General features: G+C 47.9%; 99 protein-coding genes and 1 pseudogene (1 of these 100 running past the window's edge). 29 read left to right on the forward strand and 71 right to left on the reverse strand.

Annotated elements, in window-relative coordinates; genetic code table 11:
* Positions 1–283 precede the first annotated feature (283 nt).
* Entirely contained in the window at positions 284–919 is a 636-nt protein-coding gene (gene trhA / locus AC0J20_RS06455) for a PAQR family membrane homeostasis protein TrhA (protein ID WP_229528502.1), read from the reverse strand.
* A gap of 4 nt (positions 920–923) precedes the next feature.
* A complete protein-coding gene (locus AC0J20_RS06460; RefSeq protein ID WP_473021067.1) occupies positions 924–1,385 on the reverse strand; it encodes a DUF3291 domain-containing protein in 462 nt (153 codons plus the stop codon).
* Positions 1,386–1,524: 139 nt separating this feature from the next.
* Here AC0J20_RS06460 and AC0J20_RS06465 point away from each other — a divergent pair, with 139 nt between their 5' ends.
* Positions 1,525–1,932: a hypothetical protein gene (locus tag AC0J20_RS06465; RefSeq protein WP_473021068.1), complete on the forward strand. Its 408-nt coding sequence runs from the start codon at positions 1,525–1,527 to the stop codon at positions 1,930–1,932.
* Here AC0J20_RS06465 and AC0J20_RS06470 read toward each other — a convergent pair.
* Positions 1,916–2,476, reverse strand: coding sequence for a hypothetical protein (locus tag AC0J20_RS06470; RefSeq protein WP_473021069.1), 561 nt, complete (start codon positions 2,474–2,476; stop codon positions 1,916–1,918). The genes AC0J20_RS06465 and AC0J20_RS06470 overlap by 17 nt on opposite strands.
* A 67-nt stretch (positions 2,477–2,543) precedes the next feature.
* Complete coding sequence (locus AC0J20_RS06475; protein WP_229528498.1) at positions 2,544–3,110, reverse strand: porin family protein; 567 nt, start codon at positions 3,108–3,110, stop codon at positions 2,544–2,546.
* Positions 3,111–3,574: 464 nt separating this feature from the next.
* Here AC0J20_RS06475 and AC0J20_RS06480 point away from each other — a divergent pair, with 464 nt between their 5' ends.
* Positions 3,575–4,114: a YdeI/OmpD-associated family protein gene (locus AC0J20_RS06480; RefSeq protein ID WP_473021070.1), complete on the forward strand. Its 540-nt coding sequence runs from the start codon at positions 3,575–3,577 to the stop codon at positions 4,112–4,114.
* Between the two features lie 131 nt (positions 4,115–4,245).
* Here the strand turns inward: AC0J20_RS06480 and AC0J20_RS06485 are convergent, their stop codons facing one another.
* From AC0J20_RS06485 to xerD, 14 genes are all read right to left on the reverse strand, one after another.
* Positions 4,246–4,722, reverse strand: coding sequence for a GNAT family N-acetyltransferase (locus AC0J20_RS06485; protein WP_473021071.1), 477 nt, complete (start codon positions 4,720–4,722; stop codon positions 4,246–4,248).
* A complete protein-coding gene (locus tag AC0J20_RS06490) occupies positions 4,715–5,407 on the reverse strand; it encodes an aspartate/glutamate racemase family protein (protein WP_473021072.1) in 693 nt (230 codons plus the stop codon). The genes AC0J20_RS06485 and AC0J20_RS06490 overlap by 8 nt, the downstream gene beginning before the upstream one ends.
* Positions 5,408–5,427: 20 nt before the next feature.
* Positions 5,428–5,847, reverse strand: coding sequence for a GFA family protein (locus AC0J20_RS06495; RefSeq protein ID WP_473021073.1), 420 nt, complete (start codon positions 5,845–5,847; stop codon positions 5,428–5,430).
* Position 5,848: 1 nt separating this feature from the next.
* A complete protein-coding gene (mazG, locus tag AC0J20_RS06500; protein WP_473021074.1) occupies positions 5,849–6,664 on the reverse strand; it encodes a nucleoside triphosphate pyrophosphohydrolase in 816 nt (271 codons plus the stop codon).
* An 87-nt stretch (positions 6,665–6,751) separates the two neighbouring features.
* Positions 6,752–7,720, reverse strand: a complete 969-nt coding sequence (locus AC0J20_RS06505) for a hypothetical protein (RefSeq protein ID WP_473021075.1) — start codon at positions 7,718–7,720, stop codon at positions 6,752–6,754.
* 80 nt (positions 7,721–7,800) lie between these two features.
* Positions 7,801–9,954: a GTP diphosphokinase gene (gene relA, locus AC0J20_RS06510; RefSeq protein WP_473021076.1), complete on the reverse strand. Its 2,154-nt coding sequence runs from the start codon at positions 9,952–9,954 to the stop codon at positions 7,801–7,803.
* Positions 9,955–9,976: 22 nt separating this feature from the next.
* Entirely contained in the window at positions 9,977–11,368 is a 1,392-nt protein-coding gene (gene rlmD / locus AC0J20_RS06515) for a 23S rRNA (uracil(1939)-C(5))-methyltransferase RlmD (RefSeq protein WP_473021077.1), read from the reverse strand.
* An 11-nt stretch (positions 11,369–11,379) separates the two neighbouring features.
* Positions 11,380–12,117, reverse strand: coding sequence for a pyridoxine 5'-phosphate synthase (pdxJ, locus tag AC0J20_RS06520; protein ID WP_473021078.1), 738 nt, complete (start codon positions 12,115–12,117; stop codon positions 11,380–11,382).
* A 32-nt stretch (positions 12,118–12,149) separates the two neighbouring features.
* Positions 12,150–12,845 (reverse strand): DNA repair protein RecO, encoded by a 696-nt coding sequence (gene recO, locus AC0J20_RS06525; protein ID WP_473021079.1) that lies wholly within the window; start codon positions 12,843–12,845, stop codon positions 12,150–12,152.
* A gap of 23 nt (positions 12,846–12,868) precedes the next feature.
* A complete protein-coding gene (locus tag AC0J20_RS06530; protein WP_229528487.1) occupies positions 12,869–13,144 on the reverse strand; it encodes a hypothetical protein in 276 nt (91 codons plus the stop codon).
* A gap of 8 nt (positions 13,145–13,152) precedes the next feature.
* The gene (locus tag AC0J20_RS06535) at positions 13,153–13,605 is read right to left on the reverse strand and encodes a DUF302 domain-containing protein (protein ID WP_229528486.1); all 453 of its coding nucleotides are present in this window, start codon (positions 13,603–13,605) and stop codon (positions 13,153–13,155) included.
* Between the two features lie 19 nt (positions 13,606–13,624).
* Complete coding sequence (gene recJ / locus AC0J20_RS06540; protein ID WP_229528485.1) at positions 13,625–15,346, reverse strand: single-stranded-DNA-specific exonuclease RecJ; 1,722 nt, start codon at positions 15,344–15,346, stop codon at positions 13,625–13,627.
* Positions 15,347–15,419: 73 nt separating this feature from the next.
* Positions 15,420–16,133: a thioredoxin fold domain-containing protein gene (locus AC0J20_RS06545; protein ID WP_473021080.1), complete on the reverse strand. Its 714-nt coding sequence runs from the start codon at positions 16,131–16,133 to the stop codon at positions 15,420–15,422.
* Positions 16,134–16,274: 141 nt separating this feature from the next.
* Positions 16,275–17,204: a site-specific tyrosine recombinase XerD gene (gene xerD, locus AC0J20_RS06550; protein WP_473021081.1), complete on the reverse strand. Its 930-nt coding sequence runs from the start codon at positions 17,202–17,204 to the stop codon at positions 16,275–16,277.
* A 161-nt stretch (positions 17,205–17,365) separates the two neighbouring features.
* On the opposite strand from xerD, the gene AC0J20_RS06555 reads away from it, so the two are divergent.
* On the forward strand, positions 17,366–17,701 hold the full coding sequence (locus AC0J20_RS06555; protein ID WP_473021082.1) for a VOC family protein: 336 nt from the start codon (positions 17,366–17,368) through the stop codon (positions 17,699–17,701).
* 82 nt (positions 17,702–17,783) lie between these two features.
* Positions 17,784–18,320: a flavodoxin FldB gene (fldB, locus tag AC0J20_RS06560; RefSeq protein WP_267498180.1), complete on the forward strand. Its 537-nt coding sequence runs from the start codon at positions 17,784–17,786 to the stop codon at positions 18,318–18,320.
* Here fldB and AC0J20_RS06565 read toward each other — a convergent pair.
* Both AC0J20_RS06565 and AC0J20_RS06570 read right to left on the reverse strand, forming a co-directional pair.
* Complete coding sequence (locus tag AC0J20_RS06565) at positions 18,317–19,603, reverse strand: DUF1501 domain-containing protein (protein WP_473021083.1); 1,287 nt, start codon at positions 19,601–19,603, stop codon at positions 18,317–18,319. The genes fldB and AC0J20_RS06565 overlap by 4 nt on opposite strands.
* Positions 19,604–19,614: 11 nt before the next feature.
* Positions 19,615–23,418 carry an FG-GAP repeat domain-containing protein gene (locus AC0J20_RS06570; protein WP_473021084.1) on the reverse strand — a complete coding sequence of 1,268 codons (3,804 nt, stop codon included), beginning with the start codon at positions 23,416–23,418 and terminating at the stop codon, positions 19,615–19,617.
* Between the two features lie 292 nt (positions 23,419–23,710).
* Here AC0J20_RS06570 and folM point away from each other — a divergent pair, with 292 nt between their 5' ends.
* From folM to AC0J20_RS06585, 3 genes are read left to right on the forward strand one after another with little or no spacing between them, the layout of a single operon-like run.
* Positions 23,711–24,430 carry a dihydromonapterin reductase gene (gene folM, locus AC0J20_RS06575; RefSeq protein WP_473021085.1) on the forward strand — a complete coding sequence of 240 codons (720 nt, stop codon included), beginning with the start codon at positions 23,711–23,713 and terminating at the stop codon, positions 24,428–24,430.
* Between the two features lie 60 nt (positions 24,431–24,490).
* Positions 24,491–24,991, forward strand: a complete 501-nt coding sequence (locus AC0J20_RS06580; protein WP_229528478.1) for a cyclic nucleotide-binding domain-containing protein — start codon at positions 24,491–24,493, stop codon at positions 24,989–24,991.
* Between the two features lie 42 nt (positions 24,992–25,033).
* Positions 25,034–26,374, forward strand: coding sequence for a M24 family metallopeptidase (locus tag AC0J20_RS06585; RefSeq protein ID WP_473021086.1), 1,341 nt, complete (start codon positions 25,034–25,036; stop codon positions 26,372–26,374).
* A gap of 950 nt (positions 26,375–27,324) precedes the next feature.
* On the opposite strand, the gene AC0J20_RS06590 is transcribed toward AC0J20_RS06585, so the two are convergent.
* The 13 genes from AC0J20_RS06590 to AC0J20_RS06650 all read right to left on the reverse strand — a co-directional run bounded on the left by AC0J20_RS06590 (position 27,325) and on the right by AC0J20_RS06650 (position 42,488).
* Complete coding sequence (locus tag AC0J20_RS06590) at positions 27,325–29,397, reverse strand: S8 family peptidase (protein ID WP_473021087.1); 2,073 nt, start codon at positions 29,395–29,397, stop codon at positions 27,325–27,327.
* A gap of 84 nt (positions 29,398–29,481) precedes the next feature.
* Entirely contained in the window at positions 29,482–29,646 is a 165-nt protein-coding gene (locus AC0J20_RS06595; protein ID WP_473021088.1) for a hypothetical protein, read from the reverse strand.
* A gap of 105 nt (positions 29,647–29,751) precedes the next feature.
* Positions 29,752–30,474: a hypothetical protein gene (locus AC0J20_RS06600; RefSeq protein ID WP_473021089.1), complete on the reverse strand. Its 723-nt coding sequence runs from the start codon at positions 30,472–30,474 to the stop codon at positions 29,752–29,754.
* Positions 30,471–31,064, reverse strand: coding sequence for a glycoside hydrolase family 25 protein (locus tag AC0J20_RS06605; protein ID WP_473021090.1), 594 nt, complete (start codon positions 31,062–31,064; stop codon positions 30,471–30,473). Before AC0J20_RS06605 ends, AC0J20_RS06600 begins: the two co-directional genes overlap by 4 nt.
* Positions 31,065–31,241: 177 nt before the next feature.
* Positions 31,242–33,605 (reverse strand): hypothetical protein, encoded by a 2,364-nt coding sequence (locus tag AC0J20_RS06610; RefSeq protein ID WP_473021091.1) that lies wholly within the window; start codon positions 33,603–33,605, stop codon positions 31,242–31,244.
* A gap of 79 nt (positions 33,606–33,684) precedes the next feature.
* Positions 33,685–34,650 (reverse strand): M56 family metallopeptidase, encoded by a 966-nt coding sequence (locus AC0J20_RS06615; RefSeq protein ID WP_473021092.1) that lies wholly within the window; start codon positions 34,648–34,650, stop codon positions 33,685–33,687.
* Positions 34,631–35,083, reverse strand: coding sequence for a BlaI/MecI/CopY family transcriptional regulator (locus AC0J20_RS06620; protein ID WP_473021093.1), 453 nt, complete (start codon positions 35,081–35,083; stop codon positions 34,631–34,633). Before AC0J20_RS06620 ends, AC0J20_RS06615 begins: the two co-directional genes overlap by 20 nt.
* 188 nt (positions 35,084–35,271) lie before the next feature.
* Positions 35,272–37,275 (reverse strand): TonB-dependent receptor, encoded by a 2,004-nt coding sequence (locus tag AC0J20_RS06625; RefSeq protein WP_473021094.1) that lies wholly within the window; start codon positions 37,273–37,275, stop codon positions 35,272–35,274.
* Positions 37,276–37,363: 88 nt separating this feature from the next.
* Positions 37,364–38,167 carry an ABC transporter ATP-binding protein gene (locus AC0J20_RS06630; RefSeq protein ID WP_229528469.1) on the reverse strand — a complete coding sequence of 268 codons (804 nt, stop codon included), beginning with the start codon at positions 38,165–38,167 and terminating at the stop codon, positions 37,364–37,366.
* Positions 38,164–39,024: an ABC transporter ATP-binding protein gene (locus AC0J20_RS06635; protein ID WP_473021095.1), complete on the reverse strand. Its 861-nt coding sequence runs from the start codon at positions 39,022–39,024 to the stop codon at positions 38,164–38,166. Before AC0J20_RS06635 ends, AC0J20_RS06630 begins: the two co-directional genes overlap by 4 nt.
* Positions 39,021–39,917, reverse strand: coding sequence for an ABC transporter permease (locus AC0J20_RS06640; RefSeq protein ID WP_473021096.1), 897 nt, complete (start codon positions 39,915–39,917; stop codon positions 39,021–39,023). Before AC0J20_RS06640 ends, AC0J20_RS06635 begins: the two co-directional genes overlap by 4 nt.
* Positions 39,904–40,872, reverse strand: a complete 969-nt coding sequence (locus AC0J20_RS06645; protein WP_473021097.1) for an ABC transporter permease — start codon at positions 40,870–40,872, stop codon at positions 39,904–39,906. The genes AC0J20_RS06640 and AC0J20_RS06645 overlap by 14 nt, the downstream gene beginning before the upstream one ends.
* Complete coding sequence (locus AC0J20_RS06650) at positions 40,872–42,488, reverse strand: ABC transporter substrate-binding protein (protein ID WP_473021098.1); 1,617 nt, start codon at positions 42,486–42,488, stop codon at positions 40,872–40,874. The genes AC0J20_RS06645 and AC0J20_RS06650 overlap by 1 nt, the downstream gene beginning before the upstream one ends.
* 84 nt (positions 42,489–42,572) lie before the next feature.
* On the opposite strand from AC0J20_RS06650, the gene AC0J20_RS06655 reads away from it, so the two are divergent.
* Positions 42,573–42,701: a hypothetical protein gene (locus AC0J20_RS06655; RefSeq protein WP_473021099.1), complete on the forward strand. Its 129-nt coding sequence runs from the start codon at positions 42,573–42,575 to the stop codon at positions 42,699–42,701.
* A 100-nt stretch (positions 42,702–42,801) separates the two neighbouring features.
* Here AC0J20_RS06655 and AC0J20_RS06660 read toward each other — a convergent pair whose 3' ends face one another.
* Together AC0J20_RS06660 and AC0J20_RS06665 are read right to left on the reverse strand one after the other, a co-directional pair.
* Positions 42,802–44,652: a S9 family peptidase gene (locus AC0J20_RS06660; protein WP_473021100.1), complete on the reverse strand. Its 1,851-nt coding sequence runs from the start codon at positions 44,650–44,652 to the stop codon at positions 42,802–42,804.
* A gap of 198 nt (positions 44,653–44,850) precedes the next feature.
* Positions 44,851–45,768, reverse strand: a complete 918-nt coding sequence (locus AC0J20_RS06665) for a VOC family protein (RefSeq protein WP_473021101.1) — start codon at positions 45,766–45,768, stop codon at positions 44,851–44,853.
* A 13-nt stretch (positions 45,769–45,781) separates the two neighbouring features.
* Between AC0J20_RS06665 and AC0J20_RS06670 the strand changes: the two genes are divergently transcribed.
* The gene (locus tag AC0J20_RS06670) at positions 45,782–46,717 is read left to right on the forward strand and encodes a LysR family transcriptional regulator (protein WP_473021102.1); all 936 of its coding nucleotides are present in this window, start codon (positions 45,782–45,784) and stop codon (positions 46,715–46,717) included.
* A 46-nt stretch (positions 46,718–46,763) separates the two neighbouring features.
* Here AC0J20_RS06670 and AC0J20_RS06675 read toward each other — a convergent pair whose 3' ends face one another.
* Together AC0J20_RS06675 and AC0J20_RS06680 are read right to left on the reverse strand one after the other, a co-directional pair.
* Entirely contained in the window at positions 46,764–48,107 is a 1,344-nt protein-coding gene (locus AC0J20_RS06675; RefSeq protein ID WP_473021103.1) for a sensor histidine kinase, read from the reverse strand.
* On the reverse strand, positions 48,097–49,479 hold the full coding sequence (locus tag AC0J20_RS06680; protein ID WP_473021104.1) for a sigma-54-dependent transcriptional regulator: 1,383 nt from the start codon (positions 49,477–49,479) through the stop codon (positions 48,097–48,099). Before AC0J20_RS06680 ends, AC0J20_RS06675 begins: the two co-directional genes overlap by 11 nt.
* 191 nt (positions 49,480–49,670) lie before the next feature.
* On the opposite strand from AC0J20_RS06680, the gene AC0J20_RS06685 reads away from it, so the two are divergent.
* From AC0J20_RS06685 to AC0J20_RS06695, 3 genes are read left to right on the forward strand one after another with little or no spacing between them, the layout of a single operon-like run.
* Positions 49,671–51,008 (forward strand): efflux RND transporter periplasmic adaptor subunit, encoded by a 1,338-nt coding sequence (locus AC0J20_RS06685; protein ID WP_473021105.1) that lies wholly within the window; start codon positions 49,671–49,673, stop codon positions 51,006–51,008.
* Between the two features lie 11 nt (positions 51,009–51,019).
* A complete protein-coding gene (locus AC0J20_RS06690; RefSeq protein ID WP_473021106.1) occupies positions 51,020–51,700 on the forward strand; it encodes an ABC transporter ATP-binding protein in 681 nt (226 codons plus the stop codon).
* 11 nt (positions 51,701–51,711) lie between these two features.
* Complete coding sequence (locus tag AC0J20_RS06695; protein ID WP_473021107.1) at positions 51,712–54,186, forward strand: ABC transporter permease; 2,475 nt, start codon at positions 51,712–51,714, stop codon at positions 54,184–54,186.
* Positions 54,187–54,247: 61 nt separating this feature from the next.
* On the opposite strand, the gene AC0J20_RS06700 is transcribed toward AC0J20_RS06695, so the two are convergent.
* The 3 genes from AC0J20_RS06700 to AC0J20_RS06710 form a co-directional block, all read right to left on the reverse strand.
* On the reverse strand, positions 54,248–55,312 hold the full coding sequence (locus AC0J20_RS06700; protein WP_473021108.1) for an SO_0444 family Cu/Zn efflux transporter: 1,065 nt from the start codon (positions 55,310–55,312) through the stop codon (positions 54,248–54,250).
* Positions 55,309–55,716: a Zn(2+)-responsive transcriptional regulator gene (gene zntR, locus AC0J20_RS06705; protein ID WP_229528455.1), complete on the reverse strand. Its 408-nt coding sequence runs from the start codon at positions 55,714–55,716 to the stop codon at positions 55,309–55,311. Before zntR ends, AC0J20_RS06700 begins: the two co-directional genes overlap by 4 nt.
* 99 nt (positions 55,717–55,815) lie before the next feature.
* Positions 55,816–56,700 (reverse strand): LysR family transcriptional regulator, encoded by an 885-nt coding sequence (locus AC0J20_RS06710; protein ID WP_473021109.1) that lies wholly within the window; start codon positions 56,698–56,700, stop codon positions 55,816–55,818.
* A 133-nt stretch (positions 56,701–56,833) separates the two neighbouring features.
* On the opposite strand from AC0J20_RS06710, the gene AC0J20_RS06715 reads away from it, so the two are divergent.
* Both AC0J20_RS06715 and AC0J20_RS06720 read left to right on the forward strand, forming a co-directional pair.
* A complete protein-coding gene (locus AC0J20_RS06715) occupies positions 56,834–57,511 on the forward strand; it encodes a hypothetical protein (protein WP_473021110.1) in 678 nt (225 codons plus the stop codon).
* 6 nt (positions 57,512–57,517) lie between these two features.
* Positions 57,518–58,477 carry an MBL fold metallo-hydrolase gene (locus tag AC0J20_RS06720; RefSeq protein WP_473021111.1) on the forward strand — a complete coding sequence of 320 codons (960 nt, stop codon included), beginning with the start codon at positions 57,518–57,520 and terminating at the stop codon, positions 58,475–58,477.
* A gap of 7 nt (positions 58,478–58,484) precedes the next feature.
* On the opposite strand, the gene AC0J20_RS06725 is transcribed toward AC0J20_RS06720, so the two are convergent.
* Positions 58,485–58,733 carry a DUF6482 family protein gene (locus AC0J20_RS06725; RefSeq protein WP_473021112.1) on the reverse strand — a complete coding sequence of 83 codons (249 nt, stop codon included), beginning with the start codon at positions 58,731–58,733 and terminating at the stop codon, positions 58,485–58,487.
* A gap of 70 nt (positions 58,734–58,803) precedes the next feature.
* The gene (locus AC0J20_RS06730) at positions 58,804–59,367 is read right to left on the reverse strand and encodes an HNH endonuclease (RefSeq protein ID WP_473021113.1); all 564 of its coding nucleotides are present in this window, start codon (positions 59,365–59,367) and stop codon (positions 58,804–58,806) included.
* A 271-nt stretch (positions 59,368–59,638) separates the two neighbouring features.
* Between AC0J20_RS06730 and AC0J20_RS06735 the strand changes: the two genes are divergently transcribed.
* Genes AC0J20_RS06735 through AC0J20_RS06745 form a run of 3 tightly spaced genes read left to right on the forward strand, consistent with a single transcriptional unit; the run spans position 59,639 to position 62,486 of the window.
* Positions 59,639–60,817, forward strand: a complete 1,179-nt coding sequence (locus AC0J20_RS06735; protein ID WP_473021114.1) for an NAD(P) transhydrogenase subunit alpha — start codon at positions 59,639–59,641, stop codon at positions 60,815–60,817.
* A complete protein-coding gene (locus tag AC0J20_RS06740) occupies positions 60,817–61,116 on the forward strand; it encodes an NAD(P) transhydrogenase subunit alpha part 2 (protein ID WP_229528448.1) in 300 nt (99 codons plus the stop codon). Before AC0J20_RS06735 ends, AC0J20_RS06740 begins: the two co-directional genes overlap by 1 nt.
* Positions 61,113–62,486, forward strand: coding sequence for an NAD(P)(+) transhydrogenase (Re/Si-specific) subunit beta (locus tag AC0J20_RS06745; protein ID WP_473021115.1), 1,374 nt, complete (start codon positions 61,113–61,115; stop codon positions 62,484–62,486). The genes AC0J20_RS06740 and AC0J20_RS06745 overlap by 4 nt, the downstream gene beginning before the upstream one ends.
* Before the next feature lie 372 nt (positions 62,487–62,858).
* Here AC0J20_RS06745 and AC0J20_RS06750 read toward each other — a convergent pair whose 3' ends face one another.
* The 5 genes from AC0J20_RS06750 to AC0J20_RS06770 form a co-directional block, all read right to left on the reverse strand.
* Positions 62,859–66,716, reverse strand: a complete 3,858-nt coding sequence (locus AC0J20_RS06750) for a type I restriction endonuclease subunit R, EcoR124 family (RefSeq protein ID WP_473021116.1) — start codon at positions 66,714–66,716, stop codon at positions 62,859–62,861.
* A 2-nt stretch (positions 66,717–66,718) separates the two neighbouring features.
* Entirely contained in the window at positions 66,719–67,135 is a 417-nt protein-coding gene (locus AC0J20_RS06755) for a nucleotidyltransferase substrate binding protein (protein WP_473021117.1), read from the reverse strand.
* A 38-nt stretch (positions 67,136–67,173) separates the two neighbouring features.
* Entirely contained in the window at positions 67,174–68,397 is a 1,224-nt protein-coding gene (locus AC0J20_RS06760; protein WP_473021118.1) for a restriction endonuclease subunit S, read from the reverse strand.
* Entirely contained in the window at positions 68,394–70,010 is a 1,617-nt protein-coding gene (locus tag AC0J20_RS06765) for a type I restriction-modification system subunit M (protein ID WP_473021119.1), read from the reverse strand. Before AC0J20_RS06765 ends, AC0J20_RS06760 begins: the two co-directional genes overlap by 4 nt.
* A 281-nt stretch (positions 70,011–70,291) precedes the next feature.
* Complete coding sequence (locus AC0J20_RS06770) at positions 70,292–71,461, reverse strand: hypothetical protein (protein WP_473021120.1); 1,170 nt, start codon at positions 71,459–71,461, stop codon at positions 70,292–70,294.
* A gap of 249 nt (positions 71,462–71,710) precedes the next feature.
* Between AC0J20_RS06770 and AC0J20_RS06775 the strand changes: the two genes are divergently transcribed.
* Together AC0J20_RS06775 and AC0J20_RS06780 are read left to right on the forward strand one after the other, a co-directional pair.
* Positions 71,711–72,514 carry a CLCA_X family protein gene (locus AC0J20_RS06775; protein ID WP_473021121.1) on the forward strand — a complete coding sequence of 268 codons (804 nt, stop codon included), beginning with the start codon at positions 71,711–71,713 and terminating at the stop codon, positions 72,512–72,514.
* Between the two features lie 48 nt (positions 72,515–72,562).
* Positions 72,563–73,006, forward strand: a complete 444-nt coding sequence (locus AC0J20_RS06780) for a GNAT family N-acetyltransferase (RefSeq protein ID WP_473021122.1) — start codon at positions 72,563–72,565, stop codon at positions 73,004–73,006.
* A gap of 26 nt (positions 73,007–73,032) precedes the next feature.
* Here the strand turns inward: AC0J20_RS06780 and AC0J20_RS06785 are convergent, their stop codons facing one another.
* The 3 genes from AC0J20_RS06785 to AC0J20_RS06795 all read right to left on the reverse strand — a co-directional run bounded on the left by AC0J20_RS06785 (position 73,033) and on the right by AC0J20_RS06795 (position 75,060).
* Complete coding sequence (locus tag AC0J20_RS06785; RefSeq protein WP_229528437.1) at positions 73,033–73,410, reverse strand: hypothetical protein; 378 nt, start codon at positions 73,408–73,410, stop codon at positions 73,033–73,035.
* Positions 73,411–73,661: 251 nt separating this feature from the next.
* Complete coding sequence (locus AC0J20_RS06790) at positions 73,662–74,417, reverse strand: tRNA1(Val) (adenine(37)-N6)-methyltransferase (RefSeq protein ID WP_473021123.1); 756 nt, start codon at positions 74,415–74,417, stop codon at positions 73,662–73,664.
* A gap of 4 nt (positions 74,418–74,421) precedes the next feature.
* Positions 74,422–75,060, reverse strand: coding sequence for an NAD(P)H-binding protein (locus AC0J20_RS06795; RefSeq protein ID WP_473021124.1), 639 nt, complete (start codon positions 75,058–75,060; stop codon positions 74,422–74,424).
* Between the two features lie 134 nt (positions 75,061–75,194).
* Here AC0J20_RS06795 and AC0J20_RS06800 point away from each other — a divergent pair, with 134 nt between their 5' ends.
* From AC0J20_RS06800 to AC0J20_RS06810, 3 genes are all read left to right on the forward strand, one after another.
* Positions 75,195–77,405: a S9 family peptidase gene (locus AC0J20_RS06800; RefSeq protein WP_473021125.1), complete on the forward strand. Its 2,211-nt coding sequence runs from the start codon at positions 75,195–75,197 to the stop codon at positions 77,403–77,405.
* A gap of 276 nt (positions 77,406–77,681) precedes the next feature.
* Positions 77,682–78,365 carry a hypothetical protein gene (locus AC0J20_RS06805; protein WP_473021126.1) on the forward strand — a complete coding sequence of 228 codons (684 nt, stop codon included), beginning with the start codon at positions 77,682–77,684 and terminating at the stop codon, positions 78,363–78,365.
* 2 nt (positions 78,366–78,367) lie between these two features.
* Entirely contained in the window at positions 78,368–79,318 is a 951-nt protein-coding gene (locus tag AC0J20_RS06810; RefSeq protein WP_473021127.1) for a hypothetical protein, read from the forward strand.
* Positions 79,319–79,996: 678 nt separating this feature from the next.
* Here the strand turns inward: AC0J20_RS06810 and AC0J20_RS06815 are convergent.
* The gene (locus AC0J20_RS06815; protein ID WP_473021128.1) at positions 79,997–80,230 is read right to left on the reverse strand and encodes a DUF1289 domain-containing protein; all 234 of its coding nucleotides are present in this window, start codon (positions 80,228–80,230) and stop codon (positions 79,997–79,999) included.
* Positions 80,231–80,375: 145 nt separating this feature from the next.
* On the opposite strand from AC0J20_RS06815, the gene AC0J20_RS06820 reads away from it, so the two are divergent.
* Positions 80,376–80,870: a PH domain-containing protein gene (locus AC0J20_RS06820; RefSeq protein WP_473021129.1), complete on the forward strand. Its 495-nt coding sequence runs from the start codon at positions 80,376–80,378 to the stop codon at positions 80,868–80,870.
* Positions 80,871–80,927: 57 nt separating this feature from the next.
* On the opposite strand, the gene AC0J20_RS06825 is transcribed toward AC0J20_RS06820, so the two are convergent.
* Positions 80,928–81,725: a hypothetical protein gene (locus AC0J20_RS06825; RefSeq protein WP_229528431.1), complete on the reverse strand. Its 798-nt coding sequence runs from the start codon at positions 81,723–81,725 to the stop codon at positions 80,928–80,930.
* A gap of 246 nt (positions 81,726–81,971) precedes the next feature.
* Between AC0J20_RS06825 and AC0J20_RS06830 the strand changes: the two genes are divergently transcribed.
* On the forward strand, positions 81,972–82,970 hold the full coding sequence (locus AC0J20_RS06830; RefSeq protein WP_473021130.1) for a serine/threonine dehydratase: 999 nt from the start codon (positions 81,972–81,974) through the stop codon (positions 82,968–82,970).
* A 23-nt stretch (positions 82,971–82,993) separates the two neighbouring features.
* Here the strand turns inward: AC0J20_RS06830 and AC0J20_RS06835 are convergent, their stop codons facing one another.
* The 7 genes from AC0J20_RS06835 to AC0J20_RS06865 all read right to left on the reverse strand — a co-directional run bounded on the left by AC0J20_RS06835 (position 82,994) and on the right by AC0J20_RS06865 (position 91,016).
* Positions 82,994–84,307: a sensor histidine kinase gene (locus AC0J20_RS06835; protein ID WP_473021131.1), complete on the reverse strand. Its 1,314-nt coding sequence runs from the start codon at positions 84,305–84,307 to the stop codon at positions 82,994–82,996.
* A 6-nt stretch (positions 84,308–84,313) separates the two neighbouring features.
* A complete protein-coding gene (locus AC0J20_RS06840; RefSeq protein WP_473021132.1) occupies positions 84,314–85,660 on the reverse strand; it encodes a sigma-54-dependent transcriptional regulator in 1,347 nt (448 codons plus the stop codon).
* Between the two features lie 72 nt (positions 85,661–85,732).
* The gene (locus AC0J20_RS06845) at positions 85,733–86,938 is read right to left on the reverse strand and encodes an ABC transporter permease (protein WP_473021133.1); all 1,206 of its coding nucleotides are present in this window, start codon (positions 86,936–86,938) and stop codon (positions 85,733–85,735) included.
* A gap of 11 nt (positions 86,939–86,949) precedes the next feature.
* Positions 86,950–88,311 (reverse strand): ABC transporter permease, encoded by a 1,362-nt coding sequence (locus tag AC0J20_RS06850; protein ID WP_473021134.1) that lies wholly within the window; start codon positions 88,309–88,311, stop codon positions 86,950–86,952.
* A 6-nt stretch (positions 88,312–88,317) separates the two neighbouring features.
* A complete protein-coding gene (locus AC0J20_RS06855; RefSeq protein WP_229528425.1) occupies positions 88,318–89,019 on the reverse strand; it encodes an ABC transporter ATP-binding protein in 702 nt (233 codons plus the stop codon).
* Between the two features lie 27 nt (positions 89,020–89,046).
* Positions 89,047–90,321 carry an efflux RND transporter periplasmic adaptor subunit gene (locus AC0J20_RS06860; RefSeq protein ID WP_473021135.1) on the reverse strand — a complete coding sequence of 425 codons (1,275 nt, stop codon included), beginning with the start codon at positions 90,319–90,321 and terminating at the stop codon, positions 89,047–89,049.
* 200 nt (positions 90,322–90,521) lie between these two features.
* Positions 90,522–91,016 (reverse strand): GNAT family N-acetyltransferase, encoded by a 495-nt coding sequence (locus AC0J20_RS06865; RefSeq protein WP_473021136.1) that lies wholly within the window; start codon positions 91,014–91,016, stop codon positions 90,522–90,524.
* A 51-nt stretch (positions 91,017–91,067) separates the two neighbouring features.
* Between AC0J20_RS06865 and AC0J20_RS06870 the strand changes: the two genes are divergently transcribed.
* Entirely contained in the window at positions 91,068–91,418 is a 351-nt protein-coding gene (locus AC0J20_RS06870) for a VOC family protein (RefSeq protein WP_229528422.1), read from the forward strand.
* Between the two features lie 110 nt (positions 91,419–91,528).
* Positions 91,529–93,472 carry an aminotransferase class V-fold PLP-dependent enzyme gene (locus AC0J20_RS06875; protein WP_473021174.1) on the forward strand — a complete coding sequence of 648 codons (1,944 nt, stop codon included), beginning with the start codon at positions 91,529–91,531 and terminating at the stop codon, positions 93,470–93,472.
* A gap of 243 nt (positions 93,473–93,715) precedes the next feature.
* On the opposite strand, the gene AC0J20_RS06880 is transcribed toward AC0J20_RS06875, so the two are convergent.
* On the reverse strand, positions 93,716–94,570 hold the full coding sequence (locus AC0J20_RS06880; protein WP_229528421.1) for an MBL fold metallo-hydrolase: 855 nt from the start codon (positions 94,568–94,570) through the stop codon (positions 93,716–93,718).
* Positions 94,571–94,734: 164 nt separating this feature from the next.
* On the opposite strand from AC0J20_RS06880, the gene AC0J20_RS06885 reads away from it, so the two are divergent.
* Positions 94,735–96,477: a Na+/H+ antiporter NhaC family protein gene (locus tag AC0J20_RS06885; protein WP_473021137.1), complete on the forward strand. Its 1,743-nt coding sequence runs from the start codon at positions 94,735–94,737 to the stop codon at positions 96,475–96,477.
* 243 nt (positions 96,478–96,720) lie between these two features.
* Positions 96,721–97,452 carry a FadR/GntR family transcriptional regulator gene (locus AC0J20_RS06890; RefSeq protein ID WP_229528419.1) on the forward strand — a complete coding sequence of 244 codons (732 nt, stop codon included), beginning with the start codon at positions 96,721–96,723 and terminating at the stop codon, positions 97,450–97,452.
* A 113-nt stretch (positions 97,453–97,565) separates the two neighbouring features.
* Here AC0J20_RS06890 and AC0J20_RS06895 read toward each other — a convergent pair whose 3' ends face one another.
* Complete coding sequence (locus AC0J20_RS06895; protein WP_473021138.1) at positions 97,566–100,511, reverse strand: TonB-dependent receptor; 2,946 nt, start codon at positions 100,509–100,511, stop codon at positions 97,566–97,568.
* A gap of 441 nt (positions 100,512–100,952) precedes the next feature.
* Positions 100,953–101,804, reverse strand: a complete 852-nt coding sequence (locus AC0J20_RS06900) for a diguanylate cyclase (RefSeq protein WP_473021139.1) — start codon at positions 101,802–101,804, stop codon at positions 100,953–100,955.
* A 277-nt stretch (positions 101,805–102,081) separates the two neighbouring features.
* Between AC0J20_RS06900 and AC0J20_RS06905 the strand changes: the two genes are divergently transcribed.
* Complete coding sequence (locus tag AC0J20_RS06905) at positions 102,082–103,137, forward strand: polysaccharide lyase family 7 protein (protein ID WP_473021140.1); 1,056 nt, start codon at positions 102,082–102,084, stop codon at positions 103,135–103,137.
* Between the two features lie 649 nt (positions 103,138–103,786).
* Here the strand turns inward: AC0J20_RS06905 and AC0J20_RS06910 are convergent.
* From AC0J20_RS06910 to AC0J20_RS06950, 9 genes and pseudogenes are all read right to left on the reverse strand, one after another.
* Positions 103,787–106,807 (reverse strand): TonB-dependent receptor, encoded by a 3,021-nt coding sequence (locus tag AC0J20_RS06910; protein ID WP_473021141.1) that lies wholly within the window; start codon positions 106,805–106,807, stop codon positions 103,787–103,789.
* Between the two features lie 87 nt (positions 106,808–106,894).
* Positions 106,895–109,606: a poly(beta-D-mannuronate) lyase gene (locus AC0J20_RS06915; RefSeq protein ID WP_473021175.1), complete on the reverse strand. Its 2,712-nt coding sequence runs from the start codon at positions 109,604–109,606 to the stop codon at positions 106,895–106,897.
* Between the two features lie 361 nt (positions 109,607–109,967).
* Positions 109,968–110,948, reverse strand: a complete 981-nt coding sequence (locus AC0J20_RS06920) for a polysaccharide lyase family 7 protein (RefSeq protein ID WP_473021142.1) — start codon at positions 110,946–110,948, stop codon at positions 109,968–109,970.
* A gap of 215 nt (positions 110,949–111,163) precedes the next feature.
* Positions 111,164–111,262: pseudogene (locus AC0J20_RS06925) on the reverse strand (class 1 fructose-bisphosphatase); the annotation flags it as partial.
* An 11-nt stretch (positions 111,263–111,273) separates the two neighbouring features.
* On the reverse strand, positions 111,274–112,365 hold the full coding sequence (gene fbaA / locus AC0J20_RS06930) for a class II fructose-bisphosphate aldolase (protein WP_473021143.1): 1,092 nt from the start codon (positions 112,363–112,365) through the stop codon (positions 111,274–111,276).
* Positions 112,366–112,378: 13 nt separating this feature from the next.
* A complete protein-coding gene (gene eda, locus AC0J20_RS06935; protein ID WP_473021144.1) occupies positions 112,379–112,996 on the reverse strand; it encodes a bifunctional 4-hydroxy-2-oxoglutarate aldolase/2-dehydro-3-deoxy-phosphogluconate aldolase in 618 nt (205 codons plus the stop codon).
* 83 nt (positions 112,997–113,079) lie between these two features.
* Positions 113,080–114,009: a sugar kinase gene (locus tag AC0J20_RS06940; RefSeq protein ID WP_229528411.1), complete on the reverse strand. Its 930-nt coding sequence runs from the start codon at positions 114,007–114,009 to the stop codon at positions 113,080–113,082.
* Positions 114,010–114,013: 4 nt separating this feature from the next.
* The gene (locus AC0J20_RS06945; RefSeq protein WP_473021145.1) at positions 114,014–115,315 is read right to left on the reverse strand and encodes an MFS transporter; all 1,302 of its coding nucleotides are present in this window, start codon (positions 115,313–115,315) and stop codon (positions 114,014–114,016) included.
* 4 nt (positions 115,316–115,319) lie between these two features.
* Positions 115,320–115,343 carry the final stretch of a cupin domain-containing protein gene (locus tag AC0J20_RS06950; RefSeq protein ID WP_229528409.1) on the reverse strand. Its footprint extends 321 nt past the window's final position, so the window shows 24 of its 345 coding nt (coding positions 322–345); the start codon falls outside the window, past its right edge; its stop codon occupies positions 115,320–115,322.

Raw genomic sequence — 115,343 nt, forward strand, 5'->3', positions numbered from 1 at the left:
TTTCACTCAAACCTGTCATCCACCCCCTGTCTAACAATACGAAAAACTGAGGCGACAACTATCCTGACACAGGGGGTTTACGTGAAATTCTGTCGCAACAAGGCCTGAGCCTGGAATCACTATTTAACAAACTGTCCTGAAAAATTTGTTTAGCCGGGCGGGCTTTCAGCCCGGCTGACGAATTACCGCTTTTTGACAACAAAACCCGACACATCCAGGTAGGTTGGAATCTATTCCAGCGCCGCTGCCAGATTAGCTCAAGATTGTTTGAGTGATAGCGAGTCTACAGCACATATTCGTAGACGGAATAAAAGTGGCAGGCACCTCCCAACATCACCATAATATGAAAAATAGCATGGGTATAAGGTAGACTTTTAAAGGAATACAACACTGCTCCCAGGGTATAAACTACACCACCGGCGGTCAGCCAAAACAGGGCGGGAGCAGACAAATTATCGAACAGCGTTTTGCCAGCAAACAGGATGAGCCACCCCATAAACAAATAAACACCAGTGGACAGTAACTTAAAACGTCCGGTAAAAAACAATTTCAGTACAATTCCTACAACGGCTAATCCCCAACTGATACCGAAAATCCACCAGCCAGTTACCCCCGTCAAACCCAACAAGGCAAAAGGCGTATAAGTACCTGCGATAAACACAAAAATGGCACAGTGATCAAACACCCTCAGTTTTGCTCGCGCTCGTGGTGTACTGGCTCGGTGATACAGTGTCGAAGCCAGAAAAAGCAGTATCATACTGCTGCCAAAAATAGCCACAGAAACCAATTCCATCACACCCAAAGGTACACTTTTGTGCAGCAACATAGCTAAGCCAATAATGGCCAATAAGAATCCGAAAAAGTGCGACCAGATGTTGATTAACTCTTCACGACGCGAATAGCTTTCAGCCTTAACCATAAAATTAATCCTGTTTCTCAGTTTCGGCCGGAAACAATTTTTTAAAAGAGAATGCTTGCGCAGTCTCTCCATGTTCACGCAACGTCGCCAATTTAGCTTTGGCTTCGGGTAAAGTAGGCAAGTGGCCCGCCGGTATCCACCACAGTACGTAGGTAGCCTGCTTAACCGGCATAAACCATTCTTTTTTACGCTTTAAAAACTGCGCATGTTCTGTTTTAAACAAAAAGTTTTTCAACGACTCCGGTTCCTGCCATACCGTTAGATTTGCAATGATGCTGGGATCGTCGTAAACGGGAATCGCCGTTGCATTGCCGGAGTCATCTTTCATACGCCAGACAAAGCCGGGGGATTGCTCACCTAACAGATTGATACGCTCCAGATTATCGACGAAATCTTTCATCACCGGAGAATCCATTTCTGCCAGGGCAGTAGCAATATTGAGTTGTGCCAGATGGAATTGGGACATATACAAAATTTTGAATTCTTTTGTTTTTTACCATACCTGTTTTGCTATCAGGTTGATATCCCTTCACTTTAAAAAATGACTTGCAGAACCGACAATCACTCTTACAATCTAATTTGTTTCCTCTTCAAATAACCAGAGTATGGCAAATTTTAAACAGCATGGATCGTTTGAAGCTCATCTGGTGGGCAGAATCATTGTATTCAAAGGTACCGGCCCCTGGAATTTGGAATCCATGAACGCTGCCGCGGATGAATTTACCGCATTAACCCGGCCTTTATATGGTAGCCCCTGGGGGATGGTGGGTGACTTTTATGGACAAGCCATTCACGTTCCCGAAGCTGCTGATAAGCTTGTAGAAATTGTATTGCGTGAAAAACTAGTTGGACGCACGGCAACCGGACTGGTGATAACGCATAGCGATGCCCCGCTAATGAGTCAAAAGCACCTCAGCGAAATTTATGGTAAAGCGGCGGAACCCCACGATTTTTTTGCCAGCGTCGATGACGCCATTGCCTGGGTAAATGAAAAAATTAGTGGTGCTGAATAAAACGGTTGTTTAGTACTTCAAGCTCCTGCTGATAACCTTCTCTACAGAAATTGACTGACAACTTGTTCATAAAGCCGTGTTTAAATTCTGTCTGTCGGATAATAAGATTTTGTTTGCTCTGTAAGGCTGTCATTAACTCTGCGACGCAAAAGTGAGGTTCACTGGCGGGAAAGACCAGTTCCATCGGAAAGCAAGGGGTTAGCGATAAATGGTTACGAATCTGGCTGCCATAGTAACCTTTGGCCAGCGCTATTTTGTCTGGCTCCAGTTGACCGGACAACTGCCATATCGCAGAGGCACCAACACTGAAACCTAAAAGAAACACGGGCTCTGGTGTATCCTTTAGCTCTTGTAGCAGAAACTGAGCATACTGCGCCAGCCCTACCCTCTCGCTAAAGTATTGATAAGCATCTTGCTCAGTGTTAAAAGCAGGCGATTTATCGCGATAAGGGTGGACAATTTTCGCGTTACCATCAATGGCTTCGGCCAGTTGCCGTAACGCCGGGGTATCACCAAAAATATCAGAAACAAGCATTAAACGCATAGTTTATTGAAGCCTGTTGAACCAAATAAAAAAGGTGGCCATCGGGCCACCTTAAAATAAGCGTTTATCAGAATGCGTAGCGCAGGCTGACCGTGTACAGGTCCGCATCTTCTGCTACACCATAACTCACACCAGCGGCAAAATTGTCAGTGAAATAGTAACGACCTTCGATGGTGAAGGTAGTGTCATCTTCTTCAATGTCAACATAGGAAATAGAGCCACCCAATTCAAAGGCATCGGTTAACATGGAGCGAGCGCCCACGGCTAGTGAATAGCCATTGTCGCTCTCGGATATACCTAATGCAGAGGCATCAGCGTATTCATAAGAAATACTGGCAAACAGATCTGTCGTTGGCGAGACGCCATAGCGATAGCCCACGCCAGCGCTGATGGTGTCCAGATCCAGATCGATACCCGAAATGTCATCACTTAATGCGTTGTAATCCGCCATCAGGAAGATATTCTCGGTTACCAGTACAGAACCCGACAAACCAAAGCCATCTGGCTCAAGGTCTGTATCATCGATTTCTGCTTTAACATAACTCAATTCAACCAAATCCCAGCTGGGAGATTTTGCAAAAGCAGCGCCGGAAAAAAGTAAAGCAACGGAAAGGCCTAAAAGAGACTTCTTCATAAAAAATTCCTTAAAAGTGTGTGTTGGAAAACCGGTCCTCTTGACCGGATGCGCAGTATAACGTTTCGTATATTGCTGTATATGAGCAATCTGCAAGCAATTATGTCTGCGGAAATATTTACCCCACAACAAGGGTAAATATTTGATGCGCAGTATGAGCGAAGTTATCTGAAGCGCCGCTTAACGATTGATGACTGCGTTCGAGACGCCCCCTGGCAGCAAATCGCACAACAGGGCCTTATTCAAATGGACTTCGAACACGACCGGGAGCAGGAGTTTAGTGAGGCTGGCAAGGTAAATTAAACTGGATATCCTGTCTGTTTTTTGCCTGGTTTCCGCTATGCTGTCAGCACCAGTCCCGAGAAAACAGGAGCAAAAACTCATTGGCAGGCGTTCATGTTTAACGCAATATAGCCAACAGGTATTTGCTCATTAAACCAACCAAGAGATAAGGATTATAGCCAGTGGCAGTGTCTCAATTTAGCGCCAGGGTATTACAGCCTCAAAAGGCAGAATCTGATTTTGAAGCTTTTGTTGTTGTGCCTAAAGCAGTTAGCGACTGTCTGCCCCGGCGAGGCAGAACTACCGCCGATGTATCAGTTGCTGGTTACGCATTTCAGGTTACGCTGGAGCCTGATGGTAATTTGAGTCACTGGCTTAAGCTGAGCTCCAAAGACCTGGTATCGGGCAATCTTCTTATGGGAGAGGAATATGTATTTGAATTGAGCCCGGCGACAGAAGAGCCTGAACCCAGTGTTCCCAAAGATTTAGCTGACTCAATTCACAGCTCTGCCGAAGCCCTTGAAACGTGGCAAAGTACCACGACCATTGCAAGAGTCGACTGGATTCATTGGGTAGAGTCTGCCAGGCAGGCAAAGACACGCGCTAAAAGAATTTCTGATGCCCGTAATATGTTGTCTGAAGGAAAGCGAAGAGTGTGTTGCTTTGACAATTCAGGGTTTTACAGCAAGGCATTAAAACCACCAAAAGTCTTTGCCGGGTAGTCGAAGGCTTTGTTATATGGCCCCCCGGCAACCAAATCCAACCATGAGTCTCATTCAGCAAGCGCTGTTATATTTGGCCAAACGACGCCTTTGACGGATATTAACGCGCTGCAACTTGCAAACACTTAGCGCTATAGGTTAACCACCAACAGTGGCAGGCTTCTGCCTGGAATGCTGCCCGAGGCTATGTCACCGGCTTTCACCGCTCCCATGCTAAGATAAAACGCCTCTGCGTTTGGGTCTGACGCAATCAGCAATTGCGTAGCGCCCAGCTCAGTTACTGTACTCAACAAATCCAGCCAAAGCAGTTTACCCACTCCCTTACCAATCTGTTCCGGCGAAACAAATAAAGCTTCGACTTCAAACTTTCCGGCGCTGAGTTTTTGCAGACAATAAAAGCCCACAATATCCCCACCCGACAGGGCTTTTTTATAACAATATTCCCGGCGCGCTAACTTTTCCGGAGATACCGCTAACTCGGCATAACAAGACTGCATAAAGTCATCGCTGTAGCCCCAATATTGCTTCGACGCCAGTGCAAGCCGGGTTAATGACTCACAATCTGGCTCTGTCACCTCTTGCAGGGTAACAACATCTGAATCAGGCAAGGGCAAAATCCACGGCGGCTTTAGCATGTATCGAGGTTGTATCAAACAAAGGCAGGCTGCAATGCTGCTGTTGAACCAATAAGCCAATTTCAGTGCACCCCAGAATAACCCCTTCGGCACCGCGCTGTTTCAGCTCAGCAATAATATTCAGGAACTGCTGACGGGATGTTTCCTTAATCTGGCCGACACACAGCTCATTGTAAATGACATCGTTAACCCGCAATTGCGCTGCGTTATCGGGAACAATGACCTCAATGCCAAAACGCTCTCTGATGCGATCTTTATAGAAGGACTTTTGCATGGTAAAGACCGTGCCCAGTAAGGCCACTTTTTGCTGTTGCTGAGCGTGTAACTGTTGTGCCGTTGCATCAGCAATATGCAGTAATGGAATACTAATCGCCTCTGCCACCTGTTCAGCCACAAGATGCATGGTATTGGTACAAATAAGTAAACAGTCCGCGCCAGCCGCCTCGATAAGTCGGGCCTCTGCGCTTAACAACTGCCCCATTTCCTGCCAGCGGTCCTGCTTTTGCATTGCTGCAACCGGGGCGAAATCCACACTGCGCATAGCGATTTTGGCGGAGTGTAAACCTCCCAGTTTAAGAGCTACCAGTTCATTAATCTGCTGATAATATCCGAGGGTACTCTGCCAACTCATACCGCCTAACAAGCCGATTGTTTTCATCAAAATTCCTTTATTTTTCCTTATTCAGAAGGCGGAAAATCACTGCAACAGGGCGCAGATAAACCGGTTTCGTACCAGTTAGCTCTGTCATCCCAGAAGATATTGTAATCAATCAGATCTTCCGGAGTATCGTCAAGACTGCCAATTGGCACATACATCCAGTCACCGGATTTACCCAAAAACGGTACCCCTGAGCCACATTGCTTACAAAAGGCATTGCTGAACGCTCTGCCACTGCCACATTGGAATCGGGTGATGCTGTCATTGCCACTGGTAAAGTGCACCGCATCGGGTGCTATCTGCATATTGCTGGCGTGAGCTGAACCGGTTAATTTGCGACACTGCTGGCAATGACAAAAATAACTGGCATTGGGTTCACCCTGCACCTCAAAGCGTACAGCGCCACAATAACACCCTCCAGACAAACACAATTCCGTCATGTTAACTCCCCTGCTTCTCGTTTTGTTTCACCTGCTGCCATAGCTCTTCCATGGCATCCAGCGACATAGACGCTAATCCTTGTTGCGAATCTGCCAGCTTCTCTACCTGGCGAAACCGGGATTCGAATTTCCGGTTTGCCAACAACAATGCCTGTTCCGGATCGACGTTACAGTGCCGTGCCAAATTGAGCGTCGCAAACAGCAAATCACCGATTTCCTCTAACATGGCTGCACTATCCTGCTGTTGACTGGCCTGCAACACCTCTTCGATTTCTTCGTGAATTTTGGCCGACACCTGTTGTTTATTGTCCCAGTCAAAACCGACTTTGGCACAGCGTTTTTGCAACTTCACCGCCCGTTTTAGCGGCGCCATACCTTTGGGAATATTAGCCAACAGACTGCTGTCCTGCACCTTGCCCTGCTCTTGTCTTTCCTGCTGTTTGACAGCTTCCCAGTTAGCGTTTAACGCTTCTTCGCTATCTATCTGAGCCTCGGCAAAAACATGAGGGTGTCGACGAATCAGTTTCTCGGCCACCTGAGCGGCAATGGCATCAAAGTCAAAGGCCTGTTGCTCCTGTCCGAGTTTGGCATAAAACACCACCTGAAACAGCAAATCCCCTAATTCGTCTTTGATATCGCTTAAATCACCGGAGGCAATAGCATCAGCCACTTCATAGGCTTCTTCAATGGTATAAGGAACAATGGTTTCAAAGGTTTGTTCTTTGTCCCAGGGGCATCCTGAAACCGGATCACGGAGTTGTTCCATGACCCATAAAATACGATTAACTCCGGGAAATTCAGAATAGTGTTGGGACATTACCAGTCTCATGTAGGGGAATTTAATTGCGACTATAGTGACAAGCAAACCTGTAAAAATCCAGCGACAAGCCCGGTTTACAGCGAATCACCCCTGCCGGCGCTGTTCCTGACGTTCCAGTTCTTCGCTGCGCAATGCATTATTGATGGCGACCGCGGAGTAAGCAGCAATCGACTCCACACTATGGCATTGCTCAGAGTCCAGGCCTTGATAGCGAGACATAAACAAGGTGAAAACACCAACAACCTGCGTCTCCAGTTGCACCGGTACAATAAAAACACTGCCGCCCTGCAACTGTTGGTTTTGATTGAGTAGTTGCATCAGCGACTGTAGTTGCTCTGGCTCCAGATGCTGTTCAGCACAGCGCATCAGATCAAACAGGTACAAGGAAGTTTGCTTCTGCAAAACCCACTGTTCCAGCACTTGCAGCGCTTTTATGGCTGTATCCTCGAATGGTGCCTGTTCCGGGGGCTGTCGCAGCGCGACCGGAACTGATTCACCGTTGCGCAAAATAATCACACGGAACAGGTCGATATTGGCCAACTGGTTTATATTACTGTGCACCACCTCTAAAATGTCATGGAGATTTTGTGTTCCGGTGATTTTCTGTCCAATTTGAGTCAGCATGCCCAGATGGCTGGAGACTTTGCGAAAATGTTCAGCCCGCCGCTCGGAACTTTTTGCTTCCCGGGTCAGACTGAGCAATCCCCACAAGGTAAACAGGGCAGCAACGGTTTTAAAACCGTTTTCCAACAAGGCTGGCCAATATCTGACGATATAAAATTCATCGATAAAATCGGCACTTCCTCCCACAAACAAGCACAGCATTGCTGCCACCAGACGCATTTTAGTGCTTTCATGATGATTTGAACGGGCAATAAAAGTAGAGAAAAAGCCCGCCATAATCACAGTACTGGCCTCACCAATGATATCCAGTACGTCGATTTCAGCAAAGGGAATTGGCCGAAACAAAAGAATGACAATACCGCACCACACCAGGCTGATTGCAAACATCAGCCAGAGTGCCCGGGCAATAAACAACTGTCGTAATGACATGCGCACTAATCCAATCGAACCAGAGACCCATATCACCACTGAACTGTGTCATTTCAATGAAACAAACGGTAAAAACCGGATTAGTGCTCGATGCGTTTCACTTCCAACACATTGCGGATTTTTTCCAGTTTAGTCATCAGTCTGGCCAGCGAATTCAGATCCTTTACTTCCAGTGTCAGGGCAATATTGGCGGTGTGGTCCTGTTCGTGGCTTTCGCTGTGGACGCCGAGCAAGGACACCTTTTCATTACCTAAGATGGTAGTGATCTCACGCAGTATGCCGTCTCTGTCGTAGCAGAATATATCCACTTTGGTTTTAAACGCACCTTTGACTTCGTTTGACCAGTTAACTTCGATGCCCCGTTCCGGGTTTTGGGTCAACATTGAGGATAACTGTTCACAATCTTGCTTGTGTACACTGACCCCTCGCCCCATGGTGATATAACCATATACCGGATCACCCGGCAGGGGCTGGCAACAACCCGCCAGCACAGACATCAAATTACCCACGCCTTCTACCACAATTTGATCGCCACTGCTGGCCGCTTTGGAGGCTTTGGTTTTGACTCTGGGGTCGATGTCGGGTTTGGGCTTAACCTTCTGCTGCAGGTGATTAATAACCTGCATAACCCCAACGTCACCGCCACCAACGGCAACATACAGGTCTTCCAGCGAGTTCACATTAAAGCGGTCATGCACATCGTTGAGCATGTCTTTGTCCAGGCGCGCTTTGACAATCTCATTGAACAACATGTCTTTACCGGCCTGCAGATTCTTGTCTTTGTCCTGCTTTTTAAACCAGGTAGCGATTTTCGCCCGGGCCCGGCTGGACAGTACATAGCCCATACTGGAATTCATCCAGTCCCGACTGGGGTTGGCGCGTTTTCCGGTGAGTATCTCCACCTGATCCCCGGTACGCAGTTGGTAGGTTAAGGGCACAATCCGGCCAGATATTTTTGCGCCATTGCACCTGTGTCCAACGTTGGTGTGCACGTAATAGGCAAAATCCAATGGGGTACTGCCTTTCGGCAAATCAATAATGTCGCCTTTGGGAGTAAATACATAAACCCGATCATCAAAGACCTGGCTGCGCAGTTCTTCTACAATATCGCCGGACTCAGAAATATCATCCTGCCAAGCCAAAATCTTGCGCAACCAGTTAATTTTATCCTCGAAACTGTCGCTGCTGCCGCTTTTGCCCTCTTTGTATTTCCAGTGAGCTGCGACCCCCAGTTCGGCATCGTCGTGCATTTTCTGGGTGCGCACCTGGACTTCAATGGTTTTACCTTCGGGCCCAATGATAACCGTATGAATAGACTGATAACCATTGGGCTTAGGCGTGGCGATATAGTCGTCAAACTCCCGCGGTATATGTTGCCAACTGGCATGAACTGCGCCCAGCACGGTATAGCAGTCCTGCAGTGTATCGGCAATAATGCGCACGGCCCGGATATCAAATAACTGCTCAAAGGTAAGGCCTTTGTTTTGCATCTTTTTCCAGATGCTGTAGATGTGCTTAGGTCTGCCGTAAACTTTGGCTTTTATGCCCTGCACATCCAGTTGCTGCTGCATTGCTTCAACAAAGTGCTCGATATAGTCCTGTCGCTCTTTGCGTTTTTCCCGCAGCATCTTGGCAATGAGTTTGTACGATTCCGGGTGCAGGTAGCGAAAAGAAAGATCTTCCAGTTCCCATTTGAGCTGACCAATACCCAGGCGGTTTGCCAGAGGCGCATAAATACTGGCGCATTCGCGGGCGGTCATAACCCGGGTTTCTTCGTCGGCATTTTTGACCTGGCGCAACTTGATAATACGTTCTGCCAGCTTTATCACTACTGCGCGGACATCCTGCACCATAGACAGCAACATGCGACGGATGTTATCGATTTGTCCTTCGTCAGCCTTGATATATTGACTGGAATGCAGGGTTCTGATGGCACTCATGCGCCGCACCCCTTGCACCAGTGCCTGGATTTCCGGGGAAAACTGCTCCGCGATTTCATCTTCAGACAATTCGCGAATTTGGCAATAGGTATACACGAAGGAGGCCAGCATGGTTTCATCGTCCATCTGCAACTCTTGCAGCATTTCTACCATTTCCTGCCCTATCAGCAAGATTTCCGGTTGCTCAAGAATTGTAGCCAGCTTTTCTTTGGTACTGTCAGGGACTTTCAGGTTATCCAACCACTCTTCGAATCCTGGGCGGATCTCACTGTGGACTGTTCTGACTGACACCATTATGTAACCGTCTCCTGTGTGTTCAAGCTAAGCTAAATAAGCCCATCATCTCAGTGTGGGAAGTTTGTGGAAACATATCAATTAAAGATAATTTAGTTAATTGATAGTTTGCTGCCAGCAATTTAGCAATATCTCTGCCGAAAGTCGCCGGATTGCAAGACACATATAGTATGCGCTCGGGCGCTATTTTAACAAGTTGCTCCACAGCCTGCGACGCTCCGGCGCGCGCGGGGTCCAGCAGGACCTTGTTACAGTTTAGCTCAGTCATTTTGTGCAATATGTCAGGATCATTCAAATCCCCTGAAATAAATCGAACATTGCTAATGCCATTATCCAGTGCATTGCTCTGTGCCATTTGCACCATTTCGGGTATTCCTTCAAAACCCACTACGCTACTGACGCTGCGGGCAAGCGGCAAAGTAAAATTACCAACGCCACAAAACAGGTCCAGCACCTTATCTTGTGGCGCCAATTGCAACCAGGTTAGCGCCTGAGCCACCATTTGCTGATTGATTTGCGGGTTAACCTGCACAAAATCATCAGGGTTCGCCTTAAACATCAATGGGGCGCCGGTGGGCAATGGCAATGAATACCGCACCAGTGAAGATTGGCCGTTGAGTACTTCCCTTTGTTTTTCGCCCATATCCAGAAAGATGTCACAGCCCTGTTGTTCGCCAAAGCGCTGTAGTGTCTGGCGATCTGACTCATCCGGAGACCGGGTAAAGCGCAACGTCACGTAAACCCGTTCGTTATGCTCCGCATCACATCCTTCAAACAGGCTGACATGCCCCAGGTGCTTGATACTGTTCAATCTGTTCAGGACCTCTTGCAAGGGTGCAATAAGTTTCTGAATGGCCATTGTGGCAACCTGACAATCAGATAAATTAAACACCTGGTTTTCTGAATCGCGAAAACCGATTCGACATTCCGATGGTTTGCGCGCATCAACAGCCAGACGGACTTTCCGCCGGTAAGCAGTGTGCTGTGCGGTGATTGGCTGTTGCCAGGGAAGGTGTTCTGCGTCTATGCCAATAAAACGCTGCAACAGCTGACCAATGGCTGCCTGTTTTTGAGACAACAAATAATCTTCTGCGGCAAACTGTGTTTGACAGCCGCCACACAAACCAAAATGCGGGCAAAAAGGCGTTTTTCGCTGTGCAGATGCATTAAGTACTTTCCGCACCCGCGCCTTTGCTATGTGCTTTTGCCGGTCTGTCTCCTGGATTTCACACAATTCGCCAGGCAAGGCCCCCGTCACAAAAGTCACCGGGGCACCGGGTACTACCCCTTTGGCTTCGTGATCCAAATGGTCGATCACCACCTGAGATACCCGCCCATGGTGAGCTGTTCGCTTTTTAGTCTGGCGTCTGCCGCCACCTGATTTGCGATTACCGCCGCGAAATACCTGAACCATAGTGCTTTCGATTAACTCTGATGTCGTGCTTCTTGCATTAATGCGCGCATGTCTGCAACCGCCTTTGCCAAACCGTCAAACGCGGCACGGGCGATGATGGCATGACCGATGTTTAGTTCAATCAATTGCGGGATTGCCGCTATGGGTTTGACATTATGGTAATGTAAACCGTGGCCGGCGTTGACTTTCAGGCTAATGGAAGCGGCGTATTCAATACCGGTTTTTAGTTTGTCTAGTTCCATCAATTGTTCGCGCTCTGAGGTTGCTTCAGCATACTGCCCGGTGTGAATTTCAATATATTCGGCTCCGGTAGCTTTGGCGGCGTCAATCTGTGCCTGATCGGCATCAATGAATAAGGAAACAATAATGCCATGTTGCATCAGTGCCTGGGTGGCCTTTTTTACCCGCTCAAAACCGCCAGCCACATCCAGTCCACCTTCAGTGGTTAGCTCTTCCCGTTTTTCCGGTACCAGGCAACAAAAAGTAGGAGAGACTTCTTTGGCAATGGCCACCATTTCATCGGTAACTGCCATTTCCAGGTTCAGGCGGGTGTTAATGGTTTCTTTTAAGATGCGCACATCCCGGTCGTTGATGTGCCTGCGATCTTCTCTTAAATGAACGGTAATACCATCGGCACCTGCGCGTTCAGCGATATCTGCGGCATGTACCGGGTCCGGGTAATGGGTGCCACGGGCGTTGCGAATCGTGGCTATGTGATCAATGTTAACGCCCAAATATAACTCATTCATGATTACTTCTCTTTTCCGGTTTGTAGCGCAGTTTACAGGGGTTTTTGAAATAACTCCCGACTCTTTAAAGGTTTATTCCCCAAATAGGGAGAAAGCGCCAGCCTGGTAAAATATTTTGCGACTTTCAACGCTTGCGGCGACCAGTTCTGCTGCCCAATCGCTAAAATGTGTTCTCCCAAAAACGCTTGTTTACTGGTGGCAGAGGCGAGACAAAAACCTTGTTCCAGTACAAAGTCATAGGATTTGTCAGGCGCAATGGGGGCGTTGCTCAGCGCGTCATAGGAAAAGTCATAGGCACTGCCCAACTCCTGCAGTAAAAACAATTCGAACTCTCTCAAAACAGGTTCTGCCTGAGCTTCTTTGGCCAGTCTTTGCAAGGTGTGTTGATAAAAATGAAAGCCGGTTTCAAAAGGCTCTTCGTGGGGTAACAATCGCACCAGCACTTCGTTGCAATACAAGGCACAATAAAGTGCCGTACCCTGCAAAGCCACCGGCTTGTGCAGTGCTTCGCTGGCATAACCAGATTTTAGTTCCCCATTGCCGCTTAAACGGGTCGAAAAAAGGGTAAATGCCTGAGTTAAGCCTTTGAATTTATTACTCTTACCATAAACACCTTTGGCGACATAGCGAATTTTACCCAACTCCAGACTAAACCCGGTAACCAGGGCGCTGGTTTCTTTGTAAGGGGTGGCGTGTAGAACATAATGCTCAACCATAAACTCTGCCATAGGTGTTCTCTTTGCTGCTCAGCTTATGAAGTTCGAAGGCGGACCACGCGCATATACTCAAACTCAATACCCGCAACTTCCTCAGTGTCAGGATAATAAGTCAGGTTTACCCTTGCTCCTTGCAGATTCTTGTAACGCTTTTTACGGCGATATTTAAAAGGGACATCCACAGATTCCAGCATCAGGGTGTGTAAAATCCAGTCACCATCTTCTCGTTGTACGTGAGAAATCACTTTGCGGTCTTCTGAATGGATCAGCGCCTCGTGTTGCGTCAGCAGTTTTTTGGTTTGTTTTTCCATTGCGGAACCTATTCACTGGCCACTTTGGCGAAATTTGCCAGAACACCGCTGATTTTCTCCAGGATTGGGTAGCAGGGACTATCCATGTCGATGTCATGTCTTTTCGCCAGATACAAGGGATCGTTATAGCTCAACCAGACCTTGCCCTGCACGTCTTGCCAGACCAGGACTTTTTGCGGTAAATCGATAGCAATGGTTTGCTGACACTGCATCAAAGGTGTGCCGATATTGGGGTTGCCGAATATCAATAACTGGGTGTCTGCCAGCTGTTTGCCCACACTTTTTGCCCCTTCGCTGTGGTTAATACGGGCAAATATCGTCATGCCTTTCGACTCCAGCACGGTGCTCAACTTATCCAGCGTTTGAGTCACAGAATGCTGACTCTCACGCCAAATCATGCCCTCGCCGGCTGATACATTCAGGCTTAAAACGGCACCACACAATAACCAAAAACGCCACATAGCTCACCTCTCTTATGTTCTATACTGCCGACAATGAGTCCACCAACAATTGCACTGACTGTCGGCCTCTGAATTCATTAACATCTAACTTGTACACCAGTTGCACCTGTTTGCAGGCACCGTTGGGCCATTTACTGGTTTCCACATTAAACGCGATGGCATCCAGTAAACAACCATCAGCACTTTTCACCTGCATTTTCAGATGCTTTTCGCCCACGATACGTTGTTCCAGTAAACTGAATACACCGTCAAACTGTGGTTCAGGAAACGCCTGTCCCCAGGGGCCAGCCGAGCGCAACAGGTGGGCGAATTCCAGGCTCAGCTCCTGTCTGCTCAGCTCACCGTCAGTCAGTATTTCGCCGGTCAGAGCCTCAGGTGACAGCCACTCCTGACATAAACTGTTGAAGACCTGGTTAAACTGCGCAAAGTCTTCAGTTTGAATAGACAAGCCGGCCGCCGCCGCATGGCCGCCAAATTTAAGAATTAATCCCGGATAGCGATTGTTGAGTTCTTCCAGCAAATCCCGAAAGTGCAATCCAGGAATAGAACGACCAGAGCCTTTTAAGGTTTGCTCATCTTGCTGAGCAAACGCGATTACCGGTCGAAAATACTTATCCTTGATACGCCCGGCTAAAATACCCACTATGCCCTGATGCCAATGAGGTTCATAAAGCGCTATACCCTCGGGGAGCTGTTCGTCGGTTAACTGCATTTGTTCCAGAATCAACTGCGCTTCTTGCTGCATTTCTGCTTCAATACTGCGGCGCTCCTGGTTTAACTGATCCAGTTGCAATGCCATGCGTCGTGCAGAAGCGGTATTGTCAGCTAACAGACATTGAATGCCCACTGTCATATCATCCAGACGACCCGCAGCGTTTAGCCTTGGGGCCACGGCAAACGCCAAATCGCTGGCCACGATGCCGGCCTGGTTGCGATTTGCCAATTCCAGCAAAGCGGTAATACCCGGACGACATTGACCGGCCCGGATACGCTGAATTCCCTGGTGCACCAGAATGCGATTATTGCTGTCCAGTGGCACCACATCAGCAACTGTGCCCAGTGCTACCAGATCCAGCAGAGTGCCGAGATTAGGCTTGTTTAATCCCAACTCTGCGAACAGATTTTGCTGCTCAAAATAGCCGCGTAAGGCCACCAGCAGATAAAAGGCCACACCGACACCGGCAAGATTTTTAGAAGGGAAAGCACAAGACTTCAGATTGGGATTAACAATGGCAGCCGCCTCCGGAAGCTGCTCTCCGGGTAGGTGATGGTCGGTAATGATCACCGGAATACCCAGCTCATTAGCGCGCTTTACCCCCTGAATACTGGAGATACCATTGTCCACCGTCAGTAACAGCTGCGCACCCTGTGCCGCGGCTACATCGACAATTTCCGGACTCAATCCATAACCGAAATCAAAACGGTTAGGCACTAAAAAGTCTACCTGCTGAAAACCAAACCAGGGCAAACCCAGTAGTAACACGGCACTACTGGTGGCGCCGTCAGCATCAAAGTCGCCGATAATAATGATCTTCTGCTGCGTAATTAACGCCTGGTGCAGCAGTTCTGTGGCAATATCAACACCTGATAATTGCTTAAAATGATGTAAACCGGAGGCCTGGTATTGCAGATCTTTGTCCTGTTTAACCCCTCTGGCAGCAAATAAACGAATCATGGCTTCGGGCCAATCTTGCAGTAAGGGCAACGTATCGGGAATCGGGCGTCGGGTGATATTTAACATGAAAATTTCAATTTATTAGGACCGGTTGATCAAAAAAGGCCAGCGAACTGGCCTTGATAAAAACTCAGCGCGATTACATTTCCGCTAACACTTTGGCCATATCCGCTGCCGGGCGATATCCGGGTTGCAGTAAACCGTTGTCAAAGATTACCGCAGGTGTACTGGAAATACCCACACTTTGTGCAAACTGGAACTGCTCAGCCACACTATTGGCGCAGGTTTTGGGGGCTACGTTGCCGCCGGATTTACCATTGGTCATGGCGGCTTGTGGATCTTCTGCGCACCAGATAGACACCAAATCATCATAGGATTTGCTACCTAAGCCACCTCTTGGATAAGCCAGGTAACGAACCGTGATCCCTTTGGCATTATAGTCTTCAATTTCTTTATGCAGCTTACGGCAGTAGCCACAAGTGATATCCGTAAAGATGGTAATAGCGTACTTTTCATCTTTTGCTTTGAACTCAATAACATCATCTGCAAACTGCGGTAAGCCGGATTTACGCATACCAGACAGCGCTTCTTCAGTTTCGTTGCGCATTTCCTGATCGAGGTTGTAAATACGCCCATGCAGCAAATATTTGGCATCTTCGCTGACGTAAAACAGTCCCTTGTCAGTCATTACCTGTAACACACCATCCACCGGTGAATTGGCAATACTGCTGACCGACATTTGCAGCAAATTTTCAAACTTTGATTTTACTGCAACCTTTGCTTCTTCCTGTGCCGACACCGACGCTACGGAGAATAATAGTGCAAGCCCTAAAGCCTTAGTCCAATTTCTCATATACTACTTAATCCACCTTTTATCTGAGGAACTTTATCTTTGTTTATATAGACCCCAGTTACGCAAATAAATTGCAAAAAATAATGAAGACATCAACACTGCTGATGTGACGCACTAGTCTAGAGCAATTTAAAACAGAATTCAGCCCCTTGGATGATGCTGAGCCACTAACTTTTGCAATCTTTCTGTTGCCACATGTGTATATATCTGAGTGGTAGACAAATCACTGTGCCCCAATAGCATCTGTACAACCCGCAAATCTGCCCCGTGATTCAATAAATGGGTGGCAAAGGCATGACGCAACGTGTGGGGCGATAACTCCGCCTTGATCCCGGCTTTTTTGGCATAATATTTAATGCGATGCCAGAAGGTTTGCCGGGTCATCTGTACACCGCGACTACTGGGAAACAACACATCCACATTGTGCTTTAACAACAATCCCCGGCCCTGACGCATAAAACGTTCTATCCACTCTATGGCATCTTCGCCCATAGGGACCAGTCGTTCCTTGTTGCCTTTACCTGTCACCCGAATAACGCCTTGCTGCAAACTCACCTGATTCAGTTGCAAACTGGTTAGTTCTGATACCCTCAGGCCGGAGGCGTACAGCAGTTCCAGCATCGCTTTATCCCTTAATTGCACTGCATCGGCTTCAGTATCGGGGGCATTTAATAAGGCATCCACCTGCTTTTCAGTCAGCGCTTTAGGCAGGGATTTGGGTAATTTAGGATTTTGGATCAGCGAGATAGGGTCGTCTTCCCGTAAGCCATTGTCCTGACACCAGTGCAAAAAAGCGCGCAAACTACTCAGGAAGCGCGCCGTGCTGCGCTCGGACAAATTGCGATCGTAGCGATGGCCGAGATATTCATGCACCTGATATTGGTCAAAGTCGGTTAATGAGAAAGCGCTGTTTTTCTGGCTCAGAAATTCACTCATTTTCACTAAATCGGTTCGGTAGGAAGACAGGGTATTGGCACTGAGTCCCTTTTCTACCCAGATGCTATCCAGAAATTCTTCTATGATTTGAAGGTTGCTGTCATCCAGACGCGCAGTCTTTAAGGTTTTAGACATAAACACCGAACCAAAAACAAGGTAGTTACCGATTATGCGGGCACCGCCCGGCAATGCAAATAATTCGTAAAAAATCGTGTCTCCACGGAAAAAGCTGCTTACAAAAGCAGCAAAAATGCTAAGCTAGGGGTGTTTTTCAACCCAACTCGCGAGATCTTCGGATGGAACTTGGTAAGTTTTGCCTGAGCCTGTCAGTCACTGATATCGACAATTCAAAGCACTTTTATGAAAAACTCGGCTTCTCTGCCGTGCCGGGTTGTGGTTCTGTAGAAGCCAAATGGTTGATTATGCAAAACGGTACAAACATGATTGGTCTGTTCCAGGACATGTTTCACGGCAACATCTTTACCTTTAACCCCAAAGACGTGCATAAAATTCAGGACGAGCTAAAAGCCAAAGGTATTCACCTGGACAAAGAGGCGGCCAGTGCTGATGGCCCTTCGCATATCATGTTTCGCGATCCGGATGGCAACGTGATCATGTTGGATCAAATCTAACCGGACTCCCGCTGATAACTGGAAAGATAAGGCATTTTTCTTTAAACTGCGGCGCCCTGTGTTTGATCCGAGATACGCCGTTTTGAAAAAGATTGCCCTGTTTTATGGCTCCACAACCTGCTATACCGAAATGGCCGCTGAGAAAATTGTGGCTGAATTCGCTGCTGAACCCTTTGGTCAGGACATCCCTATGTTCAATATCAAAGAGACTAACCTGTCCCGAATGGAAGAGTACGACGTATTAATATTGGGTATTTCCACCTGGGACTTTGGTGAGCTTCAGGAGGATTGGGAGTCGCAATGGCAGGACATAGCACAGGTTAATTTGGCGGGTAAAATCATCGCGCTATATGGCCTGGGAGATCAGATGGGCTACGCCGACTGGTTTCAGGATGCCCTTGGCATGTTGCATGATGAAGTCATTGTTCAGGATTGTGTGGTTATCGGTTACTGGCCCAACGAAGGTTATGAATTTAGCGCATCTAAGGCCCTGACCGAAGGCGATGAGTTTTTTGTAGGCCTGTCACTGGACGATGAAAACCAATACGATGAAACCGACCAGCGCATCGCCAGTTGGGTACAACAAGTCTACGCCGAACTGGCAGAGCTATCCGCTTAAGTAAAAAAGCCAAACGTGGCATCAGCACTCAAACTAAAGTTGTTATTGGCAGCCAGTGTCTGCAAGCCGAGGTATTGTCTGAGTTCGCTCATCACATGCACCGGATGAATAATGCTGCCGCCTTGTTCATCTGCCTGCCAGGTTGACGGATTAATGGGCACAACATTGTGGCCTTCGTCAGTTAACCCCACTGTGCGATTGGTATAGCCTGCCCCTTTTTCCATCACGATAAAACTGCTTACAGGCCAGTGATCTTTGCCTTCGCCGTCATTGTAATGGGGTGTACGACCAAAATCAGAACCGATAACCAGCACCATTCTGTCAGCAATGCCCTGTGCCTCAGCGTAGGTCCAGAGAAAATCAATGCTGCGCGCCAGTTCAGTGAATAACCAACTGTGCTGAGTATCATGATTTTCATGGGTATCGTAACCTCCCATCACCAGATCAGCGGTCACACACACACCGGAACTCATGGCCAGTACCGCAATTTGCGCCTGCCGACTCAGTGATGACCACAAAAAATTACCGTCAGTAACGGTTTCCTGAAGGTCTCCCACATTGGCAAGGGCATCGGAAAATTGCGACAAAATACTGGAATTTTGCACTGCAGCGTCAAAGTTATTGCGGTTGCGCTGTTGCAAACTGGTGAGGTTTTGCCCTTGCCCCAGTTCTGCCAAACGCTGTGCTTTAAGTGCCTCGATACGTTGCCAGTCGTTGTTGTGCAGATAACTCTCATCACCCCATCTGGCCCGGTTGGGGTAAATCACATTATTGAGTGCCTGGATGTTGTCCAGTTGTGTATATCGGGTCAGGCCACCTGTTGCTGAGTACCCACCATTGCTGATGTAGGATACCGGCAAACCGGCGCCATACTGGGCAGCAAATAATGCCGACAACGACGGAAAACCATCCGACAATCGACCACTCCAGTTGTGCACGACCCCGGCAGTATGACTATTGGTCTGGGCATCCACGCCGTTAATCACCAACATATCCTGGTAATAACGGTCAAAAAACCACTGATTATTAGCAAAAGCGGCGTATCGCAGATTGCCCGATTCCCCCGGTTCACCTGTGGTGGCCCAATTGTTGATAAAGATATCGCCGGGTACGTTAACTTTAGGGTCGCAAAATGAAGTCACATCCCAGCCGCCATCAGTCTGAATAGTCACCAGGAACTTGCCGCTGTAATCCGGGGGGGCAGCAAACAGATTAAAACTGGCCGGTAACGAAGCCGCCACCGAGGTTAACCCCAGGGTTTTGAAAAAATGACGTCTGTTCATGGTTACCCTCATTAATCGTGTAAATATTGATAATCAGTCATCAGATAAACCATGACCGCCCGCCAGCCCGCCAGCGTCCCGAAAGGATCGGCCCCTGCGATGGCACCACCCCATTGGTTTTCTGTATCCCATTCGCTGGTATCGAAATTACAGGTAGTGCCGGTGTCCCATTCCCAAATCAGACCGCTTCCAGTGCGATTTTGCTTATCTGTCATGGTTTCCGTAAACAGGGTGAGCATTCGGGTGATTTCCGGGTCCTGTGGCGCGTATTTTTGTCCCCAGAAACGCTGCGCCAGTTCGGCGAGTTTGACTCTTAACTGATCGCCGGTAGGACTGGTTTGCGCTATGGGATCGGTAACTCCGACACTCATTGCCACATTGGCAAAGCCGATGACAGTCTCATCGTTTTCGTCCAAAGCCCCGTCCTGATTGTATTCCTGGTAATAGGCTTCCATCACCAGGGTGTAATTTCCGGCGTTTGCAAACTCAATAGCCAGTGTGACGGAACAATTACCCCAAAATAACCGGTCGGTGGGGCGGTAACTATCCTCTGCGCTGTTCCAGGTAACATTGGAACAAATACCGTCCATCGGTGTGCCCGAGACAATATCAAGATCGGCGCCGGTGACCGACAACACAGCATTATTTTGACTGTCGTAAATAGACAGGTGATCAATGATCAAATCCTGATGAGCGCCGCTTTCTTCCAGCCACATGTCGTTGGTATAGGCAAGACTGATCAGGCTATTTCCGGCCTCAACGTGAAAGCTCATTTCATAGGGTTGACTGTTCCCGGCGCCCATGCCATCTACTTCGGCATCACTGGAGGTGAGGATGCCCGGCACCGTGCTGCGCTCAATACCATTGAGTAAGCGGCGTTGTCCTTGCCCGGTATTAATATCCTCCAGCACTGCCGGACAGGACGCTTCAGCGGCATGCGCGGTGGCCACTTTGGCCATCACCGAGGTCATGTCTTTGGCGCGCTTAGTAACACCAAATGAATCAATGCCACCGTACATAATGTTGTAGTTCCTGCGCCATTCGGTATTCAGCACATTGTGATTCCAGCTATCCTGCCAGGGATTCCATAAAAACCCGGTAAGAGAATGCGTCTTTCGCTCTAATTCCTCAGGCGTCAGTAACCTTTCGCTGCCAGACAAAGCAAACAGCAAAGCGTCATCGGCCTGCTCAGTTTGCTGCATAACTCTGAACCAGGGGCTGATGACCAAGTCCGCTAACATTTGTCGTAAATTACCGTGTTCCCTGAGCTGTTCGGCGGTGGCCACAATAAAGGCACTTTGGGCGTTATAGGCATCATTCAGCGCCGTATAATTTGCATCTTCTAATGACTGTGGCGCAGATAAGGGTTCAACCCCAAAAATGGCCGGCCAGAAGAACTTCACCATGGCAATGGCAAACCGTGAATCATTCGCTATTTGCTGACCCAGCCACTGGATCGTGTCCTGCCCCTGTGGTGCCAGCGTACTTTCCAGACCAGGTGCCAGCATGTCACGGTACCAGGTATCGCCCTGTTGCCATGCACTGTCGCCGTCCTGTGGCCATTTGTAGGTCCAGGGCAACGAGTCCTCACCGCCCCACTGATCTTTATAATTCCCCCAGTCGCCGTAATCCTGATAGGCCCCGGCAATCGGGTCCAGTGTCTGGTGACACACAGTGCAATTGCTGTTGTTCAGGGTAGGATTATTGGTGTCCGCCAGCGCATCAGGGTCCTGAGTACGTTGCGCTGACTTTTCAATATCAAAATCCAGAAAGTAGTAATAGGTCCATCGCGACCGGGCTCTGTTGCGGTTGGTGGCTGTCGAAGGATAGCGATTTAACCAGGCCAAATCGTTGAGCACCCCTGCGTGAGGCCAGTTAATAGTACTGCCTTCATTGATAATGTTCAGACCGAATTGCGTCCATTCAGCGTCAAAGAGCTCATCATGCACCATCGCACCAGACATATGTCCTGGTGCAAAGGACCAGGCTCCGTCACTTTCGCTGATATCTGCGTCACCGCGTAGCGCCGAATTAGTGTAACCATTGAACATCATATAGTCCGCGGTCACTATTTCCGTGTAGGAGCGGTCGTTTTCCACGATATAAGCGATCAATTCCACCGGAGCTCTGGTGATACCAATTTCCACGCCTCTGCGCCAGTACCAGAAAGCATTGTTAGCCTCTTCGGTCTGAGCGAGTCCGGCCTGGTAACTGCGATTAGCGATTTCCGGAAAGTAACTGTCACTGAGAACTTCCATTCCGCGCTGAAAAAACTTATCCGTTAGCAATCGATCATTGGCGGCTGTGATTAAAAATTGATGAAATCCTTCGCCGCTGAATTGTGCCAGCAGTGCTTCGCGCAACTCAGCATCGCTGGCCTGTGACAGGGCCTGCATTTCATCAAGTTCAGGCACGCGACCGGTCAGAATCAGTGACGCCCTGCGAAAGGTCAGGTCGGCAGATAACATGGCCGTTCCCTGCCAAAATCCTTCTCCGTCAGTCGGTGCCTCCCCTCCCTGACCCGGGTCCCCTTGTGTGAGCAATCCCAGATAGGTAGCAAACGCCAGATATTCAGCACTACCGGCCGGTAATTGTGTACCGCCGATGTGTCCAAGTCCACCACTGGCCTTAGCCAGAAAATAATCGCTGTCTACAGCTTCCAGTGCCAGGAAATCAGCGACACGTTGTTGGTTGATGGTCAGGTAATCGGACGTTGTATTGCGTTCAAAAATTAAGCGAGCTAATCCATCCGCGGCGCCACCGGACACGTGGCAGGCGATACATCGGCTTTGCACTATATTGGCGGATATATTCTGTTGATAATAATCGGAAGCATCAACTTCGGAAGGCGCTTCGTCGTTGCCACTGGGCACATCCTGGCGCATTGCAACTTTTAATGACCAGGGAGCCAGCGCCGGAATGTCTGTGACCTGTTGGCCAAAACTAAACTTGATAACCGTCCCGTTTTCACTGCTCAGATAGATAAACTCGCCGGTAGCGGGGCGACGAATTGCCAAATCGGCTTTACCGTCACCATCGTAATCCGCAGGCACCGGAATATCAGAGCTTTGCTTGCCGAAGACACGCTCGTAGCGCCATCCCCCTTCCGGGTAAACACCTGAACTATAATAGATGTACCAGGTCCCGGTTGCAGGTCGCCAGATGGCATGGTCGGTCAGGCCATCGCCATCATAATCTGCCGGGACTTTAACGTCCGTTTGCTGTCGGCCCAAAATGGTGCGCACAGTTTCATTACTGGTACTGTGGCGAACATACCAGGTGCCATCCCGCCAGACCGCAAAATCGGCGTGGGCATCGTTATCAAAGTAACCAACCAGTGGTACGTCGGTAGCCAGTCTGCCATAGTCAAACTGCCCCACTTCACCAGATTCAGCATTCAGAAAATACCAGCGCCCTTCGGATGGACGGCGTACAATCAAATCATCCCGACCATCGCCGGTGCGATCCGCCAGAAATGGAATATCCCCTGCCTGCCCAAACTGCATGGTCTCCCGGCTATCGTCGTCATAGCGAATATACCAGGTTCCGCTCACTTCATACCAGACAGCGAAATCTGCCAGTCCATTGCCATTGATATCCCCTATCAACGGAACACCGTCGATAGCGTCTCCTAAACTGGTGCGGGTCAAAATGCTATTGTTCGCGGGGGATTTGCTGTAAAACGTCAGATTGCCGGGTCGCCACAGGGCAAAATCCGCGCTCCCGTCACCGTCAACATCGGCCCCCTGAGTATACAGCGTGAAGGTTGCCGTTAACGACAACAGAATAAATCTCAGCCAAACATGTGGATTCACGGCAACTCTCCTGCGTAGCAAAATCTGACGCCTTTTGTATTCAGATAACCTTATAGCAACTTTATCGTCCCAGTAGCAGCCGGCCTGAATGCAATTGTGAAGGGGTTAACAACAATCCTTAACGCAACGACCATTTATCCTCTTTATAGACCGCTTAGCAATTTTCTTCCTGAGTTTTGAAGGATTTTTAGCAACCGTTGCCCGACAATCATTGTCAGGCGCAAACCTTGAAACAGCTATTTGCTGCGTTTTAAGCTATGCTACCCCACTAAAAACACACGTCTGATATTTCATGAATAACAATAATCCTGTCATTATCACCGGTGGTGCACAGCGCCTCGGTCTTGCAAGTGCCATCGCCCTAAATCAACAAGGTTTTAACGTGGTTATCACCTATCGCCAGGAACGCCCCTTGCTGGCCGAATTAAAACAGCAGGGCATTGACTGCCTGCAGGCGGACTTTTCCGACAATCAAGGTATTCAGAATTTCATCGAAACGATGCAGCAGCGTTACAGTCAGGTGCGGGCCATCATTCACAATGCATCGACCTGGGCTAAAGATCCTAACCCCTTCGAGCAGGACGCGGGTTCTGATGTTTTTGATGCCATGATGCAGGTGCATGTAAAAGCCCCGCTGTTAATCAACAAAGCGTTATCCCACCTGATTGAAGACCACGGCGATATCCTGCACATCACTGATCAGGTAGCCACCATCGGCAGCTACAAACACATGGCTTATGCTGCCTCTAAAGCCGCGCTGGAGAATCTGACCTTTTCCATGGCCCGTGATTTGGCACCGCGTGTAAAAGTGAATGCCATCGCTCCGGCGTTAATAAGATTTAATGATTGGGATGATGCTCAATATCGGGAAAAAGCCTTACAAAAATCCTTGTTGGGCATTGAACCGGGTGAAGCCTGCTTTACTGAAACTGTCTTGTATTTGCTGCACAATAATTACATCACCGGACGCGTGTTACCGCTGGATGGTGGCAGACACCTGAAACTGCCCTGACTTGCTTTTTAGTGGGGAATCGTTATAAATAAAGTCAGTTGAACTTTGCTGTAGTTGACAATGGAAAAAGCTAAGCTCGCCCGGATCCTGAGAAAAATTCCCCTGTTTAAAAAACTCAGTGATACTGAAATTGACCTGATTTTGGAGATGCCCAAAAGCTATGTCAGCTTCCATCAGGGGGAAATTATTATGGAAGAAGGCGAACGAGATGATGCCTTCTACATCTTAATGCACGGCAGAGTCTCTATCTGGCGCAATAAAGAAATTATTGCCACGGTAGCCCCTCCCAATTTTCTCGGCGAAGTAGGCTTTATTGTGGGCGCGCCCAGAGTTGCCACTGTCACGGCTGCGGATGACAACGTCGTTGCCATGAAAATAACCTCCTATCACTTTAATTGTTTGAATAGCCACATCCGCGAATGCATTAAAGATAAGATCATCGAAGGGCTGGTACTAAGGCTCAATCAAACCATAGACGCTGCCCGTAAAGACAGCACCTCGCCCAGCACCAGTTTTGATAAAGTCCTGGATGAAAAATATGCTCGCGGAGAAACCTGGTAGGTTTCTCCGCTTCGGTTACAACAATAACAACAAGGAATGCTCATGCTGAGATATATAACAATCGCACTTTTATTACTGCAACGCGCGGTTTTTGCCGGGGATCAGGGTCGTGAAATTACCGAGATGCCTGACGTATTGTCTTTTAAAGAACGTGTCGCCCCTGTCAATGCCATGGTCGCAGACCGACTGGAAAACCTGTTACCCAAATTAATGAATGATGCGGATCTGGATATGTGGTTGGTGATCAATCGCGAATACGGGGAAGACCGCCTGTTCTATACCCTGGTACCCCAGCCTACGTTTGCCGCCCGACGCACGACAATTCTGGTATTCCACCGCCAGCCTGATGGTTCGGTAGAGCGATTTAGTGTCAGCCGCTACCCTATCGGTGACCTGTACCCCACCGTATGGCAAGGAGGCAGTAAAGCACAACAATGGCAGCGACTCGCTGAGGTTATCGCTGAAAAAGATCCACAGCGTATCGGCATTAATATCAGTGAGCACTGGGCCTTATCAGATGGTCTCAGTGTAGGACTGCATCAACAGTTGCAACAAAGCTTACCCGAGAAATATCGTCAACGCCTGGTAAGCGCCGAAAAACTGGTTGTACGCTGGATGGAAACCCGCAGCGAAAAAGAAATTCAGGTCTACCCGCAGGTTGTCAGCATTGCCCGCGGCGTTATCGCGGAGGCGTTTTCCAACAAAGTCATCACGCCAGGCGTTACCACAACTGATGACGTTGCCTGGTATATCAGAGAACGCTTTGAAGCCTTACAGGTTCGCCCCTGGTTTCAGCCCTATGTGAATATCCAGCGCCGCGGCGATGCCACCCGTCAGGAAGATACCTACATGGGAAAATCCCCTGCTACCATTTTACCCGGTGACATACTGCATACTGATGTGGGGATTTGTTACTTACAGTTGTGTACGGACACCCAGGAGATGGCTTATGTTCTAAAGCTGGGAGAATTTGATGCCCCGGAAGGATTAAAACGCGCCCTGCAAGTGGGTATTCAGTGGCAAGATATTCTCACCAATGCCTTTAAAACAGGTAAAACCGGTAATCAGATTCTGGCGGACACGCACAAAATCAGCAAAGAGCAAGGCATTCTCAGCAGTACCTATACCCACCCTCTGGGCTTTGTGGGCCATGCTGCTGGCCCCACCATTGGCATGTGGGATAATCAGGGCGACACCCCGGTTCGCGGTGACTGGCCTTTGTATCCGAACACGGGTTATGCCATAGAGGGCAATATCAAAACCCAGGTGCCGGAATGGGACGATCAATGGGTACAGATCAAGCTGGAACAAAGTGCCCTGTTTGATGGCCAAACCGTCTGGTACCTGGCCGGCAGACAAACCCAATGGCATATTATCCGTTAGTTAGAATGGGTGATTATTTGCCTGATTGAATTCGAATTAGATACTTTAAAGAGAAAAGTATTTCACCTTAAATTTATTTGTTATTCGTCGGGTGTTAAACAAAAGCACAGTTCTGGGTCCCTTTTACGCGCAATAACCTGAGCAAACAGTTAAAACAAAGGTGATAGGAATCAGGGATTTAGCAAATGCCAATTTTACAGGAGCAAGAATCGGCCAGCCAAACGAAGGTGCTGGAGTTTCACAGCTTTATCAAATTGACAGTGCGGTGCTCTGATAAAGGTTTTTCTTAGGGGCGCTCCCCTAAAACCCCCGTTTGCCCATGGCGCGAGAAAACATAAGCCTCAAGTGCAGAACCAGAAGACCGTCAATGAAAGTACATCCGTGTACTTGCATCGACTTGGGCAACATCCTTGTTGCCAATCTTCAGGTTTACCTGCTCTTTCGGCTTATCTCGCGAATGGGCCTGAATTGACCGGACTTCGAACACGACAATGACTGGTTATTCAACAAAGTATTAATGGGCGTCATGATTAAATTTATGATTGAATTTGAATTAAATACTTTAAAGAGAAAAGTATTTCACCTTAAATTTATTTGTTATTCGTCGGGTGTTAAACAAAAGCACAGTTCTGGGTCCCTTTTACGCGCAATAACCTGAGCAATCAGAAAAACAACTAAGAGCTGCAACAGGGAAGTTGCAGCAATCAATGCCAGCACATGGATGTGCTGTCATTGATGGTCAGAGTTGTTCTGATTGCGAAGGTTATGCCATTGCGCGTCAAGGGCTGCGGAGGATTCTTAAGAAGTGTCGCAGACAACATTCCTTAAGGCGCAGTCGGCGCCCCGACAGATACATCTTCGAATCAAAAATATTCCTCAAAACTCAGCACTGCCTCGTTCTTCAGAATACCTTCAAATAAAAGAAAATAATGTAAGTTTTAAACTTTAACTCACAACTCTGAAGTGATGTCAGTGGTAATAGTAAACGGCGTTGCTACACTAATATACCCCGTAACACGCAAGGTGTAGGTACCAGCCGTATCAGTCCAGAACTGCAGGGTTTCCGGATTTTCCAGAGAAGCACTGGAAGCGACTTCTACGCCTTCAGGGTTGACCAGGAAGAAGTCCAGGTCAGCAACTCCGGTCCAGCTCAGGGTGGACGTCACACTCACATCATTTGCCGCGACCTCAAGTGGAAACTCCTGTACTTCAAGGTTTTCAGCCGACACTCCCATAGTACCGGTATCGCTTTGTTGTCTTTCAGTAAAGGTGACATCTGATGCCAGTAACGCACCATCAACATCCATGCGGTCAAACATAACCCGCTTGTTCAGTATACGCACTTCCAAATCATGGATACCGTCACCCAAATCATCAAATGCCACAGCCAGATCCTGTGGTGACGTGCCAGAAGCATCTGGGTGATACAAAGTTGCCGCACCCATTGAGCGCCCATCCGACAGTAATTCAATCGATGCTGGTTTGTCTGACGTTGCTAAAAAATGCAAACGCACTCTGTCGCCTCGCACTTTGGCGAAAATTGACGAATGATCATTGCGGGCCAGATTTACAGTGTCCTGAAATGCTGAAGCGTGACTCTTAGTACGCCACTTACCCACGTAGGCAAGGTTTGCATCGGCATTGTCTGCCTGAGTCCAGGTTCCCTGACTGGACCAGTCAGTATCGCCCTGTAAAAATGCCACTCGCTGTCCAGTGGTAACTTTAGCCAGATCGATTGCCGCTTTAACATCGATATACCCTGCCCCCACTTCATGCGGAGCATAGTTCATGGGTTCAGCGGTATCTTTCATAATTTGTTCTATCTGATCCGGTGACAAATCAGGGTTAACTTCTAACATCAGCGCCGCAACACCGGCGATGAAAGGAGTCGCCATCGAGGTACCACTGATAGTGTGATAGTAAGCCAGATACTCCGGATGGGACAAATCGATAACAGGTCCCTGGGCACCGATAACCGTATTAGGGGCCCGCGTAGAGGTGATGTTTTGGCCCGGCGCAGTAATGTCAGGCAATTTATACTGATGACCAGCAACACCACGACTGGAAAAATCTGCCAGTTGTTTGTCACTGGTTCCTGCGGCCACATTAATAACCCAGGGCGCCAGCGCATACTGGTTCAGGGTGTCATCATCCGGGCCGGAATTAGAAGCGGCAAAACTTACCACCATGCCATTTTTATAGGCTTCAAATGATGCCTGGTTAATCGGGTTGTTGGGGTCAAATTCGGCACCGTCACCACCTCCCCAACTATTGGTGATAATGTCTATATCAAGGCGTTCCTGATTGGCTATCGCATAATCGAAACCCAATAATGCATATAAAATTGAGCTCCCTTCACCGGCGCCCAGGCCCACGATACTCGCCCCTGGCGCAATGCCATCATGGTAATAGGCGCGGCGTTCATCGTTTACTGATACCACACCGGTTCCTGCAACGGTACCTGCAACATGGGTGCCGTGACCCGATGTAGTATCACTATTGGGCATGCCCTCCAAAAACGCATTGCGTCCACCCAGTAAATCAAGATCACCGATAATCTTAACGTTCTCTACGGTTTTGCTTTGGAACTCTAAATCAGGATGAGTAGCATCGACACCGGAATCCAGCACAGCAATTGTCACACCGCTGCCGTCAACACCATAATAATCGTGAACGTAATGCCCGCCGGTAATTTCACCAGAGGTATAATTGCTGTATTGCAAAGCAGCATTGCTATAAATACTGCTTACCTGAGGATTATTCAGCAAATCCTGCAATTGCAGTTTGCTAACCCTGGCATTCGCCATTGGCAGGGCTTGCAATGCCAGATAAGGCACTCCAAGCTGCTGTAAGGTGCTATCGATATTTTGTTGTTGCTCGAAAGACACAATAACGTCGAAGGGTCCCGTCAGGGATTGCAGTTCCTGCGTTAACTTAGGCCCCAGCAGTGCATCAGCGTTGGCATTTGCCGTTGGAATAAGGCCCGAGGCAAGAACAGCAAGTGACAAAATTGTAGGTTTCATTATTATTCTCCGATAGGGAAGTTGTTTTACCTATCCAGAGTGACAATATCTGCAACAAAACAAAATAGGGGTTTCCACCCAGAACTAAGAACTTTCTCGGTGTAAATGCTCCTGTTGAAACTGTGTCATAGCTCCCTGTATGCCAAGTGTTACCGCGTGATATTGCCTTTCCAGGCTGTCCGTTAGTTTACGCAGTAAAAACAGATTGAAGGCCAACAGTAGCCCCGGAATAATAATTAATGTAAACAACAGGTGCGCCGCCGATTTCATAACGGTATGAGAACTGGTCTGTACCTTATGTGGTAATTTGCTAACCAACGCTTTGTGTAAAAAATGGACGCCAGATTTACCCTGTTATTTTAAGTCACTTTGCGCTGCCTGACTGGATTGGCCGCTCAGCTCATCAGCAAATTGCTTGAAATACTGGTGGTTTGACTGAAAACCCAAGGCACTATCCATAACTCGTGTGGCTGAGGCACTCAAATGAATACTGTAAGGTAAAGCGATATGACTCACCAGGAACAGGACCAACAGCGTTCTGATCCCCTGTCTGGCCAGTACTGAATGCAATACCTGATGTCGAAACAGCCCGGCAAACAACCAAATAAATAATGCCCATAACAGTGCATGAAACAAAACAGGGGCAATATACTTCGATAACAGCGCAATGATTTCCAGTGCGCCTACTGCCGCCATTGCCCACAACAGGTAGCTTTTCCCTTGCTCCAGTACCTGACTAAGGTTGTTTAACAACTCCCCAACCTGCACGTTGACATCCACGATAAAGTCAACGCCAAACTGACTACTGGCAGCCACATCCACCAGGGCGCTCAACCCCAGCATTGCACTGTAATCCGCCAACAGTTTTGTTTCCAGATAGGCCAAATAGCTCGCATTGGCTGCCACCAGATCATGCTGGTTAAACGCCTCCGACACCCCTGAAAACCAACCCAGGTTCAGCCCCAGTAACCACACAAACAGCACACCAACAATCAGCAACAAATAACGTTGAGCAGTCAGCCAGGTTGCAACCTGTGTTGTCATTTTGTTCAGAACATCTGCCTTGAAATCACTCATTCCTGCTCCGCCTTATAGTCACACATTAACGTTGCCAGGCCACCATCGTCCAGCAGCTTATCAAGATCCACATCGCCTTTGATGCCGGGGATTTTCCCCTTGTCACTGTACTGCCACAGTTTCAGGTTTTTGACCTCTGCCGGTGGTGTCATCGTGGCGCTGTAATCCGCCAACCAAAAATCATAATCGTTGAAGTCCGGACCGATATTGGCTTCCCAAAAATCCTTGTAGGAATAAATGATGGCGTCGCACCCGGTAGCTTGTTTTATTTTTGTCAAAAACTGCCGAAGCCCGGCCTGTATTATGTCACTGCTTTGGTTTCGGGTGATTTCTACATCGACCATGGGCCGTAACGATAGTGAATGACCTCGAATACTGGTTAAAAAGTTATCGGCCTGTTTCAGGGCATCATCTTCTGGTTCAAAAAAGTGATAAGGACCGGCAGGCAAATGCAGGCTGTTGAGTGCCGCAATATTCGTGCTGAACATCGGGTCCTGCCAGGTAATACCATCAGATGCTTTGTGATAGACAAAGGCCACCTGAGTTGTAGCTACCTTAGTCCAGTCAATACTGCCTTGATCGTGAGACACATCAATCCCCTGCACCTGCTCCTGAGCAAAGGATGAAAACAGCCCCTGCCCACCTGTGGATGGTGATGCGGAAAACTACAACGGCCGCGCCAACAACAGGTAGGCAACAACCAGACAAACCAATAGGGTAAATAAAATGGTGGTGAGCTTGGTAACATTAAGCTTGTTCATATCACCTCAGTTTTCTTTTTCTGTTTTGAAAAAATAGTTATCTGCTAACAAATTAACATTGTGGTTGATTTGTTCATCTAATAAACACCTGGAATCCTGCGAAAGCCACCAGCCTACCGGCGGATCTTCACTGCTCTGACAGGAAGAGGGCGATTTGCTAAATTCAAACAACAATAACTCTGCAGCGTCGCTGTTAATCGACTGACTGAAATGACGTAAGGTCGGCACCTGTTGGAATTGGTTGCGGTAAGCCGTATCCAGTTCAGCCAACGCGACATAAGAATGTCCACCTCTGGCCTGCAATAAGCTCTGTAACGGTGCACTGATTTCGTTCATGGCAGCACTGCGATATTTGGCAATTTCCAGAGGTGCCCGGACACCATCCTCAACGGTTTCGGCATAAGGGCTTTGCGGGTTCACCAGCCCCAACTCATTTGGATAAAACGGGTCATTTTTAAACACCAAAATTTGCGGTACATAGACAACATCCGGATTGCTGCTACTGATGGTTTTACTCAATTGCGTCAACACCTGACGCGCTGTTTTCGCGCCAAAATTATCGAAATAACCGGCATCAGCCGTGTGAATTTTATATTGCCACGGCATGTCGGCTCTGAGACTTCCCGCCGGTGTAACGTACGGAAATCTGGCAGAGTTAACTGCCGCTGTAATCAGAGGTATATCGCGGATTGGAGCAGAACGGGGCCCCTTAACGTCTGTCTCGACATACATTTGTGCCTGCAGTTTTTGTAAATCCAGCGCCCCCGGGAATGCCAAATCATCGAAATTAAATGGCACAGTCAGAGACATCGCTCCCAGCTCCTGTAAATAACTGGAAGCCAATACCAACGGCCGCCAAATCCCGGACGAACCCTTGATGCAGTGGTAATAGCTGTAATAGCCCAGTGCTAAGAATGACTCAGACGCTGCGCTATTTTCCGCAAGCGGACAGCCTGAGGCATTTGCGCCAAACGTATTTTGATGAGCCAGTTCGAAGCTGCGTTCCAGATGGAAAGCACGGTCGTCCTGAAACACCCCATAGGGCACAAAGCGATACAAAAAATCATTGTGCAAAAACGACGTTACTAGCGGTGACAGGAAGTCCTGAGACAGAAACGATTTTTGCATGCAGGCTGGCAAATTCGGCCACTGCTGACACTGAGATAAATCATGGGCTTGCGCGTCAAACCCGGCGTGGTAATCCAGACCAGCCAGATAGGCGGTATTCCCCACGGTGCCTCCGGACGCCCCTGTCATGGCAAAAACATTAGAATGGAAACCAGGATATCGCTGTTCAATCAGGCTCAGGGTGACAGCTGACCAATACGCCGCTCGTAAGCCTCCGCCCTGATTAACCACTATGTACACCGGTACATAGGTTATGCCCTGCACCGTCTTGCGGATACGTGGCTGTGCCGTTTTAAAATCACTGAAAGCATCAGCAAATGACGCATAGGGTTTGAAGCGCCTTTGGTCCTCACAACGGCTGATATCATCCTGGGCAGAATAACGGCAATCTCCAGACAAGGTGCGAAATGCATGATTATCAGTTTTACCACTCAGGGATACCAAAAACGCCGTAGCAATGATCAAGGTCACCACCGGATAGGGCGGTTTCATCACCAGAAAGGTTTTGTGCTCTGGTGAAGCCAGTGAGGTTGATTTAAAGGCCCAATATATGCCATAGGACAAGCCTTTTAACAGCACATTCAGCCCCGGAGCCAGTACATAGTAAGTCACCAGGACACAACCCAACAGCATGTTGCTCAGGCCCCAAAATATAATGGCTAAACCTTCAAAATAACGTACGTATACATCGATTGCGAACACCGCTAACGCAGATGGAACAAGAAAGCACAGGGCAATTACACCATGCCAGAAATGTGGCTGACCAAACAGCTTTAATATGGCGTGTTGCCGGTAGCGTTTCACCCAGGGAACACGCAACCACACAAACAGCATAAACAACACACTCTGCAGCGCAGACAGCAGAGCCACGCCATACGCTCTGTGCTGCACAGCCAGTGCCGCCAGCAAAAACAAAAAGCACAGCGGAATAAGTCTGGGGATCCACTCCCCGGCCCGGGTCCCCAAAGTACCGCGCTCTGAAGGGGTGTGAAATGGCGAATCCACGCGTCGCAATATCCAGCGACTACTCCACCACATCACCAGAGAAAAATACGCAATCGCAACGGCAAAGCTGAGCAAGGCCCCGGGTTGTTGATCTGTCTGGTTAATCATGTCTTGTAGTTGCGGCACTTTAAACAGTGCAATACCCATAGCAATGGATAAAAACAGTTGAATCGATAAAGCCCCTGACACACGAAAAATGTGTTCTCTGGCATTGAGGTGTACGGTTGGCGTCGACATGAATTCAGCCCGGTGGTCCATCAGAATTCAAGTTTAGGTAAATTTTTTAGTAAAGCAAAGCGCGAAATTTTCGTACCGGCTAAGTGGCTATCCATTCCAGTAGCGGGTGGCCGAGATGCACGGTGGCCACCACACAGCTCAACCAAACAGCACTGATAAACAGACGTGAAGCCCAGATTGCCCCTGAATTATCAGTGTTTCCTGGCGTCTGGCTGGCTTTGTCGATCATTTTGATTCGACAGTTGTAGTGCTCAACATTGTGTGAGAATTGACGCTTGTCAGTAACATCACGACATTTTTGCAACGCCTGCTTCAGGGTTTGCCCACCATCGTTCTGCGGCTGAATTGCCAAGGCCACCTGATCACAAACCTGTTCCGTGATATCCGCCAAATCCTGACGAATTCGGCTGCGCAGGCCTTTCGGCCAGACAATAGTTGCCCAATGGATAAGCCATTTTCGCAAGTTATCCTTGCGCCTGGCGTGAGCCTGTTCGTGAGCAATAACAAGCTGCAGTTCGTCTTTGCTGAGCCGGTCAAAAAGCCCGCGGGAGATAAAAATTTTTGGTTGCAGCAAGCCGGTACACCATGCAAAGGGGTTGTTGCTGTCCAGCACCTTGTATGCCGCCGGCGTTGGCTCTGCCAGTCGATTCAACAAGTTAAACCGGCTTCGGTTGGCATACAACTGACGCGCAATATAAGTACAGGCGATAATGAATACCCCCACAAACACCGAAATTTTAGTGATCACCTGGAGCGTCATTCCGGTCATCTGCAATCGGTGGGGATGGCAATCAAGACCGTGACAATGTTCAGCCACCAGGAAAGAAGAAAATTGCGGTAGCGACAACAGCAAAATCGCAACCAGTGCAGAAACCGGCGCCAGAAGCCCATAAACAAAGACACTAAAAGCACTCTGCTCCGGTGTTATCTTTGCAAGCAGGCGCACCAAAACAGGATATGCATATGCCGTTATCCATGAAAGCAGAACAAAAAAAACCACCAGGCTACTCAGGTGGTACAGAATATTAAGCAGTGGCACTGTCATCGGGGGATTCTGGCGAGGCAGGTGTGACCAGGTCGTGTTCCGTTGTTGCTGTGCCCTGGGATTTTTCGCTGCAAAAATCAGAAAAGCCAGACAGCAAAGGCGTTACATCACCATCGCATATCTGCTCAGTGATATCTCCCAGTAGCTGACTGATGATCTGGCTGCGGCTAACCGCCGCCCGGTAAACAAAAAATCGTCCGGTTTTCTCCCGGTATAACAAGTTCTTTCGGTACAGACGTTCTAAGGTGCTTTGCATGGTACTTAAACTCAACTCGCTATCGGTGCTGCGACACAACACCTCTTTAGCGGAAAGCTGCTCACCTTGCCAAACTATCTTCATTACCTCCAGCTCCCGCTCACCCAGTGCGGGGGCTTTAGGACTGGGTGATAACTGACCTAATAATCGTCCCAGTTTGTACGTTAAACCATTCACAAAGATTTACCTGTTACTATCCATACTCACGATATTCTGCCTGCCAGACACAGGCCCGTTTACCGACTGCAACAGTACCACGGTCAGGAATAACTACAATGGGAATGCCCTCTCTGATGGAGAAAAACCAGAGGAAATGCAGGCGTCTCCCGAAAAAAGGAACGCCCGACCTGCATTTTCCGGCGGCGTTACATTTTGATTGTCACACCAACACCAAGATTACGCCCTGCCGCAGGTGCAAAGTTACCACTGTCGCCATACCAGACGGCTTCCGCATAAGTTTCATCCAACAGGTTATTAACCTGAGCATATAATTTTACCGCGCCATCATGATCAAAGTGATAAAACATGGTCATGTCTACAACATCAAAACCGGCGTAACTTTGGCTGTTGTCACCTGTTAAAAAATACTCACCGGTGGAACGCCACGCAATGCTGCCCCCCAAACCAACCGATGGCGAGTAACTGGCTTTCAGGGTTGCGGTATATTGCGGTACGCTGGTGATTTCGTTGCCGGGATTGGCGCCTTTTTTAATTTCGCTATCAAACACCCCCAACAGGCCAAGAAACTCCAGTTCCTCAGTTAAACTGTAACGCACTTCCGCTTCCAGACCACTGCGCTGAGTTTCGCCAAAGTTAACAGTTTCGCCACCTATCTGCTGATACTCACCATCTGAATCCAGTCGGAAAGCCGCCAGGTCCAGGCTCAGTTGTTTTAAGGGGGTGCCATAGATACCTATTTCGTATTGCAGATAGTCAATCGGGTCCACCTGAATACTGGCGTCATATTTTGCTTCACCGGCGGGCAACGCAAAACCATTGGCGACACTTCCCCTAACTTGCCAGTCCGTTGATAGCGCATAGCGCATTCCCAGTTTCGGGCTGAAGTGAGCATAGTCCTGCATCGTCGAGCTCAACCCGGTAATCCTGTCCAGTGCTTCGCCATCAAAATGATCGAACCGGCCGCCAATGGTGGTGGTGAACCGCTCGGTCACCGCCAGATCCAGTTGCCCAAACAACGACGTAGTTTCGGTGGTCAGCTCCCGATTTTGGGTCACCTCACCGCGCACCCGATCCTTGCTGTTATAGCGAGCCGCATCAGTGGTTTCATCCAGATATTCCAGGCCGACCACCCAGGAAGCCGCCTTGCCCAATACCGGCGAATCGCCATTCAGACTCACTCCCAATGCCATGCCATCCCGGCTGTAATTTCGCTCAGTCTGCCCCTGTTCAGTGTAACTAAATTTGGCAAAGCGCACCGAGTCCTGGTGAACGCCGTAACCATAGGCCAGCAACCGGATATCGTCCGTTAACATGGTGTTGTAATCAACCCGATAGGAAATAAAATCTCTGTCGCCACCATCATTTTCTGCCGTAGGTGCGCGCCCTTTGCGCCCTGCTTCCCCACTGTAGAACTGTTCTTCAGTGACGTAACCGGGAGAGTTGAAATGACCGTGATGATGGCGAACCGACAACGCGATATCTGAATGATTGGCAATTTCATAGGCTATCCGGCCGGTTGCATTGATTTTGGTGTAATCCTGATGTTCACGATAACCGCTACTGTCATAGGCCTGCAGCGCAAAGTTGGTGGATATCCGCTCAACCTCCTGACCTAAAGCAAACTGGGTATTTACCGTATCATACGCACCAACAAACAAATCAGCTTCCTGATACTCACCCCCTTTCCGTGTCTCAAAAGCCAGGGTGCCGGCACGCGCAAAGTTACCATACAGTGGCGATACCGGACCTTTGAAGACACTGATTGTTTCCAACTCAATCGGCATAATTACATTGGTATCAGCAAAGCCGTCGCCATGAGAGCCCCCCTCATTGAGGGAAATACCATCTATGTATACCGCAGCGTCACTGCCATGGCCGCCCTCAGCAAACCCGCGTATCTGAAAAGCACTGGCTACGCCTCCCTGGGCAAACGCACCGGTGCTCATGGTCATACCCGCCGTTTCTTCAATCGCCCTGAGTACATCACTGATATTGCGCTGCTCTAATTGCTCGCGATAAACAGTATTGACGGTAAACGACTGATTAGACTCTTCCATAGCCTCACCGGTGACGGTGATTTTTTCCAGTGCTTTGTCTTTGGGTTGCTCATCGGCCCATGCAGATGCCTGGCTAAGAGAAAACAGTGCAGCAATGCAACTGACGGACACTAAACGCTTGTTAGTTCGCATAGGGTTGAAACCTTAAAATCGTAGAATAAAATTGAATGTGATTAAGTTGCTTAGATGAATGACTAAACTGACCCGGAAGCACTGGCATTTACTGTCCCACACCTTCCAGATAATGGTTTGCTGCAAGCAGTTTTTGCGTGTACGGGTGCGTGGCATTTGACAGTAGCGTCTGACAATTTCCCCGTTCAACAATCTCCCCCTGACGCATAACCAGCAGCTTATCGCACAGTTGATTGACCGCTGCGAGATCATGAGAAATAAACAAAATTGCCAGCTTGTAGCGCTGCTGCAACTGCCTTAGCAGGGTCAGCACCTGAGCCTGAACCGTTTTATCCAGAGCCGATACCGCTTCGTCGCAAAGCAACAGTTTGGGCTGAACACTCAACGCCCGGGCAATACAGACTCGCTGTCGCTCGCCACCACTTAACTGATGCGGATACGCATGTAATAAACGCGCTGGCAGTCCCACATCCTCCAGGGCCCGAACCGCCACAGTGGTTCGCTCTTTTTGCGACAGTGACTTAAAATTAACCAGTGGTTCGACGATGGCGGCATCAATTCGTTGTAAAGGATTAAGTGCTGTATAGGGGTTCTGAAATACCATCTGCATGGTTTGTCGCATACGCCGTAATTGCTGTGCCCGACAGGCATGGATATTTGCCCCCTTGAGCAACACCTGGCCACTATCCGGCTGCTCCAGTCCGATGATCATGCGCGCCAGAGTGCTTTTTCCCGAGCCGCTTTCTCCCACCAGCCCCACAACATCGCCCTCAGCAAGGCTAAGAGAAACCTGATTAACAGCCCGGACATTGTGACGCTTGCCTGAAAACATCCCCCCCAGGCTATGGTAAACCCGGCTGACAGCTTCAACGTTAAGCAATGGTGTGCTCATGACTGCACCTCTTCGGTGTTAGCCTGATACAAAGATTCGCCGGCGGATATGGATGGGTATTTTGTCAACCTGGGTACTGCATTTATCAATGCCCGGGTGTAATCATGTTGTGGATTTTCCAGTACAGACCGGGTCGGCCCTTGCTCCAGTATTTCACCCTGATACATCACCAATATACGATCCGCCAGACGGGCGATTAAATTCAGATCATGACTAATCACCAACATGGCCAATTGCCGCTGTTTTTGCACCCTGCCCATCCAACGCACCAGCTCAGCCTGAGCCACGACATCTAATGAGGCTGTCGGTTCATCTGCTAATAACAAGGAGGGTTGCAGCGACATCGCCAGTGCCAGCGCCGCTCGTTGACACATGCCACCGCTTAGCTCAAACGCGTAGTGATGAAATACTTCATCAGGACGTGGCATACCCACATCAGACAACGCCTTTATCGCGGCTGTCTTTGCCTGCGCTTTACTCAGCGCTTTGTGCCAACACAGCGACTCCAACATTTGCTCACCAATGGTTGTCACCGGATTAAAGCTGGATTCCGGAGACTGGAAAAGCATACCGATACGACTGCCTCTGACGGCACGCCACTGAGCGGAGTCATAAGCCAACACATTGTCAGCAGAAAATTCAATACTGCCACTAATGGCACTGTTGTCGCTATCCAACAAGCCTAAGATGGCCTGGGCAACCGTGCTTTTCCCGCTGCCACTTTCCCCGACCAATCCCACCACTTCAGCGCAGCCGATATCACAGGAAAGATTGCGCACAGCCTTCACGGCACCGGGTCCTGCGCCGTAAGTCACTGACAATTCATTGATAGACAGTAGTGGTGTTTTTACCGTCATAGGCCGGCCCGCCGCTTTGGGTCCACAATATCCCGCAAACCATCCCCCACCAGATTAATGCTGGCGACGGTAAAGACAATCATTAAACCGGGGAACAATACCATCCACCAGGCACCACCCAGCAGGCTGCTCATGCCGTTACCCAACAAGTTTCCCCAACTGGGTAAGGTAGAAGGCACACCAAGGTTTAAAAAACTCAGAGTAGACTCAATCAGTACCGCCTGCCCGACACCCACAGTGACCACCACCAGCAACGGTGCAGCGGCATTGGGCAACAAATGCGTTATGGCCAGACGAAACTGTGAGGCCCCACCCACCAACGCCGCTGAAATATAATCGGCGGCCATCAACCGGCGACACTCGGTGCGCATCAGACGCGCAGTTCCCATCCAGCTGGCAAGGCCAATCACAGCAATCACCTTCAGTACACTGGATTCTCCGAAAGCCTGGGCCACGATCACCAGCAATAACACAGGTATCGATAACAGGGTATCCAGAAACTGCATCATGATGCGATCCAGCCACACCGGTCCCATACCGGCCACAAAACCATAAAGGCAGCCGAGTACTGTAGCAAACAGTGTGGCGATTATCGCCACACTGAGGGACACCTGTGCGCCTTCCAATAATCGTGCGAGTAAGTCACGCCCGAGTTGATCGGTGCCTAACCAGTGAGACCAGGAAGGCACAGCAAAAATCGCAGACAAATCAGGCTCATCAGCACCATAAGGTACCAGCAATGGCCCCAACACAGCGGCGATTGCAATGATCAATAAACCGGGCAGTCCCACTCTGGTCATAGGGTGACGCAGAAACGATCGCAACAATGCCGTTTTTTGGTGATAGCGGAAATATTCGGGAACCTGCCCCTTGTCAGTGCTAAGCGCGTCCATATTGCCGCCTTATTTTCGGGTTTAACCAGGCCACCAGCAGATCGGCAATGAGATTGCCAAGAATCACCATAACACCGGTAACTAACACTGCCGCCATCAGCACTGTGTAATTTTTTCCAATCGCCGATTTGAGAAATAACTGCCCGATACCCGGCCAGGAAAAAACCCATTCCACGACAAACGTGCCACCCACCAGTAACGGCAACGAAACACCACACCAGGTAATAAAAGGAGTCAGCGCATTGGGTAACTCATAGCGCCACAACAAGATTCGACGAGGTAAGCCACGCGCAACGGCTGCGCGATAGTAATCGGAAGACAATACGTCACGCACACTACCCCGCACCAGTCGAATATAGGGGCCCGCATGCGCCAGAATGATGGTTAACACCGGTAACACTAAATGTAGCAAGCGCGTTTGCCAGGTGTCAGGTTGACCCAGTGTCACCATCCCCGAAGAAGGCAACCAGTCCAGCTCCACAGAAAAAAGTAAAATGAATAACAACGCAAGCCAGAAAGCTGGTGTCGCAAAACTGATATGCGACAGGCCACTCACCGCGTAATCCACCGGCGATTGCGCCCAGCGGCCAGCCACATAGCCCATCAGCAGTGATATCAATACAATGCCTGTACCTGCAATACCGATTAACAGGCCGGTATTCAGCGTCGCAACCCAGATGACCTCACTGACTGCGCGACCATCTTTGATGGAATAGCCCCAATCTCCGGTCAGCACATTGCTCAGCCAGGTCAGATATTGGGTATACAAGGGCTCGTTTAATCCCAGGTTTCCGGCAACCCGTTCAAAATCGGTGGCGCTCATAAACTCACGGCCGCCCACCAGACTGGCTACCGGTGAACCGGGTGCCGCCTTCATCACGATAAAGGCCAACAGGCTGATGAGCAGTAATTGCGGAATCGCAGATCCAAAGCGCAACGCCAGGTAACGCAGCATCAGCTGTCATCCGCCTGCACAGCTTCATGGCGATATTGCCACTTTTCTATATTCCAGAGCGGCGAAGTGCCGTGCCCAAAAACCTTCTTTTGAAATCCTTGCAGGCCTTTGCGAATACCGTACACCTGTTCTAAATAAACCAGATAATTATAAGCAGGGTTTTCGATTAGCTCGCGCTGCAACTGCTGGTAAATCTCCACCCGTTGTTGTTCTGCAAGAGCACTGCGCCCCAGCGCCAACAAAGCATCAACCTGTGGATTTTGATAACCGCTGTAATTGCTGCCTGCATCCAGCATATGAGAAGAGAAAAAACGGTATAAATCGTCATCCGGATCGCCAGGCAAGCCGCCCCCTAAAATTAAGGCCTGGGTCATGGGGATACTGATCACCGACCAGTCCTTTACATCCACCATGACATGAATACCCACGCGGCGAAGTTGACTGGCCAACAAGGTCGCCAGATCCACACGCACCGGATCACTGACCGGCGCCGTCAAAATAAACGAAAACACCTGGCCATCTTTATGCATCAGATTATCTTCACCGCGCTGCCATCCGGCGGCATTTAACAGTTTTTCAGCTTGCCCGATATTGTTGTCGTGTTTTAACAGTTGCGCTTTACTGACCGACATACGATTAAATTGCAATGGTCCGTATGCAGCCTCACCGTAGCCCAACAATGCCCCTTTGACTAATGCCTCCCGGTCAGTAGCAAACTGAATTGCCTGACGCACCCGGACATCTTCAAACAACGGATCACGATGATTAAACATCATCACCCGATAATCAGCTGAAGGCGTGGTTTCGATGCGAAACACATCATCCTCCCGTACCGCCGCCACTTGTTTGGGCGTCAGCGGGGCAATGTCTATCTCGCCTTTTTTTAGTTGTATCAGGCGAACATTAGGATCAGGCAAAAACTTGTAAATAACTCGTTCAAAGGCTGGCGCGCCATCGTAGAAGTCATCGTTGGCTACCAGCTCAAGATATTCACCAGGTTTGCGAGAGCTGAACTTGTATGGGCCGGTACCCACAGGTTGATCGAAGTTAAAAGGATCAGTATTAAAATCTTTGCCTTGCAGCTTGTGTTTGGGGATCATGCCTATTTTGAGTCTGCCCGGCAGCGGGGCTAATGGCTGGCTGAGATGGATTTTTACCGTGAGCGCATCAATGACTTCAACCCGGTTTATTTCCTCTACTTCCTTGCGCAAGCCACTATGATTGTTGGGATTTTGAATGCTTTCAATGGTGAACTTCACATCCTCAGCCGTAAAGGCCACACCATCGTGCCATTTAATCCCCTGGCGCAAGCTGATGAGATAGACTTTACCGTCATCCGATACCGACCAGGATTCAGCCATATCCGGTACCAACTTATTATCCAGGTCCAGCCTGAATAATCCACGGAACATGGATTTATCAGAGTCGGCATGCTGATGGCCCGCCACCGGATTCAACCATTCCGGTTCACTGGCACGTGCCACAATAAGTGTGGTTTTTGTTGCAACAGCTGACGTCTGCTCAGGGACAGGCTTACCGCACGCTGCCAGCAGGGTGCAAAGCAACACCATTAAACTCAACAAATTCAGTTTAGAAAGACCAGAAAAAGTACTCACCTTGCGTCACTCTCGCTTCTGCACCAATGGCAGCCTGTTTAAAATTACCTCAAGCCTTCGCACCTTCAAACGATGTGCAAATTGATGTGGGTATTATTCCTGATTGCTATTATTCAACAGGTGGTGAATACCGAGAACAGCTCGGCTTTTAGCAAATGGCTGGCAGGTGGAATTGAGCGCATCCTGTGGTTGCGTTGCTGCTGCTCCGGTTAGGATTAGTTACGCCATTAACACTGTGCCTGAGCACGGTGTTAATGACTGTTCAGTTTAAGGTTTCTGGAAAAAAGTGAGCTGGTTAACAGCGCAACACGCTCTACGGATTCTGCAACCAGCGCGCCATCCACGCTTCTAACCGGCGATACATATCCACCCGGTTTTCCGGGTTGCGAAAACGGTGCGGTTCACCGGGATAGCTGTGAGCTTCAAAGACTTTGTTGTGTTGTTCCAGCGCTTTGGTGGCGCTTAAAAACTGCTCAAAAGGCGCAATTGTGTCGCTTTCGCCATGCATCAGCAAAATCGGGGTTTTCACAGCATGGAGTCTGTTTATGGTGTTGCTGATGGCATAATGTTCAGGCTGTGCATCGGGCACACCACTGTGGCCATGTTCGATAAACAGGCGAATCATGCGGTTTTTATTATTGTAGGCGGCGGCAAAATCATAAATACCTGCCATTGGTACCGCCGCATCAAAGGCCTCCGGCGCCCTGGCAACAGCGGCTAAACTGGTAATGCCACCATAGCTGTAACCGTAAATCCCCACCTTGCCATTTGACCAGGATTGAGCCCGAATAAAATCAGCTGCCGCGGCGGCGTCTAACGCCTGGGTGTTGGCCCAGTCATTGGTGGACAAATCTTGATAGGTGCGGCCAAATCCCGAACCACCGCGATAATTTACCGCGATCACTACATATCCCAGCTGCGCCAGTCGTTGTTCCACCAGATTGAGTCCGTTGTAATAAGAATGCGTGCCTCCCCCGTGAACCTGCACTATGCTCGGGTATTGCTTGTCTTGAGTAAAACCTGGTGGGTGGAACACAAAGCCCTGAATATAAGTGCCATCATTGCTTTTGTAACTGATCTCCTGCGGTTCAACCAACCCCTGCCAGGCGGTTGAAAAATGCGTTACGCGGCGGCTGTTACCCCCGATTGATGCCTGTAAATCCAGCTCCTTGCCTCGCGTAGGTGTTGAGCGCACCAGAGCAAATTGCTCACCATTCGCGCTCATGTCCCAGTCATGTAGCAATCCACCCCCATGGGTAATTCGCGTTGCCACACCTCCGACGCTGGGCACAGTCCACAACTCCACTTCACCACGACTGTGATTGGGGAAAAACAAGTGCTTACCTGACTTGCTCCATTTCGGGGAACCCGGCTCCCGGGCCGTCACCTGCTTAGACAGCAATCGGGTGTTTTTGGCTGTAAGATCAACGATAAAAATATCCGCCAGTTCGGTGTACCAGTAATCGGATTTTAAGGTGCCGTAGATGGCAATTTGAGAGCCATCGGGTGACCAGGCTGGCTCACCTCGCCCGGTAACGTCCTGAGTTAACCTCGACTGTTTTTTGCCAGCCACTTCCACCAGCCACAAATCATCTGACCAATACTCAGCCTGATTAGAAAAGTAGGCTACGTATTTACTGTCCGGCGACCAGCTAAAACCAAACCGCAGCTCATCAGTGGGCATTGATTCTGATGTCAACTGCACAGCCGTCCCACTGCCATCAGTCGGGACAAGCCAGAGATCCTGAAACCCCGAGCGATTACTGGCAAACACTATCCATTTTCCATCCGGCGATGGCTTGGGTGAGCGAATATCCGTCCAGTTCTGTGTTAACTGAGTGGTCTTATTTGATTCAATATCGATTGACCAGAGATCACTGTTCGACAGATAAATAACACTTTTACCATCCGGCATCCACGCCGCCGATGCTCCCTTTGTCAAAAAGCGTTCACTGCCATCGAGACCGACAATGTACAAACCACTTTGTGTCGGATTTACCACCTGCGTTAACAGCTGCGTGCCATCGGGGGAGAAAATCGCGGAAAACACACCATCGTGTCCGGTCCCTCTGCACACATTGGCTGCACAGGCTTCATCCCATGAAAAGGTTGGATGAAAATCACTGGCGTTAGCCTGAAAAATAACGTTGAGTGCGATGCTCATAAACCCAACGCATAGGCGCCTTGAGAAAAACCGAAACTGCTGCATTTGACTGTACCTCTTGTCGTTAACCTGAAGGGGGTTGATTACCAACAGCATGATATAGAAGCCACTTCACTTATGCCAGGTTTGTGCTAACTCAAAAAAACTGCACTTTTCACAGCGCAATTACCCCCGATTCAGACTGAGCTACTTGTGTAGCTATAATTGGGATAAATCAGCGTAGACGAGGTAGTCTGTGATCTTTCCGTCTTCGATAGTCAGAACAGTTGAAAAAAAGGCCGAATGGTCAGTTCCGTTCAACCTGACATAATCGACAATGCCATTGCATATGACCTGGTCGTCATCTGTCCATACATTGTCTATTGTATGGGCCATACTTTTGATACTGGAAAAAAATGAACGATTTGATTCCAAAACTTCGTGTTTCCCAATTACCGGAGGAAAATTACCCAATCGAAACCTGACATTTTCAGACAGTAATGTACTGAGGTGTGCTACGTTTTTACCATCAACAGCCCGTTTGTATAGATCCTGCACTAGGTCCCGGCCAGCCATGTTGTATGCCGGGTTTGTTTTCAGACGAGTGATACTGGTTGTTTCCCCTCCATACATGTTTTTTTCGGCAGGTTTATGACTTAGGTATTCGATGAATTCATATTCAATTCCTGCTGGATCGGCAAAATAAATCGTTTTTCTAAAGGGATGATCCGCACCAATAGTCGTTACCTCATAACCTTTATCTTTTAAGCGCTTTGCTATCGACTCCATGTCATCCACTTCAAATCCAATATGTGCCAAGCCGTCGGAGTGCCTTTTTGGGTTGGGACTACCTTCCCCTTCATTCAGGGATAGGTAGTATTCCCCGGTCCCCAAATGCAACCATTTCTGCTTTTTACCATACCTCTGTGTTTCACCCGTGCCACGCACCTGCCAGTCAGGGAACGCTGTTAATATAAATTCCAGGGATTTGTTGATGTTTTTAACCACCAGGTTTACGTGTTCAAGACGGACCATTTTTCCTATTCCTAAGTTGAATAAAGTTGGCCTTAAGTCTATTTGGTTTCTTTTTGTTTGATAATCCTGTCGTTTGGAACATAATTGTTGAACAAAACTCAACAATTAAACCTGTATGCAAGATATTTCGTCTATACCTGTCTTTGTCAGCGTCGTTGAATATGGCAGCTTTTCAAGTGCCGCTGAAAAACTCAACATCACCAAGTCAGCGGTGAGTAAACGTATTTCAGGACTCGAAGCTCAATTAGGCGTCAAGCTATTGCACAGATCGACGAGACAGCTAAGTTTAACAGAGGCGGGAGAGCGTTATTTTGAGCATGCAATATTAGCTTTGCGTTCCGCGCAAGACGCAGAACACGCAGCAACAGAGTTACAAAAGAACCCAAGAGGGACATTAAAAATGAGTTCACCAATGTCATTTGGCAGGTTGCATGTTGCCCCCTTAATCCCCCTGTTCCTGAAGAAATATCCGCAGATAAGTATTCATCTGGATATGAGTGACCGACAAAGCGACATTATTGAGGAGGGTTTTGATATTGCGCTAAGAGGTGGTGAATTATTTGACTCATCTCTGATTGCCAGAAAACTAACCCCGCTGCATAGCGTTGTTTGTGCATCAAAAGAATATTTGATGCAGCATGGGATACCAGAGACACCGCAACAGTTAACTTCGCACAACTGTATCCTGTACACCTACCAGGCCAGGGTCAATGAATGGACATTTTTGAAGGATAACAAAGAAGAAACAGTGAGAATTTCCGGAACCTATGAAGTGAACAACAGTGAAGCGTTACTCGAATCGTTACTTCACGGGATCGGAATTGGCCGGCTACCCACTTTCGTCGCGGGACAGGAAATTAGCAAGGGAAACCTCATCCCTGTTTTAACTGACTATAAAGTGCCTCACAAAACACTGTATGCCGTATTTCCAGAAAGGCAATACATGCCCAAAAAGGTCCGGGTTTTTATTGAGTTTCTGGTAGAAAACCTGGGGCGTGATATACCATACTGGGACAACTGGACAGCCGACAAGATGCCTGAATTAATTTAATTAAGGCAATTTGCCGTGCTTTATTTTAGTCTTTGCTGAACACACTTTACGGAAATACCAGGGTGAACTGAGTACCTGGTGTGTCGATGTCATCCAGCCGTATACTGCCCCCATGGACCAACATGATCTGGCGGGCCAACGCCAGTCCAACGCCTGTCCCCTCTTTTTTAGTGGTGAAAAAGGGCACGAATATCTTTTCCCGGATCTCAGGTGCAATGCCGATACCATCGTCTTTCACCACTGCCACCAGTTTGTTGCGTTTATTCAGAAAAACCCTCACTTCAAGTGCGAGTTCCACCTGTTGTGCTGATTTGGCCTGCTCGGCGTTGCGAAATAAATTGATAAACAACTGCTCCAACATTTGCGGGTCGGCGCGTACCTCCAGGGCCTCATGTTCTGCGCTGAGCTGAAATACGATGCCAGCTGTACGCCACTGTTGTTGAAACAGGTTATGGATGCGATTCAGTAACGGTAGGATTTTTACCGGCTTTTTATCCGGCACGGGTAAATGGGTGATACTGCGGTAACTGTTGACGAATCCCAGCAGGTTCTCACAGCGCTTTGCCACGGTGCTGACCGCTTCTCTGGCGTCACCTAAATCCTCTTCGGAAAGGCGGGTCGCAGAGGTCGCCAAAATAGCATCGGCGGTACTGGCCAGACTGGTTATCGGGGTAATACTGTTGATGATTTCATGGGTCAGCACCTTCACTAAATCCTGCCATGCGTCTAACTGCGCTTTATCCAGTTCAGAGGCTATATCCTGCAGTGAAATCACCCGGTCTTGCTGACCGCTGTGTACCACCTGACGCACTGAAATGCTGAGCTGATGCTCCATGCCATCGGCCACGAATCGCACTAAACGCCTTTCAGAGCCTTCAGCCCCTTGCATCGCGCTGTAAAACTCATGACCATAGCTCTTAAGTTCATCCACACGGGTGATTGTACTACTGTTAAACAGCCGCCTCACGGCATTATTCCAAAGGGTAATTCGACCATCAGCGTGAATACTCAGCAAAGGCACTGGCACATGTTCAATGACGGATTTCAACCATTGTTTAGTGCCTTCCTGCGCTTCCCGGCGGCGCTGCTCCTGTTGCACGATATGAGAGATTTCGCGACCTAATTCATCAAAACCATCGCCGTAACCGGTAAAGTCAAAGCGGGCTGAATAGTCCCGATAGCGCAACGCCTGTAAAAACCGGGCAATTTGCTGATTGGTCTTTTGAACCTGCTGCTGCACGCCCCAGAACTGATACAAAATCAACAATCCCAGCACAGATTGAGTCATCAGGAAGCCTTCTTGCGGGAATAAATTTGCAAATACAAACAGGCTGACAGCCAGCAGCAGTACCCGCAAAAATAGCTGGCCGGAGTAACGCTTAAAGATCATGTTTTTCCATCCTCCGATACAGGGCAGCCCGTGTTAATCCCAGCGCTTTTGCCGTATGAGAAATGTTGTATTTGTGCTTTCTGAGGGCTTGTTGAATAGTCTGCTTTTCGATTCTGTCCAGATTGAGATCTTGTGCCTGAATTTCCACAGCCTGATTGCCAGGAATGGCCTTTTGCAATTGCAGATCGTGGGCACCAATGCCACTGCCTTCGGCTAAAATCACAGCCCTTTCCAACGCGTGCTTCAACTCACGGATATTGCCGGGCCAATGATAATCCCGTAACGCCTGTAATGCATCGCTTTGCAGTTGTAATGCCGGTTTGTGGTATTTGCGGGCATACATATCCAGGTAGTATAAGGCGATAGCTTCAATGTCTTCATTGCGCTCACGCAGTGGCGGTAATACCACTTCAACGGTGTTGAGTCGAAACAGTAAATCCTGCCGGAAGCAACTTTCATCATGTAGTTTTTCAGGGGCAAGGTTAGTCGCAGATAGCAAACGAATATCAATGTCCTGCGCCTGATTGCTGCCCAGTGGCACTACCTGGCGTTGCTCCAGTACTGTCAGTAGTCGGGTTTGCAGGTGCAGCGGTAAATTACCCACTTCATCTAAAAACAAAGTCCCTCCATTGGCAGCTTCTAATTTTCCGATCCGGTCCTCTTTGGCTCCGGTAAAGGCGCCTTTCTTATGACCAAACAGTTCACTTTCAAACAGGCTTTCGGGTACAGCGCCCAGGTCTATGCTCATAAACACCTTATCCGCCCGATGGCTGCTGGCGTGAATGGTGCGGGCCAACATTTCTTTGCCGGTGCCATTTTCCCCCAGCAACAGCATATTGGCCTCTGTTGCCGCCGCTTTGTTGATGATTTGTTTGACTCTGGACAGAGCCGCTGATTTACCAATCATAGGTTGAGTTTCGGATTGTATGATGGCGTCGGACAACGCTTTGTTGGTTTTTTGTAATCGGCTGGCTTCGGTGCGGGAGTGACGCAACTGACAGGCAGAAGAAATCGTTGCTACCAGTTTTTCGTTTTGCCAGGGTTTGGCAACAAAATCGGTGGCGCCGAGTTTCATCGCGTCTACGGCCAGATTAATGGCTCCGTGTGCCGTGATCAGAATCACCACCGCCTGCGGATCGATCTTAAGAATTTGTGTCAGCCAGCTAAAACCTTGCTGGCAACTACTCTCCCCCGGGCCAAAATTCATATCCAGCAAAATAACATCAAAATGCTGCTTATCCATCAACTCCGGTATTTGCTCCGGCCGATTGCAAATCACAACATCGGAAAAATGCCGCTTAAGCAACAACTTGCTGGCCACCAAAATATCCTCATCATCGTCGACGATGAGTATACGGCTATCTACTGACATACTTCACAGGCTTACGGTTAACTGAAACTGTTCAATACCGTACAGCAAGTGTTCGGATTCGTACACCTATACCCTGATTTTAATTGCAATAAAATATTTAACCATTATTTTTCAATAACTTAGTAATTGGCACAGGTCTTGATTTAGTCACTGCAAATCAATACTGAAACAGCAGAGCAATAGAGCCAGCAATGTCCGTGGAACTGCAAAGCCAACAGAAAAAACCCATCAAGATGCCGTCACCTGGGCACACTACTCAGGGCCGTTCAGGCGCAGCGATGGACAAAAAACTCAACACTAAAACACCAATGTGGCGCAAAACGCTGCCCTGGATAATTGCCATTGTCATGGGCGTTGTTGGGGTACTGGTCTTTTCCAAAACCGGCCAAAGAGCATTGTCAGTACAATCTGAGCGAATTAGCCTGGCCGTGGTGGAACAGGGTATTTTTGAAGACTTTTTGCCTCTCCGCGCCAGGGTAACACCGGCTAAAACGGTGTTTCTGGATGCCATCGAAGGTGGGCGTGTCGAAGCTTTATTTGTGGAAGATGGCACGCTCCTCAAAGCCGGGGATATGATTGCCAGACTGTCGAACACCTCGCTGCAGCTCAGTGTCACCAGCAATGAAGCCATGGTGGCAGAGCAGCTCAACAACATGCGCTCTATTGAGTTGCAGTTAGAACAAAACCGTCTGCAGCACAAACGCAATTTGTTGGATATCAATCACCAGATCCGCATCTTTTCCCGTCAACTTAGTCACGAGCAGGAATTACTGGCAAATAATCTGATCGCCAAGAATCAGGTAGATGACACCCGGGATACCCTGAACTGGTACAAGCAAACACTGGCGGTATCACTGGAAAGCCAGCACACCGATGAGATGATGCAGCAACAGCAACTGCAGTTTCTGAAATCTACCGGTGAACAACTGGAAAGAGCCTTAGAGATTTCCCGGCAAAACCTGGACAATATGAATGTAAAAGCCCCGGTAGATGGCAAGTTATCCGGGTTTGACGTGGAGATTGGTCAAAGCATCACCCGGGGTGGTCGACTGGGACAAATCGACACGCCGGATGATTTCAAACTCAGCGCCTTTATTGATGAGTTTTATCTGGGCCGGGTGGACCTGGAACAAAGTGCCAGCCTGATACGCAACAATGAAAGCTACCCACTGACTATCAGTAAAATATACCCCCAGGTGCGAAATGGCCAGTTTGAAGTGGACCTGAAATTTGATCATGCCCGCCCTGCCGATATTCGCCGTGGGCAAACCTTACAGGTGAAACTGCAATTAGGTGACGCTGAACCGGCACTGATGTTACCCAACGCCGCATTTTTTCAAAACACCGGAGGCAACTGGGTATTTGTTGTTTCACAAGATGGCAGTGAAGCCAGTAAACGCGCAATACGCAGCGGTCGCCGCAACAACCAATACATTGAAATTCTCTCTGGCCTTAGTGCCGGTGAAACCGTGATTGTGTCCTCTTATGGCGAATACCAGGACATTGAACGTTTAACCCTGAAAAACTAAAGGATAACTGTATGATTAGGCTGAATAACCTCTCTCGTGTCTATCAATCTAACGACATCGAAACCACTGCGCTTGATCAGGTTTCTCTGAACATCGAACAGGGTGAATTCGTGGCGATAATGGGCCCATCTGGTTGCGGGAAATCCACCTTACTCAATATTTTGGGCATGCTCGACTCACCCAGCAGCGGTGAATACCATTTTCTGGATCAGGAAATTTCCGGGTTCAGCGAGCGACAGCTCAGCGCCATTCGCAAGCACAATATCGGATTTATCTTTCAGAGTTTTAATCTGGTTGATGAACTCTCTGTTCAGGAAAACATTGAACTGGCCCTGCTTTATCACGATATTCCGGCTCAGGAAAGGCGTCAGCGGGTATTGCAGGTGATGGACAAAGTGGGCATTGGTCACAGAGCGAATCACATGCCAGGCCAGTTATCCGGAGGTCAACAGCAGCGCGTGGCGGTAGCCCGTGCGGTAGTCGGCGATCAGGCGATGATTTTATCCGATGAACCCACCGGGAATCTGGACAGTGCCCACGGTCAGGAAGTCATGGAAATGTTGCAACAGTTGAACAAAGAAGGCACCACCATAGTGATGGTGACCCACAGCCCGGCCCACGCTGACTATGCCAGCAGAACCGTTAACCTGTTTGATGGCAAGGTTGTCACAGAAAGCGTTAAGGCTGCTTAGGAGAAACCGGCATGTTTAAAAATTACCTGCAAATTGCCTGGCGCAACCTGATCGCCGATCGGCTGTACAGCAGCATCAATATACTGGGCCTGGCAGTGGGTCTGGCCAGCTGTTTGTTGTTGTTTATCTTTATCGAGGATGAAACCAGTTTTGACGAGCACTGGCCCGCTGCAGAACGCACCTATCTGGTACAGACCACCTATTTTACTACAGGTGCTGAGGCCCAAACTTTTGATGTAGCACCCGGCCCTTTAAAGCAGGTGCTGTTAGACTATTTTCCCGACCAGATTGAATCAGCAACCCGCATGAATCGACAGTGGCCCATAGTCAAAACACGCAATGATATCTACGAGGAACCTCTCTATTTTGCTGATCCCGACACCATAGATATCTTGCAATTTGATACCTTAGCAGGTGATTTGAACAGTACCATCAACGACAATGCCGCCATTGCCTTGTCTGAACAACTGGCCATCAAATATTTTGGCAGCACAGACGCTATAGGCGAAATTATCACTGTTGAAAGCTGGGGTGTAGTCAAAGACTTCAGAGTGGGTGCTGTGTATGCCAACGTTGCCCACAACACTAATATTGAAGGTCTCACAGCCTTGATAAAAATCGTTGAAGAAGACTACCTGGAAACTCAACCCTGGCTGTTCACCAACTGGGGCGGTGGCAACAACATGACTTTGATGACACTGAAGCCCGGCGCTAACATTGAGGACATTAATGAGCGCATGGAACAGTTGGTTAAAGACAGAGTAATTGTTCCGGAATTTGTCCAGGAAACCTATGCCCAACCGGAAGACTGGATCGCGTTTGAGGCAATCCCGCTGGATGAAATGTACATCAATCAACCGGGGCGTAAAACCAACATCGCAATATTTTCAGGTATTGCGCTGGTGATTCTGCTTATTGCCAGCATCAACTTTACCAACCTTTCTGTGGCCCGTTCCACACGCCGTGCGAAAGAAGTCGCCTTGCGCAAGGTAATGGGCGCCTCCAGACAACAATTGATCCTGCAGTTTTTGGGTGAAACCATTTTTATTACCGTCATCGCTTTGGTGCTGGCACTAATGTTGGTGGAACTGGCCCTGCCCTTTTACAGTGAGTTTTTAGAACGAGATTTGGTTTTTGACTATCTGGGTGTAAACACTTTGGCCATGATAGGTCTGGTGCTGACCGTAGGCATATTGGGTGGCGTTTATCCGGCGCTGGTACTGTCTGCATTTCGCCCCGCCAGAGTGTTAAAGGCCAATAAATCTGCAGAAACCTCCGGCAGTCTGATGTTGCGAAACCTGCTAGTTATTGCTCAATTTTCCATTTCTATAGCACTGATCGTCTGTGCCATGGTGATGTTTGCGCAACGGCAGCACGCCATGAATTTGGAAGTTGGCTACGACAAAGACCATATTGTGATATTACATGGTGTAGGTCGTGAACCTGTTGCCCAGCAATCTCGCCAAAAATTGCTCAGAGAACAGGTTCTGGACTTACCCGGCATGAAAGCCGCCACATACATCAACATGTTTCCGGCCATGGCCACTAATTGGCAATTGGGGTTGTCATTCAACCGGGAAGATGGCTCCCAATTTAGCGAAACCATTTCGTTTCGTAATGTGGATGAGGGCTTTCTGGACACCTTTAATGCCAAAGTAATAACAGGCCGTTATTTCGATTTAAATATCAGTTCCGATGTGCGTCCGGATTTTCAACTATTGCACCAAAACCCGGAGACCCGCCAAATTAATACCATGGTGAATGAACAGGCGGTGGCCCACTTTGGCTTTGCCAGTAACGAAGATATTCTGGGTCAGGTACTGGAGTATCGATGGGGCGACATGACCATATTTGCCACAGTTATTGGAGTGATCAGCGATATCAATTATCGCACGGTCAGAGAAAGTATTCGTCCGGAGGTTTACATTTTCGTGGACTACGGCGGCATCGGTTTTCTGGCGGTACGTTTTGAAGATGCGCCGCAAAGAGCAGAGCAGACGCTGCTGCGCTACTGGCAGGAACAGGTGCCTGAATTACCCTTTGTACGCACCTATGTCAGTGAAGTAATCGAAAGAGATTTTCAGTCTGAACAAAAGCAGGCACTGTTACTAGCGATAGCTTCCAGTCTGGCCGTCATTGTCTCCTGCCTGGGCTTGTTTGGTTTGGCCAGCTTCACTGCCGAACGTCGCTTTAAAGAAATTGGCATCCGCAAAGTCATGGGGGCCAGCGTTCTGGATATCGTCAAACTGCTCACCTGGCAATTTTCCAAACCGGTGTTGCTCGCCAGCTTCATTGGTTGTGCTGGCGCTGCAATGTTGATGCTTAGCTGGTTACAGATATTTCCTTATCGCATCAGTGAACTTTGGGTACTGGGCAGTTGTCTGACAGCCAGTCTGCTGGCACTGCTCATCGCCTGGCTCACGGTAGGTGGCAAAGCGACCAGGGTAGCCCAGGCAACACCCATCAAGGCACTGCGCTACGAATAATACTCAAAGCAACCGTTCCCGTTCTCCCGTGTCTTCAAGGACGAAGCACGGGAGTTTTTACTTACAGTGATTCAGACGCATTTGCCGATTGTTCAGATGCTGAATGTCTTCGGTTTATTTTGTTGATGGCCTGCATAAGGTAATAACGCACCATTAACAGACTCAAAACCAATCCACTGACCGTGTAGATCAGGCTGTCCTGATGCTGATGCAATTGCTCAGCCACATCAATTTGCCAGCCTGTGTACTGCAACAGCCAGTCGAGCAATAGTCCCATGCCTACTGCGGTGCCTATAACCGCCACCAGATAAGCCACAATGGCACGTTTTCCCAGTTTTTTGCCTAATACGCCTAAGGTGGCCAGATTGGTTGCGGGTCCTGTCAGCATGAACACCAGGACACTGCCCGGCGATACGCCCGCCAGAATAAAACCGGCACCAATCGGGGTTGATGCTGTGGCGCAGATATACATAGGAATACTGACCAGCACCATCACCACCATAGTTAAAATGCTGTCACCCCATTGCACAAAAAAGGACTCTGGTACCCAGGTTTGTACCAGGGCGGCAAAAAACAAACCCAGCAATAACCAACTGGCGGTATCCCCCAGTAATTTGCCAAAAGAAAACTGCAACACATCCACGAAACGCTTTTGCTCCGGCTCTTCCTCTGCCTTTTTACTGCCACAACAGGAATGAACCTGAGTTTGCGTCTTTGCCGCCTCCGGTTTATCAGTTAACCTCACCAACTCCCCGGCCACAATAGCACTGACTATCGCAGCAATGGGTCTGGCAATGGCCATAACAGGCCCCATCAGGGCATAGGTCACAGACACTGAGTCCACGCCCGTTTCGGGAGTGGCCACCATAAAAGAGGCAGTGGCATTTTTAGAGGCGCCGCGTTTACGCAGGCCCAGGGCAGTGGGAATAACACCGCAGGAACACAGCGGCAAAGGCGCACCAATAAACGCGGCTTTAACCGAATGACCGAAACTGGCCTTGCCTAACTGACTTTGCATCCACTGTTTGGGTAAATAAACATTGATCACACCTGCAATCAAATAGCCCAGTAACAACCAGGGAGCAGACAATACCAATAGATCCCAAAAATTTTGCAAAAAGATCATGCGACACGCTCCTCAATAGCTTCCAAAATCGAACAATGCTCGGCACTTTCCGGACCGCCACAACAGGTTTTCACCACTTTTTTAAGGGTAGTTTCAAAACGCTGTAGCTGCCTGATGCGTTCCTGAATATCCTGCAACTTGTGCTCTGCGATGGTTTTTACTTCTTCACAGGTATGAGAACGACTATCTACTTTAATATCCAGAAGTTCATGTATTTCTGCCAGCGTAAACCCCAGGTTCTTAGCCGACTGAATAAACTTCAGGGTTTTGCGATCTTCTTCACTGTAGAGTCGATAACCGTTTTCTGCCCGATGACCGGGTGATAACACCCCCTGTTGATCGTAAAAACGCAAAGCTTCGACACTGATCGCTTCCAGTTTTGCCAGCTGCCCAATTTTGTACATAACATTGCCCAAATAACTGATACTGAACAAAGTATAAACCCTATAGTTAGATATAGGGTCAAGGGTTTAACTGTAATTTTTCTGAATGCCAAGGAAAGCTTAATTGCTGGACTGCAAATCACTGGCGAAGCGATGCAACCAACCCGCCGCCTGACTGGGTTGGTATGCCAGAATTAGCCTTTCCCGGTATTGCCAGGGAATGGTAATTTTAAGGGCACTAAGATTGGCCTGGCTGATACAGAAATCCGGGATATAAGCCAATGCCCTGCCCTGTTGTACCAGTGCCAGCAAGGTACTGAAATCGCTACATCGGTAGGCAATATAGCGCGGCAGAATATCATCTCGCCAGCCATCAGAGCCGATACCTCGCTGTATACCGCAAAAAGGCGATACCACCGGGCAGGCAAAGGCATAGTTTTGAATCTGTTCATTACTAATTGTCGTTGCCGGATTATCGGCCAGCAGCGGATGTGCAGCGGCACAGGCCAGTTGGAAGCAGGTTTCGCCAAGTTCAATAATACTCAGGTCACCTTGATTTTGTTTTACTGCCTCTGCGGTGGCAATAGCCAGATGGGCGCTACCATCCCGTAAATGTTTTAACGCATCCCCTTCCCACTCGGCGGTGATGTGAGTGTCGTAATGGGCAGCTGGCAGGCAATCTAACACGCCGGGTAACGCCTGTTGCAGCAATACCTGCGGGCCAGCTATGTTCACTTTGATTTTTTGCTTCCCCTGGCCAAAAGCACTAATGGCCTGTTCGGACTCATGCACAATCACCCGCGCATATTCGCAAAATCGTCGGCCCTCCGCATTCAACTGAATATTGCGCCCCTGTCGCTCAAATAACTGGGTATGAGTTAAGGCTTCCACTCTGCGAATGGCTTTGGATAAAGCCCCGGGTGTTTTGTTTAATGCTTTAGCGGCCGTTTGCAAATTATTGCTACGGGCAATCACCAGAAAATAGCGCAAATCATTAACATCCATAACCTAAAAACCGGTAAACAAATCAACTAAAACCATATCCTAAAAGGAAACAATGATAAACTTTTAGTCGCTGTTTTTACGCCTATTATTAAAGCAGAATAGGATTAATCCATATGTTTACAGGCTGCTCCCCATGTCAAAGTTAACCGTTTTACTGTTGTTCTTTTGTTTGTCGCAAGCTGTTCCATTAAAAGCTGATGAACATAAGCATCATAAGCGCATGGGTTCCCATGGCATGGTGTTGTTTAGCGATGGTGACCGTCTTTTTGCCAGCCATCTACCCTTATATCAGGCACCTCACGATTATCAGTTGATTTATGAAATAGAGCTGCAAAGCCAGGAAAAACTGATAGCTCAGCTGAAATCAGGAGAGCAAACTGAGGAACCTATGCTGACCTTGCTACCTGAGCACTTTGATCTCAATAAACTCATTGAGGGTGAATCCTTAGTGCTCAACGCCACTGTGTTTAAGGGGCACTTTGAACGCGGCGGAAAGCCCTGGCTAAGCCAGCAAGAGGTATTTTTTAAAAAGCCGTTATATCGTCGACAATTAACCAACAACATGTCAGCAACCTCTGAACCTAACCAATGGCATAGCATCCTGCTGTCAGAGCAGCGCCTGCTGTTTGTGCATCAGATTGGCCCAGCCCCTTCTTTTGATGCTATTTATCTGGCAGAGCAATGTCAGCTCAAAGGCTCAGCCAAAACCTCAATCGAGTACTCATTTGAAAAGGCGGAGTTAGTAGCCAATTTCGGTCAGTGCCATTCTCAAAAAGCGCTATACATTGAATTTCAGGATTTTAAAGGTTAGTAACAAATGAGCACTGTCAGCAAAGCAATCAAAAACCTCTGTCACCGGGTACGACTATTGCTCTTGAGCACCCTGCTCTGTGGGGCATTCGCAAACGGCCAACAACCGTTGCCAATGCCGGAATCTGAGCTGCAAAAATTGCAGCAATACCAATGGCGACATGGCGCAGCAGATTGCCAAATGGATAAAGCAGGCCCAATTGAAATCTTTCGCTACGACGCAAACACCTATATTTTGCGCCAAAACAAGTGCCTGCACTATGAAGCCCCCTTTATTTATCTGTTATTGGGCACGGAAAAGGCGTTGTTGTTAGACACCGGCGCAACAGCCAGTGCCAGCCGTTTTCCATTGTTTGCTACCGTTACCCGCATACTCGAAGAAGCTTCGGCAGCAAATACTGCTAAGCCACTGCTGGTGTTGCATTCTCATGGTCATAGCGATCACATTGCTGCTGACCAACAATTTCAGGATAAGGCCCATACACTAGTTGTGGCTGGCAATATGAAAGCAATTCAACAACATTTTGGCTATGGGGTTGATGGTTTGCATTGGCCTGAAGGCAGCGCGCAACTGGATTTAGGGGACAGAGCAATAACCCTATACCCCTTGCCGGGGCATAGTGACGATGCCATAGCATTATTTGATGAGCGAACCGGATGGTTGCTAACCGGTGACAGTCTGTATCCGGGCAGACTGTATGTACGCGACTGGCAAGCCTACAAACGCAGTATTGCGCGCTTGCTTAAACAAACGCGGTCACTGCCGGTGACGGCTATTTTGGGCACCCACATTGAAATGAGCAAAACTGCCGGTGTGGACTATCCAATGGGTTCAACTTATCAGCCCGAAGAAGCGCCTTTGCCAATGAATTATCAGGTACTTGATACACTGCATCAGTTGTTGCAGACGGCACCTGAACCCATGAGAATTGTCAGCGAGAAGTTTATTGTGCAACCGCTCGACTGAACAGGTGCTAGTGCCACTCCAGTTCAAGTTTCATGTCTTCGGTGGTTGAAGTCATGCCGCACATTTCATCGTAAGGTGTATTTTGCTTTAACCAGACTTTCTCAAACCGTTCATTGTCTAAAAAGGACTTTATCTCATTGATGCAGTTAAATTTTTTAGGGTGGTTTTGCTCATCGTAAAGATACCAGGTTCTGTCGTTGTCTTCGATTGCCGCCAGATAAAAACCACCTTCGAAGGATTCGATATGCAAGTTCATAGTTTACTTCCTGTTGTCGTTTGAATTTAAACGCCGTAACAGTCATTATAGTTCAAAATATACTCTTCACTCAGGCCACCAGCTTGCCGCCCAGCCAATCCCGCTTACTGGAAAACTGGCTGCTGAGGTATTCTTTTTGATCCTGCAAAATACGGTTGTTACGCAAATAAAGTTGCTCGTACATATTGGGTTTAAAAGGCACTGCAATCAGGTGCATCGCGGCTTCTTCCGGGGTTCGGGCGCCTTTCATAACATTGCAGCGCTTGCAGGCAGTGGCCGAATTCATCCAGGTTTTCTTACCCCCTCGGGAACGAGGGATAATGTGATCCAAGGTTAGTTGGCTGGGGCGGAATTGACTGGCGCAATACAGACAGGTGTAGTTATCTCGGGCAAATAACCAACGGTTACACAAGGGAATTTTACCACTCTGGTGCACGACTTTACCCTTGCAGCCAATAATGGAGGCAATTTCGATGCTACTCTGTTCACCGGCATGATTATGTCCGCCTAACAAAGTTCGCTTCATCGATCCCAATTCAAACAGCACATTGCCCAAAGAATATTGTTTACAGGCTTCCTCTATCGTAATCCATCCTAACGGCATGGTGCTTTGATTCAGTCGTAATACATACATAGGCATCTTCTATTTTAATTATCTGGCCTGACGACAGTTTCTACCTTGAGTATGACAGATTTTTAAAAAACAGGTTAAATTTTCAACTATATTTACAAGCAGTTAGCGTATAACGAGAAATTAAGGCTCATTCCCTGCCCTAACATTCATCAGAATGTGATCTGGTCCGACCTTTATCACTAAAATCAATATTGACCATCGAAATAAGTAATTTAGCTTTTCGGACGAATTTTCATACTCTGTTACATAAGCAATTGTTATTGGAGTCACCATGGAAATATTTGTTGTGAATGAAACACCGGGAGTCAACGAGCACTCGGATGATGTTTCATTAGAGCGCAGGTGTAGTGCTACACCTGCCACTGTAAAGAAACTGGCCTTGGCCGGGGCTTCGATTACGATAGAAACTGGCGCAGGTTTATTGGCCGGTTACAGCGATGAAAATTACATCGAAGCGGGCGCAACTATCAGTCAGGATCGCAATGCCGGTCTCGCAATGGCAGACATCGTGCTCTATGTCAGCCGACCTACAGAGGCAGACATAGAGCATCTGAAAGCCGAAACCCTGGTAATTGGTCACCTGGATCCATTCTTTCAGAAGCCTCTGATTGAAAAGCTGCAGGCTAAACAAGTTACGGCCATCAGTGTGGAAATGATCCCGCGCACCACGCGCTCGCAAAAAATGGATGCCTTAAGCTCGCAAACCAATCTGGCAGGTTATGTCATGGTGCTCAAGGGAGCCACTGAGCTGGATACCATACTACCCATGATGATGACCCCGGCAGGTACTGTGAAACCCGCCAAGGTATTCATTATCGGTGCGGGTGTGGCTGGTTTACAGGCCATCGCCACCGCCAAGCGATTGGGTGCCAGTGTAACTGCCTTTGATACCCGCCCGGTTGTGGCCGAACAGGTACAGTCGCTGGGTGCTAAATTCCTGGAAATTGATCTGGGAGAAACCGGGCAAACCAGCCAGGGTTACGCCAATGCACTCAGCGAAGAGCAGATGCAAAAGCAAAAAGAAGGACAGCGTCAGGCCATCGCCGATTCCGATCTGGTGATCACCACAGCCCAGCTGTTTGGCCGAAAGCCCCCCTTAATCATCACGGAAGAAGATATTGCCGGCATGAAGCCCGGTAGCGTCATAGTTGACATGGCTGCGGAAAATGGCGGCAACGTGGCCGGCTCACAAAAAGGCCAAACGGTGGTTAACAATGGCGTCAAGATCGTGGGCACGGGTAACTGGCCAAATCAGGTACCCAAAGACGCCAGCGATCTGTATGCCAACAACCTTTTTAATTTATTAGATGAATATTGGGACAAAGAGGCGAAACGCTTCGTGCTGGATCTGGAAGACGACATTCTGGACGGCTGCGTTATTGTGCATCAGCAAGCATTGCGCAATGCCATGCTCAGTAAACACTTTGAATCAATCGCAGGAGAGTCCTGATGGAATTAATCTATTTATTGTTCATTTTAGTACTGGCAGGTTTTCTGGGATTTGAACTGATCCATAAAGTTCCAGCCACTTTACACACGCCACTCATGTCAGGTGCCAATGCCATTTCAGGTGTCACCCTGATCGGTGCCATGGTATCGGCGGGTTCAGACAACAATCATCTCACCACCATACTAGGTGTGGCCGCGGTGATATTTGCCTCAGTGAACGTCGTGGGAGGCTACATGGTAACTAATCGCATGTTATCCATGTTCAAGTCGAAGCAAAAGAATAAGGAGGCTCAACAATGAGTATGACACTGTTAGTTAATGTGAGTTATGTCATTGCCGCCATCCTGTTTATTCTGGGTCTGAAACTGCTCAGCCACCCGGCGACAGCGAAGAAAGGTAATTTAACCTCTGCGCTGGGGATGTTCATCGCCATCGTGATGACCTTACTGCACCGTGACATCATCAGCTATGAACTTATCTTTGCCGGTATTCTGATTGGTGGTGTGTTAGGTGCCTGGATGGCAAAGCGGGTAGAAATGACCGCGATGCCGGAACTGGTATCACTGTTTAACGGTTTTGGTGGTCTGGCGAGTTTGCTGCTGGGTTTATCAACACTCACCATTAAACAAACTGACACCCTGACCATTACTACTATGGTGATTGCCTATATCTCAATTTTAATCGGTGGGGTGACTTTCAGTGGAAGTCTGATTGCCTGGGCAAAACTGGGTGGCAGAATGGCCAGCAAAGCCATCATCTTTCCCGGTCAGCGCTGGTTAAATGCGCTGATCATCATCACTGCTGTGGCTCTGCCTTTTGTGATTGCCACGCAACCCTTTACCCTGAACTGGTTTTACATCGCGATAGGTCTGGCGCTGGTATTTGGTATTTTGGCGACTATCCCCATCGGGGGAGCGGATATGCCAGTGGTGATCTCGCTGCTGAACAGTTATTCCGGATTAGCCGCTACGGCAGCCGGTCTGGCGATTCAAAATAACATCCTGATTGTGGCCGGTCTGTTGGTTGGTGCCAGTGGTATTATCCTGACCCAGATCATGTGTAAAGCCATGAACCGCTCGCTGATGAATATCCTGCTATCTGGTTTTGCCAAGCCCATCGAACCCGGTGAAAAGATTGAAGGTGAAATCAAAGCACTGTCTGCCGAAGATGCCTTTTACGTGCTGGAAGCCGCGCAAAGCGTCGTTGTGATTCCGGGCTATGGTATGGCGGTGGCGCAGGCACAACACGCAGTCAAAGAATTGCAGGAGTTGCTGGAGAAAAACGGTGCCGAAGTGGCCTACGCCATTCACCCGGTAGCCGGCCGTATGCCAGGTCACATGAATGTACTGTTGGCGGAAGCGGATGTGCCTTATGAACAGCTGTACGAAATGGATGCTATTAATCCCCGTATGGACAGCTTTGATGTGGCTATCATCATCGGTGCCAACGACGTGGTTAACCCAGCGGCCAAAGAAATGAAAGGCAGTCCAATCTATGGCATGCCCATCATTGAAGCCCACAGAGCCCGCAATGTGTTTGTACTGAAGCGCTCTGCCGCAGCCGGGTTTGCAGGTGTGGATAACCCGCTGTTCTTCAAGGATAACACCCGTATGGTATTTGGTGATGCCAAAGATACCCTGAATACCGTTATCCGCGAGTTTGGTGATTAATCGCTAAACTAAATTATCTGCCCCTATTCGGGTGTACCTAAAACAATGCCAGTCAGTTTTACTGACTGGCATTTTTTATTGGATCTGATCTCAGTCAAATATCATTTTCTTAATCTCGCGTATTTGAAAGACTCAGACCCAAACCTTCCCCCCACAAACAGGTAAATTTAGCTACCTCTCCCACAATTAAATATCAAAACGTATTGCCTTTATTATCCCTCTGCCAGAAATTCACTTAATATTCCAAAGTTAGGGTGTCTTATGCCACTGTAAAATATTAATATTATTACTTTTCTGCGTCGTGTTTTTGCACCCTATAATTGTCGTATTTTTGCAGTTAAAATAATATCTTGAGATACAGTCTGTATATGTTCAAGGATGTTCGTCACGTCCTGCCTTTGCTTGTTTTAACGCTTGTTCAATGTTTTCTGATATGATCATCGAAGGCACATCTTCAGGCTGTTTTTTCGAACCTATATTCTTCATGTCGTCACGTAAGCGTTTAAAGCCGTCTGAAATTTTCGGGTAGGATGCCAGAAAAGCACTGATACCACCTCCTGCTATTGCCGCGGTATCCCAGTACTGCAATGCGAACTCCAGAACAGTGCTGCCTTCACGTGCTTCCGTCAGCGTCCAAAACAAGCCATTCTCGTCATTAGTGGACTTTATCACCGGCAGGTTACAGTCCTTGAGAGTCTGATTTAACCGCCCTGTTATCACCAGGTACTGGCTTAAAATAGCATCATTCACCACACCATGGGCCAGCAACAAATTGCCAAACTCATAATGCTGCAAAGTAGATAGTTGCTTACTGTAGGCTTGATCAATATATAGATTAAAAGTCACCAATCGCTGGCTTCGGGAACTGCGCTGAACTTCATCACTAAAGGAGATAATCCGATCACCAATAGAATGCATTACGGTTTCCAGTGTTGTATGGTCGTAGTCTGGATTAGGCTCAGAAACGCCGATAAGTCCCGTGTGGTCTTCGTAGGTCTCGATCAGCGCTTCAAATTTAGCCTGAAGGCGCTCGAAGACTTTTTTGCGCTCCAGTAACTTGGGCTTGAAAAGTAGTGCATCAAAAAACTGTTCTCGCATAGGCGGCTTGGCACTAAACGCATACTCATCTAATAACTGATAAAATGCGGCTTTATCTAACCGCTCTTCCTGACACAGCTTGTGAATGGCTAAGCGCTTTTGTTGTTGCCAGTAAGCAGCAAAAGTTTGTTCAACACTCTGCTCGGGAGATAAGGAGGGTAGGTAATCATTGATAAAGCGCTCAATCAGCTGGCGTTTACCACGCAGTTGAACCTCATTGCCCAGTAGCTTCATCACTTCTTCGCGACGGGCATCGGTCTCAGTACTACGTCCGTGGGTAGCTTCCGCGTCTTTAATCTCACCAAGTAGTCGCAAAATATAAGCAACGTTAATCTCGTCGTGCTGGATCAGCTCTAACTCAAAATCAAGAGTGTTTAGCTCATCTGGTAACCCCTCTTTTGGCTGACGATGACGATCATAAAGATCTTTATAAGTCCCCGCAAAATCGGCAAAGGTTTGAGCATTGAGATCTAAATCAGCCCAACTGAATTCAGTGAAAGATTTCAGTTTGTTAATATCCCGCATCAATTCGCGAAACGCTTTGACGAACGCCAGCTGCGCATCTTCACTAATCAACTTGCTGACATCATCAGGGGTTGCCACCAGCTTGAGCAAGCGGGCGACGTTGTCATTAAACTCTTCCACATAGAACTCATAGGGTTCCAGTAATACCCGATCTTCCGCGTTGCCATCGCAATACATAGTAATGGCTTCATCAACATTCGCCTTCAGATTGCGGAAACAGACAATATTACCCTGCGCTTTTTGCTCGCCAAAGGTACGATTGGTGCGGGAAAAGGCCTGGATCAAGCCGTGGTATTTTAAGTTCTTATCCACATACAGGGTGTTAAGTTTCTTGGCGTCAAATCCGGTCAGGAACATATTCACCACCAACAAAATATCGATGCGATCTTTGTCTTCAAAATCGTCACGCTCGCGCTCTTTCATGCGTTTGGCGATGTCTTTGTAGTAGGTGTAAAACTTAACGCTGTCGCTGATGCTGTGGCCGGTTTTATAACGGCTGTTGTAGTCTTTTACATACTGCTCCAGTTTTTCACGGCTCACGCGATGCTTGCCGCTGCTGTCGGACACATCAAAGCCAGGCGTGCCCACATCTCCACTTTGCTCCTCCTCTGCCTCATTATCGGCAAAGGAAAAAATCGTAGCGATGCGCAAATCGTGCTCACCAGCAAGACGTTTGGTTTCAAAGGCATCGTAATACTTGATCAATGCCTCTTTGCTGCCCACACACATCATGGCCGAATAAGCGCGCTGATAGGTCTTGCGCTCATGGTTTTCTATGATCCAATCTGTCACGCGGCCAATGCGTTTGTCACTTTCCCAATCGTCTTTTTTCAGCTCACTTTCATCTATGAGATTGCCATTGCCATCTTTAGTACCCGACCAGTATTCCACTGAAAACTTCAATACGTTGTCATCATTAATGGCATTAGTGATCAGATATTTATGCAATGGCTCACCAAATAACTGCGCGGTAGTGCGGTAGTTATTATGGTTATCGGACTTGATGGGCGTACCGGTAAATCCAAACAGCTGGGCATTATTGCCAAAGAAGCGTTTAATATTGGCATGTGATTCACCAAACTGAGAGCGATGACACTCGTCAAAGATCAGCACTACCCGCTTGCCTTTGAGGTTTTTCAGCACCTTCTCATGTTTAGATTTGGTAACAGCGACATTGAGCTTCTGGATAGTAGTAACAATAAGCTTATTCTTACCTGCCAGCTGACTCACCAGTTCTTTGGTGCTGTCTGTACTGTCCACGCAACCATCACTAAAGTGGTTAAACTCTTTGGAGGTTTGATAATCCAAATCGGCACGGTCCACCACAAACAACACTTTATCCACATGGCCTTTGCCACCCAACTCACAAATCAACTGCGCCGCTTTGTAACTGGTTAGGGTTTTACCTGAGCCTGTGGTGTGCCAAACATAACCGTTATTGGCATCGCCTTTTTCAGGGGTGAAATGCCGTACTTTGGTCATTAAGTTTTCAACGGCATACACCTGGTAAGGGCGCAGCACCATCAAAAGTTTATTGGACTGATGCAGTACCAAATATTTGCTGATCATCTTGGATACATGGCACTTTTCCAGGAAAGCATCGGTGAACTTATCTAAACGGGTGATGAGATTATTATCTTCGTCTGCCCAGAAAAACGTCTGCTTGTAGTCCAATTTACGATTGTTGGCAAAATACCGGGTGTGCACACCATTGGAGATGACAAACAGCTGTACGTAATTAAACAGGCCGTCTTCCGACCAAAAGCTGTCCCGCTGGTAGCGGTTGATCTGATTGAAGGCTTCTTTTAACTCCACACCACGGCGTTTTAGTTCGATTTGCACCAGTGGCAAGCCATTGATCAACAATGTCACATCATAGCGATTAATTCGGCCACCTTCCTGGCGCACCTGACTGGTCACCTGGTATTGGTTTTGACACCAGAAATCGGTATTCAAGAATTGCAGATACAGGTCCGCTTGACCGTCTCGTGGAATATGACAACGTTTACGTAAGGTTTCTGCCCGCTGGAAGATATTGCCTTTGTTTAAGTGATTAATCACTTGCGCAAACTCACCATCCGTCAGAGTAACTTTGTTTTGAATCTCCAGTTGGCGCTTTAAGTTGGCCTTTAACTCCTTGCCGTTACGCAGCGACACAGGCTCATAACCAAGTTGTGTCAAACGCAGAATCAGGTTTTCTTCCAGCTGCGCTTCTGACTGCACCTGTGCCGGGTCATCCGTCACCGCATCAAACTCACGGTTCAGCTGTTCTACTAATCTGGCTTGCTTTGCACTGTAAATTTCAATACCCACTCGCTGAATATGGTCAACAAGAGAGGGATTATCGATATGCTGATGCAATGAGACATCAAAGCCATAAATCAAATCCAGCTCATCCAGCGCATCCATGACTTGAAATAATAGATTCTTAGGGAGGTTATCCGTGGTAAAGAGGGTGATATCAATATCCGAGCCGGAATGAAAATTGCCCTTTGCGCGAGAGCCATAAAGTACAACAGAAGTGATGCAGGGAAAGTGCTGGAACACCGCCACTATCCGACTTAAATCGTCCTTCTTTAATCCATACATCACATCCGTGCTGTTCATATTTACTTCTCTTCTAATTGTTTTGCTAACGCTGTTTTTAGCGCCTGAAATGCCAGATAATAATCATCAATAATGGCGTTTAAAATTTGTTCGCTGGTTTCACGGTTGTAGGTATGCACCGTCAACTGGCGCTTTTTGATCATATCCATCCACACTTCGCCATTGTCGATCAAGCCTCGTTTGGCCGCCAGGCGAAATGCATCGCGGCTGCCTTGAATATCTGCCACACCTTGATGCTGGTAAAAATCTTTGATGGTATTCCACGCCAACTCGTAATTGTATTCAAAAGCCTGGATCACACCTTGTTGCTCCAGCTCATTTAATTCACGCTCTTCCATCAAAGCAAACGCCATCTCAAGCTGTTTTAAGGAGCGCTTAAAGTTGTCAAATCGCTGCACCCAGCGAATATCTTGTGTCATGTTAAATTCTCATTTACTCAAACTGCCGGTACTCATCGTTAAACAAATAGCTTCTGCAACAAGCCTTTTTTAAAGCTCTGCAATTGCGCAATCTGCTTTGATTCTGCATCGATTTTCTGATCAACGGACGACAGGAAATCAGCGATTTTTTGTTGTTCTTTTATACTCGGCAAGCAAACTTGTAAATTTGAAAGCTGACTATTATAAAGATGAACAACTGAATTTCCTTGAGCCAAGCGAGCAATATCTTTTTTCTTCGCTGTATTTAAATAGTAAGCAAGGAAAACTCCATTAAAATCACCACGAATAATATTTAAATCACTGCCTAAAGCAATTCCTTCCTTTAACACACATGAAGCTGTAGCTATATCCAGATGGCTTTCTCCGGATGAAGGGATAATTACATCTTCTCTGAAACTAAAAGCCAGCTCCGACTTTGGTACGTTTGTCCTTGATAAAACTTCTTGAATTTTTTCAGAGTAGTGTGTGTAGAGCTCGCCGTACCTAATGCAGAGCGTTTTTCCATTTTCAACGACATCACCTTTGCTAATACTTTTTCCTTTTGAAAAGCTAGCGATTTCAGACAAGACAATACTTTCCCACTCCGGAAACTCACTGCCATCATCCTGCTTAAAGCGTAACTTCTGGCTAAAAATCTGCTGCATTAAGCCACGTTTATAGTCTTGTAAAAGTGTTTTTTTGCGGTTTAGCTTGGCCAATTTGGCATCAACTGAAGATAGAAAATCTGCGATTTTTTTCTGTTCAGTAAATTTCGGGATTTCAATTGATAGATGCGCCAGTTGGCTGTTATACAAATGAACAACTGAGTTCCCCTGAGCTAAGCGGGCTATCGCCTTTTTTTTGGCATTATTTAGTTGATAAGATAAAAATATCCCATTTAAAGGAGACCGGATTATATTTAAATCTCCTCCCAACGCTATCCCAGATTTCATTACGCATGAAGCTGTGGCTATATCTAAATGACTTTCACCTGAGGAGGGAATAATAACGTCTTCTTCCAAACTAAATGTCAGTTCCTCGCTTGGCAGATTTGTTTTGGATAATATGATCTCTATTTTTTCTGAGTAATCTGTGTAAAGTTCACCATATCTTATGCATGGTGTTTTACCATCTAAATCAATATCACCTTTTGAGATGCTTTTACCTTTTGAAAACTGAGCAATATCGCCCAATTTAGTAGTATCCCACTCCCCAAAAAACTCAGAAAACCTCAACTCAGGTAATAACTTTTGTTCACTCATACCGGGGCCTCAATACCTAGCTCCTGGCAGTAACCTCGGATTTGTTCATCGATAGGGGCCATATCCTGTTCAATGCTTTGTAGCTCAGTAACCACAGCGCTAAGATCAACAGGCTCCTCTTCTTCAAAGGTGTCCACATAGCGGGGGATATTGAGGTTGTAGTCGTTTTCCGCAATCTCAGCCAGGCTGGCCACATGGGCGTATTTTTCTATTTCTACGCGCTTATCGTAAGCGTCGATAATATCCTCAATATGCTGTGCTTTTAGCAGGTTTTGGTTTTTGGCTTTTTCAAAGCCTTGGCTGGCATCGATAAACAGCACATTATCGGGATTCTCACGGCATTTTTTGAACACCAAAATACAGGTGGGGATGCTGGTGCCGTAGAAGATATTAGCGGGCAGGCCGATAACGGCATCCAGCCAGTTACATTCTTCGATCAAATAACGACGAATATGACCTTCGCCCGCACCGCGGAACAGCACGCCGTGAGGTAATACCACGGCAAGCGTACCGTTGTCACTGAGGTGATGCAGCATGTGTTGCACAAAGGCAAAGTCGGCTTTGGAGCCAGGGGCTAGTTTGCCATAAGGCGCAAAGCGGTCATCGGTTTCAAAGTGTTTCTTCGCGCTCCATTTTGCGGAAAATGGCGGGTTAGCTACGATAGCATCAAACTTTTTGTGCATGTGTTGCGGGCTTTCCAGAGTATCTTCTTGTTTCAGGTCGAAGTCTCGGTAGCTCACGCCGTGCAGGATCATATTCATGCGCGCCAGATTAAAGGTGGTGCGATTCATTTCCTGACCATAAAAATGATTAACGTTGTCCACTTCTTTGGCCACCCGCAACAATAAAGAGCCAGAACCACAGGTGGGATCATAAACCGACTGCAAGCGTTGTTTATTGTGGGTCACCAGCTTCGCCAGGATGGTAGAAACACTTTGCGGCGTGTAAAACTCACCGGCTTTTTTACCTGCGCCAGCGGCGAATTGTCCAATCAGATATTCATAGGCATCTCCCAGCACATCGCTTTCACTGTCGCTGAGTTTAAAATCGATGGTATTGAGGTGAAACATGATCTTAGCAATCAAGGCATTGCGGGCATCCGGGTCTCGGCCAAGACGTGAGGCATTGAGATCCAGCTCTTCAAACAAATGATCAAAGTCATCCTCGCTTTCCGTGCCCATGGTGGAGCGTTCAATGTTGTTCAGGACTTCTTGCAAATCACCTAAAATAAAGGCATCGATAACCACATCGTCGGCTTCGCTCTCAGCCTCACCTTTCTCGGTTTTATCTGGCTCATGGGCCCCTCGCTCGGCTAAGGTACTAAACAGTTCCGAAGGCTTAAGAAAGTAGCCTAACCCCTCGGTAATTTCTTCCTGTAGATGATTGATGATTTCGACGTGCTCGTCATTGCTCTCATCAAGGCGTTCGTAAGGGGGCAACCCCTCTTCCTCCAGGATAGGGTTACAAGTATTGACCAGGCGCTCTGACAGGTATTTGTAGAAGATAAAACCCAGGCAATAGTCACGGAACTCATCGGCATTCATCTTGCCCCGTAGCTCGTCAGCAATGTTCCATAGCTTCTGCTTAAGCTGGCGTTTATGGTCTTCGGTCATAGGTCTTTCATCCTTAAAACTGCGTGATGTATAAGATTGAGTAAAATTGATTGGGATACAAGGTATCACACTATTGTAAGGAGTTAGAGCAGGTGGAGCTATAGAAAAGTATTATTCGCTTGTTCGTCTTGTGCAACAAACAAGCAAACATTAACATCAGATAAAAAACACCCGATATCATACGAGTAAACAGAACCTTTCCATTTTATTGAGGGACTGTCAGGGTCTGATTTCGGTATTTCTCAAACTCAGACCCTTATGTCATGGTGTAGTTGCTAAATTTACGGACTACCTCCACGACCACGACCTGCACCACGGCCACGACCTGCACCACGGCCACGACCTGCACCACGGCCGCCACCAGCACCACGGCCGCCACCAGCGCCTCGACCACGACCTCCTCGACCAGATGCCGGGGGCAACGGAGGAGGTTCACGCCTTTCTGCGGGAGGCGTATGGGGCCTTACCATGTAAGGACCATCAGGAACATCATCCGTTACCGCCAATCCCATGGGGCGCCCTGCCCTCGCGCTTACCTGTCTTTCCACTTCATTGTGGCTTGTGCCAGGTGCCGCAAATGATCGCGCGCCTCTGGTCCGAAAATCTGCGTTTTGTCTGAGAGCCGGACTCACCATACCCACATCTACGTCACTGGTTCGCCCTTCATCGAATGGCCGACCAGATGTAAACGATTGCCCGGTAACAGAACTCCCTCGGACGTAAACTACAGCCGTTCTATCTAGCTCAGCATAAGCTCTGGTTGCATCACGAGCCTCCTGAAGACTGTCAGTACCCAGAGGATACCCTCTTGCAGCGACACCGGGAGCGACACCACGCCCATGGGCCTGAAAAGCTAAAGGATTTGGGCCACCACCACGACCTGCTGCTGGCGGCACCCCACCTCCGGGGCCACCACCACGACCCGCTGCCGGGGGTACTCCTCCACCGGGACCACCACCGCGACCCATTGCGGGCGGCACTCCACCTCCAGGGCCACCACCACGACCCGCTGCTGGTGGTACTCCTCCACCGGGGCCACCACCACGACCCGCTGCTGGTGGTACTCCTCCACCGGGGCCACCACCGCGCCCCACTGCTGGGGGCACCCCACCTCCGGGGCCACCACCGCGACCCGCTGCGGGTGGTACTCCACCTCCGGGGCCACCACCGCGACCCGCTGCGGGTGGTACTCCACCTCCGGGGCCACCACCACGACCCGCTGCCGGGGGTACTCCTCCACTGGGACCACCACCGCGACCCATTGCGGGCGGCACTCCGCCTCCAGGGCCACCACCACGACCCGCTGCTGGTGGTACCCCACCTCCGGGGCCACCACCGCGACCCGCTGCGGGTGGTACTCCACCTCCGGGGCCACCACCACGCCCCGCTGCTGGCGGTCCTCCCCCTCTGCTCTGGACAATGTCGGCCCATGTTCTTCTACCGTTGTTCATATGAACACTACTCCTGGTTGTAACCAATGTGGCATTCCCGCCAAATCAGAAGACCTGAATGTTTAATGGAATTACCATTGAGTATAATTTATACCCACATTTGAGCAACAACAAATCACATTGATACTTGTCAGTACCATAAAATTGAAAGTAGCAACGAGAACGACACAAGAACCTGCCCGAAATAACTTTTGAGCAGCATCTACAGCCCTGTTAATATCAATTTAAAAATAACATTAGCTTGCTGGTTTGAGTCAATCTCAAAAATCATCCCGTTTACATCAAAGCTACTACCGCAATGGTCCCAGCCATCGCGACGGAGCGGATGTGTCATTTAACGACATCGTTAAAATCTTCGGCTTTAAAACCGCGACGGTGGGCAACTGGGTCACAAAACAGGAACAACAGATAGCGGCAAATTTGTTTTTTGACGCACTTTGCGATCTGATGACCATACTGCAGGTACCGGAACAGGTGATTTCCCTCAATGGCACCTTGTCCCTCGCTTTTGGTAAAGGCGGGCAAAAATACAGCTCGGCCCATTACAATTCCGGCACCCGCACACTGGCGTTAGCTAAAAATGCCGGTGGCGGCGCACTGGCCCATGAATGGTTTCACGCCTTCGATCACTACATCAGCCAAAAGCTGTTTAAACGCGCCAGCCATCGCGACTTTGCCTCTGTGTTGTGGCTTAAGCACCAACAGGTAATAGAGCATCCATTAAACCACTTACTGGAAACCTGCTATCAACACATATTTTTGCGAGAAAATAGCGATCAGCTCAGTGATTTGTTTATCAAAAGTGTTACCGCTGACAAATCGTTGAATACCTACTATTATGCGCAACCACAGGAAGTTTGCGCCCGGGCATTTGAAGCCTTTGTACAGGATCAATCTCTGAAAAACGCATTTCTGGTGCAGGGCACCAGGCAGTCAGCCGAAGCGAAACTGGGCATTTATCCGGAGCAGCATCAACGACAGCAAATCGCAGGTTATTTTATCCAGTATTTTATTACCCTTGGCAAAGCCCTTGATCAGCAAAACGTATCATAAAGTGACGACGTTTAAACCCACCCTAACCAGACAGAGAGAAACAAGCCAATGAAAATTGTGCAGGTCACCCAGGACACCCTTGAGCAATGTGCCAATTTGTTTGATCAGTATCGCCAGTTTTACCAGCAACCGGCTGATATTACTGCTGCCACAGCGTTTATCAGTGCAAGGCTGGACAATCAGGATTCCATCATTTATATGGCGATTGATGAGCACAACACGGGCATGGGATTCACGCAGTTATTCCCGTCTTTTTCATCTGTTGCCATGAAGCAGGTGTATATTCTGAATGATCTTTTTGTCACTCAGGATTCAAGAAAGCAAGGTGTAGCAAAAGCGCTGATGAGAACCGCGCAGGCCTTCGCCGAAAAAAATAAGGCTCATGCGATCAAGCTGGCGACAGCCAAAGATAATCATCAGGCAAAGGCACTTTACGATCAACTTGGTTACAAGCTGATCGATAGTTTCGACTATTACACCTTAACGCTCTGAGCGTTGCGCAATGCTCATTCTAATGGTCAGACAAAATCTTTAACGATTTTACGCACCGAACGATGATAAAAAGGCAACTGCAGGTTGTCTTTTACCGCATCAGCCGGATAGCCAAAAAGTCCGAACTTATTTCCTTTGCTTTGACTTATGACAACGATGTGTTTTGGCTGCTCGTTTAATTTCCCGTGTAATGGATCAATTACCGGTACCAGATAACGGCCTAATTTAATTAATCCAACTTTGCGATTATCCCGGTAAACTATTTTATCGAACACCGGATTATCCAAAATGGCGTACACCGCAAATTTAGGGATTTGAATAGGAATGTTTCGACAATAAAACTGCACCACCTGCAACGAATCGGTCAGTTGGCTGATACTGGAGGGTAATTGACTTTCGCTCATAACAGCTCCCCTACAAAGGTTTCCCAATCCGTGGAAAAAGTCCTGCTTTGTTTTTGATGTTGTTTCATCCGCCATTTAATTGGTGGACAAATTAAATATAGCAACACCAGAAAAAAAGGAAATAATTTATTTGTAACTGATTGAGTTACGCCACTAAATAATAATTAAATTATTATTAGTGCTATTTACTTTATCTGCCATTACGCCAGTTTCATTACATTTTTTAACTATTAAAAACTGCGTTTTTAGACTTAAAAGTTCAGATAAAAGGGCTGACAAAGCGTTTTAAATGCGTCGCTGTAAACGCCCTCATTTTCACGTACGATAAGCTCAGAAACTGGCTTATCCATGAGATAGTCTATGGCGCTGCCTGCCCCACTGTTCTTCTTCAGGCACCATAGCTGACAGTAAGGTGCTTTTTCAGGTGTGGCTTTAACGTTAACGATCGCCACCAGCTGCATACACTGCTCTTTGATTAGGCCCATTACTGTTTTTTCGGCACCCGACGGCAACACAAAATAAAACCGGCCACTGTCCGTAAGTAAGTTCGCAACACCGGTAAAAAGTGACGCCAATGGCAAACTTTGTTGTTGGCGGGCGGCAGTTCGGGCCTTATCTCGTTGCTGGTTGTCAGCGTTGTGAGCGGCTGACGGGGTAAATTCGAACCAGGGTGGATTGCTGATAATCAAAGAGAAGTGTTGTTTTGTGGTGCGCTGCCAGCTTGTAAAGTCCGCATGGATAACCTGAATTTTATCCGGCCACGGCGACGCTGCCACATTTTCCAGCGCCTGCTGCGTTGCCGGTTCATCCAGTTCCAGTGCCGTTATCTGACAATTGTCTTCACTTTTTTGCGCCATCATCAAACTTAACAGCCCGGTGCCGCAGCCAATATCCAGTATCTGTGTCGCGCTTTCAGGTTCACACCAACTGCCCAGCAACATACTGTCGGTGCCGACTTTCATGGCGCAGTGTGCCTGTTGCACCACAAACTGCTTACATCTAAACACCGGTTTACGCCCAATACTGTTGCGTTATCATTTGCTTCGCCACCTGCATTGCATGAACCGGACGATACCTGCGCAATGGCCCTGCCATCAGGGGGGCAATCAGTCTGCCAACAATAATACCGAGGCGCTCACCGGGACGAAATTCAGCACGCTCCCCCAATAACAATGAAGGCTGCACGGGTGCCGCACGCAACCGGGGAAGTGCCGCTATAGCCTGCTCTAACTCGCCTTTGACTTTTAAATAAAAATTACCGCTGTTGGCATCGGCACCAACCGAAGAAATCCAGACAAAACTCTGCGCTTGCTTTTGCATAGCCAGTTTGGCGGCGTGCAGTACATAGTCGTAGTCCACCCGCTTAAAGGCATGCTGACTGCCGGCTTTTTTAATGGTAGAACCCAGGCACACATATACATGATCTGCGCTAAATAAGTGCGCCTGTTGTTCCAGATGTTCATATTCAACTGTCTGCAACTGCAGCTTTTCCGGGTAGGTTGAAACCAGCTCATCTGCTGGCAGTGGCGAGCGCAACAGGCATATCACTTTATGGTATCTGACATCCTCCAGTAACAACGTCAGTAAGTGCTGACCTACCAATCCTGTTGCACCCAGTAACAAAGCGGTTTTGTGGTTTTGTGCTGGCATGTTATAAACTACGCATCAAATTATTGTATTACCGGCTCAGCGCAGTATTTTTGCCATTTTGATTGTCAAAACAACAACTAAAAGACAACGCCTGCCAAGCCATGAATGAATTTGCCTACAGGATACTCTGAAGCATGAAAAAACTCACTCTGCTTTCCAGCATTCTCCTTTCCGGTACATTAGTACAGGCTCAGGAACCAGAAAAACTTAGCATTGAACGCATTTTTGCCTCCCCCGCACTGGAAGGCACCGCCCCCAGTAAACTGAAAGTCTCTCCGGATGGTCAACGTGTTACTTTCATTCAGGGAAAAGTCACTGACTACGAACGTTATGATCTGTGGGAATACAACGTTGAGTCCGGAAAAACTCAGTTGTTGTTTGACGCCGACAACTTACACAGTGGCAAAGAAGAACTATCCGATGAAGAAAAAGCCCGCCGTGAGCGTCGACGTGAATATGGTACCGGCATCATGGAATACGAGTGGTCCAGTGATGGTAAGGCACTGTTGTTCCCGCTGGCGGGAGACGCCTGGTATTATCCGATGGGCAGCGACAAAGCTCAGCAAATACTGGAAACCGATAGTTTCGAAACCGACATTAAAATCTCCCCTAAAAACACGTTCATTTCGTTTATTCGGGAACAAAACCTGTTCCTGAAAAACATCACAACCGGTGAAGAGACCCAGGTGACCCGTGACGGCGGTGATGCCATTAAAAATGGTATGGCGGAATTTGTTGCTCAGGAAGAAATGAATCGCATGACAGGGTACTGGGTTTCCCCAGACGAATCCAAAATCGCGTTTATTCGGGTGGACGAATCACCGGTAGACATTATCACCCGTACGGAGATTTACGCCGATAACGTGAAAGTGGTAGAGCAACGTTATCCCAGAGCCGGAACACCCAATGTTACGGTAAAACTGGCAATTTATGACATCGCGTCCGGAAAAACTGACTGGGTAAATCTGGGCGACAATCAGGATATTTATCTGGCTCGCGGAAAATGGCTGAACAACAGCCAGCAATTCAGTTTTCAGCAGCAAAGCCGCGACCAAAAACAATTGCAGCTTAAAGTGGTGGACACCAGCAGCAATAAGGTTTCGGTACTACTGACAGAGTCCAGCCCGACCTGGATCAACCTGCACGACGACCTTTACTTTCTGAAAAAGCAGGACGCCTTTGTCTGGGCCTCAGAAAAGGATGGTTTTAAACACCTGTACCTGATGGACAATACCGGCAAACAGTTGGCACAACTTACACAGGGTGACTGGGTGGTGGACGAAGTAGCCGCCATCGATGAAAAAGCGGGGGTAATCTATTTTACAGGACGCAAAGACACACCGGTAGAACGTCACCTTTACAGCGTCTCATTAAAAGGTGGGGATATCAGTAAAGTCAGCCAGCGTGCTGGTTTCCACTCCATTGCTTTTTCCAAAGACGCCAGCATTTATGTGGATGACTTTTCCAGCATCAACACTCCGCCACAGGTTAGTTTACACAAAGCCAGTGGCGAACAGCTCACCTGGTTGACGGAAAATGCTGTGGATGAAAACCACCCGTTAGCCGCCTATCAGGAACAATGGGTTAAACCTGAATTTGGTACCCTGAAAACCCAGGATGGTGTCACGCTGCACTACAGAATGTGGACACCCAAACAGATTACCGGCAAGCACCCGGCCATCGTTTATCTTTACGGTGGACCAATCGCCCAGGTGGTACAAAATCGGTGGGGTGGCAACCGCGGTCTGCTGATGCAGCATTGGGTGGATAAAGGTTACGTGGTATTCAGCGTGGATAATCGCGGCTCAAATTACCGTGGCAAAGCCTTTGAAGATCCCATACACGAACGCATGGGCGAAATTGAAGTTCAGGACCAGGTAGCTGGTGTGAAGTTCCTGCATACCCTGCCCTATGTAGATAAAGAGAAAATCGGCGTATATGGCCATAGCTATGGTGGCTACATGACCCTGATGAGCATGTTTAAAGCAGCCGACTATTTTGCGGCTGGTGTATCCGGTGCCCCGGTAACCGACTGGCGTTTATACGATACGCATTACACTGAGCGTTATATGGGTAACCCCACCAGCAATCCGGATGCTTACACCAAATCGTCAGTATTTCCCTATGCTGAAAACCTGAAAGGCGATTTGCTGATCTATCACGGCATGGCTGACGATAATGTACTGTTTACCCATTCCACCATGCTGTACAAGCACCTGCAGGATTTAGCCGTTCCCTTTGAAGTGATGGATTATCCCGGCAAGAAACACAGCATTCGCGGTAAGCAAACCGGTATACACCTTTACAATACCATTACTAATTTCTTTGATCGTAACCTCAAATAGATTTTACTTTTTCAAAGCACACAAAGGGTTGCAACGCGCAGCCCTTTTTTGTAGCCGGAATTATGTGGACATAAATGGTCACTCAAGTTGAATTTATAATTCACCAAATCAACTGGTCACCAAGATGTAAATTAGACATTGGTAATAATCGTTTCAGCCGAGCGGTTCATGTTGCATTACATTTATGCTTGTTAAACTGATAATTTGACATGATTGTTCGAAGCACTAATATTCGACTTACGTTATTCAACGAACCTTCAACTTATAGGGATTTTAATGAAAGAATTACCCCTTTTTGCATTTTTCATTTCTTTATCTTTTGCAAGCTCTGCTTTACCTGCTGAAAAAGACCACAGTACAGAAAGTGTAATCACTAAAAAAGCTGTAAGCTATTATCGTAATCAAGGATTATTAGAAACGTTCGCGACCCCAAACTCCTCGAAAATATTGATAGGTTTTTCTCCTTTCAAGATAGAGAGAGTGTACATGTTTAAAAATAACATGTGGGGAATCAGGACGAAGAAGGCTCCTGAATCCTTATCTATTGATGCCATCAAACAGCTGTTGTACTTGTCTGGAGTAGACGATTCAATTTCACTCTCAGAGAATGATAAGCTTGCAGCATACGAAATGATCAAGAAGCTCCTTACAAACCATGGTGCAGCGTTTCTTGCGACCGGTTACAACCTTAATGTTGAAAAGTTGATATCACATAAAGAAGTTAACTCGGATTATTGTTCATCCTTTAGAAAAGGATTAAAACTCATTGACGAAGACTTTAAACAACCGACTTTGTATTGTGAAATGAGTTCATCTGTAAGCAATGTATATTATTTGTCTACGCCCAATGAGAGCAGTTTTCAAATTACATACCACGAAAGTAAGGGCAATGGTCGATTACAGATTTCCTATATTGAAAATGGTCGGGTACAAAAACCGATTGTTTTAGATGGCATTTAGAAATGAAATTATTAATAATCATTATCATCAGCATTTATCTGGCAGGATGTGGCTCAACAGCTTCTAGAGAAGATTGGGCCCATAGAGCTACATATATACCAAACAATGAAAACATAGAGGAAGAAAGAGCCAAACTACAGTCAGAAATCGAGCAAGAAAAGATAAATAGAAATGTAAAAAAAGAGTCCGTTGGGCTTGGCGATATTGTGATTCAAAGTTTGGCAATAGTTAATTCTACAATGCAAGAAACTAACAATACCTTAGCTCAACAAAATGCAATCAAAAAAGCTGAACTTATAAAACTTCAATATCAGGACACTCAACAACCCCAAAATACCTCAATAAACTCCGTCAATTCAGACCCCAAGTTATCGGCAAACGCAACAACAGAGCGAAATAACGACACACTCCCTCAGAGCAATAATGAAAATCAACAAGTTCCTAAAAATACAACAATTGTTTTAGGAACTCCTACGTACAGTGTCACGGAGAGCGTTGGTGACAATGCAACTGACAGTTACAAACATTCCCCAGCCAATAATTCAAAAGCGACAGAAAAGAAAGTGTGTAAAGATTTTTCAGACGTAGATGGTATGACGTGCCGTTATGAAAAAGTAGCAGTTTGTAAAGAAAATGAAGCCAACTTCTGGTTTTGCTATGGTCACCTACAATACACTCAATCGGGTGAAAAAGGTGAGAAAGGGCTAAGCGATAACTTGAGATATGCAGGGTGTAAATTACCTCACAACAGCACGAAACTCGCTGATAATATATATCTTTATTATTGCGATGAGGCATGGCGTCAAAGTGGCGCAGAGAGCATTCCAATATCAACCATAGAACGTCAATTTTCAGTTAAAATACCTGATATTCATAAAAACAGAAGAAAGCTTTACTATTGCCCGCAAGGAATTGATGATGCTTGTAGCATTGTACGCAAAAGTACATGGTAGCCATGACACTTTTTAGGTCGATTTAATTGCTGTGTGTAACTTACCTACTGTAATGACCTGTGGAATACCATTAATAGAACTTTAAGATAGGTGTCTTGGTTGCAAAATCCAACACCATCACCAACTTCTTTGACCGTACTCTGAGATAATTCAGAGCGTTAAAAATAAACACAAGGGGCTGCCATTGGCAGCCCTTTTTTGTAGCCCTGGTTACGTGGACACCCACCATAAGTTACGTGGACACCCACCATATGTTACATGGACACACAATATGCAAAGAACAGCGTTTTATGGCTGTTCCCGTTAACCCCTGCAGCTCTTTTACAATGGGTGTCATGTTTAAATCGGAATTAGGTGACGATAATGGCTGCCTCTACGAATACTCAAAAACCTTCAGATGGGTGTCCTGGTATAATCGATTGAACAGCCGGTTAAATTTAAACCCCAAAATTTGTCATCCCTGATTGAAGATAGGGTGTGTGGATCCCCTTTTAGTTTGTAAGAGATTGGCTATAAAAAGCTGGATTGAAACCATTTGAATCAGCCTTTGCACCTATTCAGATATGCTGACTAGCTATTCAGGTACAAGCTGTGTACTCAGATTTGTGTAATGGTTCAAATTCTCACCCAGAGAATATAAAAGCAACCGTCTAATGGCTCAAATCACACACAATAAGACTAATAACGGAATCGTTGCGATGCCGGCAAGCGCCCTGCACGCCTTTCATCCTCCAGCCTTTGTGCAATTTTGGGTTTGACTATTTCTACAATTTTGGCTTTTTCTTCATTGCTTAAAAAACGCCAATTATTGACCTCCTCTCTTTTGCGAAAGCACCCCAAACAAATGTCATCATCGTCAAATCGGCACACTGCCTGACAAGGATCAATGGGGCGGTTAATGGGAGTTTTCATAGCCAACTTTCGCAATTAAAGAATCGATACCGGCGGGATTTTAACACATAACAGCTGTCAGTGATCACCTCTGACCAACAGCAAACACCGGGTAATCAGGGTATATTTATTGGGCGGTGTATATGTTTTATTGGTAGAGGGCATTATGAAAACAGTAAACTATTCAGTGTCAAAGTGGCGTTCCAAAGTGGATTGGTGGTTCTTCACTGCAGTGACTTTATCCGTGCCTGGCGCGTTGCTTGCCTGGCCGATGCTACAAAATCAGGGTTTTAGCCTGCAACCTGCTGATATCTTTACCGCATCAGCAATTAGTGTGCTTATGTTTGTGATCATTCGCTTTTCTGCCTGGCCGTGTGAATACACGTTACACCAGGACAGGCTGGAAATTAAATGTGGCAAATTACTGTACAAAACCATCTATTATTCCGACGTGCAATTGGCCAAAAAAAGCTACAACTGGTTTGTGGCCCCCACGTTGTCATTTTCGCGTATTAAGATCTTTCACGGTGGCTCTTATACATTTATTTCACCGCGCAACCGCCGCGCATTTATTCAGGAGCTAAAACAACGCTGCCGCAATTTCCATCACCTTGATCACGAGCAGCACAGTGAAATGCATAATTTGGTTTCAGTAAGATAAGCGAATTGAGACGAGTACAATCCGGATGAGGCCAGGCTCATCCGGTATAATTGCCGATTACTGCCCTGCCTGCGTGTTACCCGCAGAGGGTTGTTGCACGATAGCCGGTTTGGCTACGTTCTGGCTTTTGATGTCAGACACTTCCTGTTTCAAAGACTCCAGCGCATCAATGCGTTCAATTAAGGCTTCAATGCGCAAGGCAACCGTGGCAACCTGATCGCCCATATCGCGGATCTGTTGCTCTGACGCAGCGCGCTGTTTCACCACGGACTCCAAAGAGCTGTTGATTTCTTTGGCGCGATTCAATTGCTGATTTACCTGTTCCTGAATTACCGCCATGGTGGTATTGGAATCAGAAACATCCGAACGCAACGCCGTTAAACTGGCTTTTTGGTTCTTAAACTCGTTATTGGTCTGAGTTTGTAGCTCTTTGATTTCCGTCTGGTTTCGTCGCCACGCCGAGGCCCACAACTTATCCATTTCCTGCCACAACACGTCGGTTTTATCTTTTAAATCGTTCACCTGAACCCGTAAGGCAACGGCAGACTGATCCAGCTCTTCGCCTGTAGCAGAGATTTTACGTTCCAATTCGAAGATACGTTCACTGGCGTTGTCCAGCTGGTTCGCCGTTTTTTGCTGCAAGGTGTAAAGCCAGTAACTGCCACCATAACCGCCCAACGCTAACAATAAAACGAACACTACCAGTCCACCTGATGATTTAGCCGGTGGTGGATTATCCTGAGGAGTTTCTGGTTCTGGTTTCGTCTTCTGCGCAGCACGGGTTCGCTGAAAAGAATCCCTGTCTTCTTTTTCCAGAACAATTCTGGGCACATTATCAAATTTATCTGTCGACATACCTTCTCTCGACAAGCCTGTATAGTGGCTTTGACTACTAAATTAGATGGAGCATTATACTCTATATAGTTAAACCGCATATTAACGTTTATTACCTGCAGTTACCAACATCATATGATGATCAATTGTGGCAGCATTAAGGCAAGCTGTTTCACAATGTGAATACACCGTAAATTATGTTCAGCGTTGCCTGGGTTATATGATAAGTTTTCGCAATTATATTCAGCAAATTAAGGGAAACATTCTGTGTTGGATCATCAGGCGATCATCACTGCCTATCAGCGCATTAAACACAAAGTACACCAGACACCGGTTGTTGAGTCGACATTACTGAATCAATGGCTGGGTCATCGGATCTTATTCAAAGCAGAATGTCTGCAAAAGACCGGGGCTTTTAAGTTTCGTGGGGCCACCAATGTACTGGCGAAACTCAGTGAAAACAACGAATTACCGCAGCAGATAGTGGCCAATAGCTCTGGCAACCACGCTCAGGCTATCGCCTATGCCGCGGCTACGTTTAACATACCCGCCAGCATTTTCACCATTGCCTCCGTCTCTAAAGTAAAGGCCGCAGCCACTGAGGCCTATGGTGCCAGGTTACACAAATTTGCCAGTCGTACAGATGCGGATCAGGCGGTACAGGAGGCTGCCCAACAACACGGCACCCTGTGGATCCCGCCCTTTAATCATCCGGATGTGATTGCCGGCCAGGGCACGGCCTGCTATGAAGCTTTGCAGCAGATCAATGCTCAGGTTGATGCGGTTTTTGCCCCCTGTGGTGGTGGCGGATTGTTGTCAGGCACCTTGCTGGCCGCCAAAGGCATTGACGACAGGATTCAGGTGATTGGTGCCGAACCATTGAACGCCAACGATGCCGCATGTTCTTTACGCAGTGGTAAAATCGAGACCTTACCGGGGCCACCCGATACCCTTGCTGATGGCGCTGCGACACCTGCTGTGGGTAGCCATACCTTCCCGATTTTGCAGCAATGTGATGACTTCTACGAAATTGCCGAGTCGCAAATCGCGTACTGGACACAATGGTTACAGCACTTACTCAAACTGCATGTAGAACCCACCAGCGCAATGACCATGCAAGCCGTGATGAACTGGCTACGCAAAGGCCGGTTCAGCAATCCCCAAACCTGTCTGGTTATATTATCCGGCGGTAATATAGACCAGGCTAAAATGGCGCAAGTTTGGCAAGAGGACTACCTTGCCCGGTTACCTGGAAGTGCCGAATAACAAACCTGTTAAGCTCAATCCTTTCAGGTTGAGCTGATAGCGAACTCAAAACTCACACACAATCCGCCATGCTCACGATTGTACAAACGCAGTTTTCCGCCGTGGGCGGCTACAATTTCGTTACACAACGCCAGACCTATGCCTGAGCCTTGTTCCTTCGTCGTGTAAAAAGGCAGCAGTGCCTGTTGTAGTTCTTCTGGTGACAATCCCGCCCCCCGGTCAAACACCAGAAACGTCAGCTTATTTGCCTGTTGCGTCAACCGAAACCCAATGTCCTGCTCTTCAGAGCCTGATTCTCTGGCATTTTTCACCAGGTTAATTAGCACCTGCTCAATTTGCGACACATCGAAGTGTGCTGCTTCGACAGTGATGTCCAGCTCACAGTGCACAGACAGCAGCGTCTTTAGATGTTCAAAAAACGGCTTTAACTGCACCCGTTCTTTGTGAGGCGGAGGCATTTTTGCGAACTGAGCATATTGCTTGATAAACGCACTCAGATGTTGGCTGCGCCGCTCAATGGTTTCCAACACGTCATTCAGCATATGCAGATGTTCAGGTTGCGCCAGAATACGCCGCGCAGAACTGGTCAAAGAAGCAATGGGGGCCAAAGAATTATTGAGTTCATGACTAATCATGCGGATCACGGTTTTCCACAATTCAGTTTCTTTGCGGCCCATTTCCTGACTCAAATTTTTGTACAGGTACAAACTGTGATTTTGACCGTTGAGCATAAACTGTTGAAAGTTAACGTTAAATACCATGGTTTGATCGTCTACTTTGTAAGTCACCAGGCCATCCTGAAGGCTATGAGTGGCTTGCTGTAGCGCTTCCGGCAATAATGCGATCAATTGGCTAATGGCAAAGCCTTCCGGTGATTTATTGGCATTCAACAGCTGTTTTGCAGCGTGATTGCTGTACACCACTCGCTGCCGATTATCCGTCAGTAACATCGCTACCGGTGTTGATTGAATCAAGGTGTCCAGCAGCAATTCCCGCTGAAATATGTTCATTCGTTCGGCCCGCAAAATACCAGCCACCTGGTTATAGAGACTGACAATATCTTCCACTTCCCGATAGCCATTTTTGTGAATGCTCAGGCTAAAGTCATCCTCCTGAAAAGCACTGACACCATCATTAATGGCCTGTAATACATCGGTCAGCGGACGCAATAATTGTTGCAATAAAATCGCCATTGTAAGTGTCACAACAAGGGTCAGTGCAAGGGTCCACAACACCGGCTCCGCAAGGTACTCTGAAATGTAGACAGTGCCGGCGAAAAACAGCGTGAACAACAAAGCAAGCGGCAGCAATAAGTGTCTGTAGAGGGATTTTTTCATAAGCGCTTAGTTTTCATCAATGCCAAATTTTTTCATTCGCCGGTACAAGGCCGATCGGCCAAGCCCTAATAATCGGGCGGCATCTGAAATCACCCCACCGGCTTCCTCAATAGCGCGCCGAATGTCATTGGCATTGATTTCGTCATCTTTGCTGGCATCTATTTTCAAGGGTTGCTGCAACTCCAGACCAAGATCTGACACCTTGATCAACTGGTTTTGACACAACAAGGCCGCTCTTTGCATCACGTTTTTCACTTCCCTGACATTGCCGGGCCAGTGATATTGCTTTAACGCCATGACAGCCTCTTCAGACAAGGTGGCTTTGTTCGCCAGAAACAGTTCTGCCAACGGCAGTATGTCGGCCTTGCGTTTGTGTAGCGGCGGCAGATTTAGCTCAATAACATTCAGTCGATAATAAAGATCTTCGCGAAATGTACCGGTGGCAATGGCGGCCGACAGATCACTGTTGGTGGCGCTGATAATACGCACCTTAACCTTTATGTCCTCATTGCCACCAATGCGCTGAAACTCACCGGTTTCTAACACCCGCAATAATTTGATTTGTCCATCCATCGACAAATTGCCAATCTCATCCAAAAATAGGGTGCCACCGTGCGCTAACTCAAACCGCCCCTGACGCCGCTGCGTGATCCCGGTATATGCACCGGCTTCAGCACCAAATAACTCCGCCGCCATTAATTCCGGTGTTAATGCGCCAACATTAACCTTGATAAAAGGCCCGTCTTTGCAGGGCGAATTAGCCTGCAACACTTCTGCAATTTTTTCTTTTCCGGCGCCATTTGGTCCGGTGATCAGTACCGCCACATCGGAATTTGCCACCTGTGTGGTCATGCGCAATAGTTGCGCCATCGCGTCGCTTTGATAGCGAATGCCACACAAGTCAAATTGCTCAGACAGGCTATCCCGTTGACGGATACGTTCAAGGGTGTGCTGTCTGTGGGCCTGTTGCAGTTGCGCCAACTCCAGTAAATTATTGATGGTGACTAACAATTTGTCGTCATCCCAGGGTTTGCTCAGATAGTCACTGGCCCCAGATTTAACCAATTGCACCGCCGTTTCCAGACTGGTCCATGCGGTGATAAGAATAATAGGAATGTCCGCAAAATTGTCGCGAATCTGCTGAAATAACTGAATGCCCTCTTCGCCGGAGGTATGATTTTTACTGAAATTCATATCCTGGATCACCAGGTCAAACGGTGATGAGTTCAGCGCTTCTAAACCCGCTTTTGCTGTAGCAGCATGATGGGTATCTATGTCATTCAGGTGCAGCAGCACCCCGATAGCCTTAGCAACATCCGCGTTGTCGTCTATGACTAAAACCCTGGCTTTCATTCAGACTCCCTATATGGTGTTTATCATTATAATAAAAGGCCGTTCGCATCTGACGGCCTTTGACAGCGTGTGTTAACTGCCCCGGGTAACAATAGCCGGTGGCACTTTGACTGCCCGACGCCCGGGGAGCCATACGGCCACCACGTTGATGAACCACAGCAACAGGGCAATAACCATCAGCAATACTAAATCTAAGATATTTTGCTGTTCCATGGTGGACAACTCAAAGCTAAAAAACAAGGTAACCACCGTACCCAGCAACAACCCGGCGAAGGTAATGATACTATTTTCTGTCAGGAAGTAGGCCATAATGTCGCTTTTTCTACCGCCCAGCGCACGCCGAATACCAATTTGTTTACGCCGTTGATTAACCTGAAATGAAGTAAAGCCGGCAATGCCAAATGAGGTTATCAGCACCAGTACCAGGCTAATCACTAAAAAGGTTAACGCCCGGCTGCCACGGCCGTCGTACATGCGTTTTTGAATGCGCGATAAACGCTCGTAAACCGCCAGATAGCGCCCCTGATCCTGATAGAAAACGGTGGCGATATCTTCCAGTTTTTGCACTGCCAGACCGGGTGTCATGCGCAATAAATAGTGAGGCTCAGCCGCAAATTGCCAGGATGAACGCGGCAAGATCATGGTCTGATAGGATTTCCCAAAATAATTGAGTGTTTCACCGTTCATAAAATCGCTGTATATGCCCACAATTTTAACCGGATCACTGCCCTTGTTGAGCCACACTGTTTTATCCAGCGCATTGCCATTGTCAAACAGGGCTTTTGCCATTGATTGGCTGATCATCACTTCACTGTTTTTTGCATCCGGGTCAGTAATCACATCAGCAAAGGTAAAAGCCCGCCCGGCTATCAGAGTCAGATCCAGCACTTTCAGCAGTTGCTCATCGGCACTGAAGATGTTGGTTTTATAGGACTGTGCCTCTTCTTCCACTGACAGGTACACATCGCGCACAACCTCGGCCGCAAAGGGTACCTGATCCGTTGGCGACACCGCCTGCACGCCATCTATAGCCTGCAACCTTTGCAGATCATGCTGTACCGCTGCGGCAACATTCATGTTGGGATCGTAAAATCGCGGTGTTACCCGAATGATGTCATCATGCGGAATACCGGAAGGTAAATTCCATTCTTTCAGCGTGGCTGCGGCTAACAACACCGACAGGCTCAATACCGCCATGGTAAACGCGATTTGTAACACCATGATCGAAGCCATAAACTTGTTTTGCTTCAGACTCAGGAGAATTGATTTAATTTCCACGTGGTAACTCCTTATTCTGCTTTTAATTGAGTGGCAGGCGAAATATTGCAGACGCGCCAGATAGGGTACAAACTTACCAACAGAGCACACAAAATACTGGTGAGAAACGCCTCGCCGATCAGTAGCCAGTTAAGCTGGTATTGATGGGCAATACTTTGTGCCGTGACGGTATAGTCCACCGCATAAAGACGAATATTAAGCATGCCCCAAAGGCCAATTTTGGACACCAGTATTCCCAGCAAGCCGCCCATAAATCCGATCAGAACCACTTCCAGAACATATTGATAAATAATGGTGGTTTTACGTGCCCCTAACGCCCGGCGCAAACTTACTTCCCGGCTTTGACGAATAAACTTTGCCAGTAAGATGCTCACTGCATTCAGCAGGCACACAGCAAAAAACAAACGGGAAATCATTTTGAAGGTATTGATGTAACCGTTGCGATTACCATAGTAATTCACCTGGTCCTGCAAATGAGTGACATACATTTGCGGCTCTCTGGGAAAGCGGCCCAGGGCTTTTTGCGACTCTATGTAATTGCCTAATTGCGTTTGGTAGGTGGCTAACTGTTGATCCGGGATTTCGGCCCAAAAACTGATCCATGAACACTCAGAATTTAACAATCGCTGTAGGTTTTCTGTGCGAAACTGAGGATTATCCTGGGTTTCGACAGACCAGCAGTTGAATCTGGCGTTACGCGGTAAATCATTGTTCAGAGCAAAGCGATATGGCACAAAAAACTCGTGTAAATAGCCCGGCGCAAAACTGCGATCATAAAAGCGTCGGGTAATGGTCCAGTCCGCCATGACGCCAATAACTTTCAGATTCAGGGTATCTATCCTGAGCAGCTGACCCACACTGTTTTCACCACCAAATAAACGATCATTCATGGCGCGGCTAATCACGATAACACCGGCTCCACTGCTATCCTCCTCGCTTCCCCAACCGCTACCATAAATAAATGGGGTTTCAAACATGCTGAAGAAATGGCTATTGGTGGCCAATATTTCGGAACGAATTGCCGGTACATTGTTGTCCAGCACATTGATAACGCCATTGGTATTCCAGTTGAGCGAGGTTGTGACTCCCGGAATCTGCCATTGCTGCAGGTTCATGGCATCTTTGTAGGTGGTATCCACCATACTAACTTGCTCGGTGATGGGCTCGGCTGAGGCCTCGCGGCTATCCATCTGAATCAGAAACAGGTTCTCACTTTTGTGGGCAACCGGCACACTGCTATTGTAAAACGCCATCGTTTGTACTGTGGTATATAAACCCAATCCGGTTGCCAGGGTTAGGATCACTAAAAAGGTTAGCCCAGGTCGCTGCTGCAAACTTGCCAGCGCCAGTGACAGGTTATATCTGAACATCATGCTCTCCTAAGCTCGTTTTACAATGTCATCTGCAACGCTATATTCCAGATCACTGACCTGACCATCAAAGATTTGAATATTGCGATGAGCCCTGCGGGCCAGTTTGTCATCGTGAGTAACCATGATAATGGTGGTGCCGCTTTGATTAATTTTCTCCAGCAACTCCATCACCTGTTGCGCCATCAGTGAATCCAGGTTTCCGGTTGGTTCATCCGCCAACAAAAACTTCGGCTCACCTGCAATCGCTCGCGCAATGGCCACTCTTTGCTGCTGACCGCCGGATAACTGTGTTGGCAGGTGCTTTGCCCGGGAAGCCAGCCCCACGGTTTCCAGTGCCTGCTCCACTCTTTGCTTGCGGTCAGCCTGAGACAAACCGCGATAACGCAAAGGTACCTCGATGTTTTGATACAAAGGCAAATCGGCCAACAGATTAAAGCTCTGAAAGATAAACCCGATCTTTTCATTTCTAAGGTCAGAAAGCTGATTATCATTCATACCACGGACGTTTTCGCCATCCAGGTAATAATCGCCTTCTTCAAAGGTTTCCAGTAACCCGGCAAGATTGAGAAACGTTGTTTTACCTGAGCCCGAAGGCCCTGTAATCGCCACAAATTCGCCGGCTTTGATATGTAAGTCCACTTTACGCAAGGCGTGTGTTTCAATCAGCTCGGTGCGATAAATTTTGCTGACGTTTTCCATTTTTAACATGATGCTTTCCTCTTAACTTAATGACGCTTAGTTATTCAAATACAGTTGGCTTTGCTCGCGAAACTGAGCGGTATTGGAAATGATGACGGTGTCACCTTCTGCTAACCCCGACAGTATCTCTACCTCGGTGATACTGCGGGAACCAAACACCACAGGTTGTCGATAGGCATTATCACCATTGACCCGGTAAGCAAACCGCGCTCCCCCGGATTCGAGAAATTCGCCGCGTTTGATCTTCAGCACATTGCTTTTGGCTTCGATTAAGATACGCGCGCTGACTTTTTGATTTTGTCTTAGCTGTTGCTCTGATAGCTGACTGAAACGGATACGGCCTTCCACCTGGCCTTCACTCACTTCGGGTGAAATGGCCACCAGCTCGCCAGCCAGGACACTACCATTGACGTTGATCTCAGCCTGCAAACCTACCCCTAAATCGTCAGCAAAATTTTCCGGAATAGCGGCTTCGATCTCCAACACACTTAAATCCACGACGGTGATAAGCGCAGTGTTAACTGCAACATTGTCTTTTTGTCGCACATAAACACTGCCAATCACGCCATTGGTTGGAGAGGTAAGGGTTAATTGCGCAATCTGACGATTGAGTTCATCCACAACATGCTGCTGCCTGGCCAGTTGCGATTGCATCCCCTGTAATTCCAGCGCGAGATTTTCTTCCTGAATGTTGTAGTTTTGCTGTGCGTGCTTATGGACCAAAGAGGCCCTTTTAAACGCAGCGACTTTTTCCTCATACTCTCGTTGACTGATCAGTGAATCAGTCACACTGATCTCAGCCCGTTGCTTTTCTACGTTAGCCGAATCCAAATTGACTTCCGCCACTTCTATCGCCTGTTGGTTATTTAGCTGAGCACTTTTGATCTGAATATTTTGTCGCCCCACTTCCAGTTTTAACTGCTCCAATGTTGCCAGCTCCTGCGCCAGGCGATTTTTTAACTCCGGGCTGTCCACCAAGGCCAATGTTTGCCCGGCGGTAACCTGATCACCGGCTTTAACCGATAAGGTCACAATGCCCCCGGAATTGGCATACAGGGTTGGGCTATTGGCCGCGACAACGCGCCCCTGAACAGCAATATCGCGCATCAGATCGCCACGCACCACCTGTGCAAAACGCAACCGCTCGGTATCGACAGACATATCTGAGGCAAACAGTTGGTCGAATTTATTCAGGCCGGTCAGCGTTGCAGCCACCAGCGCCAGAGCAATTCCCACCGGTGCCCCGTATTTGCGAAATGGCGAGGAGCGCTTTGCTATTACCCGGTCCTGACCGGACGTATCTCTTAACATTACTAATGGTCCTGTTTTACGGTTCAGGCCGCACCAGCAGCCCGCAAAAATTCAATACATCGCTTTCAAAGCAAAAACAGGGCCAAAACATAAGATAATGATTTTATTGAATTATTTTCATTTTACAGGTGGGCGAACACCCTATGTGTGCGTTCGGGTGTTCGGGCGAACAGGCAAAATAAGAAGGGGGGCAGAGAGGGTTATGACTGTTGCGGAAAACTCACGCATTCAGTCACCATATAATGGCAATCAGATAACCCGCCGGGGATTTCCTCCGGGTAAGCCTGGCATTTAAAACCACACCGCTGATAAGTGTGCAGGGCCACTCTGTTATAAGGAAAAACAAAAAGCGAATAACCCCTGGCCTGTTGGGTTTTACCGGCACGGTCGGCGAGAGCCATAAGCAGGTGATAGGCGATGCCCTGGCCACGTCTGAAAGGTGACACCGCCAACCGTCCGAAATGATGACGCCCCAGGCGCACATAATACTGACCAAATGCCACCACTTCATCACCATCAAGCAGAACAAAACTGGCCAGACTATTGAGTTTAATCTGCTGTGCAAATGCCTCATCATCCGTGGTCAGCGTTAAACCGGGACCTCCCCAGGTCAGCAATGCCCGCTCAGTTTCAAACCAGTTGCGAACACAAGCGATGTGTCGTTGTGTGGCCGGAATCAATCTGTAGCTTTGCATCTTTTTTTCACCTAAACTGAGGGCATCAATCGACCAAACACGGAGTGTGTCATGACGCGCCATCATAACCTTAATTATATCGAAATTCCCACCCGCAACATTCAGGCCAGTAAAACCTTTTTTACTGAGGTGTTTGACTGGGCCTTTACTGATTATGGCGAAGCTTATAGCAGTTTTACCGCACAAGGCATCGATGGTGGTTTTTTCAGTGCAGAACAGACCGTTTCCACTGCTACTGGTAGCCCTTTGCTGGTGTTGTACAGTAACAATCTGGAGGCCACACAAAGCGCTGTAGAACAAGCCAAAGGTCAGATTATTCAGGCAATTTTTGCTTTCCCCGGAGGACGCCGTTTTCATTTTACCGATCCGGCAGGCAATGAATATGCGGTTTGGTCAGAATAAGCTGAATTAGCACAATAATACCCAATTATTAGCCGATTCTTACTTTGCATGTTTCGGCTATTACACTTATGCTGGCGGCAAATACGTTAAGGGTAAAACTCAACCTCGTTATGCTGCCAAAGTTATCTATTCTGATTATCGAAGACGCGCCGGATTTGCTGGAGCAAATTCACACCAGTATCACTGATTCTATCGACCATTTTGATCGTTCTGATATAGACTTAACCGTGTTGCAGGCCAGCAATGTCAGCGAGGCACTACAGCTGGTGAATACCGATGGTGACATACAGGCCGTTATTTTTAGTTGGGACACCACCGTAAACTGGGAAGAGATAACCCCCGATCAGCAAGGCAAAATTGCCAACAACTCTGCAGTAATCGATGCAATCAAGGCTATTCGTATAGAGTTACCTGTCTATGTTTTAGGCGATGCCATAAAAGGACTTGAAATCATCGATCAGACCTCCGGTGTCGAAGCCTTTTTCTATCGCAACGACATCATCACCGATCCGGAGTCGATATTGGGTTACATCATCAATGACTTTGATGACCGCAGTGAAACCCCCTTCTGGACCGCCTACAAGGATTACGCGGTGGAAGCCAATGACTCCTGGCACACACCCGGCCACAGCGGCGGCGCCAGTTTTCGACATTCGCCCTTTATCAGCGATTTTTATCGCTTTTTTGGTCGCAATGTATTTGTCAGTGATTTATCGGTCAGCGTTGATTCCTTAGGCTCTTTATCTGACAGCACACACGCTATTGGCAAGTCACAGGAAAACGTGGCCAATACCTTTCACGTCAGACATTCCTATTTTGTCACTAACGGCTCATCCACCTCGAACAAGATCATATTGCAAACCCTGTTGCGCGAAGGCGATGAGGTGATCGTGGACCGCAATTGCCACAAATCTGTGCACTACGGCATCGTCCAGGCCCGGGCCATGCCCTTGTACCTGGACAGCAAGTTAAATGCCGAATACGGTATCTTCGCCCCGCCTTCTCTGGCACAGATTAAATCTATGCTGGAACAACACAGCAACGCCAAATTAATCGTACTGACCGGTTGTACGTACGACGGTATTTTAACCGACATTAAACAAGTGGTAGACATGGCCCACGCGCGCGGAGTAAAGGTATTCATCGACGAAGCCTGGTTTGCCTATTCGCTGTTCCACCCGGATTTTCGTCACTATTCAGCGATTGCCGCCGGCGCAGACTATGTTACTCACTCTGCCCATAAAGTGGTTTCTGCCTTTTCACAGGCCTCTTATATCCACGTCAACGACCCGGATTTTGACAAAGACTTCTTTAAAGAAGTGTATAGCATCCATACCAGCACCTCGCCGAAATACCAGATCATTGCTTCGCTGGATGTGTGTCGCAAACAGCTAGAAATGGAAGGCTTTAAGATCCTCAACGAATTGCTGGACAACGTAAATCAACTGAAGCAGCAGGTCAGTCAGTTTAAACGGATCCGTATTCTGAATCCGGCCGACTTTAAAAAGATGTTCACCCATTTTGAAACAGATAACCTTGGGCATGATCCACTGAAAATCCTGCTGGATATTTCAGCACTGGATTATTCTAATCAGGAGATTCATCGCTTCCTGATGAATGAAGTGGGCCTGGAAATCGAGAAGTTCACCCACAGCACCATTTTGGTATTGCTGACCCTGGGTGGCATGCGCTCTAAAATTGTACGCCTGTACAACGCCCTGAAGAAGCTGGACTCCGGCACGGTGTCACTAAACAAAAGCAAACGCAAAAGCGTGTTACCGGCCGCAATCCCACCCATTAATTTGGTGACCCTGCCTTCTGACGCCTTTTTTAGTCAGCGGGAATCTATCGCCTGGCAGGACAGCGTCGGTCGCATCGCTGCCGGGTTAGTAACCCCCTATCCGCCCGGTATTCCGTTACTGGTGCCAGGACAATTAATCGAACAGGATCACATTGATTACATCAAAGCCTTGTCCTCACAAAAGCTCACCATTCAGGGCTTATACGATGGCGAACTTTATGTGCAAAAAGACAATGGAAAAGACACTCGTTAGTTAAATCAACAGAATGACATTGGCCCACTTTGTGTTGCTTAAATAACCGTCGCTGCAGTGTTCAAAGTCCATACACATCTGGCCCTTTCGCGAAACAAGCTGATAGCGCAGACAAAACCTGAAGATTGGCAACCAGGATATGTCTGAGGTTTACAGTGGGTCAAAGTCATAGCCGACCAGCGTTGAGAAGTAGCGCACTTTAAAAAAAGCACAAAAGGGAGCTTGCGCTCCCTTCGCACACCATTACTGCCCTTTATACAGCGTCTTAATCCAACGCTCGGTAGGGATAAAATTCCAGGACCAGCTGTCCCATTTGCTATCCAGCCCTTTTGCTACGGCTTCATCCATAGTCATTCCGGCGTCTTTACGGGCTTTGATTTCTTTTGCTGTCACCTGCAGCATTTGCAAAGAGTTTTGCAGATCCTGACGATTTGCCAGTGCGCCGTGTCCGGGAATAATCTGCGTATTTTCATCTGCGGCATCAATCATGGCCTGTAAGGTATTCATATATCCCTGCACTGTGCCGCCCCCATCAAGGTCGATGTAGGGAAACCAGTTTTTAAACAACATGTCACCGGCATGAATAATGTTTTGTTTTTCGAACCAGACAAAACTGTCGCCATCGGTGTGACTGGCAGGAACGTGTTTGACGTGAATGGTATCGCCATTAAAGTGAAACTTAACGCCTTGCTCATAGGTCACTACCGGTAATGCGCTTCCGGACACCTTTTCGTCGCTAATCAGACGCATTCTGACATTGTCGTGGGCAAAAATGGTAACGTCTTCGTTATCCTTAAACCAGGCATTGCTGCCGGTGTGATCGCCGTGATAATGGGTGTTGATCAGATACCGAATTTTGCTGTCGGAAATAGATTTGATAGCATCGCGGATTTTCGGTCCCAGTTCTTCAAACTGATCGTCAATCACCAGTACGCCATCGTCTCCGGCAGATACCCCAATGTTGCCGCCAGCGCCGGACAGCATGTGGACGGATTCAGATAACTTCGCCGCTTTAATTTCAACATTTTCAAATCGGTCATGGGCCGAAGCCTGACCAATTACTAAGCCTGCCAACACGGCTAACACTGTTTTTTTCATAATGCTTCCTGGTTGTTTGCCAGAACCTGTTGCCCTGTAATTTACCACCTGGGGTAACACGCTCTGAAGTTGGGTATGAATTTTGCGATTTTTCCGCGAATTTATGTATAGTGGCAAACTGGCTGAAGTGATCAACTAAAAAATAACAATAAGGTCTGACTACATTGGGAATATCTCTGGGGAACTTCAACAATAAAAGCGCCGGTGCGTTGCTGCTGTTATCACTCGTCGCTGCCATATACTGTTTTATCGCCGTTCCGCCCACCTGGAAAGAACAACAACTCCGCTACGATTTGTATGAAAATAGCAAAGGGCAAACAGTATATGTCGAACGCGGTAAAGAAGTGCAGATTGAAGCACCGATAGCCCGCTCACTGTCACCGTTAAACCAAACTGCACTGAACCAACTGCAGGGTGCTCCTGACTTACAATCTCAGTGGGTGTATGAGGATGATGATCCGGAAAAAATACTGCTACTGAAAGCCGATTATCATCTGGGTCTCTGGTCGTTACTGCCTGCACTGGTAGCGATACTCATGTGTCTGTTGACCCGCGAACCGGTGGCGGCCTTGCTTAGTGGCATACTGGTGGGCGCCATTATCCTGGGTAAATTTGATATAACCGGAGAGGTGCTGATCCCCAGTGTCGGAACAGACAATGCCGCCAGTATCTTAATTTTGTATTTGTGGTTATTAGGTGGCTTGTTAGGCATTTGGTCTAAAACCGGGGCAGCTCAAGCCTTTGCCGAATACATGACCCGACATTTTGTTAAAGGCCCCCGCTCTGCGAAAGTCATCGCCTGGAGCCTGGGCGTTTTGTTTTTTCAGGGCGGCACCATGAGTACCGTGCTGGTAGGTACTACGGTAAAGCCCATGGCTGATAAGGCCAACGTCAGCCACGAAGAAATGAGTTACATCGTAGACTCCACGGCATCACCGATAGCCTCACTCATCGCCTTTAACGCCTGGCCTGCCTATGTGCAGGCACTGATTTTTGTGCCCGGAGTTACCTTTCTGGCCACCGAAGCCGACCGCATCAGCTTTTTCTTTAGCAGCATTCCCTTTAGCTTTTACGCCATGTTGGCCATTACCGGCACCCTGTTGGTTAGCCTAAACCATTTTCAGTTGGCCGGAAAACCGCTCAGAAAAGCATGGCAACGCACACAGGCCACCGGCGAGTTAGATGCGCCATCAGCAAAGCCCATCAGCGCCAAAGAGTTACATCAACCGCAGGTGCCACAAGGCTACCGGTCTTCACCACTGGAATTCATCTTACCCTTAGTGATGCTGCTGGCTGTGGCGATTCTTACCTTTGTATTTTTAGGTACCCCTAAAATTCACTGGGCGTTTGGCGCGGCGCTGGCACTGTGCCTGGCAATGGCGCTGGTCAAAGGCATGACCCTGGGGCAAATCATGGATGGCTTTGGCAATGGTCTGAAAGGTGTTGTAGTGGCCTCAGTGGTGCTAATGCTGGCCATTACCATCGGCGGCATCAGCAAGGAAATTGGCGGCGGCCTGTTTTTGGTGGATTTGTTAGGTCAACAACTGCCCTTTTGGGCGTTGCCGGTGATATTGCAATGTATGACCATGCTGATCGCTTTTTCCACCGGTACCAGTTGGGGGACGTATGCGATCGCATTTCCGCTGGCGATGCCACTGGCCTGGGCAATTGCGCAATCGCAGGGACTGGCTCATCCGGAAATCTTTATGATGATATGTTTTGCCACTGTGTTAAATGGCAGTGTGTATGGCGATCAATGTTCACCGATTTCCGATACCACGATTCTAAGTGCGATGACAACCGGTTGTGATTTGATGGACCACGTCAAAACTCAAATCATTCCGGCGACTATGGCTGCCGGTGGCGCTGCTGTTTTATGGACACTGTGTACACTGGTGTTTGCATAGCATCAGCACGAGGTAAAAGTCACAATCAGGTACGTTACTGATGCGCGATGGCAATTGACAAGCCAGTTACAACTAGCTATGTTACCAATTAGTAAAAAAGGCATTACCAATTTATAGTTTTAGACTATTATTTAAACTGCTCTTTGTTGCCACAAAATTACCCTATGTCAGGTTTTATGTGGCCAAAGTGAATATTGTCGCTAAATGGTTAATTATTACCAATAAAGAAAAGAGATCTCTCAAATGAAAAGTCGTCGTCGCTTCTGGACAGTGGTTGATAAACTCGAATCGTTAATAGAGCAAGGTGAATACGCCGCTGGCAGTCGCTTACCCGCTGAACGGGAGTTAGCAGAAGCATTTGACGTCAGCCGCCCCACCATTAGGGAGGCGATTATAGCTCTTGAAGTGCGCGGTAAGGTAGAAGTTAAAACCGGCTCCGGCGTGTTTGTTACCGATGCGGATGAGTCTGACAAACTATTAAAAGAGATCAGCGCTTTTGAACTAACCCAGGCCAGAGCCCTGGTTGAGGCAGAAGCGGCTGCACTGGCGGCAGCCACAATATCAGAAGAAGAGTTAAATCGCCTTGCGCAGGCACTGGAAGACATGAAAGTCATGGAGACGGCAGAAGAAGCCGATATGCGTTTTCACGAAATAATTTCCAAAGCCACCCGCAATAGCGCGTTGTTACTGTCGGTTAGAAATTTATGGGAGTTGAGACGCACCCGGCCACAAATTATTGCCGCTTATCAGGATGTTTGTTCGCAAGGTATTGAACAACGACTTAAAGAACATACCGCCATCTATGAAGCGATTGCTAAACGCGACTCATCCGCAGCCAGAAAGGCCATGCACGATCATTTTAATCGTCTTATTAACGCGTTATTTGATGCCAGCGAGAAAAAAGCGCTGGAAGAAATTCGCAGAAAAACCAGCGAAACCCGCGGCCTGTATTCAATATCTCATTTATCTCAATAGCCTCGTCCATGCGGCGCTCTGAGTAATGGGCGCCGTTTCTTCAGTTCCCCCATTTCAGGCAAAAAAATAGCAAGCCCAGGGCTTGCTATTTTAACAGTGCTGACAGCGGTTGATTAAAAGCGATAGCTGGCACCGAAGGTAATGCGTCGGTCAGTTAAGCCTTGATAACACAACAGCGCCCCTTCATTTATGCAGTATTGTTCAACGTCAGACTTGGTCAGGTTAACCGCTTCCACTCCGATGTTAAGGTTCTCATTAACGTCATAGCTGATACTGGCATTTAACTGGCCGCGATCATCCTGAACCACCGGAAAGCCCCATGGAAAACTGCTGGTACTGCCGAAGTCAATTGAGCGGTACGCCTCACGCCAGGTATATCTGGCCCGCGCTGACAACCCGTATTTCTCATAGTAAACAGTCAGGTTATAGGCGTTTTCAGACAGATCAATAAGTGACTGCAATGCCGTTACTTCTATATCCTCAACCCCGGTAGTGGCGGCGAATACCGCATTTGCCCGACTCGTTCCTGTATCAAACGACTCACCACCAGAGAATTCTTGCTTGGTATAGTTCGCAATAACACCAAAGCCTGACGCCCACCCCAACTCACTTTCAAATTCTGACAAGTCGTACTGAACGGCCACCTCGATACCTTTTTGTGTGGTTTCGCCTGAGTCATTGATAGTGGTGGATGTCGGAACACAAACACCAACTCCTACGTTAGGGCCAAACACATTGATGTCAGCGATTGGATTAAAGATACCGCCCTGCTCACAGTCAGGTCCTGTGGTATCGCGATACCCTGTGGTGGGATCTTCGTAAGGGTCAGTTTGCTGCATAACGTGCAATGCACTACGGGTTTTGTGGAAGTAACCAATGCTCACCACGCTGGCTGGTGCAAAATACCATTCAGCAGAAATATCAAACGAAGTAACTTCTTCAGGCTCCAGCCCGGGATTTCCAATTGATACCGGAGGGTTAGGGCTGGTACTGAAGGTTACAGAAGTAGACAGATCGTCAAAATCAGGACGACGAATATCTTTTGACCAGCCAGTGCGCACCAAAACATCATCCGTAACATTCGCCACGATATTCAGTCTGGGTAACACAAAACTGTAGTCACCTTTAGACGTCACCTGCTCCACAATTTGATTGCCATTGGCATCCTGGGTAATGGAGTTACCCACGGATTTCACCTCCGTCTCAACATAACGCAAACCCACATTACCTCTGAAAATACCGGCTTCAAAGTTTGCCTGAGCAAACAGCGCATTAGTTTCTTCTTCTATATCAAAAAAGCCACTGACAGCTGATGTAGGTGAATCAATAGGACGGCTTCCACCATGAGCGGTAATCGCGGCATTGAGGGTGGCCAGCACGCCATCGGGGTCAGACGCAACAAGTTCCGGGTTAATGAGCAAATAATCCCGTACAAACAAATCCCGACCATCGGCATCGCCAAAGTTGGTGGGGCCCGGAGTGAGAAGTTCTGCAAACAAATCACCAGAAGGACTGTCGGCCATACTTCTCAAACCCAGATTGGAGCGCACCTGATCACGCAAACTGGTAGATTTGTTGAAACGGTAGCCAAAATCAACAGAGCTGATATATTCGAAATCCAGTGCGTAATTAACATCCACTCTGAACGCATCTTCACCGTTCTCGGCCACATCACGGCCCACACTGACATCGCGTAAAACGACGTTTGCCGGGTCAAGTAGTTGCGCTGCCGTAGGTGAATTTGCCTCATCAAAGGCGATACCAAATGCCAGTGCACCATCGAGGTCGTAGGCAAAGGGCGTTCCGTTTTCATTGGAAGAGTTTATTTCGGCATTGGGGTTAATAAAATTTAAAGTGGTATTAATGCTGGGGGTTGTTGAATCTGAATTGGACGTTGATGCCTCCACACTGACGCTAATGTTATCGCCATTCCAGTCACCGCCTAAACGGAAGATTTTACTTTTGGTGATACGGGAATTGGTATCACTGGAAAAGCGCAGATTGGGATCCGCACCGCCTTCCTCAACAGGAATAACCCCTTGCAATGCCGCCTGAATACTCCCCAGTTCAACACCATCCAGACTGCCAAAGTTCACGGTTTCAAAAGCACTGGGCACTGAGACGTTTCTCAAATCACTTACGCCCGAAGCCTGCACTCTGGAGCTCTCTTCACGGCGCTCTTGATCATTGATCACCGCATCAAAATAAAACTTGAGATTATTGTCTAATTCCCATTCTAACGTACCGGAAAAATTCTTAGTCTCGTACTCGTAGTTGTCATAGTCCTGATTTAAAAACTGAATAGGCAGAAAATCAAAGGCCTGAGCACTCGCTACGCCACTGTCAGCAAGCACAACATTGTCACGATCCACTCTGGGACGAAAAGCAGATACGTCCTGTTCTGTATAACTGCCACTCAATACGATACCAAAACGTCCATTGTCCAGGTCCCAGTTGTCACCGTAAGATCCTGAGATACGCGGGGTCATGCCATCGGTAGAGAGACTGCTGTCTTCGGCCTGCACACGCACTGACGCCAGGGTGTCATCCAATTGTAACGGGCGAATGGTTCGCAGATTTATAGTACCACCCACAGACCCTTCGATGGTTTTAGCCTCGGGGGCCTTTGTGACTTCAACAGCGGAAATGATTGCCGCCGACACATCTTCGAAATTAATACCACTGCGGCCAGAACCGGAACCTACTGTGGAAACCCCATTAATCTCAGTTCTGTTAGCATTGGTGCCCCGAATTTGTACTCCGGTTCCTACCCCCGCTTCCCGGGTAATCTGAATCCCCGTCACATTCTCCAAAACTTCCGCCAGGTTTTGATCCGGCAATTTACCAATATCGACAGCCTGTATCACTTCAACGAGATTATAGGCTGAACGTTTTTCAGCCAAGGCGTTGGTCAGAGATCCCCGAATGCCAGATACCTGAATAACTTCGACATTGTCGGCTTCGTCGGTGCTTTCTTCCTGAGCCAATACCGGGTTTAGCGTATTCAGCGCGGTTACAGAGAGCACCGCCAGAGTGATTTTGGATAGATTAGGTCTCATCTTGGTTTCCATAGTTAGTTGTGTGTTTAACGAAACATTTGCAAATCACCAATTGGCCTTTACAAAAGCTTCACATATTTTTTACAACACAAAACACTTTTGGTCAACCCCTTGGTTCACCATTTAACTTACCATAAACATTTACCAAGAACATAAAAGCACTTACAAATTGGTATGTTTTCATTGTGTTTTTACAAGAAATAACGCCATTTCAGGATTTTCAGAAAACGGACTCCACGGCTGGAATCTGGCTGTGTACCCAAGATTTTTTGATTAAAATTCAAGGCGTTAAAAAGGGAAGTGAGAAACAGGGTTAGCCGTGGCGATGGTGTTCAGAGATGGCGAGTTGCGGGTAAATTCCGAAGCAGTTATCCGTTGTCAGAACAGGGGAGAATCCCCGTCCTGGACAACCAATATTTTTTTAGAAGCAGATAGCATTATTTATAATTTTGCTATATCCAACCACAATTCAGGGCGACCAACAGGTGTGTCGGGATGCATATCAGGATTGGCGATTCGCATTACAACACGATGGCTAAAATGACTTTCTTCGACGGCGGATTTAATCATAGGGTTGGCAAAAAACAAGCTGTCGAAGCTACCGTCGGTGATGGCCTGCTCCAGCCCGTTCAATATGCTTGCATGCAATTGAACACTGTCTTTGCGCAGATAAAAATACATGGCGTAGGGATAAATCAGTAACAGATTTTTCTCCACCTGCAACCCCAGTTCCGGGCGAGATTTAACCTCAGACCAGGGTTCATGCGCCGCCCGAGGAAAATAATCAAATCTTCCGCCATCCAGCATGTGGAATAGATTCTGATATTTAACACTGGTTTCCACCTTCAACCCCGCTTCTTTCAAGACCCGCGTCGATCCCCAGAAGTGCCCCATGCCCGCGGTAAACTGACTAAGACTGGATAAACTGGTCACCGAGTCGAAACGAGCCTGATCACCTTGACGAATAATAAATATCCGGTGGCCTAAAAGCCCCTTTAACAAGGGGATACGTACCGCGTTAAGCTTGTCATCGAGCACTTTAGAAGAGCCCGCCCACATCAGATCTATAAGGCCTGCATCGGTTTCTTCCACCAACCGCCCCACCGGAATCTCGGTGTCCAACTGAGCTAAATTCAGCGTATTACCAGACTTGCGCAGTGCCAGCTCAAGAATAGATAGAATCAATTCTTCCTTTTCACCTACTACCTTGTTCACTTTTATCGTATCAGCCCACGCTGCAGCTTCAGTGACACTGTAAAACAACAATAAAAAAAGCAATATTCCGGGTTTCATTTCTTCCTCCTAACCTGTCAGCATGTAACAGCAAGAACGCTGCAATGGATATAATTTGAGAGTGCCTGTCTGGTTGCCATTTAACAGATACCAATAAACTTATATACCAACAGGATAACCAAAATCAACATCTAGTTAACATTTAATTATTACCAATATTGATTATTGGTTAACTATTGTTTAACATTTAGTTAGATTTAGGACCCGAAGTATTTGTCCCGGGATTGTGTCTATGCTGAAAATATCCGTTAAGATTAAAGATAACAGGAGTTAAACGATGGCTTTAAAACGACAGGCTACAATACTTTCTCTGAGTTTGTGGGCGACAACAGGTTTACCTGAAGCGCTGGCGACTTCCCTTCCCGCTGACCAATTCGATCTGAGCCACTGGAAGATCACTTTACCTATGGACGGCGACAATAGTGGCAAAGTTGATGAGGTTGATGTTGCAGAGATTCAGGCCTATAGCCACAGCGACTATTTCTTTGTCGATCAACAAGGTAATTTAACCTTTCAGGCTCCGAATAAAGCAGCCACCACCGCCACCTCCACCAATACCCGAAGTGAGCTGAGACAAATGCTGCGAGGGACAAACAAAAAAATTAAAACCAAAGCTCCGGGGAATAACTTCGCTCTCAAGGCACACCCAAATAACGAATCTTTTGGTGCTACCGGCGGTATTATGCAGGCCACACTGAAAGTCAATCATGTGGCGGTCAATGCAAGACACCCCGAAAAATACCCCGCGTACTCTGTTGTTATAGGTCAGATCCACGCCGGAAAAGACAACCACTTAATCAAGCAAAACCAGGGCTTTGGCTGGGGTAACGAGCCTCTAAAAATTTATTATAAAAAGTGGCCTGAGCATAATACCGGCTCAGTTTTCTGGACCTATGAGCGCAACCTCCCCAAGCAGGACCCCCATCGTATCGACGTTGCCTACCCTGTTTGGGGTTTTACCTGGGAGAATCAACAAGATCCCGGTGACACTGGTATAGCGTTGGGAGAGAGTTTTAGCTATGAGGTCCATGTTTCCGGCAATGTAATGCATTTGAACTTTACAGCTGATGGCCATCAACCCGTGGAATACCAGATAGATCTGTCCAACAACATTGATGCCTTGGGCATACCTGATACCAGAGATCACCCGCAGGGATACGCGGGTGACTGGCACTACTTCAAAGCCGGAGCTTACAATCAATGCAGCGTTAAGGATCAACCAGGGTTCTGGTATGCAGGGTGTGCCGGTACCGGGGACTGGGAAGTTGATAAACAAAATGGTGACTATGTAAGTGTTAGCTTTTCGCAGTTAAAACTACTACCAGCCAACTAACGTTGGCCTGCCCCTCCTAATAAGAACGCCAGATTCTGCCTGAACTGGCGTTTAGTTTTAGCGCTGCTCACAGTGGCAGGCCGTTCCCAATTCGTCAGCAGATTAGCCTGGTGAGTTTTTTTGACGTTTTTCCATAGTAATTAATTATCTCCTCCGCAAACTCAGTAATGCGGATTCGAACAAATCCACCTTTCTCATAGCGATGAACACCAACTGCATTGATTTCGAAGACAACTCGGCTGAACTCAATGGTTTCAGCGTTCCTGGACAAAATGAAAAAGCCTCCCCCCCCTGGCGGTGTACAAAGCACTCAGCTTTACATCCCCCGGAGTGACACAACACGCCCGATGTTCATCGTGCGAATAAAGAATGATAAATTCAGGGGTATCACTGTGCCCCTGTTCGACACGACCAGCCTGCAACCAACTGAGCTTCGTTGCCCACTCCGGCATGCACCTTTCGATTTAAAGATTGGCCGTTATTCGCAGACATCTCACTCAAAATAAAACGCAGCAATAGTCAAAATAAATCAGTATTAATATAGGTGTATTGGTTAAATTAAATTTAGAGCTAAGATGGCGGTTCTGGCCAGAGGAGAGATAGAGTGAAGAGCGCTCACTGTACTGGTGAGCGCTATTTAGGTTAACGATTAATATTTGAAGCTGATACCCGCGAACAAGCGAGGACCGTAGTCGTTTACTTCACCCAGGTTATCCTGCACATAAAAATCCTGAGATTTAGGTGCACTGAACAGGTTGATAGCTTCGACCTTTACGCGAATGTTCTTATTGATTTTATAGGAAGCTCTTGCCTCCCAAACGCCCACTTCATCCACATAACGCAAACGTGTTCCGTTGCTGGTGTAAGGCTGAAAATACTCGCTTCGATACTTGTAAATTAATGCCGTATCCAGATCGCCAATCTGATAATACAATTGCCCACTGAAGACGTGCTCAGAGAAGCCTGGCACAGACCCCGCTGGCACAATACCAGCAGTTAATTGCGTGCTATTACCATTCACATCGGTGATAAAAGTATTGCCATAATTGCTGTCTTCAAACTCAAAGTCAGTATCGGCGTAGTTGTAGCCAAATTTAACCCCTACCCCATTGTCCCAACGATAGGCAATAGAGGCTTCGATACCAAACAAATCACTTTCATCTTCATTGGTGACGGAATTAGTGACAGGCAGGATCACTTCCTGGCCATCCACAATAAAGGATTCCAGTTCTGTACGCTGCTGGAAACCGCCCTGGAATTGCTTGTAGTAGACACTCAATGCAAAGATCGAGTCTTCGTTTGGATAATATTCCACAGCCAAATCGTAGTTCCATGACATCAGCGGCTGTGTATTGGGATTACCAGAGCCATTGGCGCCCACAAACAGATCTGACAGCGTAGTGGGGGCTACGTCATCGTCCGTCTGGAAGGTGCGACTGTATCCCAGATCTCCTGGGTCCGCTCTGGACATACCGCGATAAATTCCCGCACGCAGCAATACTGTGTCACTATAATCCGTCACAAAGTTAAAACTGGGCAGCACTTCAAAATAATCCCCGCCACCTTCTATGCGCTCCAGTGAATCACCCGTTACCAGACTCAATACACCAAACTCATCTGAAACCACATCAAAACTGTTTCTGAAACCTATAGAAGTAACCTCAGTATCCACCAGTCTGACACCAAAGTTGCCTCGAACCACTTTGTTCCACATTTCTGTGTCATAGTTCGCCATCAGGTAGGCCGCGGTGGTTTTTTCTGTGACATCTTTGGTACCGGAGTTTTGATATTCAACACCGGGATATAAGAATTGGCCGCCATTTGAAGCAACCACAGCTTCTGAGAAACACTGATTGTTGTACGTTGCCCAGGAAGAACCTGTGCCACTGGAAACCAGATTGCCATCGCCATCAATATGGGTAATGAGATCGCCGTCTGAAACGCTGGACAGAAAATCACTTTCCGGAAATTCTATCTGACAACTCTGCAATACCTCGAGTGCCGAAATCTGCCCCGTGTCCAGGTTAAATTCATTACGTGAACCATTGCCCTGACTACCACCGTATTGCACAAATGTCAGCTCAGATAATCGCAGTCCACCCTGAATACTGGTAAAGGCTCCGCCATCCAACTCATAATTAAAGTCCAGACGTGCGCCAATCACTTCGTTATCGCGAACGTTTTCCCTATCAATCCTGGTACGCAGGCTGTCGGTGAAGTTTGCTATGTCAGTCACATCAAAATCCGTCACCGTGATGTGCGGAATATATTCCCCCATGTCCCAGGTAAAGAATGGACGATTAGCGGTTCTGCCACGGTTAGATATTTGCAGTTCTTCACGCTTAGTCTGTGAATAAGATAAATCAAATATCAGTGATAGTTTGTCGGTTGCAAAATGCTCGATATTGATACCAGCACCGCGGTAATTTTCTTCACGAGAGAACTGTTCACCCGCCGATTCGAATCGCTCCTCACCTTCCCAGTGTAAAATACCCCCCACCTGATTGGTGATCAGCGTCGGACCGGTAACCCCGGGTGTTGCTCTTTTTTGTAACCAGATCAAATCATGACGCGCTTCAGCCTGAATACGATCTGAAAATTGAGCATCAAGGTTTATTTCCCAGGCATCGGAAGGCTGATATTGCAACGCAAAAAATAACGCGTCGCGCTCATCAGAAGTTTCATTCTGACGATAACTGCGGCTGCTTCCCGTCCAGGCATAGGGTGTTCCATCGCTTAAAGCACGGCCGGTCTCCGGATCAATTTGTGTGTCATAACCCTGATTGCTACTGCCACTAACCTGATCTTCACAATCACCAGCGCTACTGCGATAGAAGCCCTCATTGGTATTATAAGGGTCGTTGAGACAGGCCCATAACGAAGACCCGGTTGGACTGGAACTGCGATATTCCGCTTCAGGCTGACTAATATCCTGACGCTGAATACCAAACGACAAACCGATCGCCTGGCCATTGTTTAATTCGAACTGATCCACGTAACTGAACGTGCCCCGGTATCCCAGGTCACTTTGCAGGGAGTTTTCAATGTTGCTCTCGTCAGGGTTGTAGTTGAGTTTTACTTCACCCTGGACCCGTTGCTTCCCAAAATCCAGAGGGCGCAAAGTCTCAAGCGATACCACACCAGCAACACCACCTTCTATCATGGAAGCGTCCTGGGTTTTGTATATCGCAACTTTTTTCACTAACTCAGAAGGAAATTGCGAGAAATTTACCGAACGGTCGCCACTGCCATTGGTCGCTTCCCGCCCATTGATGTGGGTTGCGCTTAAGAAAGGGCCCAGACCGCGAATGGTAATTTCGGTGGCTCCGCCGTTTTCACGATGCGATGCCGCACCGGTAATGGACTCCAGTGCTTCACCAATAGACAATGCCGGTAAGTCACCGATGTCTTCGGCAGACAAACCATCGACTACTGTGGTGGCTTCGCGTTTAATCGCAATCTGATCCTGAATGGTCTTGCGGGTCCCCACCACGTCAATCACTTCAACATCCGTTGCCTGCTGCTCGCTCGTTTGTTCCTGAGCCAATACCGGAAAAGTGGCGGCTCCCGCCAACGTAACCAATAAACCTTTGCGCAACCAGTTGGCAACGGGATTCAACGCAAAAGCACGTTTAGTGGAAAAAGTTTTAAATTCTGTTTGCAACGACATTACAGGTTCTCCGTGGTCAATTCGAGTGCGCCAAAGGCGTCGTGTCGTTTGTTAAAAGGTCTAATAAGGATGTTTGCTGCCATACGATTAATCATCCTGAGCCACCCATGTTGATCCTGCGCCAACCTCTGTCGCCTGGATATAGTGTAGGCCTTTCGCTCCTGCAATGGCCTGAGCGCCATCGGGGTTGGTTTCGGTCAGGGTATTGGAGGCGGTTATCAAATCAGGTGCTTCTTTGCCGTTAGCACCAGGGTCCTGGTCTACCGCACCGTCGGTGTCAAACTGTCCATTGCCATTCATATTGCGAATGTCCACCCAGTATTCATCTTCCACATCGCCAGAGGCGTAACTATCACTGAAACCAAAGTTGTTGGAGAAAAAGGACTGGTCGTGATTGATCAGATCGCAATCATATTCAAAAGTGTGGTCACTACTGCTGGCATCGAAGGGCAAAAACAAGCCTTGTGCCAGAGGATCATTGTTTAGTCCATTGGCGATAAGATTGGCATCAAAATCGATGACAAAAAAGTTTTTGGTCAATGAATACAACACCGGGCTGTTGTCGGCTGTCAGTTCGTCACAGTCGCCAACCGGCGCTCTAGAGCCAATCTCAGTACTGAAAACAATAGGTTGAATCGAGTTCAGAACCGTGTTGTTTTTCACCGATAAAGTTAAATCACCGGTGCCATCTAAAATAGCCTGGTTGCCACTATTTGGCACACCGCCGTCAGCCTGGGAAAATGGATTTGGAGTAAACACCAGTCCACCCGCTTCTTTATTGGTGGAGCGAATCCCTGCGATGTAATTGTTTTCCACTGTGTGACCCAATGGTGTGATCAGCACTCCACTGGGGCGGTCGTCGGAGCCGGCGATATCGGTGGTACGAATAATGATATTGTCGGTGACGGTGTTGAATCCACCATCTTCCAGCGAAATACCGCCGTTGGCATCAATAATTGTATTGCCGTGAATTGTGGCGCCAGACGTTTGCACCCGCATCAATCGACGCCCAGTAACAAAGTTATCAATGCGATTGTAGCGAATAGTAAAGCCGCTATTTTCAGCCGAATCAGTGCCAGTGGTGCTGCCAACATTTAGCAATAATAAACTGGAATCATCAAAATTTGGGTTGTCGCTATTGCTGAACAGATTGTACTGAATGAGGTGATCAGATCCTGCCGATGCAAGTTTTATCACCGCGCCTTTTTCCGCGTTGTTTCTGCCGGTAAAGGTATTGCGTTCAATAACAGCACCTGAACCTTTCAGCATTAACCAATGATGCGTGCTTTCGTTCAGCGCTGCCTGATCCCCGGATAAGGTGTTTTGGCTGAACATAAAGTTATCCGCCTCTGAATAAATTACCGCCTGCTCTTCGGTTTCACAAAATGAACCGGCTTTGGTATCAATATCCGTAAAGGTAATGCCATTGATTCTGCTACCAGCAGCCGTTGCGGCAACATGGATACAGAGTTCACCGGAGATCACCGGCATTTGTTCTTCAACAGCCCGTAATTGCACACTACTGCTCAGTGAAATTTCATCCAAATCACTGTAAACATTGGTATTAAGTCCAACGACACTGCCATCTGCTAATCCGCCATTCACAGCGGCCAACAAACCATCTGCATCGGTTACCACCTGGCTGTATATCACCGAATCTAAATTCGCTTCGACACTATCACTAAAACCGTCATTGTCGACGTAGCTGGCACTGACCGAAATCACAGTGCCGGCCTGGTTAATCGGAGTCAGTGTATTCCCCTGAGCACCTGCTATCACTGCGCCGTCGGCCATCCAGGTATAGCTGACATTGGCATTATCGACACCATTGTTATCCGTGATAACTGCCGTTAATACCGCATCGGCAAGATAAGGTTTAGTGCCTTGAATAACAATACTGCCCGCTTCATCGACGGCAACACTAGCCACTTCAATGGTGGGTTCAGACAGGTTCTCTTCGGTAAACCCATTATCATCCACGTAGCTCACCAATACGGTGATCACGCTGCCGATCAACGACTCTTCAACCACATAAGTAGACTCAGTAGCACCTTCAATAGCCACATCATCGGCGTACCATTGATAGCTGATTTCACCAGAAGCACCATCAGCATCATCAATTTCAGCACTCAGCGTATTCCCCACTGTTGGCGTACCGGAAATCGTCACAGCGCCTTGCGAGTTCACTCTTGAAACCGGTCCTACAGGATCTGAAACTATCGCTTCGTCAAAACCGCGATCATCGGTATAACTTGCTGAAACCGTGATGAGAGTACCAAACTGCTCTTCCTGTAAATCTAAGGTAGACTGAACTGCATCGGCGATAGCTTCATCATCGGCATACCACTGCCAGGCTACCGTAGCGCTTTCTATTCCATTGTCATCAGACAAACTGGCATTTAGCTGCCCACCAACGACAGCCTCTCCTGTGACACTGACCAATCCCGCAAAGGGTATTGCAGCCACACCCGATGTAGCACCGCTGATATGTGATTCATTAATTCCTTCATCATCGGTATACAAAGCCTGGACCGAAATAGCGGCACCGATTTGCGCATCGGTTAACAAAAATGCACTCTGGCTGGCACCTTCAATGCGTTCTCCATCGGCATACCAAATATAAGTCACGGAACCGGAAATGCCATCTGGGTCACTGACAGTAGCGGTGAGTGTTTGCCCGGTTGTGGGAGTTCCCTGCAACGTTACCGAACCTCGGGTATTTGGATTATTATCTGATGCACCACCGCAACCAGCGAGAGCCATTGCGATGGTACAGAGCGTAAGTACTTTTCGTTTCATGATGGTTTGAATCTCCAACTTCATGATTTTACCGACCTGATTACCAATAAAAGACACAAAACCCAATTATTGGTAATAATATTAACAGAGTTTTTGTTAACCTATAGGTAAATATAAACACACTTTCACAAAATTTACCATCATTGCACAAATAAAAATAACAATTAATTTACAACATAAGTAAATGAGATATTACAAAATTACAGCAACACAGTTACCAATTTTCTAATATTGGTAATTGCAAAGTTGTGAGATGATAAAGTTTAAGGTGCGAAAGACAAGAATCCGATACGACCTTGCAAAAAGAGATAGTGCTCAACGGTTGGCATGTATAACTGCGGTCTTGCTCGGAGACTGCAGTTCAGTATCCGTATCCTGCGTGCATATTATTCAGATGATAAAAAGTCGCCTGTACATAGTCTCTGGCATCGCCGCTGTTGTTCTGATTGTAAACACCGGCTTTAAAATACATATACTGACTATTGCTGCCGTAACCGCTTTGCCTCATATCCAGAGATTTGTGAATATTTTGTTTTCCTTCCCGGATCAAGGTCACATACAACACTTCGTCCTGAACAGTGATTTTATAGCTAAACTTTTCATTGAGTCGGATGCCATCATCGGGAGCGCGCCAGTCGCTGGATCGGGACCCGAGTATCTCAACCCATAAGTCTTCCCCCCCGTTAAGCTCATGTGCGAAATACACGGCTCCCAAATCATTGTGAGGTAATTTGCGATAGTACAGACGAATGGGTTCATCATCAGTGGCGTGAATTTGTCCTATGATAACCCGTCCAACTTTTTTGGGATCACCACTCACAGAGACCCGGTTGACTGCCAACGTCGCTTCCAGGCTCCCGTCTACCGCTGCGGCGTCACGGCGTACAGAGCCATGAGCAGAGCTAAATACCCAATTGTTTTTACTGATCCCCTGAGTTTTAATCCGGGTATTGCCACGACGCAACATTTCTCTTAATTCCGTTCTGGGATAGCGGGTGTTTTTTGAGGTCCTGGCTCCTTCATTCGGGCAGGCGAAGACCATTCCACCATCAGCAGCGGTATAAAACAAAGGGTTAAGGGTAAAGCCCTCGCTCAAGGGTTGCTCGTATATCATGTCGGCCTTGCCATCTTTGTTCAGGTCGGTAGGTAACGTCAGACTCCAGTCCAGCAAATCAAAGTTTTCTGAAGGACTAACATCCGATTTCAAATGCCGCCAGTCACCCAACAGCTTGCCTTCAGGCAATTGTTGGTGAAGACCGCCATGTGACGTCTCTCCTGACACTGCCACGCTCATCGGCGCACACCACAATAGCGCAATAATCACCCACCTGAACTCGATCATAAAACCTGACTTCCCACAGAATAAACACACTGATTAAATACATTGACGGGAGCAGCTGAACCGGCAATTACAGGCTTGCGTTGACCATTTGCCATGGCTTTAGCACTGGCCCGCTCAGGCAAGAAAGCAATTGGAGGATTGGCCTGGTTAAACAAATGAATTTTACCATTCTGGTACCCTGCTCTGTCCTCTTTGGGATACATAGAGAATGTAGCCTGACTGACCCGAAAGGCAATTTCTTTGCAGGCAGCCAATATGGTGCGAATCAGCATAATTAAGTCAGAATCCACGCCATCTTGTTTCAAAACAGGGATTCAACGACGCATCAGGAATACCGGTTTAGGCAGTTGAGATCAGCAAAACACTGCGTCAATCGCTTCGCCATCTGCTGCTCAGCCTGGCGCAACCAGACCCTGGGGTCATAGTGTTTCTTATTGGGTTTATCGTCACCATCTGGGTTACCTATCTGGGATTGCAGGTAGGCGTGTTTTTCCTCATAGTAGTGCTTTACACCCTGCCAGCTGGCCCACTGGGTGTCTGTATCAATGTTCATCTTTACCACGCCGTACCTCAGAGATTCGGCAATTTTTTCCGGATCAGAGCCGCTACCCCCGTGAAAAACAAAATTAAGGCTGTTGTCTGGCAAATCAAATTTGGCAGATACATACTTTTGAGAATCCCTCAGTATTTCCGGGGTCAGTACTACATTTCCGGGTTTGTAAACGCCGTGAACATTGCCAAATGAGGCGGCGATAATGAAGTTTGGACTAATCTTACTGAGCCTTTCGTAGGCCCAGGCCACATCTTCAGGCTGTGTATAAAGTGCAGAATTGTCCAGATGGCTGTTATCCACACCATCTTCTTCTCCACCAGTGCAGCCCAACTCAATTTCCAGGGTCATTCCCATTTTCGCCATGCGGGTGAGATAGCGCTCACAAATAGCAATGTTGTCCTGCAAAGACTCTTCGGATAAGTCCAACATGTGAGAACTAAACAGTGGCTTTCCGGTAGTGGCAAAATGCGCTTCACCCGCTTCCAGTAAGCCGTCAATCCAGGGTAGTAAGGGTTTTGCTGCATGGTCAGTATGTAACATAACCGGTACCTGGTAATGATGCGCAACGCTGTGAACATAGTTTGCGGCTGCTATAGCCCCGGCAATTGCAGCCTCGTGCTTATCCAGCGGCACTGACTTGCCAATAAAAAATTGTGCACCGCCATTAGATAACTGAATAATCACCGGAGATTTTACCTCTGCAGCAGCCTCCAGGGTGGCATTAACTGATTGTGTACCCACCACATTGACCGCGGGTAGCGCATAACCATGCTGTCTGGCATGGCTGTACAGCCGGGACACTTGCTCGCCGGTTATGACACCAGGAACAATGTTTTTTTGCTTTGAACTTGTGTGGACAGCCATCTTAATTTTCCCGCTAATGCATGGCCAGGCGACAGGCATCAGTGATCGCCTGCCAGTTGCCCTGCTCCACCCAGTTTTTTGGCGAAACCCAGGTACCGCCTACCGCAAACACATTCTTCAGGGACAGGTATTGCATTCGGTTTTCAGCGTTAACACCACCTGTAGGACAAAAAGAGACAGACCGGAACACCGAAGACACGGCAGCTAAAAACTCAGGACCACCTGATAATGCCGCCGGAAAGAGTTTTTGTTCTTCAAATCCATGTTCTGCGGCTAACAAAATATCACCGGTATTTGATACGCCAGGTAAAACAGGAACAGGACATTCCTCTAGTTGACGCAATAAATTCTCGGAAACCGCTGGGGTAACAATGAAATCAGAACCCACTTCAAGCGCTTGTTGCAAAATAGCGGTATTGGTAATAGTACCAGCACCAACAACAAGGTCAGGCACCTGTTGTTTAATGGCTACCAATGCCGCGAGGGATTCTTCGGTGCGCAATACAACTTCGACTAATTTTAGTCCGGCGGCTGCCATAGCCCTGGCAATTTGTACCCCTTGCTCAGAGCTGTTGGCCTGAATAATAGGTAGCAGTTTTTGTTCTGACATCAGTTCAGAAAAGCGTGTCATGGTATCTCTCTCTAATAACGCTGGCGGCTTGGATAACTGCGCCAGTAGCGTGCAAATGTAAATCTAACAAATTGAATATTGGTTTAGCTGGCCTGACTCATAGCCTGTTGAAATGCCTCGGCTGGAGCAATAGCACCGGGAAACTGAATAACAATTCCCGCTGCTTTTGCCGCGAAACTAACGGCTTCAGATATACTCTTTCCACTGAGGCGGCTACCCAGATACACGCCGTCAAAGGCATCCCCCGCGGAGGTAGTATCTACCACGTTTTTCACCGGAGTGATAACGTGATTTAACAGGGATTCACCGTCAAACGTCAGTACCGATTGCGGACCATTTTTCACCACAATTTCTTTTAATTCATACTGTTGGCAAAACGCCATTACCTGCTGAGCGGAATTGACCTGGAAAAGCACCTCTAAATCCTCAACGCCCGGCATGGCTATATCAGCCAGTTGAAATGCGCGGTGAAAGCTTTGCGCTGCCTCCTCTGGGTTCTGCCACATAGAAGCCCGATAATTAGGATCAAACACCAGGGTAACACCTTGCGCCTTAAGCTTCTCCAGTTTGCGCCAGAACAACTCTCTGGATGGTTCCTCTATAACGCCCAGCGCGATGCCCGAAAAGAACAGCATGTCACTCTGAGCGATTTGCGCCAGTTCGGCATCATTCAGGAAATCACAGACTTTTCTGGCTGCAGAGTCTTTGCGCCAGTAACTAAAACTGCGTTCACCGGCGCTATCAGTTTCAATAAGGTATATTCCCGGGTGTTTGTCTTTAGCCTTAAACACCAGGGATGAGTCCAGTTGTTCTTGCTGAAACTGCTGCAGCATACGGTCACTGAGTTTGTCCTGCCCAACTGCGGTGACAATGCCGGTATTTATCTGATTAAAGGTACGTTTTAAGTAAACGGCACAATTGTATATATCACCGGCGAATGACTGCTTCATGGTTGTGTCATCAGTGGCACGCAACTCCACCATACACTCACCTAGTAAATAAATGGTTTTCATCGCGTTACTCTGGCTTTTTTAGCGGTTCAATTTTGGGGATTAAGAGCCAGACGGCCGCCATAGCGATGATGGCCAAAGAGGCTCCGATCACAAAGGCTGGGGTATAATTTCCGTCTGCGGTCAAAAAAGGTACCAGCGAGGTCAATCCTACCGCCCCTAACTTTGCCGCCATACCAGAAAAACCAGCTAATGTGCCTACGGATTTTTTACCTAACAGGTCGCTGGGCAACGTTTGTACGTTACCTATTGCGGTCTGAAAACCAAACAGGATTACCGCCATTATCAACACGGCAATAACCGGCTCTCCCGGGTTCGCCATCGCCAACAAAGCGGGCAACATAATTAAACAGCCGAGGGTAATGATTAGCTTTCGGGTTTTATCTGCACTCCAGCCGGCCTTCAGTCGGTTTTGTGCCAACAAGCCACCAAACCAGGCACCAAACATCGCCCCCACATAGGGTACCCATCCGTAAATACCGATGGACTGCACATCCATGCCATATACTTCATTGAGATAAATTGGAATCCAAAAAACAAACAACCACCAAATTGGATCAATCGCAGCCGAAGCAATAATCACGCCCCAGCTTTGCTTGCGGGACAATAACTCCTGGGTAGAGGGGTTATATTCATCTTCATCGGAATGCGCATCAATATCACAAACGCGTTTTTGACCTGTGAGTATGTATTCCCGCTCCTCATCGGTGATCCAGGGATGCATACCCGGTGGGGCTTTCACCAGAATCAACCAGGGTATCAGCCACAAAAAACCAACGAGGCCAACAGCAATAAACACCATTTGCCAACTGAAATAGACTGTCATGTATGCGATAAGAGGGATGGCAATGATGCCGCCAATCGCCGCGCCAGAGTTGAAAATCCCCTGCGCTAACGCCCGTTCTTTCACCGGGAACCATTCAGCGCAGCCCTTGGTGGCCCCGGGCCAGTTGCCCGCTTCTGCGACACCTAAGATGGCTCTAAAAATACTGAAGCTCAGTACCCCCTGTGCAAAGGCATGGGCGACTGTAGCTAATGACCACACCCCGATAGACAGAACAAAGCCAATGCGGGTGCCAATCCAGTCAAAAATTTTGCCGAAAATTGCCTGACCAAACGCATAAGCAAATACAAAAACAATAGAAATGTTGGCATATATCTGTTTGCGTTCCAGTGCTGATTCGTCGGGAAAGAGTTCCTCCACGATATCCGGCCATAAAACGCTTAGAGCCTGGCGGTCGATGTAGTTAATAATCGTGGCCAGTGCAATCAACACTATTACCCACCAGCGTAATCCTTGTAGTTTCATGGCTTTACTCCTCCAGGAAGTCTTCGCG

The sequence above is a fragment of the Planctobacterium sp. R6 genome (assembly GCF_055755215.1).

What these genes read in the sequence shown, in the direction of transcription:
- trhA (WP_229528502.1), bottom strand. Translation starts at nt 919, where the DNA reads ATGGTTAAGGCTGAAAGCTATTCGCGTCGTGAAGAGTTAATCAACATC.
- AC0J20_RS06460 (WP_473021067.1), bottom strand. Translation starts at nt 1,385, where the DNA reads ATGTCCCAATTCCATCTGGCACAACTCAATATTGCTACTGCCCTGGCA.
- AC0J20_RS06465 (WP_473021068.1), top strand. Translation starts at nt 1,525, where the DNA reads ATGGCAAATTTTAAACAGCATGGATCGTTTGAAGCTCATCTGGTGGGC.
- AC0J20_RS06470 (WP_473021069.1), bottom strand. Translation starts at nt 2,476, where the DNA reads ATGCGTTTAATGCTTGTTTCTGATATTTTTGGTGATACCCCGGCGTTA.
- AC0J20_RS06475 (WP_229528498.1), bottom strand. Translation starts at nt 3,110, where the DNA reads ATGAAGAAGTCTCTTTTAGGCCTTTCCGTTGCTTTACTTTTTTCCGGC.
- AC0J20_RS06490 (WP_473021072.1), bottom strand. Translation starts at nt 5,407, where the DNA reads ATGAAAACAATCGGCTTGTTAGGCGGTATGAGTTGGCAGAGTACCCTC.
- AC0J20_RS06495 (WP_473021073.1), bottom strand. Translation starts at nt 5,847, where the DNA reads ATGACGGAATTGTGTTTGTCTGGAGGGTGTTATTGTGGCGCTGTACGC.
- mazG (WP_473021074.1), bottom strand. Translation starts at nt 6,664, where the DNA reads ATGTCCCAACACTATTCTGAATTTCCCGGAGTTAATCGTATTTTATGG.
- AC0J20_RS06505 (WP_473021075.1), bottom strand. Translation starts at nt 7,720, where the DNA reads ATGTCATTACGACAGTTGTTTATTGCCCGGGCACTCTGGCTGATGTTT.
- relA (WP_473021076.1), bottom strand. Translation starts at nt 9,954, where the DNA reads ATGGTGTCAGTCAGAACAGTCCACAGTGAGATCCGCCCAGGATTCGAA.
- rlmD (WP_473021077.1), bottom strand. Translation starts at nt 11,368, where the DNA reads ATGGTTCAGGTATTTCGCGGCGGTAATCGCAAATCAGGTGGCGGCAGA.
- pdxJ (WP_473021078.1), bottom strand. Translation starts at nt 12,117, where the DNA reads ATGAATGAGTTATATTTGGGCGTTAACATTGATCACATAGCCACGATT.
- recO (WP_473021079.1), bottom strand. Translation starts at nt 12,845, where the DNA reads ATGGCAGAGTTTATGGTTGAGCATTATGTTCTACACGCCACCCCTTAC.
- AC0J20_RS06530 (WP_229528487.1), bottom strand. Translation starts at nt 13,144, where the DNA reads ATGGAAAAACAAACCAAAAAACTGCTGACGCAACACGAGGCGCTGATC.
- AC0J20_RS06535 (WP_229528486.1), bottom strand. Translation starts at nt 13,605, where the DNA reads ATGTGGCGTTTTTGGTTATTGTGTGGTGCCGTTTTAAGCCTGAATGTA.
- recJ (WP_229528485.1), bottom strand. Translation starts at nt 15,346, where the DNA reads ATGTTAAATATCACCCGACGCCCGATTCCCGATACGTTGCCCTTACTG.
- AC0J20_RS06545 (WP_473021080.1), bottom strand. Translation starts at nt 16,133, where the DNA reads ATGAGAAATTGGACTAAGGCTTTAGGGCTTGCACTATTATTCTCCGTA.
- xerD (WP_473021081.1), bottom strand. Translation starts at nt 17,204, where the DNA reads ATGTCTAAAACCTTAAAGACTGCGCGTCTGGATGACAGCAACCTTCAA.
- AC0J20_RS06555 (WP_473021082.1), top strand. Translation starts at nt 17,366, where the DNA reads ATGGAACTTGGTAAGTTTTGCCTGAGCCTGTCAGTCACTGATATCGAC.
- AC0J20_RS06565 (WP_473021083.1), bottom strand. Translation starts at nt 19,603, where the DNA reads ATGAACAGACGTCATTTTTTCAAAACCCTGGGGTTAACCTCGGTGGCG.
- folM (WP_473021085.1), top strand. Translation starts at nt 23,711, where the DNA reads ATGAATAACAATAATCCTGTCATTATCACCGGTGGTGCACAGCGCCTC.
- AC0J20_RS06580 (WP_229528478.1), top strand. Translation starts at nt 24,491, where the DNA reads ATGGAAAAAGCTAAGCTCGCCCGGATCCTGAGAAAAATTCCCCTGTTT.
- AC0J20_RS06585 (WP_473021086.1), top strand. Translation starts at nt 25,034, where the DNA reads ATGCTGAGATATATAACAATCGCACTTTTATTACTGCAACGCGCGGTT.
- AC0J20_RS06590 (WP_473021087.1), bottom strand. Translation starts at nt 29,397, where the DNA reads ATGAAACCTACAATTTTGTCACTTGCTGTTCTTGCCTCGGGCCTTATT.
- AC0J20_RS06600 (WP_473021089.1), bottom strand. Translation starts at nt 30,474, where the DNA reads ATGAGTGATTTCAAGGCAGATGTTCTGAACAAAATGACAACACAGGTT.
- AC0J20_RS06610 (WP_473021091.1), bottom strand. Translation starts at nt 33,605, where the DNA reads ATGTCGACGCCAACCGTACACCTCAATGCCAGAGAACACATTTTTCGT.
- AC0J20_RS06615 (WP_473021092.1), bottom strand. Translation starts at nt 34,650, where the DNA reads ATGACAGTGCCACTGCTTAATATTCTGTACCACCTGAGTAGCCTGGTG.
- AC0J20_RS06625 (WP_473021094.1), bottom strand. Translation starts at nt 37,275, where the DNA reads ATGCGAACTAACAAGCGTTTAGTGTCCGTCAGTTGCATTGCTGCACTG.
- AC0J20_RS06630 (WP_229528469.1), bottom strand. Translation starts at nt 38,167, where the DNA reads ATGAGCACACCATTGCTTAACGTTGAAGCTGTCAGCCGGGTTTACCAT.
- AC0J20_RS06635 (WP_473021095.1), bottom strand. Translation starts at nt 39,024, where the DNA reads ATGACGGTAAAAACACCACTACTGTCTATCAATGAATTGTCAGTGACT.
- AC0J20_RS06640 (WP_473021096.1), bottom strand. Translation starts at nt 39,917, where the DNA reads ATGGACGCGCTTAGCACTGACAAGGGGCAGGTTCCCGAATATTTCCGC.
- AC0J20_RS06645 (WP_473021097.1), bottom strand. Translation starts at nt 40,872, where the DNA reads ATGCTGCGTTACCTGGCGTTGCGCTTTGGATCTGCGATTCCGCAATTA.
- AC0J20_RS06655 (WP_473021099.1), top strand. Translation starts at nt 42,573, where the DNA reads ATGTGGGTATTATTCCTGATTGCTATTATTCAACAGGTGGTGAATACC.
- AC0J20_RS06660 (WP_473021100.1), bottom strand. Translation starts at nt 44,652, where the DNA reads ATGAGCATCGCACTCAACGTTATTTTTCAGGCTAACGCCAGTGATTTT.
- AC0J20_RS06670 (WP_473021102.1), top strand. Translation starts at nt 45,782, where the DNA reads ATGCAAGATATTTCGTCTATACCTGTCTTTGTCAGCGTCGTTGAATAT.
- AC0J20_RS06675 (WP_473021103.1), bottom strand. Translation starts at nt 48,107, where the DNA reads ATGATCTTTAAGCGTTACTCCGGCCAGCTATTTTTGCGGGTACTGCTG.
- AC0J20_RS06680 (WP_473021104.1), bottom strand. Translation starts at nt 49,479, where the DNA reads ATGTCAGTAGATAGCCGTATACTCATCGTCGACGATGATGAGGATATT.
- AC0J20_RS06685 (WP_473021105.1), top strand. Translation starts at nt 49,671, where the DNA reads ATGTCCGTGGAACTGCAAAGCCAACAGAAAAAACCCATCAAGATGCCG.
- AC0J20_RS06690 (WP_473021106.1), top strand. Translation starts at nt 51,020, where the DNA reads ATGATTAGGCTGAATAACCTCTCTCGTGTCTATCAATCTAACGACATC.
- AC0J20_RS06695 (WP_473021107.1), top strand. Translation starts at nt 51,712, where the DNA reads ATGTTTAAAAATTACCTGCAAATTGCCTGGCGCAACCTGATCGCCGAT.
- AC0J20_RS06700 (WP_473021108.1), bottom strand. Translation starts at nt 55,312, where the DNA reads ATGATCTTTTTGCAAAATTTTTGGGATCTATTGGTATTGTCTGCTCCC.
- zntR (WP_229528455.1), bottom strand. Translation starts at nt 55,716, where the DNA reads ATGTACAAAATTGGGCAGCTGGCAAAACTGGAAGCGATCAGTGTCGAA.
- AC0J20_RS06710 (WP_473021109.1), bottom strand. Translation starts at nt 56,700, where the DNA reads ATGGATGTTAATGATTTGCGCTATTTTCTGGTGATTGCCCGTAGCAAT.
- AC0J20_RS06715 (WP_473021110.1), top strand. Translation starts at nt 56,834, where the DNA reads ATGTCAAAGTTAACCGTTTTACTGTTGTTCTTTTGTTTGTCGCAAGCT.
- AC0J20_RS06720 (WP_473021111.1), top strand. Translation starts at nt 57,518, where the DNA reads ATGAGCACTGTCAGCAAAGCAATCAAAAACCTCTGTCACCGGGTACGA.
- AC0J20_RS06725 (WP_473021112.1), bottom strand. Translation starts at nt 58,733, where the DNA reads ATGAACTTGCATATCGAATCCTTCGAAGGTGGTTTTTATCTGGCGGCA.
- AC0J20_RS06730 (WP_473021113.1), bottom strand. Translation starts at nt 59,367, where the DNA reads ATGTATGTATTACGACTGAATCAAAGCACCATGCCGTTAGGATGGATT.
- AC0J20_RS06735 (WP_473021114.1), top strand. Translation starts at nt 59,639, where the DNA reads ATGGAAATATTTGTTGTGAATGAAACACCGGGAGTCAACGAGCACTCG.
- AC0J20_RS06740 (WP_229528448.1), top strand. Translation starts at nt 60,817, where the DNA reads ATGGAATTAATCTATTTATTGTTCATTTTAGTACTGGCAGGTTTTCTG.
- AC0J20_RS06745 (WP_473021115.1), top strand. Translation starts at nt 61,113, where the DNA reads ATGAGTATGACACTGTTAGTTAATGTGAGTTATGTCATTGCCGCCATC.
- AC0J20_RS06750 (WP_473021116.1), bottom strand. Translation starts at nt 66,716, where the DNA reads ATGAACAGCACGGATGTGATGTATGGATTAAAGAAGGACGATTTAAGT.
- AC0J20_RS06755 (WP_473021117.1), bottom strand. Translation starts at nt 67,135, where the DNA reads ATGACACAAGATATTCGCTGGGTGCAGCGATTTGACAACTTTAAGCGC.
- AC0J20_RS06760 (WP_473021118.1), bottom strand. Translation starts at nt 68,397, where the DNA reads ATGAGTGAACAAAAGTTATTACCTGAGTTGAGGTTTTCTGAGTTTTTT.
- AC0J20_RS06765 (WP_473021119.1), bottom strand. Translation starts at nt 70,010, where the DNA reads ATGACCGAAGACCATAAACGCCAGCTTAAGCAGAAGCTATGGAACATT.
- AC0J20_RS06770 (WP_473021120.1), bottom strand. Translation starts at nt 71,461, where the DNA reads ATGAACAACGGTAGAAGAACATGGGCCGACATTGTCCAGAGCAGAGGG.
- AC0J20_RS06780 (WP_473021122.1), top strand. Translation starts at nt 72,563, where the DNA reads ATGAAAATTGTGCAGGTCACCCAGGACACCCTTGAGCAATGTGCCAAT.
- AC0J20_RS06785 (WP_229528437.1), bottom strand. Translation starts at nt 73,410, where the DNA reads ATGAGCGAAAGTCAATTACCCTCCAGTATCAGCCAACTGACCGATTCG.
- AC0J20_RS06795 (WP_473021124.1), bottom strand. Translation starts at nt 75,060, where the DNA reads ATGCCAGCACAAAACCACAAAACCGCTTTGTTACTGGGTGCAACAGGA.
- AC0J20_RS06800 (WP_473021125.1), top strand. Translation starts at nt 75,195, where the DNA reads ATGAAAAAACTCACTCTGCTTTCCAGCATTCTCCTTTCCGGTACATTA.
- AC0J20_RS06805 (WP_473021126.1), top strand. Translation starts at nt 77,682, where the DNA reads ATGAAAGAATTACCCCTTTTTGCATTTTTCATTTCTTTATCTTTTGCA.
- AC0J20_RS06810 (WP_473021127.1), top strand. Translation starts at nt 78,368, where the DNA reads ATGAAATTATTAATAATCATTATCATCAGCATTTATCTGGCAGGATGT.
- AC0J20_RS06815 (WP_473021128.1), bottom strand. Translation starts at nt 80,230, where the DNA reads ATGAAAACTCCCATTAACCGCCCCATTGATCCTTGTCAGGCAGTGTGC.
- AC0J20_RS06820 (WP_473021129.1), top strand. Translation starts at nt 80,376, where the DNA reads ATGAAAACAGTAAACTATTCAGTGTCAAAGTGGCGTTCCAAAGTGGAT.
- AC0J20_RS06825 (WP_229528431.1), bottom strand. Translation starts at nt 81,725, where the DNA reads ATGTCGACAGATAAATTTGATAATGTGCCCAGAATTGTTCTGGAAAAA.
- AC0J20_RS06835 (WP_473021131.1), bottom strand. Translation starts at nt 84,307, where the DNA reads ATGAAAAAATCCCTCTACAGACACTTATTGCTGCCGCTTGCTTTGTTG.
- AC0J20_RS06840 (WP_473021132.1), bottom strand. Translation starts at nt 85,660, where the DNA reads ATGAAAGCCAGGGTTTTAGTCATAGACGACAACGCGGATGTTGCTAAG.
- AC0J20_RS06850 (WP_473021134.1), bottom strand. Translation starts at nt 88,311, where the DNA reads ATGATGTTCAGATATAACCTGTCACTGGCGCTGGCAAGTTTGCAGCAG.
- AC0J20_RS06855 (WP_229528425.1), bottom strand. Translation starts at nt 89,019, where the DNA reads ATGTTAAAAATGGAAAACGTCAGCAAAATTTATCGCACCGAGCTGATT.
- AC0J20_RS06860 (WP_473021135.1), bottom strand. Translation starts at nt 90,321, where the DNA reads ATGTTAAGAGATACGTCCGGTCAGGACCGGGTAATAGCAAAGCGCTCC.
- AC0J20_RS06865 (WP_473021136.1), bottom strand. Translation starts at nt 91,016, where the DNA reads ATGCAAAGCTACAGATTGATTCCGGCCACACAACGACACATCGCTTGT.
- AC0J20_RS06870 (WP_229528422.1), top strand. Translation starts at nt 91,068, where the DNA reads ATGACGCGCCATCATAACCTTAATTATATCGAAATTCCCACCCGCAAC.
- AC0J20_RS06875 (WP_473021174.1), top strand. Translation starts at nt 91,529, where the DNA reads ATGCTGCCAAAGTTATCTATTCTGATTATCGAAGACGCGCCGGATTTG.
- AC0J20_RS06880 (WP_229528421.1), bottom strand. Translation starts at nt 94,570, where the DNA reads ATGAAAAAAACAGTGTTAGCCGTGTTGGCAGGCTTAGTAATTGGTCAG.
- AC0J20_RS06890 (WP_229528419.1), top strand. Translation starts at nt 96,721, where the DNA reads ATGAAAAGTCGTCGTCGCTTCTGGACAGTGGTTGATAAACTCGAATCG.
- AC0J20_RS06895 (WP_473021138.1), bottom strand. Translation starts at nt 100,511, where the DNA reads ATGAGACCTAATCTATCCAAAATCACTCTGGCGGTGCTCTCTGTAACC.
- AC0J20_RS06900 (WP_473021139.1), bottom strand. Translation starts at nt 101,804, where the DNA reads ATGAAACCCGGAATATTGCTTTTTTTATTGTTGTTTTACAGTGTCACT.
- AC0J20_RS06905 (WP_473021140.1), top strand. Translation starts at nt 102,082, where the DNA reads ATGGCTTTAAAACGACAGGCTACAATACTTTCTCTGAGTTTGTGGGCG.
- AC0J20_RS06910 (WP_473021141.1), bottom strand. Translation starts at nt 106,807, where the DNA reads ATGTCGTTGCAAACAGAATTTAAAACTTTTTCCACTAAACGTGCTTTT.
- AC0J20_RS06915 (WP_473021175.1), bottom strand. Translation starts at nt 109,606, where the DNA reads ATGAAACGAAAAGTACTTACGCTCTGTACCATCGCAATGGCTCTCGCT.
- AC0J20_RS06920 (WP_473021142.1), bottom strand. Translation starts at nt 110,948, where the DNA reads ATGATCGAGTTCAGGTGGGTGATTATTGCGCTATTGTGGTGTGCGCCG.
- fbaA (WP_473021143.1), bottom strand. Translation starts at nt 112,365, where the DNA reads ATGGCTGTCCACACAAGTTCAAAGCAAAAAAACATTGTTCCTGGTGTC.
- eda (WP_473021144.1), bottom strand. Translation starts at nt 112,996, where the DNA reads ATGACACGCTTTTCTGAACTGATGTCAGAACAAAAACTGCTACCTATT.
- AC0J20_RS06940 (WP_229528411.1), bottom strand. Translation starts at nt 114,009, where the DNA reads ATGAAAACCATTTATTTACTAGGTGAGTGTATGGTGGAGTTGCGTGCC.
- AC0J20_RS06945 (WP_473021145.1), bottom strand. Translation starts at nt 115,315, where the DNA reads ATGAAACTACAAGGATTACGCTGGTGGGTAATAGTGTTGATTGCACTG.